We start from the raw sequence: 115343 nt of genomic DNA on the forward strand, positions 1-115343 counted from the left end.
GCGCTTCCGCTCCAGCGTTTTCTGCCTAAAAGGTGCTTGGGAGAGATCGCGTTGCAAACTAACAGTCAGGCGGTAATATATCGGCCGGCTGCAAGAGTGAGCGTTAATCTAAAATGGATATCAGGCGTTTCAAATCGTTCGTCGTCATCGTTGATACGGGCAGCATCACAAGGGCTGCCGATATACTCCACATCGCACAGCCCGCGCTGAGCCAGCAGCTCGCGGCACTCGAGGAACACTTCGGAACGAAGCTCCTTATCCGCAGCCAGCAGGGTGTGACCATGACGGATGCTGGGGCCGAGGTATATCGGCACGCCCAGATCATCCTGCGCCAGATGGAGCAAGTCCACAAAGACGTCATTACGGCAGGCAAGCACCTCGCGGGTCGCGTTTCCGTCGGCCTGACACCATTCAGCAGCGCCGCGACGCTTTCGTTCGAGCTTCTGGCGGAAACGAGGCGCCGGCATCCGGGGATTGTGTTGCATCTCACTGAGAGTGTCGGACAGACATACAGCCAGATGCTGCTGAACAATCGGCTCGAGATCGCGCTGATCCATGGCGCCGGCCCCATGAAGGGCTTGCGTTTTTCTCCCCTTCTCCGGGAGGATTTCTACCTGGTCGCGCACGAGACGTTCGGCATCGAAGCCGGCGACGCCCCGATCCCCGTCTCGGCGCTCGAATCCCTGCCGTTTCTATTGCCGCCGCCCTACAATTTCGTGCGGCGGGCGGTGGAGACCGCCTTCTCACGAAGCCGCGTCAATCTGGAGGTGATCGGTGAGGTCGAGGTCATCCGGACGCTGGCGCGTGCCGTCGGCACCGGTCTCGGCGCAACCATCATGCCCAAGGCGGTCGCCGATCGTCTCGTATCCGAGGCTACCGGCCCGATTATCTGTCGGAGCGTCTCGCCGAAGATCGAGGAGACGCTGTCCTTGTGCGTGTCCGAATACGCATCGCTTTCGGACCCCGCCGCCGCGGTGCAGGAAATCCTCAAGGAACTGACCGGACGGCTGAAGCAGTAAATGCCCGTCGCCGCCCCGCCTGTCTCAGCCTATTTCAGATCCCATTCTATTTCAGATCATTGCAGAACTGCGCGATACGCGCGCAGCCGTCGGCTAGCTTCTCCATGCTGGTGGCGTAGGAGATGCGGAAGAACGGGCTCATGCCGTAGGCCGCGCCCTGCACGGTCGCCACATGTTGCTCGTCGATGAGCGCCATGACGAAGTCTGTATCATTCTCAATCTTGCGGCCGGATTTGCTGGTCTTACCAAGGATGCCGGCAATGCCGGGGAAAATGTAGAACGCGCCTTCCGGTCTGTGGCAGGTCAGCCCATCGATACCGGCCAGCTTGTCGAGCACGAAGTCGCGGCGCTGCTTATAGATCACCGCCCGCTCCTTCAGAAGATCCTGCGGGCCGTCCAGCACCGCCACCGCGGCGGCCTGGGTAATCGTGGACGTTCCACCGCTGTTCTGGGCGTTGACGTTGCTGATGGCGGAGATCAAGTCTTTTGGCCCACCGCAGAAGCCCAACCGCCATCCCGTCATGGCATAGGCCTTGGACGCGCCGTTGACGGTCAGGACCCTGTCGTAGAGGCGCGGCTCGACTTCGGCGATCGTGCAGAATTCGAAATCGTCGTAGATCAGATGCTCATAGATGTCGTCGGTCATGATCCACACGTTCGGATGACGTAGCATGACCTCGGCGATCTCAGCCATCTCGGCCCGCGAGCAGGCAGCACCCGTCGGATTGTTCGGAAAATTGAGGAACAGCCATTTCGTCTTCGTCGTGATCACCGCCTCCAGATCCTCGGCGCGCAGCTTGAAGCCGTTCTCCTGCTTGCAGGCGACAGGAACCGGCACGCCGCCCGCGAAGCGGACGATGTCGGCGTAGCTGATCCAGCCCGGCGCGGGGATGACCACCTCGTCCCCCGGATTGCAGGTCGCCATCACAGCGTTGAAGATCACCTGCTTGCCACCACCGGCGGCGACGATCTGGCTTGGATCATAGTCGAGACCGTTCTCCCGCTTGAACTTGCGCGCAATAGCCGTTCTCAGCGCAAGCGTGCCGTCGAGCGGCGGATATTTGGTATCGCCGGCCAGGGCCGCGGCATGCGCCGCCTCGATGGCATGGAGTGGTGTCGGAAAGTCCGGCTCGCCCGACGACAGGGAGATGACATTGATCCCCTTCGATGCGAGATCGCGGGCGCGCTGTGTCATGACGGCGGAGGCGGATACGGAGACAGTCTTGAGGCGGTCGGCTGTGGTCGGCATTGTTTTGCGGCTTTCGATGATCGTTGAAGATGTCGGCTGAGTGTATGCATTCAGGCAAGGACGTCGCGGCGAGCGCTATCGTCGCGCCATGGTCGCTAGCGCCTGGATCAGCATGGGCGCGGTGCGTCTGATATCGTCGAGATAGGATTTTACCGCCTGTTCGGCAGCGCGCGCCTCGGCAACATCGGATCGAATGAACCGGATGCGGCTACCGATGCGCGCCTGGCCCAGCCGCCAGAGATCGACCTCCACGATGCCGGCTATCTTGGGATAGCCGCCGGCCGTATTGGCGTCGCTCATCTGGATGATCGGCTCTCCCGCCGGCGGCATCTGCACGACGCCTGGAACAACGCCGTGCGAGCGCATCTCCATGGGTGAGGCAAGCATGATGGGGGCGCCCGAAAGCCGGTAGCCGGTACGGTCGCTTTGGGACGAGATCTTCCATGTCTGCGTCCAGAAGCGGTCCGCCTCGCCGCCGAAAAGAGCATATTCTCCGGCCGGGATGGCCCGAACGAGAAGCACGCCGTCATCTGGAGCTGGAAAGTGTGCCGCGAGCGCCGTTTCGGGTGGGACAGCGCCAAACCCGCCATCCGGCACTCCACTGGCCTCGATATTGGCAATGCTCAGCCGATCATTCGCCGCCAGAAAACGGCCCTCCAGTCCACCAAATCCGCCTCGTAGCGACGTGCTGCGCGAGCCCATCACCGGCTCGACATCAAGTCCGCCGGCAAGGCAAAGGTAGGCGCGAGCAGACTGGAGGGGCGTACCGAGCTCCAGCACCTGTCCCGCCGAAACCACCATTGCCCACCAGGGCGGCAGCGGGCGTCCGTCGAGGCGCGCATCGCAATCCGCGCCGGTGACGGCAACGGCTATGTCCTTCTCGAACCGAAGGCGAAATGGAAACGTCTGGATCTCAAGGGCCGCCGCCCCCTCCTCATTGCCAAGCAGCAGATTGCCGACGGTGAGTGCCAGCTTGTCCATCGCGCCGCTCGACGTGACGCCGATGTTCCGATAGCCGAAGCGGCCAAGGTCCTGCACGGTGTTCAAGGGGCCGGTCTGAAGAATTTCGATCACAGCTCGATCCTTTCGGGCAGGAAGCGAACCTTGTCGCCGGGGGCCAGCAGCGCCGGCGGCGTCCTCGCGGGATCGAATACGGAAAGCTCCGCAAAGCCGATGGAGTTCCAGCCGTTCGGCCCCGTCAGTACCGACACACCCGTCTGCATGCCGCCGATCGTCACCGTGCCCTTGAGCATTCTCAGCGACGGCACTGTCTTGCGCGGCATGTAGATACGTGCATCAAGGCCGTGCAGATAGCCGAAGCCCGGAGCGCTTCCGAGCGCGAAAACGGTATAATTGCCTTCCGAATGCAGCCGGACGACCTCGCGATCGCTCAGGCCGGAGAAATCACAAACGGCCGCGAGATCCGTCGCATGCTCACCACCATAGGTCACCGGGATCTCGATCGTTTTGCCAGCAAGATCGATACCGCGGACACGATCCCATTCCTGTCTCAGCCGGGCCTCCACCTGGTCCGGCTCCTCGGATGTCTGCTTGAGGATCACCAGAAGGTTGGTGACGCCCGGGACGATTTCGCGAACCTCGGACCATGTCTCCACTGCCTTGGCCAAGGCCCAGATTCGCCTCTGGGTCGGAAGGTCGAAATCCCCCGGCGCTTCCACCAGATAGGCGCTGGTGCCGATGACGGAGATCTTCGGAGCATCGGCAAGAGCCGGAGAGATGAGCCCCGGTGTTGAGAGAGCTGTTGCTTGCATGTCGGTCATTGTGCTGGCTCGATCGAAAAAATGGGGTCGCCATAGCCGACGAGATCGCCGGCCTTGACCGGGCATTCGTTCAATGTGCCGGCCTCGGGCGCACGAACCGGCAGCAGGAGCGGGCCCACCTTTACGAAGCCGAGGATATCCCCGGCGGTAATAGCTGTGTCTTCCGCCGCTGCAGGCATGCCGCGAGCCGGATGCGCGTCGAGAAAATGTCCGGCGAACGGTGCCTTGGCGGCTGCGACGTGCGCCGGCATGGTCGGAGCTACATCGCGCAATCCATCATCGATATGATGAGAAACCTCGTCGTCCATGACGATCCGAATGTGACGACCGTCCTCCGTTTCGATCTCGATCGCGCTTGCGCCGGCGTTTTCCAGCCAGGCAGCAATCTGCTGCATGATTGCCGGATCGGTGAAGTCTTCGGTCATCGCCTTGGCTGTCCGCTTTGCTCGCTTCATCATTACTTTCGCTCGCTCAACCAATGCTCAAGATGATGAATGTCCGTTCCGCCGGCACAGAAAGCCGGGTCCTCGAAGATCTCACGATGGAGGGGAAGATTGGTGGCGATCCCGTCGATCCTCGTATCCGCCAGTGCTACCTGCATGCGGCGGATTGCCTGGTCGCGCGTCGGCGCATGCACGATCAGTTTCGCGATCAGGGAGTCGTAATGGGGCGACACCTTGTAGCCGGTCGCTACATGGCTATCGACGCGAACGCCGGGGCCTGCGGGAAACCGTGCATTGGTGATCCTGCCCGGGGAAGCAGCAAAGCTGAATGGGTCTTCCGCATTGATACGGCACTCGAAGGAGTGGCCCGATGTCTGAACATCAGCCTGAGAAATCTTAAGCAGCAGCCCTTGCGCGACGCGAAGCTGCTCGCAGACGATATCGATGCCCGAGGTCATTTCCGTGACCGGATGCTCGACCTGAAGACGCGTATTCATTTCGATGAAGTAGAAGGCGCCGTTCTCGTAGAGAAATTCGAATGTTCCCACGCCCTGGTAACCGATCCGGCGGCAGGCCTCCACGCAACGCTCGCTGACAGCCGCCGCGACCTTGTCCGGGATGCCGGGCGCCGGCGCTTCTTCAACCACCTTTTGATGGCGTCGCTGCGTCGAGCAATCGCGGTGACCGAGCCACACGGCATTGCCGTGGTTGTCGCAGAGCACCTGGATTTCGACGTGCCGGGGATGTTCGAGGAACTTCTCGAGATAAAGCTCGGGCGTACCGAAGGCTCTTCTGGCTTCTTCCCGCGTCACCGATACGGCGTCTTCCAGCGTCGAAGCATCATGGACGACGCGCATACCGCGTCCCCCACCGCCGCCCGCGGCCTTCACGATCACCGGATAGCCGATGTCGCGGGCGATCTCCCTGATCGCGGCGATATCTTCGGGTAGCGCCGTATCCGGGCCGGGCACACAGGGCACGCCGGCCTCGATCATCGCCCGCTTGGCGGCAATCTTGTCGCCCATCATCCGGATGGCCGAAGCAGGCGGCCCGATGAAAGTAAGGCCGGCATCCTCAACGGCTTGGGCAAAGCCCGCATTCTCCGACAGGAACCCGTATCCCGGATGGATGGCCTGCGCACCCGTGGTTCTCGCGGCAAGCAGGATGGCAGCCTGGTTGAGATAGGTTTGACCCGGCGCCGAAGGCCCGATGCAGACGAATTCGTCGGCCGTCGCGCCATAGGGCGCATCCCGATCCGCTTCGGAGCAGATTATCACCGAACGCAGACCCAGCTCACGGCATGCCCGCTGAATGCGCAACGCGATCTCGCCGCGATTGGCGATCAGCACGGTGTCGAACCGACGCTCCCTTTGGCGCGGCGACATCAGCCGATCTCCATGAGCGGCTGCCCGGCTTCCACTTCTTGGCCGTCATCGGCCAGGATGCGCAGGATCGGCCCCGTTTTGTGTGCCGATACCGTATTGAAAACTTTCATCGCCTCGATGATGCAGAGGCTCTGGCCCACTTCGACGACATCACCCACCTTGACGAAGGGCGGCGCACCGGGACTTGGCGAGCGATGCAGCAACCCGAACACAGGCGCAACCACCATTTGGGAGGCATTAGCTCCTTCAGGCACAGCGGCATCCGTGACGACGGGCGCGCGCACGGGCTGTTGCCGCGCAACGGTCGAATTTTCCGCAGTGGTCGTCTGCCTGGAAGTGCCGTTCGAGATCCGTACGGTCGTGCCGTCCTGACTCACCACCAGTTCGGAAATGCGTGACCGACCGACAAATTCGATCAGCGTTTTGATCTTTTGCAGATCCATGACCTCTCCACCATCCACGGCGTTCGACTTGCCTCTCCGCGTCGGACTGGAGGTAAGTGCAAGGCGTGGCCGGCCAGTCGAAGCAATGAGGATAATTACACAACGCCTCGCCTGATGGGGGCAGACAAAGTTTGAATGGAGTACCAGCTGGGGCACGAAAGGCGCATCGAACCAAAATGTCATAAATAATGTGATTTTGTTGTTTTATATTGTTATCTAGCTGGATATGTTGATGTGCGCCTGAGTGAGATTTCGTGTGTGGGGAAATGGCCTGAAGACCTCGAGGCAAGCGCCTGTAGGTGTCGTCAGTTTGCGAAATCACCGTTCTCATGCCATCGAAAGCGCCGATATTTCAGTCGATGATCGGATGATCATCGACGTCTGCTGTTATCAAAGGAGAGTTGAATGGCACGCATTACGCTGAGACAGTTGCTCGATCACGCTGCGGAAAATGGCTATGGCGTGCCCGCTTTCAACATCAACAACATGGAACAGGCCCTGGCCATCATGGAAGCGGCAGATGCCGCCGATGCGCCTGTCATCATCCAGGCGTCGCGCGGCGCCAGAGCCTATGCCAATGACATCATGCTGAAGCACATGATGGATGCCGTCGTTGAGATCTATCCCCACATTCCGGTTTGCGTGCATCTCGACCACGGCAACGATGCTTCGAGCTGTATGACCGCCATCCAGGCCGGCTTCACATCGGTGATGATGGACGGATCGCTCAAGGCGGATGCGAAAACGCCGGCCGACTGGGATTACAATGTCGGCGTCACGAAGACGGTCACGGAGATGGCGCATCTCGGCGGTATTTCCGTCGAAGGCGAGCTCGGAGTTCTCGGCTCGCTGGAGACAGGCATGGGCGAAGCCGAAGATGGCCATGGGGCCGAAGGCAAGCTCTCGCATGACCAACTCCTCACCGACCCCGACGAAGCGGTCAAATTCGTGCGCGAAACCAAGGTCGATGCGCTGGCGATCGCCATGGGCACCTCACACGGCGCCTACAAGTTCACCCGCAGGCCGGATGGATCGGTGCTGGCGATGGAGGTCATCGAGGCGATCCACCGCAAGCTGCCGAACACCCATCTGGTGATGCACGGCTCCTCGTCGGTCCCTGTGGAACTTCAGGAGATCATCAACAAGTATGGCGGCCAGATGAAGCCGACCTGGGGCGTGCCGATCGAGGAAATCCAGCGCGGCATCAAGAACGGCGTGCGCAAGATCAACATCGACACGGATGGCCGCATGGCGATGACCGGCCAGATCCGCCGCGTGCTGCAGGAAGACCCGAGCGAATTCGATCCGCGCAAATATATGAAGCCGGCTATGGCCGCCTTGACGAAGCTCTGCAAGGAACGCTTCGAGCAGTTCGGAACGGCCGGCCATGCTTCCAGGATCAAGCCGCTCCCGGTCGCGGACATGGCGAAGCGCTACAAGGCCGGTTCACTGGACCCGGTTTTCTCATAGAGCAACTCCAGGAAAAGTGCACAGCGGTTTTCCGTCCGGAATTGCGTAAAAACAAAGGGCTAGAATGGCCTCGCCGGAAGCCGGATCCGCCTAGATCCGCGCTTCGGCCGGCTGGAGTCCGCTCGTGTCGGACAATTTCAGACCGTGGAATTTCGCCAGCGACGTGACCACATCGTCGATCTCCGTCGCCAGCTTTTGCGCGTTCCATCCAAGGGCCACGCCGGCGATCATACCAATCTGCCGTAGGCCTTCCATGGTCAGTGTCCCTTCGATCGCGAGTGTCGTGCGGCGGAAGACGATATCCGAGAGATGCACGACCATTTCCTGCCGCGCGATCCAGTCGATTTCCAGATGGCTATAATGGGAGGCGCCGGCAAGGCGTTCCGTGTCGCTATAGGTCGACGGGTAGCCCAGAATCGCCGAAGCCGTGGTGCCGTAGCGCGCCAGCAGCTCGTCGACCCGCTTCGGGTCCACGCCGGTCTTTCCGGTGACCGCACGCACCCACTCCGCTCTTGCCGAGGGATCGACAGGGAAATTGCGTCCACCGCCGATTGCCAATTGCTGCGTCGACTGGTCCCTGACACGCTTGAAGCGCGCCAGAATGGTGTCGGTGACTTCCTCGGCAAAACCTCGGAAAGTGGTCCACTTGCCGCCGACCAGCGAGATGATCGCAAAGGGGCGGCCGGCTTGCGGCTCCATCACCGGCGCGGAATGGTCGCGGCTGATTAGCCCTGGGGAAGAAGCGTCGGAGGCCGGCAGCGGGCGGATGCCGCTATAAGTATAGACCACCTGCTCCGGCCCGAAGCGAAGGCTCGGCAGCAGCGATCGCAGACTTTCCAGGAAATATTCGAGTTCCGGCTCTTCGCAGTAGACATTGTCGGGATCGGCACTCGGAATATCCGTAGAGCCGACCAGTGCCAGGCCGAGATAGCCGTAGACCAGGCAGATGCGCCCGTCATCGGCCTCGAAATAGATCATGTGACCGTTCAGGCTGCGCACGAGCTCGGGATGATCGAGCAGGATATGCGAGCCCTTCGTGCCGCCGATCAAATGCGACGGCGCGCCGAGCGCCTCGTTGACATGGTCGATCCAGGGACCGGCGGCGTTGACGACGAGCTTGGGCGTGACGGAAAAAGTGCTGTCGTCAGCACGCCGGAAGGTGAGCGTCCCGTCCGATGACGAGATCAGCGTCGTGGAGTTTGCGGCCAGCGCATTGGCATTGGCCTCCAGCCCATCCTTGATAAGCTCGTAAACGAGCCGCTCCGGCCGGCTGATCTTGGCGTCGTAATAGATGCCGCCGGCCACAATTTTCGGCGTAACATGCGGCATTTCCTGGAGCGCGCACTTCTTCAGTATGAACCTGTGGCGCGGCATGACGCGGCTGCGCGAGCCGAAGAAATCGTAAAGAGCAAGCCCGATCTTGATGAGGACGGCGCCACGGCTTCGCGGCGCCGTGGTCGAACCCGTCAGCGTCCGGAGCGCCGCCCAGATGCCGCGCGTCCAGGAGAAAATCGGCACGAATGTCGGCAGCGCCTCGACGCAGTGCGGAGCGTTCTTCAGAAGCAGATTGCGCTCCAGCGTCGACTGCGCGACCAGCCCGAACTCGCCAGTCTCGAGATATTTCAAGCCGCCATGGATCAGTCGCGAGGGCGCGGCGCTGGTGCCCGAGCCGAAATCGGATTTGTCGACGATGAGACAATTGACGCCCTGGACGGAGAGGTCGCGAAACAGCCCGGCGCCATTGATGCCCGCGCCGAGGATGACGACATCGATATCCTTCTCCTGCAATGTCGAAAAGCGCTGTTCCAGGTTGGCGGCAGTATCGGTCATGGCATGGTTGTCCTGCTATATGTCTAGTCTTGAGATTCCGCCGGCACGAGGCTGCCGATCTTGGGCCAAAGCGGCGTCATCGCATCGGCAATTTCCCTGAAGAGGTCGTATCGGCGCCGATAATCGGCACTGCGGCCTGCGTCGGGATGATAGGTCTTCGCAATGGCGCCGACATCGCGGGGATCGCTCTGCGGATCGGCATAGAGACCGATGCCCGCGCCGGCGCATAACGCCGCACCCCAGGCCGCCGCCTCGTCCGTTTCCGTCACCGTCACCGGCATCCCGAGCACATTGGCAAACATCTGGACGACGACCGGGTTGCGGGAAATCCCGCCGGCAAGCCTTGCCTCGCTGAAGGAAAAGCCGTCGCCCAGCGCATCGACATGGATCTTGTGATTGAAGGCGATGCCTTCCAGCACCGCACGCAGCATATCGCCGCGATCGTGCCAGCCGCCGAGGCCGAAGAAACCGGCGCTCGCCGAGGCGCAATAGGGGGAGCCGAAGAGATAGGGATGGAAGAGCGCCGTCGAGGGACGGTTGAAGGCCGCCTCGATCTCGGGCGCGAGCAGCGCATGAATGGACTGTCCCGCCGCCTCTATGCCCGCACGCTCGCCAGCGCAGAGTTTATCGAGAAACCAGTCGTAATTCGCCGTCGATGCCGGCGAGATCGACATGTTGTTCCACTGGCCGGGCGCGATCGCATTGCGGCAGAACCACCGCTTGTCGACACGCGGCTCCGAAGACAGCGTTTCGTTGATCGAATAGGTTCCTGCGATCACCGCGACCACGCCGGACGCGTAGCCGCCGGCACCCAGGGCCGATGCCGTGACATCATGGAGCCCGGCAACCACCGGCGTTCCCTCGGCAAGGCCGGTGCGGCTTGCAACAGCACTGGTGACACGGCCGACGACTTCGTCTGAGCGCGAGGCAAGCGGAAGAGCGGCCTTGAGTTCATCAAGCCCGAAGAGCTTCAGTGCATCCTCAGAATAGCCCTGGTCTTTGACATTGGTGAAGGACGTACTCGCCTCCGTCCGGTCGGTGCCGATCACGCCGGTCAGGCAGAAGCGCAGCCAGTCCTTGCAGCTCAGGATATGGCCAATGCGTTCGAAACGGGCGGGCTCCTTCTCCTTGATCCAGGCGAGAAGCGCCGAGGGCGCGGACACATGCGGAAGCTGGCCGGTGAGATCGAGGGCCTCATCGGCGATTGGGCTTTCCAGCCAGCGGTCGACAATAGCGCCTGCCCGGCTGTCGAGCGACAGGATGGCGCGGCCGAGCGGCTTGCTCGACCGGTCGAGCAGATAGATACCATCGCCATGGGCCGTTGCCGCGATCGCCTGGATGTCGCTCGCCGGACGCCCGCTGAGGCTGATCGCCTCCGCGATCGCATCGGCGGTCGCGGTCCAGAGTTCGTCCATGTCCCGCTCGATATGGCGAGCCTTGGGCATGAATTGCGTCACCCTCCGCCGCGCCACGGCAAGCGGCGTGCCGTCGACATCGAAAATGACGGCCTTGGTGACGGTGAGACCGCTATCGATTCCGAGCAGACTCGGCATTCTGATTACTCCGACTGATGGAAGGGCCGCTCAGGCGTGGCCCTCATGACCGATCCGCGTCGTTCCTGGCGACGACGACATTGATATTCTTGTTGCGCATCCGATCGAGATGATCGGCCGGCGTCTTCTCATCGACAATGACCACATCGAACTCGCTCAAGGCCGCGAAGCTGTGCAAAGCGCGCCGCTCGAATTTCGTGTGATCGGTGAGCAGAATGCGTTTGGCGGCGCTATCGAACATCGCCCGCTTGATATCGACGATTTCCGGGGACTGATGGAAGACGATGTCATCGGTGATGGCTGACATGGAGATGAAGGCGACATCCGCCCGCAGCCGGTTGATCTCATTGATCGTCATGCGCCCCATGAAGGCATTGCACCAATTGTAATATTGCCCGCCGAGAGCCAGAAGCGTGACGTCATGCATGTCCTTCAGCGCGTTCATCAGCGTCAGCGAATTGGTGATCGCGGTCAGCGGAACCTTGGCCGGCAGGTGCGCCGCCATCTGCAGCACCGTGGTGGAATCGTCGAGGAAGATCGCCTGGCCTGGCTCGACGAACTGCATCGCGGCCGCGGCAATCATCTTCTTTTCCGCCGACTGGCGGTTCGCCCGGTAGACGTCGCTCGACTCGATCAGACTGGTGGCAGCAGCAGTGACGATGCCGCGCGTCTTTCTGAACAGCCCTCGGCTCACCAGCTCGTCGACGTCGCGGTGCGCCGTCATCAGGCTGATGCCGAAGCGATCGGTAAGATCCTCGATACGCATGGAGCCCTCCGCCATCACGGCTTCGGCGATCATCTGCCGGCGAGCGAGCTGACGGCTATGCCGGCTGTCGCTTGGCAGTTCGTCGGACAGGAATGCTCCGATATTCGTCTTCTGTGTCACTGTGGCCTCTGATGCTGACTCTGGGGGTATCAGCTTCGTACTGCGAATGCCGAGCGAAGGCAAAAAGTGGAGATGGAACAATCCTTTGCCACATCCATGAAACGGCAAATGATGGGGGACGCCGCTTTCGGCGTCCCCCTTTGTCATTACTGGGCCAGAACGAACGGGCCCGTGTACTTGTCGACATTGTCCTTGGTGATCAGCAGGCAATCGAAGAGCTGCTTTTCACTCGAGGCACCGGTCTTGCCGGTCTTGATGAAGCTATCGGCCTGCTTGACTGCCTCTTCCGAGAAAATGGCAACCGGCTGCAGAACGGTGTACTGAAGTTCACCGGCCTTGATGGCGGCGACCGCGTCCGGAGAACCGTCAAAGCCACCGACCTTGATGTTGGCGAGCTTGCCGGCTTCCTTCAGGGCTGCAATTGCGCCGAGCGCCATTTCGTCATTGCCCGAGATCACGCCGTTGATATCCGGATGAGCCTGCAGCATGGACTGCATCTTGTTGTGGCCCTGGGTACGGTCCCAGTTGGCAACTTCCTTTGCGACCTTCTGCAGATCCGGATACTGCGTCAGCACCGTTTCATAACCGTTGGAACGGGTTGCCGCGTTATTATCAGAGGGGGCGCCGAACAACTCGGCATACTTGCCCTTGTCGCCAACGGCTTCGACCCATTGCTGGGCACCGATCGCAGCACCCTGGGCATTGTTGGAGACGAGCTGCGCCTTGGCGAGACCTTCCTGGTTGATTTCAGCATTGACCAAGAAAACCGGGATTCCGGCAGCCACGGCCTTTTTCACTGCACCGACCGAGCCGTCGGCATTGGCCGGATCGAGAATGATCGCAACCGACTTGTTGGTAATCGCGGTGTCGATCAGGTTGCTCTCGGTGTTGGTGTCGCCTTTATGAGCGCTGACCGAGGCGGTATAGCCGAGCTTTTCGGCCGTCGCCTTGGCGACATTGCCTTCCGTCAGCCAATAAGGGTTGGACGGATCGTTGACGATGATCGTCATCTGGCCGGCTGCCCATGCGGATCCTGCAAAAATCGGGGCTATCGCGATAGCCGCCAGAAGAATGCGCATACCTTTCTTAAACATAGTCTCTCTCCCTTTTGATGAGCTCTGATGTTACCGGCGAACCGGTGGTGCTTTCCGCAATCGGCTGGCTGTTCGAACCAGATCCGCCGTCGTGGAGAAGTTCAGTTCGGCCGTCAGCTCGCCTTAACCCGACGTCCGTATTGAATGCTGTTCATGAGGACCGCCAGAACGATCACGGCGCCGGTAAAGACGGTCTGCCAATAGGACGACACGCCGATGATCACGAGACCGTCCGAAAGGAAGCCGATGACGAAGGCGCCAAGCATAGTGCCGCGCACCGTGCCGCGCCCGCCTGTCAGCGCTGCGCCGCCGATGACGACCGCAGCGATCGCCGTCAATTCATAGGTGGTGCCGGCGGTCGGGCCGGCCGAGGTGAGCTGCGAAGACAGGACCAGGCCCGCAATCGCAGCGCAGACGCCCGAAAACACGTAGACGAGGATCTTGACCCGCTTGACCGGAACGCCCGAAAGATCCGCCGCGCGCTCGTTGCCGCCGGACGCATAGAGCCAGCGGCCGAACGCGGTCTTGCTCAACACCAACCCGCAGATGATTGCCAGCGCCGCCAGCACGATGACGCCGATCGGGATGCCGGCCAGGCGGTTGAAGCCCAGCCAGTCGAAACCCATGTTGCCGAGTTCCGGACGGCCACCGAGATTGTTGTAGGTGAGGCCGTTGGTCATCAAAAGCGCGATACCGCGCGCGACATAGAGCACGCCGAGCGAGGCAACGAAGGCCGGAACCTTCAGGTAAGCGATGAGCACGCCGTTGACCGCGCCGACGATGGCGCCGATTGCGCAGGTGATGACAACGACAGCCCAAACCGGTGGATAGAGGATGACACCGAAGCTCGACAGCGTAACGCCCTGCATCAGAAAGCCGGCGATGCAGCCCGCAAGACCGAGTGTCGAGCCGACCGAGAGGTCGATGCCGCCGTTCAGGATCACCAGCAGCATGCCGATCGCCAGGATGCCGAAGATCGCGACATGCGAGGCCATGGTCAGGAAGTTGCTGAGCGAGAAATAATAGGGCGACAGGAAGGAGAAGACCGCGATGATGACGATCAGCGCGAAAAATGCGCGGCCTTCCAGAATCAACCGCACGAGACTGAAGTTCCGCCGCTGGCCGTTCGAAATTGATTTCTTCTCAGTGATATTCGTGACTGACATAATCAGTGCTCCATGAATGCGGCTAGTGCGCGACCACTGCTTCGCCAGAGGCGGCCATGATCTTTTCTTTGGTGACGTCGGGACCGAATTCGGCGGATATCTTGCCGCGGTGCATGACGATGATGCGATGGGCGATGCTGAGGCATTCGGCGACTTCCGACGTCGAATAGATCACCGCCAGGCCCTGCTTGGCGCGCTCGGCGAGCAGCTTGAACACTTCCGCCTTGGCGCCGATGTCGATGCCGCGGCTCGGTTCGTCGAGCAGGATGACCTTGGGGTTGGTGGCAAGCATCTTGCCGATGACCACCTTTTGCTGGTTGCCGCCGGAAAGTGAACCGATCACCGCCTCGCCGCCATCGGTCTTGATGTGGACCTTGCGGATCGATTCACCCACCAGTTCCCGTTCGCGACCGCCGGAGGTGAAGAGCCCCTTGGTGAAGGCGCCGATGCTGGCGAGCGACAGATTGGAGCCGACCGTCATGGTCTGGACGAGGCCATCGCGCTGACGATCCTCGGGCACAAGAACGAGGCCATTGGTGATACGGCCGGCGATGCTGAGACGCGCAACATCGCGACCGCCCAGCAGAACCCGGCCGCCGCTTGACCGTAGGCGTCCGGCGACACATTCGAGCAGTTCGGTGCGCCCGGCGCCCATCAGGCCATAGATGCAGACGATTTCGCCGGCGCGGACCTGCAGCGACATATGGTCGACCGCGTTATAGGCGGCACCCGAGGGGCCGGGAACGGTCAGATTGTCGATGGTCAGCGCGACATCGCCGATAGTGTGGCCTGTGGGCGGGCTTCCCAGATCGAAATTATCGCCGACCATGTTGCGCACGATCCATTCGAGATCGATGTCCTTGCGCTCGGCATAGGCGGTCATGGCGCCATCGCGCAGCACGACGGCATGATTGGTGATCTGCAACGCTTCTTCGAGATGGTGGGAAATATAGACGATCGACACGCCGCGGCCCGTCAGGTCGCGGATGACCTTGAAAAGCACTTCCACCTCCGTGGCGCTCAGCGCCGAGGTCGGCTCGTCCATGATCAGGATGCGCGAATTGACCGAAAGGGCGCGGGCGATCTCGACGATCTGCTGCTGGCCGAGGCGCAGATCCTCCACCAGGGTCAGCGGGTCGATGTGCTCTTCCAACTCCTCCATGAGGGCGCGCGTCTGCCGCTCCTCCTCGGCGAAGTCGACGACGCCACCCTTGATGATCTCGCGACCCATGAAGATGTTGTCGCGGACGCTGAGATTGGGCGCGAGGCTCAATTCCTGATGGATGATGGAAATCCCGCAAGCCCGCGCATGCGTGGACGAATAAAAGGCAATCGGGCTGCCATCGAGAACGATCTCGCCACCAGTCGGCTGGACGACGCCGGACAGGATCTTCATCAGCGTCGACTTGCCCGCCCCGTTCTCGCCGAACAAAGTGGTGACCTGGCCGCGATGGATGTCGAAATTCACGCCCTTCAGGGCATGAACATTGCCGTAGGACTTGCTGATGTTACGGGCGGCAAGAACGACCTCGCCGTTTGCGCCCTGCTTCTGCGCCGCCTCAATCATTTGACATCGACCTTGACGGGGGTGACGAGCCAGTTCTTCGGGTTGATGAGCTTGAAGACACCGACGACGGTCGCGCTCTTGCCCGTCAGCGTCTCGGCGTCGAAGCCGGAAAGGACCGCCTTCTTCATCTCGTTGTTGATCGCCGAGCCGGCATCCTGATACTGGATCTGATTGGTGAACTGGCCGAACTGGATGGCGCCGGTGGCGTCGCGCAGGTCGGTGCCGTTGATCGCCGGGCCGGTCTGGACGCGAACGGTGACGTCGGCCGGCAATCCATCGATCTTGAACTCGTTGTAGTTGGCCTTGCGGGTTCCGAAGGTGCCGGTGAGAGAGACCGGCATGACCGCGCCAGTGCTCGTCGCCACGCCGTATTTGTCTCCCGCCGCCTTCTTGTCGGCCACGATCGCGCTTGACAGCGTTGCGGCATCGACCGCGCGCTTCTCGACATCCGCCTGGATCTTCGGGAATTCCTGGGTGCCGTAGGTTTCGGGCGAGAAGGCTTGCTCGCGCACATCGTGCGCGGATCCGATCTTCACCACCGTCGTATCGGCGGCAATCGCGCCGATGACAATCACAGCCACCGCAACGCCTGCCAGCACCGTGAGCTTGGTGCCGTCTGACTTGAAAGGTGCGTATTCAGTCTGTGTATTCATATTCGAAAGACCTTCGGCGATGCTGGCCGGATTGCCTGTTTGCTGGAGATGAGGAGGACGACGCAGAGCGATCCCGATCTATCGGAGACCCGACCAAGCCCCGCGCATGGAAGCGCATAAAGGCTGCCTGAAGCGCTGTCGGCGCAAGACCAAACCATGGCCTGGGAAGAGAGTGTTCATAGGAGCCTCCTCAGTGCGGGCGCTTGTTTCCTCCAGCAACCCGCCGTCGCCGTCTACCATCCAATCCATACGGATCATGATATAAGCGCGTTATTAACTTCGTAATCTATGTTATAATTTATCACCCCTGTCAACAGCCCTCTATCGCTCCGGAATTTCATTTTGCGGCTGTCGGCTCCGCAGAGAAGCACTTTGCAAAATTCCAGCTGGCCGCGATTGAAGGCGCCAACCTCGGGAAGAACAGTCTTGCGGATCGAAAATCGCGTAAAATCAATCGCTGTTAAGCTATTGAATATCAATTATTTTAAAAAATCGGTTGCGGACCGAGCACTCAACTACATCTTCATCGCGATATTCTTGTGATCGCGGCCGCACGCCCTGCGTCGGCAACGACCCACCTGCCTCCCCGAGGTTGACAGCGCCTATTTTATATGAAAAAAATTACATTACTAGAAAAATATTACACATCTGTGATATCTCTATGTTATAATTTAAAGATGATCTGAGCGCATGAATCGGAACAGTTCGTCTGCCCGGAATGAAGAGTGCTCTGAGAGCGTGAGCGATGGGGTAGAATGGCGTGGATGATGGGGGCCCGAGGCATGGGGTCTGACAATCGCACCATGGTGAATGTCCGACCGAATGCCGGCCCGAGGTCGGCCAGGGAGGGGAGGAGTGGAATGTTTTTGACGGATGCATCGCACACGAGGGCTCGCCCCATCGCGGCAGGACAGGTCCGCAATGCCTAAGAATGACAAGATCATCATCGGTATCGACGCGGGAACCTCGGTGTTGAAGGCCGTGGCCTTCGAGCTGTCCGGCCGCCAGATCGCCTCGGCATCGGCGCGCAATCACTATACGATGGGCGAGGACGGCTCCGCCACGCAATCCCTCAGCCGGACCTGGGCCGATTGCGTCAGCGCCTTGCGAGGCTTGAGCGACAAGGTGCAGGATCTTGCCGGTCGCACCGCCGCCATCGCCGTGACGGGTCAAGGGGATGGGACCTGGCTTGTCGGCTCCGGCAATACACCGGTTGGCGATGCCTGGCTTTGGCTCGACGCTCGCGCCGCTTCGACCGTGACCCGTCTCGGCGGCCATCCGGAAAGCCGCGCACGCTTCGAGGCGACGGGCACCGGCCTCAACACCTGCCAGCAGGGCGCGCAGCTCGCCCATATGGATCTCTTCACGCCGGAGGCCCTCGATCGGGCCGAGACGGCGCTGCATTGCAAGGACTGGCTCTATCTGAACCTGACCGGCATTCGCGCCACCGACCCGTCGGAAGCGAGCTTCACCTTCGGCAATTTCCGCACCCGCCAGTATGATCCCGTCGTAATCGACGCGCTGGGGCTCAACCATCGACGATCCCTGCTGCCCGAGATCATCGAGGGAACGGAGATCACCCACCCGCTATCGCCCGATGCGGCGAAGGCGACCGGATTGCTGGCCGGCACGCCTGTCTGCCTCGGCTATGTCGACATGGTGATGACCGCGCTTGGCGCCGGCGTGCGCAGCGGCGGCGAGAACGCGGCCTGCTCGACCATCGGATCAACGGGCGTGCATATGCGCGCAAAGCCGGTATCCAACGTCCAGCTCAATGCCGAGGGAACAGGCTATGTGATCGCCCTGCCCATTCCCGGCATCGTCACGCAGGTCCAGACCAATATGGGCGCGACGATCAATATCGACTGGATCCTGCAGGTCGCCGCCGAACTGATGTCGGAAGCGGGCAAGCCCGTCGCACCTGCGGATCTCATCTCGCGGATCGACGCGTGGTTTGCCGAGAGCAAGCCGGGCGCGCTGCTCTATCACCCCTATATCTCCGAGGCGGGAGAACGCGGCCCCTTCGTCAACGCCCATGCGCGCGCCGGCTTTACCGGCCTTTCAACACGACACGGCTTTGCCGACATGCTGCGGGCCGTCGTCGAGGGGCTCGGCATGGCGACCCGCGACTGTTACGGCGCCATGGGCAGCATGCCCGCCGAATTGCGGATCACCGGAGGTGCGGCACGCTCGCGTGCGCTGCGCGGATCCCTGTCGGCCGCCGTGAATGCGCCGGTTCGTGTGTCGCGCCGCGAGGAAGCAGGCGCGGCCGGCGTCGCGATGATGGCGGCGGTCGCCATCGGTGCCTATCCGAACATGGACGACTGCATCGCCGAATGGGTGACGCCCCTGCTCGGCGACGCCGAGGCGCCGGATGCCGAACAGGCACGCCGCTACGACCGATTGTTCGCAGCCTACCAACAAATTCGGCAGGCGATCGCGCCTGCCTGGGACACGCTCGCAGCACCTTGAGCGACGAGCGCACCCGTTAAAACAAGATGATGTGACGATGCAGGAAGCATCCCAAGGAGCATGAAATGACTGAATCCGAAATCTTGGATCTCTTCGTGATCGGCGGCGGCATCAATGGCGCCGGGATCGCGCGCGATGCCGCGGGTCGGGGCCTTTCCGTCATGCTGTGCGAAAAGGGCGATCTGGCCGAGGGAACGTCGTCACGCTCCGGAAAACTAGTGCATGGCGGCCTGCGCTATCTCGAATATTACGAATTCCGTCTGGTCCGCGAAGCGCTGATCGAACGCGAAGTGCTGCTGAATTCCGCAAGCCACATCATCTGGCCGATGCGCTTCGTGCTGCCGCATAGCCCGACGGACCGCCCGGCCTGGCTCGTCCGCTTGGGCCTCTTCCTCTATGATCATCTCGGCGGCCGCAAGCGGCTGCCCGGCACGCGCACGCTCGACCTTCGCCGCGATCCGGAAGGCGCGCCTATCCTCGACCAATACACCAAGGGCTTCGAATATTCGGACTGCTGGGTCGACGATGCCCGGCTTGTACTGCTGAACGCGCTTGACGCCGCCAGCAAGGGCGCACGGATCCTGACGCGCACGGCCTGCGTCAGCGCGCGACGTGAAGAGGGCTGTTGGGTCGTCCAGATGCGCGATCAGCGGTCCGGCGAGCTGCGCACCGTGCGGGCGCGGGTGCTGGTGAATGCCGCCGGCCCCTGGGTCAACGACATCATCGGCCGCGTTGCCGGCTCCAACAGCCGCCGCAACGTCAGGCTCGTCAAAGGCAGCCACATCATCGTTCCAAAATTCTGGAGCGGGCAACAGGCCTATCTGGTCCAGAACCACGACAAGCGCGTCATCTTCATCAATCCCTATGAGGGCGACATGGCCCTGATCGGCACGACCGACATTCCCTATGACGGCAAGCCGGAAGAAGTGAAGGCCGACGAGCAGGAGATCGACTATCTGATTTCCGCCGTGAACCGCTACTTCAAGGAGAAGCTGCGCCGCTCCGACGTGATCGAGAGTTTCTCGGGCGTTCGCCCGCTGTTCGACGACGGTCAGGGTAATCCCTCGGCGGTCACCCGCGACTATGTCTTCGATCTCGACGAGACCGCCGGCGCGCCCCTCCTCAACGTCTTCGGCGGCAAGATCACCACCTTTCGCAAGCTCTCCGAACACGCCGTGCAGAAGCTCGCCAAGTTCTTTCCGAAGATGGGCGGCGACTGGACGCGCGCAGCAGTTCTGCCGGGCGGCGATATTCCGAATGCCGACTACATCGCTTTTTCCGACAGCCTGCGCAGCGCCTATCCATGGATGCCGCGCCAGCTCGTGAACCATTACGGGCACCTTTACGGCGCGCGCACCAAACTGGTCGTTGGCAATGCCACATCGCTTGCCGATCTCGGGCGTCATTTCGGCGGCAATCTCTATGAGGCCGAGGCCCGCTATCTGGCGGCCTCCGAATGGGCGCAGTCGGCGGAGGACGTTCTCAAGCGGCGCACCAAGGAAGGCCTGCGTATGAATGAGCAGGAAAAAGCGAATTTCTCGGCCTGGTTCGAGAGCGAATTGGCGATCGCCGCCTGAACCATCCGCCCTTCAAGGAGCAGACCTCTATGCCGTTGACGCTGTCCCTCAACACCAATCCGCTGGTGAACCGCTTCGCCGACCCTGACGACCTGATCGAAGCGGTGGCGCGGGACCTCAAGATCCGTGATCTCCAGCTTACGCACGAATTCATCAATCCGAGCTGGCAGGCGCCCGTCATCCGCCGCCTCACCCGGACGATGCAGGCAGCCCTCCGGCGGACCGGCGTTCGCGTGACATCCGGCATGACCGGACCTTACGGGCGCCTGAACCATTTCGGCCATCCCGATGCCGATGTCCGGCGCTATTATGTCGACTGGTTCAAGACCTTTGCCGACATCACCGCCGATCTCGGCGGGCACTCGGTCGGCACGCAATTCGCGATCTTCACCTACAAGGACTATGACGATCCGGCCCGGCGCGAAGAGCTGATCAAGATCGCCATCGATTGCTGGGCTGATGTCGCCGAGCATGCCAAGTCGGCGGGTCTTTCCTATGTTTTCTGGGAGCCGATGAGCATAGGGCGCGAATTCGGTGAGACCATCGACGCATGCCTCAAGCTGCAATCCCGCCTGACGACCGCCAATCTCGCCGTGCCGATGTGGATGATGGCGGATATCGATCATGGCGACGTCACCTCCGCCAATCCCGATGACTTCGATCCCTATGCCTGGGCACGCGCAGTTCCGAAGATCTCCCCGATCATTCACATCAAGCAGAGCCTCATGGACAAGGGTGGCCACCGGCCGTTTACGGCGGAGTTCAACGCCAAGGGTCGCATCCAGCCTGCTCCGTTGCTCAAGGCCTTTGCCACGGGCGGCGCGCAGAACAATGAAATCTGCCTCGAGCTGTCATTCAAGGAGCGCGAACCCAACGACCGCCAGGTCATCTCGCAGATTGCCGAAAGCATCGCCTTCTGGGCACCGTACATCGATACCGGCATTGACGACTTGCACATCTAGCCGCAAGCGTCGATCAAGCTGTCTTGAAGTAAACGCATGATCGAATGGAACAGGGGACGATTGATGACGGATGCGGATGAGTCGCTTGCGGTGCGCGCAGCCTGGCTACATTATGCCGGCGGCTTTACGCAGTCCGAAGTCGCCAAGCGCCTGGGCGTGCCCTCGGTCAAGGCCCACCGTCTGATCGCAAGAGCGGTCGCCGATGGCGTCGTCAAGGTCACCATCGATGGTGATATCGTCGAATGCGTCGAGCTCGAAACGAAGCTCGCGGCACGCTTCGGCCTGCAATATTGCGAGGTCGCGCCCGATCTCGGCGAGGAAGGTTTTGAGTTTCGCGCTCTGGGACAGGCCGGCGCCAGCTTCCTGCGGCGAGAGGTCGAGAGCGGCAAGCACAAGGTCATCGGCCTCGGGCATGGTCGAACGCTATCTTCCGCCGTTCACCACATGTCACGCGTCAATGCCAAGGGCGTACGCTTCGTCTCGCTGCTGGGCGGACTGACACGGAACTATGCGGCCAACCCTTATGACGTCATGCACCGCATCGCCGAAAAGACGGGAACGCAGGCCTATGTGATGCCGGTGCCGTTCTTCGCCAACACAAGAGAAGACCGAGATGTGCTGCTGGCGCAACGCGGCGTGAAAGAGGTCTTCGATCTTGCCAACAATGCCGAGCTGAAGCTGGTCGGTCTCGGCACCGTCGATATCGACGCGCAGCTCGTTCTCTCGGGCATGGTGGAGCCGCGCGAGATCAAGGAGATCGCCGCAATGGGCGGGGCCGGCGAAATCCTCGGACATTTCTTCGATACCGACGGGCGCATCCTGGAAACGATGCTGTCGGCCAGAACCCTCTCCGCCTCTTTGCCGCGATCGAAGAAGGAAAAGCTTGTCGCCCTGTCCGGCGGCCTGCCGAAGGTGGATGCCATCCGCGCCGTCCTCAACAGCCACTGTCTTTATGGCCTCATCACCGACGAGCGAACAGCGCAAGCATTGCTGAAGAGCTGAATTCAGCGCAATCAAGAAACATAATTTCATCTCAACATAACAATCTTTATGTTGAATTATGTGATTTAAATGTTATCTTTAACGCGTTCAATCCTGTCCAAGACCGGAGCGCAAGGTGAAACGGGAAGAGCGTCAACAATCGATCATCAACCTGCTCGTCGAGCACAAGACCGTCGACCTCGACGATCTGGCCGATCGTTTTGTCGTGTCGAAGATGACCATTCACCGCGATCTGGACGATCTCGAGCAAGCCGGCGTCCTGCGCAAGGTTCGCGGCGGGGCGACGATCGACGCGGGCACGCAGTTCGAAAGCGACTTTCGCTTCCGCGAACGCCAGGGGCATGAGGAGAAGCTCGCCATGGCGCGTGCCGCCCTCGAGCTTGTCGAGCCCGGCATGACGGTTATGGTCAATGACGGCTCGATGGCCGCCGTTCTTGGGGAAATGTTACTCCAGAAGCAGCCCCTGACGCTGATCACCAACAATGCCGCAATCATCGACCGGTTGAAAAGCGAAAACGGGATCACCCTCATCGCGCTCGGCGGCATCTATTCCGCCAAGTTCAATGCCTTTCTGGGCGTGGTGACGGAAGAAGCGCTTGCCCGCCTGCGCGCCGATATCGCCTTCGTCTCGACGCCGGCCGTTTCCGGCAGGCTCGTCTACCATATGGACGACAACATCGTGCGGACGAAACGGGCAATGATCGCGTCAGCCGCCAAGACCTGCCTGCTGGTCAGCCACCAGCGCATCGGCCACACCGCCCTGCATGTGATGGCCGATCTCTCGGATTTCGACGCGGTCATCACCGATCACGCTCCCGACGCCGCCATTCTCGACCAATTGAGCCGTGACGGCATCACTCTCACCATTGCCTCGACCTAGGATTTGAAATGACAGCATCACCGCGCTACTGGATTGGCACCAGCTGGAAAATGAACAAGACGCTGGCGGAAGCCCAAGGCTTTGCCGAGGCATTGCGAGACGCGGATGCCCTGCGCGACTCCGCGATCCAGCGCTTCATTATCCCGCCTTTCACCGCGGTTCGCGAAGTGAAAGCGATCCTGTCGGAGACATCCGTCAAGGTCGGCGCGCAAAACATGCACTGGGCCGACCAGGGTGCCTGGACGGGGGAAATCTCTCCCCCGATGCTCAAGGATTGCAATCTTGATATCGTCGAGCTTGGCCACTCCGAGCGCCGCGAACATTTTGGCGAGACCAATGAGACTGTCGGCCTGAAGACCGAGGCGGCCGTCCGCCACGGCCTGATCCCGCTCATCTGCATCGGCGAGACGCTGAGCGACCGGGAAAGTGGCCGCGCCACGGAAATCCTGAGCGAGCAGGTTATCGGCGCTCTTTCCAAGCTCTCGGCATCGCAGAAACAGGCGCAGATCCTGCTTGCCTACGAACCCGTCTGGGCCATCGGCGAAAAGGGAATTCCCGCCGAACCTTCCTATGCCGACGCGCGCCAGGCCGAAATCATCGCGGTCGCCGAACGCGTGCTCGGCCGCCGGATCCCCTGCCTCTACGGCGGATCGGTCAATCCGGACAATTGCGAAGAACTGATCTCATGCCCGCATATTGACGGGCTTTTCATCGGCCGTTCGGCCTGGAACGTCGAAGGTTACCTCGACATCCTCGCCAAATGCGCCGCCAAACTTAGAGGAGACACAAAATGAAACTTGCCATCGCAGGAGACAGCGCAGGCGAAGGCCTGGCAAAGGTCCTCGCCGATCACCTGAAGGACCGTTACGACGTGAGCGAAGTTTCGCGCACGGACGCGGGCGCGGACGCGTTCTATGCAAACCTTGCCGATCGCGTCGCTTCGGGCGTCATCGACGGAACCTATGACAAAGCCATCCTCGTCTGCGGCACCGGCATCGGCGTCAGCATCTCGGCCAACAAGGTGCCGGGCATTCGCGCGGCGCTGACCCACGACACCTATTCGGCTGAACGCGCCGCGCTGTCGAACAATGCGCAGATCATCACGATGGGCGCCCGCGTTATCGGCACCGAACTTGCCAAAGCGATTGCCGACGCTTTCCTTGCGCAGACCTTCGATACCGAAGGCCGTTCGGCCGGCAATGTGAAGGCCATAGACGACGTCGACGCGAAATATAACGCGCGCTGATTTCCACAAGCGAACCACAGGCGGTCGCCCTTTTTGGGGCGATCGTAATCTGTTCGAGGATCGCGGTATCAAGCGGAAAATCTGTCGCTCGCCGATCCTCTAATTTTGCCCTGCGAAAAGGCTCGCCGCGTGCTGATCAATTCGGTCAGTGATAAGACGCGATCGATGAATGCCACGGCATCGAAACGGTGCGACATGCTGCCGGAATCCTTGCCGGTCATTTGATGGAACAGGAAATCCTCCACATCAATGATCGGAAGCGTCGTATTATGCCTGATACGGCAAATCATATTGCTCTGTGAGACAATGAATGTGACGTCGCCCCAGGCAGACTTGGCGCGTAGATCCGTAAAGCTGGATGCCCCGGTCACGTTCAGGCCAAGCCATGTCAGGATGGTCTCGATGCCCGCTGTTGCGGCGGGATGGTCCAGACAGAGTAAGACCTTCGTCTGCTGCCTGTTGTGCGGTCTGTATTGACTGGGTGCGGAGAACATTGCGGCAGCCTCGCAATCTGGAAAGACCGGCAGCCGGAAACCGGCTGCCGGAATTCACGTCCGACTAGATCGGATTAGCCGGCGAACGAGCTGTCAAAGCTGAACGAGCCGGAGGCGTTGCTGAACGAGAACGTCCCAGCCTTCTGCACGACTTCTGCCGGCAGCGTTGCCGAGAAGGTGCCCGAGCGGCTGCCGAAGGTATAGCTGCCGCTGACGGCACCATCGGCGCCAATGGTGACCGTCGAAGCGACCGTGGAAGCGCCGCCGCTGACGAGATCGAGCATGTCGGCATTGATTTCAGTGATGTTGCTCATGTTAGTCTCCTATTGGGTTAGGTTTGAGGGATTGACCGGGATGGTCCTCCCTCTTCTTGTTGTCACCGGCTGCCTATGGCCTTTAAGGGGTCCAGTACCCAGTCGGTGAAGTGCCGGCGATCCGTAATGACATCGCCGATGAGGGTCATACCGGGGGTCAGCGGGCGCTCTTCGCCGTAGGCGACGATGCTGGTGCGCTCCAGGCTGACGGTCACGCGGTAGACGGGATCTTTGAATGCGATGGGAGCCAGAAGCTCGCCCTCGCGATAGGTGGCGCGGGACACCTGCACGACATGGCCCGACACCACGCCGAAGCGCTGGTACGGGAAGGCGTCGACCCGGAGCCGCACCTCTTGGCCCGGCTGGATCAGGCCGGCCGCGCGCGGCGGCACCAGCAGGTTGGCCTCAAGGCTGCTGCCGGCCGGCACCAACGCCGCCAAGGGCGACTGCGCCACCGCCGTCTGCCCCGGCTGCGCCTGCAATGCCGCGACCCGGCCGGCCACCGGCGCGACCATGACGTAGGCGCGGTTGACCTGTAATTGCGCCAGGGATTGCTCCAACTCGCTGCGAAGGCCTTGCAATTGCGCCAGCTTGTCATCCCGCTCCGACGGCAGGCTTGCCAGTTGCGAACGGGCATCGTTGAGGTCGCCTTGCCGCTGCTCTTTCTGCCGCTCCAGCTCGTGGATGACGCTTTCCTGCGCGAGGATCTGCTGCTGGCGGCGCGACAGCTCGAAGCGCGTGCCGCTGCCCTTGACCTGAAGCTGTGCATAGCGACCGGCATCGTCCGTTTGCAGGGCTTGCAGGCGGCGCTCCGACTCCAGCCGCTGTTCCTGGCTCGCCAGTTCTCCGCCAAGTCCTTCGACGCGAGCCGAAAGGCGCCGTCCCTCCTCGTCGAAGCGGGCTTTCGCGGCGGTCATCTGTGTGTCGATCGCCTGGATGCGGGCTTGAGTCTCTAAGCGCAGCTTCTCGCCGACCTGGCCGTCGGCACCAGTCATTTCCAGCGACAGCTCCACCATCGGCTGACCCTGGGTCACCACATCACCCTCATGGACGAGCACCCTGGTCACGATACCACCCTTGGTGGCATAGAGCTGCGCCAGACCGCCGGTCGGAGCAACATAGCCCTGCACCGTTTCCTTGCGTGCATAGGTGCCGGTCATGAGATAGGTCGCACCGATAACCACGAAGGCCCCGAGGATCGCCGTCATGACACCGTGGCTCACCGGTTGCGCGATCATCACCTCGCCGCGAAGCCGGCGGCGGTGTTCTATGGCTTCGGTGCGGAACAATGCCTCGCTCATGGCACCACCTGCAAAGGCTGCGCCGGCACATCGCGCATCAACTCACGCACATGGCCGTTCTCCACGGCGAAGACGCGCGCCGCGCCCTCGATGGCTCCGGGGCGATGGGCGACCATCACCTGGGTAATGCCGAGCCTGCTCAGCGCCTGCATGACGCGACGCTCCGCAAGGACGTCGAGATTGGCCGTCCCCTCGTCGAGAAACAATATGGAGGGGGTGCGGTAGAGCGCCCGTGCCAGCAGCGCGCGCTGCTGTTGGCCGCCCGACAGGGTCGATCCGAGATCGCCCACCAGGGTCATGTAGCCCATCGGCATGCGCAGGATTTCGTCGTGAAGGCCGACGAGCCCGGCAACCGCTTCGACACGCGCCAGATCCATATCGGGATCGAAGAAGGCGATATTGTCGGCGATCGTGCCCGCAAAAAGCTGGTCGTCCTGCATGACCACGCCGATACGCGCGCGGTAGGCCCGCATCCCCAGAGCGTTGAATGGCAGACCGTCGACAAGCACTTCGCCCTCGTTTGGCGGATAAAGACCCATCAGCAGCTTCAGGAGCGTGGATTTACCCCCGCCCGAAGGCCCGACAAACGCCACGGACTGTCCCGGCTCGATACTCAAGGACACATCCTTCAACACCCAGGCTTCGCGCTCGGCATAGCGGAAGGAAAGGTTGCGCACGGTGAGCGCACCGGCGAGCGGACGATCCTTGCGCGCCTCGGCGTCAAGGTCCGGCTCGGGATCCTGGTGCACGGCATCGGCCAGACGCTCCAGATGCAGGCCTGTCATGCGGAACTTGAAATACTGATCGACCAGCGACAGGGCGGCGGTGCTGAACTGGCTGCGATAAGACAGGAACGCCAGCAGCATGCCGAGCGTCATCTCTCCCCGGATGATGGCGCCTGCGCCCAGATAGAACACCAGCAGCATCTCCGCCCCCGTCAGGAAGGACAGGCCCGCAGTCCCCTTGAGGCTGACTTTCTGGAGGCGCACATTGTTGTTGATGCTGTCGGCATAGGCGTTCTGCCAGACGCCGTGGCGCTCCAACTCCCGGCCGAACAGCTTGAAGGCTCTCGCACCCCGGATGGTTTCAAGGAAAACGCCGTCCACCTTGGCCTGATACTGGATGCCCTCATTGGTCAGGCTCCGCAGCCAGGGGAAGGTGCCCAACCGGACGCACACGACAAGCGCCAGCGATACCAGCACCACGCTTGCCAGATAGGGTGCATAGATCAGCATCACCGCCAGGGTGATGACGGCCATGAGCCCGTCCAGAGCGCCGGAGACGAGGCCGCCCGTCAGAAGGTCCTGCACCGGCTGCAGGGAGTTGAAGCGCGATAGAATATCGCCGAGACGCCGCTTTTCGAACCACGGCACCGGCAGACGCAGCGCATGGCGCAACAGGTTGCCGCGCATCTGGAAGGTCAAAAGAGTGCTGAAATGCATCTGCACGTAGCCGCGCAGCAAGGTCGTGGCGCTCTGGATCAGCAGCAGCAATCCGGCACCAATGACGATCACGTTCAGAAGGCTGAGATCGCCCTTGGAGATGGCTTCGTCGACGATCATCTGGTTGACGAGCGGCGACAGCAGGGCGAAAAATTGCAGCAAGGCGGAGAGGGCCAGAATCTGCAACAGGCTCGGAATGAAGCCGGCGCTCCGGGACCACAGGTCGGCCAGACGCACCCGCTCGACCACCTTGCGTTTGCGGAAGGTGGCAGCCGGCGTCAGTTCCAGCGCCACGCCGGTAAAGTGCCTGGATGCCTCGGCGTGGGAAAACCGCCGCTGGCCGCTGGCCGGGTCATGCACCTCAATCCGGTTCGGCGTTACCCGGCTCAACACGACATAGTGCGACATGTCCCAGTGCAGGATGCAGGGCATCTTCAGCTTGCCGATGTCCTCCATTTCCAGCTTCAGGGGCCGGCTGGTAAAACCGAGATCGTCGGCAACGGTGACGAGGCTCTTCAGCGTCGTGCCCTTGGAGGACACCGCATGGCGTCGCCTGAGCTCCGACAGCGTCACGCGATGACCGTGATAACCCGCCACCATCGCCAGGCAGGCAAGTCCGCATTCGGCAGCTTCAGACTGCAGAAGAGGCTCGATCCGTGAGCGATTGTGAAGGGCTGTGAGAAGCAACTGACCATCCCGTCTTGGAGGTGTGGAAGTTGTCGCCGGCGTTCGATCGCGGCGTCCATGATTTGCGGCGCGGCCATCGAACGCGCCGCGAGGAAATACATGCCAGATCCAATTATTGTGTTGGGTCTCGTTATGTTGAGAGATGTTACAACGCGCCGCGAACCGGCCACATTTGGTCAAAGACCGGGGCCGGTCGGAGAGATATGTCCATCACGGATGCGGGAGCATCGCTCTGTCTTGACCGTATGACGCCGCACCAACAAAATGCAGCGATAGCGCAAAAATGGATTCACCCGGCCACCGCCGAAGGCTATAGCTGTCCCTGGCTAGCGCACACAGATTGGACCGAATTCATGACCGACACCGTTACCGATCGCTTCCTTCGTTATGTCGTTATCGACACCCAATCCGATCCCACCTCAGCGACACAGCCCTCGACCGAAAAGCAGAAGAACCTCGGTCGTGTCCTGGTCGAGGACCTGCTGGCGATCGGCCTTGCGGACGCGCATCTCGACGAGCACGGCTATGTCTATGCGACCATTCCATCCAACGTTGACAAGCCTGTCCCGGTCATCTGCTTCTGCTCGCACATGGACACCGCACCCGACTTCACGGGAACGAATGTGAAGCCGCAGATCGTGCGGAACTATAGTGGCGGCGACATCAAGCTTCCGGGCGACCCGCAGCAGATCATCCGCGTCAGCGACAATCCCGTGCTCAGCAACCAGATCGGCAACGACATCATCACCTCAGATGGCACGACGCTGCTCGGCGCCGACGACAAGGCGGGACTGGCAGAAATCGTGACGGCGGCGCAATTCCTTCTCGATAATCCCGATATCAAGCATGGAACCATCAAGCTCCTGTTCACCACCGACGAGGAAATCGGCCGGGGCGTCGACAAGGTGGATCTGGCAAAGCTTGGCGCCGAGTTCGCCTATACGATGGATGGCGAAACGGCCGGCCATGTCGAAGACGAGACCTTCTCGGCCGATGGCGTCGAGATTTCCATCCAGGGCGTGGCAATCCATCCAGGCTTCGCCAAGGACAAGATGGAAAACGCTATCAAGATCGCCGGCACCATCATCAGCCGCCTGCCTAAGGACACGGCTCCCGAAACGACGGCGGGCCGGGACGGCTTCGTTCATCCGACCGGCGTGACCGGCTCGATGGAAAAGGCATCCCTCGGCTTCATCATCCGCGACTTTAACGACGAGGGGCTGACGACCAAGGAAGTCATGCTCGAGGCGATCGTCAAGGACGTGATGGCCGGCTATCCCGGCTCGTCCTACACCTTCAAGGTCAGACAACAATACCGCAACATGAAGACCATCCTCGATCGCCATCCGCAGATCGTCGATTACGCCATGGAAGCCGTCCGGCGCGCCGGCATGACGCCAGTGCGCGGCAGCATTCGCGGCGGCACCGACGGCTCGCGGCTATCCTTCATGGGCCTGCCCTGCGCCAACATCTTCGCGGGCGGCCACGCCTTCCACTCGCCGCTCGAATGGGTCAGCAGCCAGGACATGGAAAAGGCCGTCAAGACCATCGTCGAACTTTCGAAACTCTGGGCGGAGCGCGCTTAGGATTGATACAGATGCTTATCCGACACGAAATGCCTGGGGATGTGGATGCGATCCATGATCTGACATGGGCCGCTTTCAAGCCGATGCCCTTCAGCGACGATACCGAGGTGGACATTCTCCGGGCGCTGCGCGCATCCGGTGACTTGGCGATCTCGCTGGTCGCCGAGGAGGATGGCAAGATTTTGGGGCACATCGCGTTTTCGCGAGTGAAGATCGATGGCGTGGACAATGGCTGGTTCGGGCTCGGCCCGATATCGGTCGCACCCGAAAGACAGCGCCAAGGCATCGGCAAAGCGCTCATCGCCAAGGGGCTGGAGCTCCTGGATGGAATGGGCGCAAGTGGATGCGCCCTCATCGGTAATCCGGATGTCTACAGGCACGCGGGCTTCGAAAGCGATGGGCGGCTGACCTATCAGGACCTGGACACGAAATACGTTCAAAGGTTCGTTCTTCGAGGCCCCATCCCGAGCGGAGCGCTGCAATTTGCGCCGGCATTCGGACATTAGCGCCTCTTCCCAGGCGCCACGCGAACCTCAAGCGATCGCCCGCCCGATCGCATCCGCCAGGCCTGCGGGGTTGTCCCACGCCATGGAATGACCCGCGTCCGGCGTAATCGATATTCTTGGCATAGATGACCGGTCGTGGAGCGGCACGTTGCTTACCTTCGATAGCGACGATGATCGATCAGCAAGAATACAGAGAGCTTTCTTCAAGTTTCCGTAGTGATCTGTTCAACTAAAGAGGCACCGATCCTATTTGCGATCGGTAGATTGTTGCCGACTACAATATTCAAAGATGTCCAGCCTATTGCTAGCATCGCTTGTATTCTACAAGCCATCCGTGAAATTTTTATTGCTGAGTTAAAAATTAAGACTATCCTAATGTGCAGTCTTGGGAGGAAAGGCTCTAAAATTCGCCCATTCATTCCAACGCTACGGTGCGCGCGCTCCGACATCAGAAACTGGTCCGCTTTGCTGGCCTGAACTGAAACGGAGACAAGTCATGAGAATACGATCTTCACGGATAGCGGTCGCCGCATCCGCATTCTTACTATTGGCCTCGACGGCCTATGCAGAACCCGGTGGCGGTACAGATCATGGCGGAAGCCAATCCGGACGCGGGCTCGGCGCGGGTCTTGGCGTTTCCGTCGGCGGCATCAAGGCAGGAGCGGGTCTTGGCTTGAGTTCAACCGGACTCAACGCGGGCGCGGGCGCATCCGTCGGCGGCACCAATGGCGTGAATGCTGGCGCCGGCGTGTCCGCATCGACCAGCCGCGGCGTCAACGCCGGAGCGGGAGTCTCGGTTGGCGGCACCAATGGTGTTAACGCCGGTCTCGGTGCGTCTGCAAATACCACCAGCGGCGTCAATGCCGGTGTGGGCGCATCTGTCGGCGGTTCCGGTGGGATCAATGCCGGCGCCGGCGTATCGCTCGGCGGTGGCGGCGCGAGTGTGGGTGTCGGCGTTGGTATCGGCGGCGGCTCCGGCAGTGGTGGCGGCGGGACCGGAGGCGGCGGAACAGGTGGTTCCGGCGGGTCGGGTGGGTCGGGTGGATCCTCTGGAGGGTCTGGCGGCTCCGGTGGCATCGGTAGCGTTGGCAGCGGAAACGGCGGCCTTGGTGGCTCCGGATCGGGCAGTGGCCAAGGTGTCGGAGTGAGCAGAAGCACGCTTGCGGCGTTCCGCACCATGTCCAATGCCGAGCAGAGGCGTATGCTCATAGCCTGCCGTCAGGTGACTGCTTCGGGCAATTTCGATGCCGGTCTTGTAAGCCTCTGCAAACTCTTGCGCAGCACCGCGAGCGCGGGCGGCTTATGAAGCCTTGCGCAGTTGACATCCGGGCCGTCCCGCCAGGGGCGGGCCAATAGCCAACAACACTCGCTGCTTCCCCTCAGGCAGGCAGTGGGTGTTGTCCGCATTGCAGGCGAACTGACCAAATGGTCATGCTTGATGTCAAACGCCTTTATTCGACGCGAAGCCCCGCCGTTTTCAAAAGCGGGAGAACCCGATCGCAGAAATAGGGCAGTTCCTGCGTGTAATTGACGAAGGACAGCGCGATGCCGGCATAGCCCTGGGCCGAGATCGCGATCATCTCCTCGGCGATCCTTTCCGGCGTGCCGATCAGCGGATAGCTGCCGGCGCCGCCGGCGAAGCGCTGACGATAGCGATCATAGGCGTCACGGTCGTGCGACTGCGAGAATTCCTTCTTGCCGGCCATATGCTGATCGACCGCGGCGTGATCGGCCATGGTGACGGCATAGCGGATGTAATAATCCTCCGCTTCTTGCTGCGTCTCGCGGCAGACGACATGGCAGACGGTGTAGACACCCACGTCCCTGCCCTTTTTCTCCGCCCGCTCGCGGATATCGGCAACATGCTTGCCGGCGTCGCCAATCTCCGTGAAGGTGGTGAAGAGATAATCGCAGCTTGCCGCCGCAAAATCCCGGCCCGGACCGCCAAAGGCGGCATTCATCGTCACCGGCCTCGGCGCTTGCAGGCTCGCCGGACGGCTGACGGCCTCCTTCAGCGTATAATAGGTGCCGGCATAATCGATCGGCTCGTCTGAGGCGTAGAGCCTTTCGACGATCTCCAGCCATTCCGCCGCCTGGTCGTATCCCTTCTCGACCAGCGGAATACCGAACATGCCGAATTCCTTCGGGTTCCAGCCGCAAACGATATTGAGGCCCGCCCTGCCCTGGCTGATATGGTCGACGGTCGCCAGCGATTTCGCGGCATAAAGCGGATGTACGAGCGGCACATGCACGGTCATGAACAGGCCGACGTTCTCGGTCGCCGCGGCCAGCGCCGCCGCCCAGGTGAAGGTCTCGAACGACCATTCGCGCACCCGGTTCTTGCCGCCGAAGCCGCGCCAGCGGGCGATCGGCAGGAAGAACTCCAGACCGGCGCGGTCGGCAATCTGCGCGGCGGTCAGATTATCCTGCCAGCCCGCGGCCCAGCGTTCCGGCACATCGGTGATCGCCAGCCCGCCATCGGCATTGGCTGAGAACACGCCGAGCTTCAGCCGGTTCGGGCCTTTCAGCGGATGCATCTTCATCATGGTTCCCTCTTCATTTTTGTCTTCTGCGACGGGACGAACGGCCAATGAAGCGCGACCCAGAAAGGCCGCATGGATGGCTAAAAGCCCTTCGATATGACGTGCGGCAACGGCGGGGCCGGCAAAGGTGCCAGGCCGAGCAGACTGAAAATAACCCATGAAACGCGCAGTGATACGGGTCGGTTGACCGCACGCAACCATGTATGGATTTGTGACTTACGGCCAAAACAATTTCAAGCATAAAATTTATTCGCCTGCGGCGGCTCCGCAGACATCTAAAAAGATGCTGTTGTGAAGAAGCATCCGAGAGATCAGTTCGTTTGCGAGGGCTCCCCGATCTAAAGCGGAGATTACAGCCGAGGAAGTGCGGGTGATCTCAAGCAACCGATTGAGTATAAATCGGCACCAAAGCCTGCCGCAGACATTTCCGAACATTGCTGAAAAAAGGTATTATGAAGGAATTTCTTATCCGGACATTTCCAGTCGCAGGTAGGCTCTCCCAAGGGAGATGATGTGCGCTTCATCGCGAGAAATCTTATTCTATTGATTTCACAGACTTTTATCGCCGGAAATCGCAATAAACACACCCGCATTTCCATGTCATTACGCAGTTATTCTACCACGGGCTTTGAGTGGTGCGCAAAAGGCCATTTACGTCCGCTTAATCTCGCCACTGCCACAATTGTACATCCGCACAATACAGCAATGGGCAACGTCAAAATGGTTACCGCAATATCCTCCTCCACGGCCTCATCCTTGTTTGGCACATCCTCTGCCGCATCAACATCATCGAGCTCGTCGACCGCAGATGATGCTACGAAAATACAGGTTGAAATCGCGGCAAAGAAGGCGGAACTCGCCAGCACGAAAGACCCCGACGAAGCTGCCACGCTTCAAAAGGATTTGACCGCCCTTGAGGCCAAGCTGGCCAAGCTGCAGAAATCCTCAAGCAGCCAGTCGAGCGCGTCCGGCCAAACCGCGAAGGCGAGCGCTGCCCCCAGCTCCAGCTCGTCGAAGAGCAATGCGCAATCGCCATTGTCTGGCGAAAGCGATCGCATCGGCACGGCGAATTTCGACGAGACCACGGACTTCGGAGAACGAACCGCCTACGTCTGATCATTGGCCCGAAACGCGGTCCCGTTGCGGGAACCGGAGGTGAGCTACCCCTATCTGCGCCGCCTGGCGCCGTCAAAAAAGAGTAGCATGGCAAGCCCCGCCAATCCGGCAACCGCTCCGATGATCGCCGTTCCCGAATAGCTGCTTGTACCCGTTCCAATCGCAAAAAGGAGAGCGCTAAGGCCCGCGCTCAGGAAAATGTTGACGGATATGAGCGCACTGCCGAGTCCGGGGCGCTCGGCAATCAGATCCTGCAGATATGTGATGGGGATGCTGATAAGGGCGGCCGCTCCAATCCCACTGACCAGGGTCAGCGCATAGAGGTGCCACGGCGCCGATGCCAGCCCGAGCAGCAGCAGGTAAACGATATAGATGACCGTGCCGATGGCCAGTGCCGTGACATGGTTCATCATCCGTTGGGCGCGTCCCCACACGACAATGAATATGACTTCGAGAAACGCGACGATCCCCACGAGTATGCCGATATCGGTGACGGTCCCGTGGGCGGCGCCGGTGACGATGAGGGGCAGAATAGTGTCGCTGACATGAACTGTGCTGGTGATCAGCGCCACGGCGATCACGCGCACGAGGATCGGCGGCGAGACGACCTCGCCGAGGGCCGCAAGATAGGAGAGATGGCGCGTTGCGGCTTTGTCGGTGCCGTTCTGGCGCGGAAGGAAAACCGCGATCAGTCCAAGGCAGACCACACAGGCCACACTTGCGAAGAGATAGGCAGGCAGCATAGTTCCGGAATTTACGAGCAGCACGCCGGTAATACCGGGCACGAGAACCCAGGACAGCGAAATCATTGCCCGGACGCCCGAGTTGACGGTGGCGACGTCGTGACGTGCCATTCCCTTGGTCGTCGCTCTCACATTGGCAAAAAGCAGCGAATTGAGGGAGCCGTAAACCGGCAGGAATAACAATGCACTGAGAATGAAGGTCGCCTGTGCCGGAACGACATAGACCGCCCCATAACCCAGAATGCCGAAAATGGCGACCGTCAGCATCATCGTGCGGTATTCACCAAGCCTGTCCGCCAGGTTTCCGAGCAGAATGCTGACGACAACGTTCACGGCTGCCGCGCAAAAGATCAGGGCCGAATACAGCCCATTGCTCAGGCCAAGCTCGCGAATACCGACGACAGACTGATAAGGCGCGGTCGCGGCTCCGGCAAAGCCGAAGGCAAAGATGGCCAACATGCTCACCCGGATCGTCGGCTCGCGGAATACTTCAGGAATGAGGCGGGTCATCAATGGTGTCGAAGGTCCGGCAAATCACCCGGTCGCAGGGTGACCGGGTTTTAGCAGATTTATGCCCGGCCGAAACCCGCCAAGGCGAAATATCAGCTGCGCCAGTGCTCCGAAAAGCCTCTAAATCCGCCGGCAGGAATTGCCGGGGACAAATTTCGGGGTCAGCACGAAATCCTGCGGCGGCTCGACGGCGCCTTGCGGGTCGGTGATCCGGTGCATGAGGCGCCGGGCAATGATGCCGCCGAGCGCCAAAGTGTCCTGAACCACCATGGTGATGCGCGGGGTGATGACCGAACTCCATTGTACATTATCGATCATGGCGAGCGAAATATCGTCGGGACAACGGAAGCCCAGTTCCTGCATGGCTTGCAGCGCGGAGAGCGCCACCGCGTTGTTGGCGCCGAGGATAGCGGTCGGACGCTCGGGCTGGATGAGCAGGCGCATCGCCGCCTCGTAGCCGGCGGTACGGGTGAACTGTCCATCGACGACAAAATTTGGGTTAACCTCAACACCCGCATTCGCCATCGTATCCATAAAACCGCGATAGCGTTCGGTCGCCGTGTGCATATGGCTCGGGCCTGCAATGAAGGCGATCCGCCGGTGGCCGAGCTGCAAGAGATGTTCGGTGAGCATCGCTCCGGCGAGGTGGTTGTCGGAGCCGACGAAGTCACGCTCGATGCCGGCAACCTTCTGGTCGAAGCAGACGATCGGAACATTCAATCCGCCGATGAAGTCGACATAGTCCTGATCATGTCCGGAAGGCGCAAGCGCCAAGCCTGCCGTCTTGAGGCCGATCAAATGTTCGACCATGGCCTTTTCACGCCCCGTCTTGCCGGAGGAGTCGGTCACGAGCACGAAATGGCTGTGGTCGAGCGCGTAGTTCTCCAGCTCGCGCCGGATGTCACCGAAAAACGGGTTGCCGACATTACCGACGACAAAGCCGACCATGCGGCTGCGCCCGCGCGCCAGGCTCTGCGCCAGCGGATCCGCAACGAAACCCACCGCGGCGACGGCATGGCGGATTTTTTCTAGAGTCTTCGGGCTGACGCGAGCCGGATTGCTCAGGGCTAGCGAGACCGTCGACACCGATACGTCGGCGAGTTTGGCAACATCGCGAATTGTGGCCATCAGATTTTCGAACCGTTTCTATCACTTTCAGCCTACCCGGAGAAGGCACATTTCCATGCAACCTTTCGTCACATATCTAACATCTACAGGAATTCAGGCAATATGCCAGGCGACGATTTCAACAGCGCGCTTGACATCCGGGGCGAGAGAATCAATGATTAAATCGAACCGGTTCGATAAAGCTCAGAATCTTGGGAGGATAGCGTGAGCGACGTAGCAACGATCAGTGGTGGCCGTGATGCGGCCGACGGCAAGGTATGGTTCGAGCAGGACCGCTTCGGCATGTTTATCCATTTCGGGCTCTATGCACTCGGCGCCCGGCATGAATGGCTGAAGAACCGCGAGGAATTCACCACCGAGGCCTATCAGAAGTATTTCGACAATTTCGATCCGGACCTCTACGACGCCCGCGAATGGGCGCGCCGCGCCCACGCCGCCGGCATGAAATATGTCGTGCTCACCGCCAAGCATCATGAAGGCTTCTGCCTCTGGGATAGCAAGGTCACCGACTACAAGGTCACGAACACGCCCTACGGCAAGGATCTGATCCAGCCCTATGTCGAAGCCTTGCGCGCCGAAGGGCTCAAGGTCGGGTTCTACTATTCGCTGCTCGACTGGCATCACCCGGACTTCCCGATCGATACGCATCACCCGCAGCGCAACCATCCCGACGCGGCAAAGCTCAATGAAGGCCGCGACATCACTCGCTACGCCCAATATATGCGCGATCAGGTGACCGAGCTTTTGACCGATTTCGGCAAGATCGACGTGATCTGGTTCGATTTCAGCTATCCCCGCCGCGTGCACAAGGGACTTCCCGGCAAAGGCCGCGCCGATTGGGAAAGCGACCGCCTGATCAAGCTGGTGCGTGAGCTACAGCCTGACATCATCGTCGGCGACCGCCTTGATCTGCCGCGCGACGCGGATCACATGCCTGATCTGGTGACGCCGGAACAATATACGCCGCGCGTCGCACCGACCGTCGCGGGGCTGCCGGTGCGCTGGGAAGCCTGCCACACCTTCAGCGGCTCCTGGGGCTATTATCGCGACGAGACGACCTGGAAAGATGCCGGCCAGCTCATCAATATCCTGATCGATACCGTTTCGCTCGGCGGCAATCTCTTGATGAATGTCGGCCCGACGGGACGCGGCACCTTCGACGCCCGCGCCATCACGGCGCTTGATACCTATGGAGACTGGCTGCGACTCAACGGACGCGCCATCTATGGGGCCGGCCCCTCCGCATATAAGGCGCCGAACGGCTGCCGCTTCACCCAGAAGGGTAACCGGCTCTATCTGCATGTCCAGACCTGGCCGTTCAGGCATATCCATATCGAGGGACTGGGGCGCAAGGTGAAATACGCGCAGTTCCTGCACGACGCCAGCGAGCTGCACTGGCTGGATCCGGATGCGGAAGTGGATTCCAACATCGGCGTTGCCGTCGGAGAAGGCATACTGACCCTCGAATTGCCGGTCCTAAAGCCCGATGTGGTGGTGCCGGTAATCGAACTGATCCTGAAGGATTGACTGCCCTCCAGCTGGTGCCGTCATGAGCCGCGAAGTCGAACTCATTGCCGCGATGACGCCGTTGATCGCCGATCTGGCCGAAGACGGCAATGGCGCCGTCGCGCTGGCCGGCTCGCGCGGCAAGGGACGGTCGGATGCGCAATCGGACTTCGACTTCCGGGTCTATGCCGATGCCTATCGCGGGCCGGAGCTCAGACAGACCGGCTCATGGAGGCGCTTCGAGAAGGCCATGCGCGGCTGGCAGGCAGAGGGGGTCCGGATGGACGGGATATGGATGCGGCGCTATGCCGGCGTGCAGCAAGATCTGGACACCTGGCTTGCCGGCATTGCAGTCCCGAAGAATTTCGAATGGACGATCTGGGGCTATCATCTGCCGACGGACCTTTCCAGCCAGCAGATCATCGCCGATCCACGCGGCCTGCTGGCTGGATGGAAGCGACAGCTGGCGCAATACCCCGAAGCGCTCCGGGCCTCGGTTCTGCGCCAGCACATGGACATTCTGCGCTATTGGGCCAAGGACTATCACTATGAAAGCAAGGTCGCCCGCCGCGACCTCGTCTTTCTGGTGGGACTAACGGGGAAATTGGCCAACGCCATTCTGCAGACCGTCTTTGCCTTCAACCGGGCCTATTATCCCGGCGATGGCTGGAACCTGCCGATGGCGGCCGAGCTCGAGCGGCTGCCGCCCGATTTCCTGCCGCGGATGACCGCCATTCTGGAACCGGCAGACGATCCCGACGCCTGGCGGCGCCAGCGGGCGGAACTGATCGGAATGATCACCGACCTGGAGGCGCTGATCGCGGCCTGAAAGGGCTGCAAGACGAAACCGGAGGGGGAGTCCGGACACTGACGACCGTCATTCGCAACCATAGTCAATTAGGAGGAGGAGGAACCATCATGAAACGCTCATTGATCTTCGCTGCCGCGCTGGCGGCCAGTTCCCTATTGGGTATCAGCGCGCAAGCACAGAATGGGCCGGTCACCATCACATGGCAGATGTGGGGTGAACCGAACGATGCTCAGCTCTGGCAGCAACTGGCGGATCTCGTCACCCAGCAATATCCCGATATCAAAGTCCAATTGCAGCTTTCGGGCTGGACGGATTACTGGACCCGCCTGCCGGTGCTGGCGGCATCGGGCCAGGTCGCCGATATCGTCTCGATGCAGTCCATGCGTATGCCGAATTTCTATTCGATCCTCGACCCGCTCGACGACTATGTAAAGAAAAGCGACGTGAAGGTTGCGGACTTCGAAACCTCGATCATGTCGGGCCTCTCCCATGACGGCAAACTGTATGCGTTGCCCTATGATGTCGGCCCGTGGATGGTGTTCTACAATCGCGACAAGTTCGCGGCCGCCGGCCTGAAAGAGCCGGCCAAGGATTGGACATTCGATGATTTCAAGGCCGATGCCAAGACGCTGACCAAGGACGGGACTTACGGCTACGGAACGCAGGCCTTCGACTTCATCGCCGGCCCGGTCGCGCTCGGCGCGGAATACTTCAATGCGGACAATGAATTCGACCTGACCAATGCAGGCTTTGTCGACGCATTCAGCAAATATGCCGATCTCACCGCCAAGGACAAGCTTTCCCCTGTCTTCGCGTCCGCGTCCGACGCATCGGCGGCGAGCGGCCGTTTCGCATCGGGCAATGTGGCCATGTATATCGACGGTCCCTGGACGCTGATCACGGCGCAGGCCAACGTGAAGTTCAAGATCGGCATCGCGCCGCTGCCGCGTGGCAGCGGCCCCTCGCGCTTCATCACCGCCGGTTCGGGCTGGGGCATTTCGGCTGCCAGCCAGCACAAGGATGCCGCCTTCAAGGCGCTGCAAGTGCTGAGTGGTCCGAAGGCCGCCGAAATCCTCGGCTCGGCCGGGCGGGCGCTGCCGGCGCGGCTTGCCCAGCAGACCTACTGGTATGACGGGGCCGCCAAGAATGTCGCCGGTACCCGTGATACGCTGCAATATATGTTCGCCCATACGACACCCTTCCGCATCAATGAGAAATGGAACCAGTTCGAGAACCTGGTGATGCAATATGTGCCGGTGGCCTTGACGGGCGATTCGACGCCTGAAGGCGTGCTTTCCGACATCCAGAGCCAGCTTCCGTAACCCTCGGCACCTGGCGGGCCTGCGGCCGGATGCATCGGCCCGGTCGCAAGCCGCTCGCCGGAAAGGAAAGGCCCATGATGCTGGCCAGACACACCGACCTCAATACGAGACCAAGGCCGCGTTCCAGACGATGGTTCAGGGGAGAAGGGTGGACGGCCCTGTTCTTCCTGTTGCCCGGCCTGATCGGCATTTTCCTGTTTCTTGTGCTGCCGATCCTCGCTTCGATCGCGCTCAGCTTCACCAACTGGCAATTGCTCGGCACGCCGCGTTTCGTCGGCTTCTCCAATTATACGCGGCTGTTCACGACCGATCCGCAATTCTGGACGGTCATGCGCAACACCGTGTTCTTCACGATCGAATATCTGATCCTCAACATCATCATCTCGCTCGGGCTGGCGGTCTGGATCTCCAGCCTGAAGATCGGGCAGCGATGGTTCCGGGTGGTCTTCTTTCTCCCCACCTTCACGCCGCTGATTGCGGTTGCCATCGTCTGGATGCTGATCTTCACCAGCGGCGGTCTCTTCGACAGCCTCATGGCGCAGCTCTCGCTGCCGTTTTCGGGCGTCCTCAACAACCGGACGCTCGCCATGCAGGCGGTGATCATCACCTCGCTCTGGGCCGGCATCGGATACAATACGGTGCTCTTCAACGCCGCACTCGACATGGTGCCGGCAACCTATCTGGAAGCCGCGCGGATCGATGGCGCGACGGCCTGGGACCGGTTCTGGAAAATCCGCCTGCCGCTCATTTCGCCAACGCTGTTCTTCGGCACGGTGATGACGGCGATCACCTCGTTGCAGGTCTTCGACCAGATCTACGTCATGACCAAGGGCGGGCCTGGTTCATCGACCGCGACGCTCGGCTACGCCATCTACCAGCGCGGCTTCCAGAACTTCCAGATGGGCTACGCCTCCGCCATCGCCTGGGTGATGTTCGCGCTGATCATGGCGCTGACGGCCCTGCAATTCTGGCTCCAGCGCAAATGGGTACATTATGACAGTTAAGTCCAAAGCCAGGGCACGCCGGAAACTGGCGTTCGACATTCTCAATCACGCCGCGCTGCTTCTCGTCGCGCTGGCCTTCCTGTTCCCGTTTTTCTGGATGGTCTCGAATGCGGTCCGCTCCAATGCCGAGGTGATGGCGATACCGGTACGGCTCCTGCCCGAGGTCTTCGAATGGGGCAATTTCGCAGCCGCCTGGACCAGATTGCCGTTCGGCCGCTTCTTCCTCAACAGCGCCATCATCGCCATCTGCGTCACGGCGATCACCGTCGTGGTGTCCTGCCTTTCGGGCTATGCCTTCGCACGGCTGAAATTCAGGGGACGCGAGATGCTACTGCTCGGCTATATCGGCACGCTCATGGTGCCGCCGCTGATGCTCATCATCCCACTATTTCTGATCGTCAACAGGCTCGGCCTTGTGAACACCTTTCCGGGCGTGATCCTGCCGGTCGCCTTCGGCACCTTCGGCGCATTCCTGATGCGGCAGTTCTTTCTCTCCATTCCGATGGAGCTGGAAGAGGCGGCACGGATAGACGGAGCCTCGCGGCTGCGCATCCTGGTCAGCATCATCGTGCCGCTGTCGATGCCGGCCATCGGGCTTTTGTCGCTGTTCACCTTCATGGGCCAATGGAGCAATTTTCTCTGGCCGCTGATCGTCATGACCGGAGCCGACAATGCCACCCTGCCGGTGGGGCTCACCCTGTTCCAGACGCAACAGGGGACGCAGTGGAACTATCTGATGGCGGGTGCCGCCCTTTCCATGCTTCCGGGGATTGTCCTCGCGATCATCCTCCAGAAGCTCATCTACAACAGCATCGCCCTCAATGCGGGCATGGGCGGGCGCTAAAGCGCCTACAGACTCTTGGGAGCTAGATCATGGCGAAACTGACGATCCGCAATGCCGTCAAACGATACGGTGCGCTTGAGGTGCTGCATGGCGTATCCGTCGCGGCTGAGGACGGGGAGTTCGTCGTACTTGTGGGACCTTCGGGCTGCGGCAAATCCACCTTGCTGCGCATGATTGCCGGGCTTGAAAGCATCAGCGATGGCGAGATCGAAATCGGCGACCGCGTCGTCAACGACCTCGAGCCCAATGAGCGCGACATCGCCATGGTATTCCAATCCTATGCGCTCTATCCGCATATGACCGTGCGCGACAACATGGCGTTTTCGCTGAAACTTGCACGCCGCAGCCGGCAGGAGATCGAACAAATGGTCAATGACGCCGCCGGCATTTTGGACATCACCCTGCTCCTCGACCGCTACCCGCGTCAGCTGTCCGGCGGACAGCGTCAGCGCGTGGCCATGGGTCGCGCCATCGTCCGCAATCCGGCGGTATTTCTGTTCGACGAGCCACTCTCCAATCTCGACGCCAAGTTACGCGTTCAAATGCGCACCGAGATCAAGACGCTGCACCAACGCCTGGGCACCACCATGGTCTATGTGACCCATGACCAGATGGAAGCGATGACCATGGCCGACCGCATCGTCGTGATGCGTGGTGGCCATATCGAACAGGTCGGTTCCCCGCTAGACATCTACGATAGGCCAGCCAACAGTTTCGTCGCCGGATTTATCGGATCGCCATCGATGAATTTCATTGACGGTCTTGTCGTCGAGCGGGGCGGAACTGTGGAATTGGCAGCAGCGGAGGGTGTGCATTGGCCTCTGCCGGATACTGCACACGCCTACATCGGACAGTCCGTTCAATTGGGTATCCGGCCCGAACATATTGCCGTCGACACGGACGGAGTGCAAGCCAGGGTCACCATCATCGAGCCGACGGGCTCTGACACGCACCTGCAGTTGCTGGCCGGCTCCCAATCGATCATCGCGTCCGTCAGGGACCGCCCCTCTGTGGCGGTCGGCCAGTTCGTCCCGCTCAGGATCGATGCGCGGAAGGCGCATCTGTTCGATCCCGCGAGCGGCAAGCGGCTGCATTGAACGGGTTTACAGGAGAGTTTTCGCCGTCAGACGACGCTCCAGAAACGAAAAAGCCTGCCGCGGGAGGAGGTGCGGCAGGCTTTTCGAAAAGAACCGAACAGCGACTGGGAGGAGGAGTGCCGCTGTTCCTACAGACGTCCCTGGGAGGAGGAGTGGGCCGTCTGAAACCCGAAGCTCTGCGGGAGGAGGTGCATTGCTTCGATGGGTTGGATCATACACCGGCCGTCGCGGTTTCCTATAGTTTATGCTGCACTGCAGCTATGCAAGAAATACAGATCTGAAAGATCCACCACGAAACGAGGACCCAACCGATCCTCAGACAGGGAGCCCGACGCAAAAACGCCCGCGTCATCAGCGGGCGTCGAGCAATCTTTGAGACGATAAATCCGTGCGGTTAGCGCACGACCGATGCGCGGGCAACGCTGCGGATGTCGGCTCGGTCGATACCGAGGTCCTGCAGTTCACGGCTGGACATGCGGCCAAGTTCGTTGACGGTCTGACGGAACTTGCGCCAATTGTTGAAAGAGCGTGCTACGTTCATGATGATCCCCTTTCCTGAGGGCTTCTGACGTCAGCAGCCTCGCTTGGCTCCGGCGTCGTTTCGATGGTTGGAATATAGCCATTTCAATCGGTTTAAAACAGTGACAATCTCTCATCCCACCCATGCATCTGGCGCATTGGTTCTGCATATTTCGCAAGAGATGATCGTTTCTTAGGCGCTGGAGCCACCGGAGCCGCCAGCATTGGGGTCCAGACGTCGACAGATCCCGGTTCGAACTGTGGGCCGGCATCAGCTTCAGGGCATCGAGCAGAAGAGTGAGATACCGTCCGCTTTGACGGTTGATGCATTCTCGGAATCAATGCCTTGGCCACCGAGTGCTCAATGCATAATATGATGGCGGCGGCGTATTCCGAAGCTGCTCGCGTCCGCGGACCCAGAAAACTACACGCTCAACCAGCTGCGCGCAGCTCAATGACCAGGATATCAGCCATGAAAGTCGGTTTTGTTGGAACAGGCGCGATCACCGAGGCGATGGTGGCCGGTATGCTGACGGGGTCACCCCTGGCCAGCGAGGTCATTATCTCGCCTCGCAATGCCCATGTCGCGGCAAGACTGGCGGAAAAATTCCCGGCGGTGCGCATTGCCACCGACAACCAGGCTGTCATCGATGCCTCCGAGATTTTGTTCTTGGCAATTCGGCCGCAGGTCGCCGAAGAGGTCGTCAGGGGTCTCAGCTTCCCCGAAGGCCAGGTGGTGGTGAGCGTGATCGCCGCTGTGGATCGCGGCACGCTTATCGAATGGATCGGCCAGGACGTTCGCCTGACGCAAGCGGTTCCCCTGCCGTTTGTTGCTGAGCGCGAAGGCGTGACTGCAATCTATCCGCCGGACCGTGACGTCGCTTCGCTGTTCTCTTCTCTGGGGACTGCCGTCGAATGCGAGACGAGGGAAGAATATGATCTGCTGGCGGCGGCGAGCGCGATGATGGCCACATATTTCGGCATCATGGATCGCGCCACCGGCTGGCTCACTGAAAAGGGAATGCCGGAACGGACGGCACGGGCATATCTCGCTCCGCTTTTCGCCAGCCTTTCACAAACCGCGCTCAAGTCCAGCGAGATCCCGTTCGAGGAAATGAGCCGCGAGTTTGCGACGAAGGGCGGCCTCAACGAGCAGGTCTTGTCCGATTTCGACCGCAATGGCGGCATGGCGGCGCTGACGGCAGCGCTCGATCGCGTCCTCATGCGCATCACCGATCGCTGACGCTGCGGGAAAGCGATCTCGGCGATCGGCAAATGGGCACCCGGACGTATTTTTGAGTAACAGGCCCAGGGCTTTCCGGGTCTCAGGGCGTCTGTTTCGGCCGCCAGCGCAGCAAATAGGATTCCAGGACATGCGCCAGACGGTTTAGCGAGAACCCGACGAGGCCGAGAACGAGGACGCCGACCATCACCAGGGCCATGTCGAACCGCTCACGGCCGGCGATGACCAGACCGCCGACGCCACGTCCGACGGCAAGGAAATATTCGGCTCCCACGGTCGCAAGCCACGCATAGATCAGCCCGAGATGCACGCCCGTCGCGATCGACGGCATGGCGGACGGAAGATAGATGCGCAGCACGCGCTGCCGTGCGTTGAATTTCAAGGCACGTCCGACCTCGATCAAATCATGAGGCGCATCCCGCATACCGTCATAGGTGTTGAGGGCGATCGGAATGAAGGAAGCCAGCGCCACGAAGACGATCTTTGCCTGTTCGCCGAAGCCGAACCAGACGGAGATCAGTGGTATCCAGGCAAGAAGCGAGATCTGCTTCAGCCCGTTGAAAGTCGGCGTCAACAGCCTGTCGGCCACGCGCGAGAGCGCCAGGAACGTGCCAAAACCGATGCCGATAACGCCGCCAATCAGAAATCCGGCGATATTGCGCATCAGGCTGAAACCGAGCTCGCCGATCAGATCATTGTCGAACAGCTCGCGCTTGGCGGTGCGGGCGACTTCTTCCAGCGATGGCAAGAAGCGTGGGTCGGCAAGGCCGGTCCGGCTCGACACTTCCCAGGCGACGAACATCAGGATCGGCAAGGTGATGCCACGGCGAAACCGGACTGCCCTGCTTGCAGTGGCCATGGTCATATCTCCTGCCGCTTCCAGCGCTGAAGCAGCACCTCGGTGCGATCCAGGCTCTTGTCCATGATGAAACCGACGAGGCCGATGGCAATCATCGCAACGATGACGGTGTCCAGCCAGAACATCTGCCGTCCCCAGACCAGCAAGTAGCCAAGCCCTTCCGAGGAGGCCAGAAGCTCGACACCAACAAGCGAGGTCCAGGAATGGGTGAGGCCGTAGCGAATGCCGGTGAATATCGAAGGCACGGCGGCCGGCAGCACGATCAGCCGCAAGGTCTGCCAGCGGCTGAAACGCAACGCCCGGCCGACCTCAAGATACCTGGGGGAAACGCCGCGAATGCCCGTCAGCGTGTTCAACGTCATTGGCACGATCGCGCCCTTGGCGATGATGATGATCTTCAGGGTCTCGTCGATGCCGACGAGCAGCATGAGGAGCGGGATCCAGCCAAGCGTCGGGATCTGCGCGAAGGCGATGAACAGCGGCTTCACATAGTCCTCGACCCGCTCCGAAAGGCCCATCGATATACCGAGAACGAGGCCGGCGCTGGCGCCAATGGCAAAGCCGATGACGACGCGGCGCAGGCTGACGCCCGTATGGTAGAGAAGTTCGCCGCTGACGATCATGTCGCGCGCCGTCTGATAGACATAGTCAGGCGGCGGCAGGATCTGTTGCGGCAGCCAGCCTCTGACGGAGGCAACCCACCAAAGGACCAGCAACGCAAACGGCACGACCAAAGCCGTAGCCGCGATCGCAAGACGCCTGCGCCATGGAGCGGGAAGCCGGATGCCGGCATGCCCGGCAGTCTCGAAAAACGCGGCCATGCCCGCTCCCTTCACTGTGTTTTCAAAGCCGAGATCAGGACGCGACCGGCTTTCCGTTCGCGCCATAGGGCTGCCAGAATGTCTTCAGCCCGAGCTTCTCCAGTGCGTTGTCGAGGTATTTAGGCTCGAACCAGCCGTTGAGATCGACATCACGACGAATAAGGCCGTATTCCTTGCTCTTCACCGCCTGCTCCTTGTACTGCGAGACCAGCAGGTCATCGATCAGCGGCGAATTGCGGTAGACGAGCGTGTCGTTGCGGAAATACTCCTCAAGAATCGGGATTTCCGTGCCGGACTTGTGCCACAGCTCGAAAAGGGCCGCCCGGTTGGGCTCCTCGGAGGACCATTGCGCCGCCTTGACGAAAGCATCGACGACCCGCTGCGTGATCTCGGGGTGAGCATCGATAAACGCTTCGCGCGCGACGATGCCGGCATTGCGGCCGAAGCGGGGATCGTCGCCCTTGGTCGTATAGATGACATCGGCGCTGCCCTTGGCGGCGAGATTGATGAGCTGGGTGTCGCCGAAGGCGGCATCGATATCCTTGCTGACAAGGGCTGCCACCGTTCCGGCGCTGTCGAGATTGATCACCTGCAGGTCGCGCTCCTTCAGCCCATGCGCCTCAAGAATCTTGATCGCGGCCAGGTGACCGTTGGTGCCGCGTTGCAGAGCAACCTTGCGCCCCTTCAGATCCTCGATCTTCTTGATGCCGGAATCCTTGGCGACCGCCAGATAGAGTGGCTTGCGCGCACCGCTGGCGAGGAGATATTTGGTCTTCAGACCAGTGGCGCGTCCGATCAGCGCCGGCAGATCGCCCTGATAGGCGAAGTCGAGCTGGTCATTGGCAAAGCCCTCGTTCACCGCCGGGCCGGCGCCCTTGAAGAAGGTCCACTCGATCTTGACGTTCGCATCGTTGGCGAACTCCTTCTCCAAATATTCGCCGGCACGCGCGGTTGCTGCCGAAGTGCCTTCAGAATACGGACGATTGTCGACGCCGATCGCGGCATAGCCGACATGGATGACCAGCGGCTCTTCCGCCTGGGCGGATGCGGCAAACATGCCGAGCGCAAGGGCTACGCCCGCGACAAGGCGGGAAATAGATACCAGTTTCATAGAGCTACTCCGTTTCCTGATCTATCTGACGGCGGCGATGGCCGGTCTGGCGTCGACTGAGCGTTGCCCTCCCCCCGGCGAAACCGCTCGGAGACTTGGCGAAGGATGTGTCGTGGCGTTGAGGCTTTCCAGAACGCGGTTGCGCACCTCGGTCAGCGCCGGCGAGGTCCTCGCGCGCAGTCGCGGCAATTCCACCGGAATGATCTCACGAATGCGGCCGGGTCGCGGCGACATGACGACGACGCGATCGCCGAGATAGGCCGCCTCGTCGACATCGTGTGTCACCAGCACCATGGTGATGCGTTCCTTCGCCCAGATCTCTTGCAGCTCGTCCTGAAGCCGGGCCTTGGTGATGGCGTCGAGCGCGCCGAAGGGCTCGTCGAGAAACAGGACATCAGGGCGGTTGACGAGACCACGGGCAATGCCGGCGCGCTGCGCCATGCCGCCCGAAAGCTGATGCGGATAGGCCTTGGCGAAACCGGAAAGCCCAACCAGTTCCAGATGCTCCTCGACGAACCTCTTCTTGTCCGCCTTGCTATCTCCGGAGTTTTCCAGACCCAGCGCCACATTGCGGGCAACCGTCAGCCATGGGAACAACCGAGGTTCCTGGAAGACGATGCCACGATCGAGGCTCGGCTCGGTGACGGGCTTGCCCGCATGGGTGATTGAACCGGAGGTGGCGGTATCCAGCCCGGCGCCGAGGCGGAGCAACGTCGATTTTCCGCAGCCGCTGGCGCCGACGATGGTGACGAACTCACCCTCGGCAATGTCGAGGCTGACATCGTCGAGCGCCGTCAGGCTTTCGCCATTCACCTGGAAGTGCCGGGTCACATGGCTGATCTTCAGATGCGAAGGATTGCTCATTCTTCTTCCCTGCCCCTATTCGGCGGTAATGGCCGGTCGGCTAAAGGGAAGCTTCGAGCTTGAGCTGGCGTTTCTTGCCGGTCATCGTTCTCTCCCCAATAGAGTCAGGAGAGGCTAGCAGTAAATATTATAATCTATAGAAATTATATTCTATTTAGATGGGCCGCCTCGGATTTGTTATCGCTGGCGACGCCTACAGCGCGGACAACGTTCCATGAGGAGCGGCCAAACGGCTAAGGCTGACACAATTCTTGCAATCGGCCGGGCCAGGGGCGCCGCGCGGAGAAAGATTTTCTTCTCGTGAGATCAAATAGATATTGCTGGACTTGAAGCAGCAGTCGCCGAACCCTCACACACGATGCAAAGCAGGGCCGCCAAGGCCAGATGCGTGAGGCAAACATGTCCTTCGAACCGGATACAACAGATCCCCTGGTCGCCAGGGCCGTCGAACTGCGTAAGATCTTTGATCAGGACGCCGTTCAGCGTGACAAGCAGGGTGGCCGGCCTGTCGAACAGATCCGGCTACTGAAGGAAAGTGGACTGCCAGCGGCGCAAATTCCGCGACACTATGGCGGACAGGGTGCAAGTTGGCTGTCGATCCTGCGTGTCGTGCGGGAGTTCGCCCGTACCGACGGCTCGCTGGCGCATCTCTTCGGATATCACCATCTTCCGCTCAATCTCGTTCTCTTTCGCGGTTCGAACGCGCAGAAAGACCACTGGCTGCGTGCCTCCGCCGCCGCAAACTTGGTCTGGAGCAATTCCGGTAATGCGATGTCGAAGACATCGTCGGGAAGGCGCCTCGACAATGGCTGGATCGTCAACGGCAAGCGCCCCTTTTCCTCCGGTTCCCACATCGCCGACTACATTCAGATCTCATGGGAGAAGCCGGAGGGAGAGCGTCTGACCGCCGCTATTCCCGCAAGCCGTGAAGGCATCGTCATCGAGGACGATTGGGACGGGATCGGCCAACGCCAAACCGGTAGCGGCACGGTCAGCTTCCACAATGTCGAAATCCTCGACGACGAAGTAATCAGCGCGCCGAACGTACCGCTGACGCCCTATACGTCGCTGATCTCCCTGTTGCAGCAGAGCGTGCTGCTCAACGTCTTTGTCGGCAGTGCGCAAGGCGCGCTCGACGAGGGGCGGAGTTATACGACGACATCGTCGCGGCCCTGGATCTACTCCGGCGTCGACAAACATACCGACGATCCCTGGATCAAGCGGCAGTATGGCGATCTCTACATCAGCACGCTGGCGGCAACCGAGCTTGCCGACAAGGCAGCCCGAAGCCTGGACGAGGCCTTCAATCAAGGGCCAAGCCTGTCGCACGAATATCGCGGTGCCGCCGCCATCGATGTTGCCACGGCGAATGTCTTTGCCGGCGAAATCGGCCTCGCCGTCTCCAGTGAAATCTTCGAGGTCATGGGCGCGCGCTCGGCCACCAACGCCAACGGCTTCGACCGTTTCTGGCGCAATGTCCGCACCCATACGCTCCACAATCCCGCCGAATACAAGAAACGCACCGTCGGCACCTGGCTGCTGACTGGCGAATTTCCCGTACCAGCCATGTACCGCTGAAAGGACCCTCCATGGCAAGACGCAAGGATAAGATCAAGCTCGGCGCCTTCCTGCTGTTCACCGGCCATCATGTCGCCGCCTGGCGGCATCCGCAGGCGTCGGTCGGTACCGAATTCGAGAACTACCTCGAGCTTGCCAAGCTGGTGGAGGCCGCGAAGTTCGATGCGATCTTCTTTGCCGACGGCGTGGCCGCTCGGTTGAAGGATGTCGATGCGGCAAGCCGAAAGGCGCATAGCGGCGTCTATCCGTTCGAGCCGATCACGCTGCTGTCGGCGCTTTCCAGCGTCACGAAAAATATCGGCCTGATCGCCACGGCCTCCACCAGCTATTCCGACCCCTATAATCTCGCCCGGCAGTTCGGATCGCTAGACCGGTTAAGCGGCGGGCGTGCCGGCTGGAATCTGGTGACGTCGTCGGATCCAGACGCTGCCTATAATTTCGGCCACGACACGCAGATCCTGCACGGCGACCGCTACGATCGTGCCGAGGAATTCGCCGATGTCGTGCTCGGCCTCTGGGATAGCTGGGACGATGACGCCTTTGTCCGGGACCGTGAAAGCGGCCGCTATTTCGACCCCGAGAAATTGCATCGCCTCGAACACAAGGGCCAACACTTCAGGGTTCGCGGGCCGCTGAACATTCCGCGCTCGCCGCAGGGCCGGCCAGTCGTGGTACAGGCCGGTGCTTCCGAGCCCGGCAAGGAGCTCGCCGCCCGCACGGCCGAGGCGATCTTTGCGGCGCAGATCACCCTTGAGGAAGCCACAGCCTTTTACGCCGACGTCAAAGGAAGGCTCGCAAAATTCGGCCGCTCGCACGACGATCTGAAGATCCTGCCGGGCATCTTCCCGGTGATCGGGCGAAGCGAGTCCGAGGCGCAAGAAAAATTCGAAGCGCTGCAGGAGCTGATCCAGCCGGAGGTCGGCCTCAATCTCCTGTCGCAATTGAGCGGCCTAGACCTCCGTTCCTACCCGCTCGATGGCCCGGTACCGCTCGATCCGCCGGTCACCAATGCCGGCAAGAGCCGCCAGGAACTGCTGCTCGATCTCGCCCGCCGCGAAAACCTGACCATCCGCCAGCTCTATCTGCGCATCGCAGGCGCACGCGGCCATTGGCAGGTCGTGGGCACACCGACGCAGATCGCCGACGTGCTGGAAGAGCGGTTCGAGAATTATGGCGCCGATGGCTTCAACATCATGGCGCCGATCATGCCGGGCGGTCTGGCCGATTTCATCAATCTCGTCGTACCCGAACTGCGCCGCCGTGGCCTGTTCCGCGAGGAATATGAGGGATCCACGCTACGCGAAAACCTCGGGCTGAAGCGCCCGCCCAACCGTTTTTCCGCAGGCAATGCGGTCGCGGCAGAATAGGAGAAGACTGATGGCGCGTGACAAGCTGTTTCTAATTTCACCGGGGTTTTCCGATCCCAAGCATCCCGGCACCACTTTCGTCTGCCCCTATTGCAATGCGATCGAGGGCCTGCTCGCCAGCTTTCCCGATCTCGCAGCGGCCATCGACGTGGAGCGCGTTCCCTTCGCCCGGCCGCGTCAGAAGGTGATCGACGCCATCGGCGAGGAAAACCAGTCCTTGCCGGTTCTCATTCTCGCGGGCGATGCGCCTATCGATGCCGGAAACCGGAATGGAACGCGCTTCGTCAGCACGACGGATCGTATTCTCGAGCTGCTGTCGGAGCGGCACGGCTTTCCGCGTCTCCACAAGTGAAGGGCAATAAAGCATGACCGTGAAACCCGCCGGCTTCGAACCGCCCTTCCCGCCATCAGCTCTCTTCGCGCCGGATACGACAAACCCGTACCTCGCCAAGGCGGTGGAGCTGCGCGATATCTTTGCCCGGGACGCGATCGAACGGGACCAGCAGGGCGGCAGACCGGAAGAGCAGGTCCGGCTCCTGAAGGAAAGCGGTCTCGTCAACCTGCTGATCCCCAGGGAGTTCGGCGGCCTCGGCGAGTGTTATGCGACGGCCATGCGGATCGTGCGCGAATTCGCCAAGGTGGATGGATCGATCGGGCACCTCTACGGCTATCATTTCAGCCCCTTGCAGAACGCCGTTAACGCTGGTCCCGATGCCTATTCGCAAGACATCCTGCGCCGCTCGGCGGCCGGGCGTTGGTTCTGGGGCAATACGACCAACAGCTTTTCCAAGAGCCTTTTCGGCCGGCGGGAGCCGGATGGTGGCGTTATCCTCAATGGCGTCCGACCCTTTGCCTCCGGATCGCATGTCGCCGATTATCTGACGGTCGCCTGGGAAGACGAGGAGACCAACCAGCGCAGCACCGCTTATATCCCACCAAGTCGCGAAGGGATCACCATCGCCGACGATTGGGACGGTATCGGTCAGCGCCAGACCGGCAGCGGCAGGGTCTTCTACAAGGATGTGAAGATCCGGGCCGACGAGATTTTGCCCAAGCGGCCGCGCGACGCGATCGCCTTGCTGACGCCAATGCAGCAGCAGAGTGTGTTGCTCAACGTCTTCATCGGCAGCGCCCAGGGCGCCTTGATCGCGGCGCGCGACTACACCATCACAAAATCGCGGCCCTGGATCTATTCCGGCGTCGAACGCCATGAGGACGACCCCTGGATCAAGCGGCAATATGGCGAGCTCTGGATCAAAGTGCAGGCGGCAACGGCGCTTGCCGACCGGGCGCTGACGGCGCTGGATGACGCCTATGCCAAGGGGCAGAATCTGACGGCGGAGGATCGCGGCAAGACGGCGATTGCCGTCGCCTCGGCCAATGTCCTGGCGGGCCGCGTCGCCCTGGAGGTGACCAGCGAGATCTTTGAGGTGATGGGCGCGCGCTCCGCAGTCAGGCCCTACGGCTTCGACCGTTTCTGGCGCAACGTCCGCATCCACACGCTTCACAATCCCGCCGAGTACAAGACCCGTAACGTCGGAAGCTGGTTTCTGACGGGAGAGTTTCCGGAACCGGGGATCTTCCAATGAGCGCGAAACGGCAGCTTCATCTCAACATCAACATCCTGCATTCCGGGTTTTCACCGGCGGCCTGGCGGATGGAAGGAAGCGATCCCCGCGCCTCCTTCGACATCAACCACTATGTCAACGTCGCCCGTATCGCCGAGCGCGGCACCTTCGATGCGATCTTCCTTGCCGACCAGGCGGCCATTTCCGATCGCGTCGATTTCCGCCCGTTGACCTCGCTGGAGCCGACGATCGTGCTGGCAACCGTGGCCGCCCATACCGACCACATCGGCCTCATCGCAACGGCGTCGACCACCTATAACGAGCCCTACAACATCGCCCGCCGCTTCGCGACGCTGGATCACGCCAGCGGCGGCCGCGTTGGCTGGAACATCGTCACCAGCGCCGATCTCTCGCAAAGCCGGAACTTCGGCCTTGAGAAGCCGGTGGCGCATGGCAGCCGCTACGAGCGGGCAGCAGAATTCACGGCGGTCGTGAAGGCATTGTGGGACAGTTGGGAGGACGAGGCCTTCCTCGGCGATGTCGCCACCGGGCGCTTCGTCGATCCCACGCGGGTGCATGCAATCGCCCATCGCGGCAAGCATTTTTCCGTGCATGGTCCCCATAATATTCCACGCCCGCCGCAAGGTCATCCCGTCCTCGTTCAGGCCGGCGGCTCCGATGATGGCCGGCAACTCGCGGCCGAACATGCCGAGGCCGTGTTCTCCGCGTCCCAATCCCTGGAGGAAGCGCTGGACTATGCCGGCGATCTCAGGGCTCGGGCCGCTCGTTTCGGCCGTGCGCCGGACAGCCTGCTGGTGCTCGCCGGTCTCGCCACCATCATCGGCAGCACGGAGGTGGAAGCCAAGCGGCGGCAGGAAGAACTGCGCGAACTCATCCCGCTGGAGTATAGCCTTGCGCGGCTGTCGGGCGTGCTGCAGATCGACCCGAAACGGCTGAAGCTGGACGAGGCCTTGCCGGCCGATATTCCCCTGCCGCCGGACGGCGGGCACACTTTCTTTCAGGCAACCCTTGCGCTGGCCCGGCGCGACCAGCTGACCGTGCGCGACCTCATCCGGGCACTCAACGGCGGAACAGGACATCGCACCATCGTCGGCACGCCGGAAGCGGTCGCCGACGATATCGAAACATGGTTCCGAGCGGGTGCCGCCGATGGCTTCAACCTGATGCCGGATGTCTTGCCGCACGGACTGGACGTGTTCGTCGACGAAGTCGTGCCGATCCTGCGTCGACGCGGCCTTTTCCGGCAGGACTATACCGGCCGGACCCTCCGCGATCATCTTGGCCTTGCGCGCCCCGCCAATCCCTATGCCATAGCCGCCGAATGAAGGAGAAGACCCGATGACAGCATTAGCCCCCGTCAGAGCGGAAGAGCGTGATCGCCTGACCGTCCTTGCCACCGAGCGCTATCGCAATGACCAAGGTCTGGCAGGAGATTGGAATGAGACGCTGGATACGCTGCTGTCGCATCGCAGCGTGCGCAACTATCTGCCCAAGGCGGTTCCGGAAGACGTGCTCCATCTGGCAATCGCCGCCGCGCAATCAGCGCCCAGCTCTTCCAACCTGCAAGCCTGGAGCGTGATCGCCGTTGAGGATGAAGCGCGCAAGAGCAGGCTGAATACGGTCGCCGGCACCCAGCGGCAAATCACGCAGGCACCACTCCTGTTGATCTGGCTTGCGGATCTCAATCGGTCACGCACCATCGCCGCCGAGCGCGGCTCATCGGCGGAAGGTCTCGACTATGTCGAAAGCTTCCTTCTCGGGGTCATCGATGCGGCACTGGCCGCGCAGAATGCAGTCTCGGCATTGGAGTCGCTGGGGCTCGGCACCTGCTATATCGGCGCGATCCGCAACGATCCGGAAGTGGTCGCCCGCGAGCTGGAATTACCGGAAGGCGTATTCCCGGTCTTCGGCCTCACCGTCGGCTACCCGGATCCAGCCGTGCTCGCTGGGGTCAAGCCGAGACTGCCGCAGTCGACCGTTCTTCATCGCGAGCGTTACGACACGACACCTCGTCCAGGCGATCTTGAGGATTACAACGCCGCGCTCGGCAGTTTTCAGGCGGAGCAGTCCATGCCGCTGACGGACTGGACCGAGCAGGTGAAGAACAGGATCGGCACCGTCGAGGCCCTGAAAGGACGCCACCTTCTTGGCGCCGCCGCGCGCAAGCTTGGTTTCAAGCTGAAATAGAGACATCTCTATTCTGCGGCGACGATGCTGAGATCCGGGCGTGTATTCCACGTCAGGACCTCATCGATCGCCTGCAACGCCTTCGCTTCCGCCTGAAGCCAGTTGCGAAAGAGATCGACCCGCATCAGGCGTGCCTTGGTGGCCGTCGTCGCGAAGAAATAGGAAAAACTGACGGGCTGGGGACTGCCGAAGGGGCTGACGAGCCGCCCGGCCCTAAGCTCTGCTTCCGCCAACCGGACCTTGCCGAGACCCAGCCCCTGCCCCGCGAGCGCCGCATCGATGATCAGGGAGGATTGGCTGAGACGGAAGCCGCCCTGCGACAGCCGATAGGAAAGGCCCTCCGCCCTCAGCCAGGCATTCCAGTCCGGGCAGGAATGATCATGCTCCGCACCATCCTCATGTAGCAGCGGCACGCCTTCGATCGCCTTCGGACCGTTGCGGAGCCAATGTCGTTCGGCGAATTCCGGACTGCAGATCGGGATGACCGCCTCGGAGAACAGGTGATCCACGACAAGACCGGGATAGGCGCCACTGCCATATCGGATAGCGCAATCGGCGTCGCCGCTATCGAGGTCGGTCAGTTGCGCGGAGGCATCGACCAGGACCTGCAATCCCGGGGCCGCGCGGCGCAAACCGTCCAGCCGCGGGATCAGCCATTTGCTGGCGAAAGACGGCGCCACGGAAACCCGGATCGGCTGTTCGTGATCGCTGGCGGCAAATTGCGTCATCGCACCAAGAACCGCATCGAAGGCGTCCGTCAGACCGGGCACCAGCGCCTGTCCGGCTGATGTCAGCTGCAATTGCCCACGCGTCCGATGGAAGAGCGGCTGGCCGAGATAGTCCTCGAGCAGGCGAATCTGCTGCCCGACCGCAGCCGAGGTCACATGCAGCTCCTCCGCCGCGCGCAGAAAATTCAGGTGCCGCGCCGTGGCCACAAAAGCGCGAAGCGAGGTCAGCGGAGGCAGACGCGCCAGGGTCGGCTGAATGGATTTTTTCCGGGAGTTCGCGATCGTCATCATGGGGCGATTGCAACACAATCATGCCGGCCTAGACGAGAACGTGCATTGCGTTTCCCCGACGTGATGGAAACATTTTCTTTCCCGTAGGCACCCCTTTGCGGAAGCAAAAACTAAAACTTCGAAATAGTCTATATTTTTACTAGATTATCATCTCTGCCTGAGCGCACCGCACGAAGCTTTTCTTTCGAAGGCGGCGAGAAAAACATTCTTCCGAATTTCCGGCCTCCGGTCCGAAGATAGCGCCGGCAGGTCACTGCCGAGCGATCAAGCCTGGGGAAATTCATGGACATCAAAAGACGCCAGTTCAATCAAGTCCTCGCCTTTGCCGCCATCGGCGCCGTGGCGCCGTTTGGCCGCTTTGCACAGGCCGCCGAGCCGACGGCGGGGGGAACGCTGACCCTGCTCGTTCAGCCGGAGCCGCCAACCCTCGTCACGCTTGCCCACACAGCCGGCCCGACGACGCGTGTCAGCGGCAAGGTGACCGAAGGTCTGTTGGCCTATGGACTAGAGGACTTCAAGCCCATTCCGCAGCTCGCGACGGAATGGCACGTCAGCGACGACGGTCTGCAATATACGTTCAAGCTGCGCCAAGGCGTCAAATGGCATGATGGCAAGGATTTCACCTCGGCCGATGTCGCCTTCTCGATCCTGGCCTTGAAAGAGGTCCATCCGCGCGGCCGCGCTACTTTTTCCAGCGTGACCGAAGTGGCGACGCCGGACGACCATACCGCCATCATCAAGCTCTCCAAGCCCGCGCCCTATCTGCTCGGCGCGCTTCAGGCGAGCGAGTCGCCCATCGTGCCTAGGCATGTCTATGAGGGCAGCACGGATCTGCCGGGCAACGCCAACGGCCGCGCGCCAGTTGGCACCGGCCCCTTCATCTTTCGCGAATGGGTGGTCGGAAGCCACGTCATCCTCGACCGCAATCCCGACTACTGGGACAAGGGGCGGCCCTATCTCGACCGCATCGTCATTAAGTTCATTCCCGATGCCAGCGCCCGGCTTGCGGCGCTGGAGACCGGCGAGGTCGATATCGCACCGGATACGCCGGTGTCGCTGAGCGAGATCGATCGTATCAAGACGCTGCCGACGCTTGCGGTCGAGGATCGTGGCAACGATTATTCGCCAACCGTCTACCGCATCGAATTCAACCTCGCGAACAAGTATTTCCAGCACAACAAGGTCCGCCAGGCCGTCGCCCATGCGATCGACCGGCAGAAGATCGCCGATATCGCCTTTTACGGCTACGCCATCCCGGCCCCGAGCCCGATCAGTCCCTACCTGAAGACCTTCTATAACCCCAATACTCCGATCTATGCCTTCGATCTGGCCAAGGCTGAGACGCTGCTGGACGAAGCCGGGTTCCCGCGCGGCGCCGACGGCATCCGCTTCGAGGTGCCGCATGATGTCATGCCCTATGGCGATACCTATACCCGGATTGGCGACTACCTCCGCGACGCGCTTTCAAAAATCGGCATCAAGGTCGATCTTCGCGGCCAGGACGTGCCGACCTGGCTGAAGCGCGTCTATACCGATCGCGATTTCGCCTTCGTGACCGGCGGCATGGGTAATACGTTCGACCCGACCATCGGCGTCCAGCGCCTCTACTGGTCGAAGAACTTCAAGAAGGGTGTGCCCTTCTCGAACGGCTCCGGCTACAACAACCCCGAGATCGACCGCATCTTCGAACAGGCAGCCGTCGAGAACGACCATGCCAAGCGCGTCGAACTCTTCAACCGGATGCAGGTCATCATCGCAACAGACCTACCCGACATCACCCTGGTGTCATTCCGGCAACTGACGATCTTCAACAAAAAAGTCCAGGACCACACCGTCGTCGCCGACGGTCTCTCCGGCAGCCTCTCCAGCGCCTACCTCCTCAAGAACGCCTAGCATTGCCTCAGCAAGGATATCCGCATGACCTTCAATCGCCGCCAATTCCACCAGTCACTATCCGTCGCGACGAATGTTCCTCAACGGCATCCCATTGAAGAAATTCAGCAATCTTGACGGCTAATTCCTCATACTGTGACGTAGCAAGCCTTAGGAATTTTCCGGCGCGGGACTGGTCCCTGCCGACCTTACCTGCCAGATGGCGAGGCCAATCCAAAAGAGCGCGAACAACGGTAGCGGAAGTAATGCCCGGAGGGCGACCCATGTATCGGTATCCACGGTCAATGCAGCAGCGCAGCTGATTGCGACAATGCTGAAAGCGCATACCGATAATCCGACATATGTCTGCCGCCACTTTGCACTCGACATCGCCGATCGGTGTTCGAGGAGGAGATTGCGAAAGCCACTGGTCCGCATAGCCAATATTGCAAACATGAGGACAGCGGGAAGAAACGTAAGAGAGAGCCGAAACTTGATGGAAGTTTCAGACTGGGCGAACCGTGAATGAACCAGTTCGGACAGCCCATACGTGATACCGGTGCTTAGCATGATAATGACGAGAGAACGCCAGACTATGCTCCAAAAGACCTGGACAAATCTGATCATCTTCTTGCATCCCCACCATCGCAAAACTCCCCGTTTAAAGCGAAGTTTTGCGACGTAGCAAAAACAGGCATCCCGCGACATCCGAGCGTGCAGAGTGCCTCACGACGATATTTTCAGCAAGTGATCCGCTTTCATGGCGCCTGTTCACCTGCTCTCCGTCTAGGATGCAACTCTGATCGCAGGTGTAATTTTCGCGAGGATTCGCTCAGCCAGCGCGATGGCCTGGGTACGCTGTTCGGTGATCGAACTCGATTCCCACGCAACCCCGCGCAAAGGATGGCCAATGGCGCTGAGATTGCGATGAATGCGCCCCTCTTCCGAAATCACGTCACCTTCGGGCGTGGCATCGATACCGAAGCCCGTACTGTGAGGGCGCACCTCGCCGCCATCGAGCAGGCTTTCCACGAAGGGATCGCGAATCTGTCGCCAGTCATGCAACTGGTGTCCGCGGCAATTGATGACGCCGTCGAATATCTGCTGTTCCTCACCTCTCCGCGTCCGGATGGTCGCCGCTATGCGATCCCTGGACGGTGTGAGGCCAAGGAGCCTCGCAGGCCCATGCGAAAGGCGGCCTTCCCCAATGACGGCCTGAATCGTCCTGTCGCTTTCGGGCGCGGAACGGTGCGCGGAAACATCCCAGAAAGCCCTGAGATGGCGGCCGAACCGCAACCGTTCCTGATCGCTTGCCTCCTGCCATAGCGGCAGAACATAAGGGCGAATGGCAAGTGGAAGCCCCTGCCAGTCTCCACCGGCGGCGGCAATGGCACGCCGCTCAGCCTTGACGGCCGAAAGCAGCGCACGGGCTGTTGCCGGCAGCGGGTTATCCGCCAGAAAATCGCGGGCCACCTCCGCATTCCTGCGCCCTTCCACGAATTGGCCACGCCTCGAAATCACGCGATATTTGCCGCGATAGCCACGAGCCTCCATGCTGGCGACGGCGTCCACCATCGACAAGCTTGAGCCGATCAACAGAATGTCCTTGCTGCCCAACAGCCGGTCGAGCGCGGCCGGATCCCAGGGATTGGCGGCAAACCGGAAATGACCCGCGACAGAGGCCTCCCAAGACGAAGGTTCCGCCTGAAAGACGCCAAGCGCCAGAACGGCTTCGTCAGCTTCGATCAAGGTCCCGTCCAAGGTCGTGACGCTGATTTTATGCGGGGCGGAGACCAGCTTTGCCGCCGGCGAACGGACATGACGAAACGTCGATCGGGAGACCGCTTGCCGGATGGCCCGATCAAGCTCGTCACGAACATAGGTTCCGTAGAGATAGCGTGGCGGGCTGCTGGATCCGATATCCTCCGGCAACCGCCAGCCACTGGCCGGACCGTTCTCAATCAGCCAACGCACGAGATGATCCGGATCTTCCGGATAGAGGGAGAAGGTCTCGGCAGCACCGTTCACCAGATGAACCGGCTCCGTCGTGCTATAGGCAACACCGCGTCCAAGCTCCTCGCGTGGTTCGATGATGGTGATCGAAAGCGGCACTTCGGCGCGGTCGAGCAATTTGAGCGCCGTTAGCGCGCCGGCAAAACCGCCGCCGATAATGACAATCGAATGTTTCGTATAATGATCGATATGCATGCGATTTTCCGGAGTAATTGCTATCATGCAGAGCCGCGGCTTGGCCTTAGAAGACCTTGCCTTCCTCGAGATGCGTCGTCGTTCCGTTGATGTAATAGTCGCCGACCACCCTCGCCTTGTGCAGCAGCGGGTTGTGGTTGAGGAGCGTGCGGATGTTGCGCCAGTGGCGATCGAGATTGAGGTGACGCGAGGTCGCCGACCCGCCACCCAGCTCGAAGACATTGGTCGCGGCGGCAAGCGCAAGCTGCGAGGTGACGATCTGTGTTCGCGCCGTCGTCAATGCGCTTTCGACCAGGGCCGCTTCCAGTTTTTGCGGATCGTCCTCCGCAAAGGCGACAACGGTCCGATCAAGTGCCCGCGCGCTCTCGCGGATCAGGGTATCGACCGCAAACGAACCGGCTGCGATCTCGCCCAGGATCTTCTGCACGAAGGGATCCGCATTTGCCGTTTCGGCAGCGCTATGAGCAGTCGATCGCGCCTGCCTGCGCACATAGCCCGTGCCCTCGGTAAGAACGCCGCGCACGGCGCCCGCCATCGAGGCGGCGAGATGCAGTTGCCGCAACGTCGAGGCATGGCGGCCGACAAGCGTATTCAGGCCTCGGGTGGAAATCTCGTGCGGCAGGACCTCGACATCTTCGAGCAGCACGCCGCCGCTTGCCGTCAGGCGCTGGCCCATGCCATCCCAGTCGTCGAGAATGGTGATGCCCTTGCGATCCACGGGCAGGAGAACGCCAACAAGCTGGTCTTCGTCGTTCCTGGCGCTAAAGGAGGCGAAGTCGGAAAAGGCCGTTCCCGTCGCGTACCATTTACGGCCGCTCAGCCGATAGCTGTCGCCGGATTTCGTCAGCCGTGTCGTTACGTCACCAGGGCGTTTGGTGCCCTGCTCCGTATGGGCACCGCCAAAGAGCTTGCCGGAGAGGACGCGGCCGAGCTGGGTCCGGTCGAGCGCCGTGTTGGGATTGAGCAGCAGCCCTTCAGTGAAATTGAAATGGCTTCTCAACGCATGAGCGACATTGGAGTCTGCCGCGCCGATCGTCATGATCATTTCGATATAATCGACGACCGAACCGCCCGGACCTCCGAGATCGACGGGAATGCGTAATGTGCCGAGCCCTGCCTCCCTGAAGAGCCGGAACGCCTCGAACGGCAGCTCGCGCTCCAGGTCCCGCCTTGCCGCCTCCTTGGCAATCTCCGCCGCAAGCTCCGGCACCTTGGCAAGCAGCGCCGCCAGATTGGTGGAATGAGACACAGCCTGGACGGGCTGGATGGCTGGGGCGCTGGTCGGCATGGAGGAACTTTCTCGGCACCGGAAGGATGGATGTCAGGGCCCGCGACCGGCGAGCCCTGAGAGAGATCGTCAGGCGACGGCGCGTGCAAGCGGCACGACATTGTCGGATGCCGATAGATTGCTGCGCGGCACCCGACCTTCGAGGGGGTGGCTTGGATCGTTGAAGCCAGGCGTCGACGGATGGCCCGTCGTCACCAGGCGATCGACCAGCGCTTCATCCTCGGCATCGAGCTTGACATCGAGGGCACGGATATAGCTATCCCAATGCTCTTCCGTGCGCGGCCCGGTGATGGCGGCGGAGATGAGCTTGTTGTTTAGCACCCAGGCGAGTGCGAATTCGGTCGGGGCGATGCCCTTGCGGGTCGCGTGCGCCGCAATTTCCTTGGCGATGGCGATCGATTCCGGGCGCCATTCGGTTTCCAGGATGCGCTTGTCACCACGGCCGGCGCGCGTGTCGCTCCCCGGCGCCTGCCCCGGCTCGTATTTGCCGGTCAGCACGCCACGCGCGAGCGGCGAATAGGAGACGACCCCGAGACCGTAATGATGGGCGGCCGGAAGCTGTTCGGCTTCGGCTGTGCGGTTAACGATATTGTAGAGCGGCTGGCTGGCAACCGGGCGGTCGATACCGAGCTGGTCGGCGAGCTGCGCGACCTCGGCGATACGCCAGCCACGGAAGTTCGAAACGCCGAAATAGCGCAACTTGCCAGCGCGGATGAGATCGGCAATAGCTCGCACCGGCTCCTCGAGCGGCGCATCGAAGACCGCCCGATGGAAATAGAGGATATCGATATAGTCGGTCTTCAGCCGACGCAGCGAATTCTCGACGGTCTCGATCACCCATTTGCGGGAATGGCCGCCAAGGTTCGGACCCTTCTTGTGCGAGTTGACGAACTTTGTAGCGAGAACCCAATGATCGCGGTGGTTCTTTATACCGCGGCCGACAACCTCCTCGGACTTGCCGTCGTGGTAGACATCGGCCGTATCGACGAAGTTGACCCCCTGCTCGCGCGCCTTGTCGATGATCCGGAATGCAACATCGTCCGGCGTCGGGCCGCCGAACATCATCGTGCCGAGGCTCAGCGGCGATACCTTGAGGGCGCTGCGCCCCAGATAGCGATAATCAACCATTTCATTCTCCATTGCTATTAAGCGTGATGACAGGCGACGGCATGGTCGCCGTGGAATTGGCGCAAGGCTGGGTCCTCGACCCGACAGAGGTCGGTCGCCAGCGGACAGCGTGTGTGGAAGCGACAGCCCGACGGTGGGTTGTGCGGGCTCGGCAGGTCGCCGGTAATCGGAGCCGCTTGCCTGCGCTGGGACGGATCGGGCACGGCGGCGAGCAGCGCTTGCGTGTAGGGATGCTTGGCGCCGGTCCAGAGCGCGCTGGTCGAGGCGCTCTCGACGATCCGGCCGAGATACATGACGAGAACCCTGTCAGCGAAATACCTGACGACGGAGAGGTCGTGCGAAATGAAGAGATAGGAGAGCGACAGCTCCGTCTTCATCTCGACGAGAAGATTGAGGATCTGCGCCTGGATCGAAAGATCAAGAGCCGATACCGGCTCGTCGCAGATCACCAGTTCCGGCTGCAGGATCAGCGCGCGCGCAATCCCGATACGCTGGCGTTGGCCACCGGAGAATTCATGCGGATAGCGATCCAACGCATCCGGCGGCAGGCCGACGTGCTCGACCATCGACGCGGCGATCTGATCGCGACGCCTGCGGTCGCCAATGCCGTGAACGGCGAGCGGCGCGGTCAGGATTGCGCGGATCGTCTGGCGCGGATTGAGCGAGGCGAACGGATCCTGGAAGATCATCTGGATGTTGCGGCGGATGGAGCGCAACTCTTTCCCGGACATGGCCGAGACATCGCGCCCCTTGAAGGTGACGCGGCCGGATGATGGATGGACGAGACGCATCAGCGACTTGCCGAGCGTCGACTTGCCACAGCCGGATTCGCCAACAAGCGCCACCGTCTCGCCCTCGCCGATCTCCAGCGAAACGTCGTCAACCGCCCGAACCGTGCCGGCGTTGGCTGAATAATGCGTCGAAAGCCTATCGACCGATAGCAACGGCATGGGCAGCCTCCGTCAACGAGGAACCAAAGGGACAGGCAACCTGCCGTCCGGCCGGAAGAACCAGCAGCGGCGGGACCGAGGATGAGCATGAGGCCCGCGCCACCGGACAGCGCGGCCGGAACGAACAGCCCTTCTCGCCAGCCGCGGAGACGACCGAACCCGGAATTTCCGAAAGCGGCCCGTCGCAATAATGGTAATCGGCGTTCAGCCGTGGCGAGGCGGCGAGCAAGCCCTGCGTATAGGGATGATAGGGCGTCTCGAAGACCACATCCGGCAGCCCCTCCTCGACCTTGCGTCCGGCATACATCACCACGACGCGGTCGGCCCACTGGGCGACGATGCCGAGATCGTGGGTAATCAGAATGACCGCCATGTTCAGTTTGCTGCGCAGATCGTCGAGCAATTGCAGCACCTGCGCCTGGATGGTCACGTCGAGCGCGGTCGTCGCCTCGTCGGCGATCAGCAGCTTCGGATCACAGGCAACGGCAATGGCGATCATCACCCGCTGGCGCATGCCGCCGGAAAGCTGATGCGGATAATCGTCGACGCGACGAGCAGCATCGGGGATGCTGACGAGATCGAGCAATTCGATCGCCCGCGCCCGCGCCTGCCTGCGGCTCAGGTTCTCATGAATGCGCAGGACTTCGACGATCTGATCGCCGATCGTCAGCACCGGATTGAGCGACGTCATTGGCTCCTGGAAGATCATGGCGATGTCCCGGCCGCGAATGCGGCGCAGTTCCTTTTCCGGCAACGTCAGGAGGTCCTGACCATCAAAACGGATCTGGCCGCCGGCTTTCGCCTGGCGCGGCAGCAGGCCCATCAGCCCGAGCGCCGTCAGCGATTTTCCCGAGCCGGATTCACCGACGATCGCCAGCATCTCGCCGGACGTCACGGAGAAGCTGACGCCTTTTACCGGCTCCGCGGCGGCAAAGCGGACGGAGAAATCGCGAACATCGAGAAGCGCCGGCATCTTAGCGTTCCTCCGCAAAACGGGGATTGAGCGCATCATTCAAGCCGTCGCCGATCAGATTGAGCGCAAGAACCGTGAAGACGATGGCAAGGCCCGGCAAAGCGGTCAGGTACCAGGCGGTGCGGATGACGTCGCGGCCCGAACCGATCATCGAACCCCAGGAGACCTGATTGGGATCGCCGAGCCCCATGAACGACAGCGCCGATTCCATCAGGATCGCACTTGCGACCATCACCGAGGAGGTGACGATCAGCGGCGGCAGCGCATTCGGCAAGATTTCGCGGAAGATGATGCGCCCATGACCGAAGCCGAGGCTGCGGGCGGCAAGCACGTAGTCCTTTTCGCGGATGCCGCGAAATTCGGCGCGTGTGAGGCGCGCGACCGTCGGCCAGCTGACGAGAGCAATGGCGACCGTTACCGTCGTCGTGGTCGGCTGCGCGATCGCCACCAGCACCACGAGCAGGACGAAGCTTGGTGTCGTCTGGAAGATCTCGATGAGCTTGACGAGCACGTCGTCAACCAGCCCACCGAAATAACCGGCAAGCGCGCCGATCGTGATGCCGGCGCCAAGTCCGAGCAAGGTCGCCGCTATGCCGACGAGCAGCGATACGCGCGCGCCATGTAGAATGCCGGCAAGCACATCACGGCCCATGGAATCGGTGCCGAGCGGATAGGCGCCGTTCTGGCCCGGCCAGAGGAAGGGACGCGAGACCATCTCCATCGGGTCACCGGGATAAATGACCGGAGCGAGCAGCGCCGCAAGCGCCACGGCCGCGAGGAAGGCAAGGCCGAACAACGCGTTGGGGTTGGCAAGGAAGACCTTCACCTCCCGGCGCGCGCCGCGCCATCGCTGCCTACCAACCGAGGCGATACGCGCATCCGGCGCATGGATATGGGTCCAGCGTCCCGCCGAGCGCGGCGCGGCGGCGGGTTCGGGCTCAACGGTTGCCGCGGCGAGTTCGATCGGCTCTCCGGTATAGGGCCTGAGCTTGTGCGTATTCATCGGCTTGCTCCGATTCTGGGGTCGAGCCACGCTTGCAGAAGATCGACGGCCGCATTTGCGACGATCACGAGGAAGGAGGAGAGAAGCAGGATCCCGAGCAGCACGCTGAAATCGCGCGCCATGACCGCTTCGAAGGCCAAGCGCCCAAGGCCCGGCCAGCTATAGACCGTCTCCACCACCACGGCACCGCCGAGCATGCCTCCGAAATGCATACCGGCCATGGTGGTGATCGGGATCAGCGCATTGCGCAGCACATGCCGCGTCGTCACGAAGAACGGCGACACGCCCTTGGCGCGGGCCGTGCGAACGAAATCCTGCGACTTGACTTCGAGCATGGAGGCCCGCGTCAGCCGCGCGTAGATTGCGAGATAAAACAGCGACAGCGATGTCGCCGGCAGGACCATGTAGCGGGCACGATCGAGCAGCGCCGGCAGGCCGGTCAACCGCGAGCCGATCGTGCTATCGCCGCCGCTCGGCAGCCAGCCGAGCTTGACGGAGAAAAACAGGATCAGCATCAGGCCGATCCAGAATCCCGGGATCGAATAGAACAGCAGAGACACGATCGATATCAGCCGGTCCGGAATCCGCCCCGCGAAGGTCGCCATCAGCGAACCCAGGATCAGTCCGACGGTGATCGCAATCGTCAGCGCGGCGAGCATCAACATCAGCGTCCCCGGCAGGCGTTGCCCGATCAGGTCAGCCACCGGCATGCCATAGCGCGGCGAGAAGCCGAGGCTGAAATGCACGAGGTTGTTGAGGTAGTCTGCGAGCTGCACGAGGATAGGATTGTCGAGGCCGAACCGCGACCGCAGGGCCGCCATGGATTCGACCGTCGCAGAGCCCGCTTCCGCTGCCATGACGTCGGCGGCGTCGCCCGGCGCGAGCTTCAGCAGGAAGAAATTGAGAATGACGATCCCGAGCATCGTCGGCACCGCCTGGATTACTGTTCGCCGGATTGCTCGTGCGATACGTCTATAAGCTGACACCGCGCTTCACCTCGCAACTGCTATCGCTGCCACTTCGCGGCATTGCAATAATAGTTGACTAAATCTGTGGATTTTGTCAAATCTACTTTAGCAAATAATTCTTATATCGGCTGAGAAATTACGATTTAATCGCAGTTAAAACCCATAATATCAGAGTAAATTAGCATAAAATATCAAACCGTATATCTGCCGAGGTAAAAAGCTCTACCGCAAGAAGCTTCCGCAGAAAGTGAAATCAGCAGGGGCTGGCCCGAGGGTCACAAGCCCGCAATGTGAAGGCTTGACGCTCATGACCCGACTTCCGACCCCCACCCGCCGTAGCTTCCTCCTGACCTCGGTGGCCCTTGGCGTGACCATGGCAGCACGGCTGCCCGCTTCCGCCGCCGAACCTTCGCGCGGCGGCAGCGCGACCTTGCTGCTCTCGGCCGAACCTCCGGTTCTGACAACGATCGCGCATACCGCCTACAACTCGGTCTATGTATCGTCGAAGACGACGGAGGGCCTGCTCACCTATGACTTCGACCTCAATCCCCAGCCGCTTCTAGCAAGGGAATGGTCGGTCAGCGACGACGGCCTGCGTTATACGTTCAAGCTTCGCGACGGCGTGAAATGGCATGATGGCCAGCCCTTTAGTTCGGCCGATGTCGCCTTCTCCATCGAGACCATCAAGGAGGTTCACCCGCGCGGGCGCAATACCTTCCTGAACCTCATCGATGTCGAAACGCCGGACGCACTGACGGCGATCCTGATCCTCTCCCGGCCGGCGCCCTACCTGATCACGGCGCTTGCCGCCTCGGAAACGCCGATCGTGCCACGGCACATCTATCAAGGCACGAAGGTAGCGGAAAACCCGACCAACCTTGCTCCGATCGGTACCGGCCCCTTCAAGTTCAAGGAATGGGTGCGCGGCAGCCATATCGTCTATGAACGCAACCCGGACTATTGGGATCAGCCGCGTCCCTATCTCGATCAGTTGATCGTCCGCTTCATCCCCGATGCCGCATCTCGATCCATCGCCATCGAGACCGGCGAAATCGATCTGGCGCCATCGACGCCGGTGCCGCTCAGCGATCTCGAGCGTTTCAAAAGCCTGCCCGGCATCGCCTTCGAGACGCGCGGCTATCAATACGCCAACGGCGTCAGCCGCATCGAATTCAATCTCGAACGACCCTTCTTCAAGGATATCCGCGTCCGCCGGGCCTTCGCACATGTGATCGACCGCAAGGTCATCCGGAACACGATCAATTACGGCTATGGCGAAGCCATCCCCGGTCCGATCAACCCGAACCTGACGAAATGGTACGTGGCGGATCTGAAGACCTATCCGATCGATCTGGCCCTTGCGGAAAAGCTTCTGGACGAGGCCGGTTATCCGCGTGGGGCCAATGGCATCCGCGCCCGCGTCAATCTCGACTATGTTCCAAGCGGCGAAAGCTACAGTCGTGGCTCCGAATATATTCGCCAGGCGCTCGCCAAGGTGGGGATCGATGCCACCGTGCGCAGCCAGGATTTCGCCACCTACACGAAGCGTATCTACACTGATCGCGACTTCGATTTCGCCTTCGAGGGCATGAGCAACCTGTTCGACCCGACCGTCGGCGTGCAGCGCCTCTACTGGAGCAAGAACTTCAAGCCGGGCGTGCCCTTCTCCAACGGCTCGGCCTACAGCAACCCGAAGGTCGACGCCTTGCTGGAAGCCGCCGCCGTCGAGACCGACCCCACGAAGCGCGTCGCGCAGTGGCGGCAAATCCAGGAGATCCTGGTGGAGGACCTGCCGGCGATCGACATCGTCAGCCAGCCGGAACTCACCATCTACAACAAGCGCATCGCCGACCACACGCGCGGCGGCGAAGGCATCGCCGGCAGCCTGGCCTATGCCTATGTCGCAACCGCCTGACCGACACTGAAACGCCAGAAAGCACAAAGACACCATGTCCATCCAACATCAACCGGGCTCCTTCGTCGGACTGCCGAAATTTGTAGCACCCACCGACTTTCCCAAGAGCCCGCTGTCGCAAGCGCTGAAGCAGCCCGTTCTGCTCGGTCTCTTCCTGCCGATCCAGGCGGGCGGCTGGACGCAATCGACGCTGGAACGATCGACCGATTGGCGCTTCGACTACAACAAGGCACTGACGCTGCGGGCGGAAGAACTGGGTTTCGATCTGGTGTTCGCCCTGTCGCAATGGCTGCCGAAGGGTGGATATGGTGGTGTGTTCGACGGCCAAGCGCTCGACAGCTTCGTTTCGATCGCAGCGCTTGCAGGCCTGACGAAGAAGATCATGCTGATCTCCACCATGCATGTGCTCTACGGCCCCTGGCATCCGCTGCATCTCGCCAAGTTCGGCGCGACGCTCGATCACATCACCGGAGGGCGCTGGGGCATTAACGTCGTCACCGGCCATCGCGCCGTTGAGCACGAGATGTTCGGATGGCCACGGATCGAGCACGACAAACGTTATGATCTCGCCGCCGAATTTCTCGAAGTCGTGCAGCGACTGTGGAGCGATACCGAGAATTTCTCCTATGAGGGCGACAGCAGCTGGAAGCTCGGTGGCGGCTTCGTGACGCCGAAGCCGAATTACGGCCGGCCGATCCTGGTCAACGCGACCGGCTCCGATGCCGGGATCGCCTTTGCCGGCCGCTATTCGGATATCGTCTTCATCACCAGCCCGACCGGCGCCGATATCGACAGCGCGCTTCAATCCCTGCCTGCCCACACCAAGCGGGTCAAGGATGCGGCAGCCAGCGTCGGGCGCACCGTTCGCACGCTTCTCAATCCGATGGTCATCTGCAGGCCGACCGAGAAGGAAGCCTGGGCGCTCGCCGACAGGATCGTAGACCATGCAGACCGGCGTTCGCCGCAGGGCTTCCAGTCGCTGAATTCTGACGCGCAGGCCTGGAAGGGCCGCGACGCCGAGGATCCCTATCGCTTCATCGGCGGCAACATCCGTGTCATCGGCTCGCCGGAACAGGTGGTTGATCAATTCCTCAAGCTGAAAGCCGCCGGCGTCGATGGTCTCCAACTCAGCTTCTTCGATTTCCGCGACGACCTCGAATTCTTTGGCAGCGACGTTCTGCCGCTGATGAAGCAAGCGGGCCTGCGCAACTGAAAGGGATGCCCATGACGAGCAATGCCATTTCCGAAATCTGGTACACACGCTGCCCGGTTCCGACGCCCGTCGGTCTCGCGGCCCAACTCGGCTATCTGGAAGAAACCTTTCGCAAGGATGGCGTGACGTTGAAATCCATCATCGATTCACCGGACCGCAACGTCCGTCAGAGCCACTTCAACCACACGCTCGACTGGTCGTTTCGCCATGGTGGCAACGTACCGCCGATCCGCGCACGATCCGAAGGCCGCCGCACGCGCCTCGTCGGGATCACCTGGACGGACGAATTCCAGGCAATTATCACCCTGCCGCAAACCGGCATCAAAACCACGAAGGACCTGAAGGGCCGTCGTTTCGGCATCCCGCGCCGCCCAGAAGGCATTGTCGACTTCATGCGTGCAACGGCGTTGAAAGGGCTGGTTTCCGCGCTTTCTCTTGAAGGACTGACCCATACCGATGTCGAAATCGTCGAGATCGCGCTGGCGGATTCCGTTCTGGCGAGCCAGGAAGGCCCATCGCTGTTTGGCCTGAAGCGCCGACAGGCTTTCGGCGAAGAGGTGGCAGCCCTGATCCGGGGTGAGGTCGATGCGATCTACGTCAAGGGAACCGCCGGTATCAATATCGCCAACCTGATCGGCGCCGTTCAGGTCGCCGAGTTCGGCTTCCATCCCGATCCGAAGATCCGCATCAACTCCGGCTCGCCGCGCGTGCTGACGGTGGACGATCTGCTGGCCGAAGAGCGTCCCGATCTCGTCCGCCGGCTGCTCGAGGCAATCTTCAAGGCAACCGCCTGGGCGGAGGCCCATCCGGAGGAAACCCGCCGTTTTGTCGCGCGTGAAGCGGGCGCCACGGAAGAGCAGGTTCTGGCCGCGAACGGCCCGGATATTCATCGCCACCTCGGGCTCGGCCTGGAGCCGGAGCTTGTCGAGGCCGTCGGGCACTACAAGGACTTCCTACGCGATTGGGGCTTCCTTGCCGAGGACTTCTCGATCGCCGAATGGGTCGACCGCCGTCACATCGATGCTTTCGACGCCCGCGCCGTCGCGTGACGCAGAAAGCTTGCCCGCGACCATGACACGGGATTTCAACGATCTGGCTGTGGCGTGGCAACGGAGCAGGAAAGGGCTTCCATCGCGCTTACTGGCCGCTGCGGATGAAGTCCGCAATTCGTTCGGCGATCATGATGGTGGGTATGTTGGTGTTGGCGCAGGGGATCGACGGCATCAGCGAGGCATCGCAGATCCGTAGTCTCTCGACGCCGTAAACCCGGCCGGTCGCGGATGTCACGGCCATCGGATCGTCCGGCGCGCCCATGCGGCAGGTGCCGGAGGGATGCCAGGTGCCGCCGACGTGCCGGCGGACGAATTCGGTCAGCATTGCATCGTCGTTGAGCAGGCCGTCCATGGTGGTGCCCAGGGTGACGGCGGAATGAATGAGGGCGGCGCGCAAGGGGCCTGCGAGGTCGAGCATCGTCGACAATGCGCCACGCTGGATCGCGTTCCATGCGCCGGGAACGGCGACTTTGGCGACGCGCGGGGAGTAGCTGGAGGGAAACACCGTGCCCCGATAACCGTTCATATGCGGATCGAGCAGCGCATGCGCGCCCATGCGCAATGCCAGTTTCAGTCGTTCGAGGTCACGTTCGTCCGTCAGCATCCGGAAATCGACCTCGGGCTCGGCCAGCGGATCGGCGGACCCAAGCTTTAGGATGCCGCGCGAATAGGACTTGTTGACCCAAAAGAACAGGCTGCCCATCCGCAGGCCGACCGAATGCCAGCCGGAGCGTGACAGGATGGCGGCATGCATGTCGCCCTGCGGCGTATCGGGAAGGCCTGAGGAAAAACGCCAGATCGATTGCTCATGGTGTTCCGTGCGGTCTCGCACCCTCATCCACGGCGGCAGATAGGCGGCGACCGCGATGGATGGATGTTCCATCAGATTGCGGCCGATGCCCGCGCGCGATGAGATGACGGGAATGCCCAGCGCTGCGAGTTCCGCGCCGGGGCCGATGCCGGAGCGCAGCAGCAGCGCCGGGGAATGGATCGCGCCTGAAGCGACGATGACCTCGTGCGCCTTGATGGTCTGGGGTTGGTTGCCGGTGAGTGTGGCGCCGATCGCCCGCGTGCCCTCGAAGAGAATACGCGTCGCGGTGCTGTCGGTGATGATCGTGAGGTTCGGGCGCCGGCGAACGTCGGGCGTCAGATAAGCAATCGAGGTCGGCAGGCGTTCGCCGGCATCGCTGACGGCGACGGCGCCCCGGAACGTGCCGTTCTCCCAGGGGCCATTCTGGTCGGGACGGATCGGATGTCCCTGTGTCTCCAGCGTCTTCATCACGCGATCGACGAAGGGCGATATCCTCTCGTCTGTGACCCGCCGAATCGACAGCGGTCCGTCCGCTCCATGCAGGGGGCCGCCGAAATCCCGGTCAGCCTCTATTCTGCGGAAATAGGGCAGGCAGCTGTCCCATCCCCAGCCAGTTGCCCCCAGTTCCTCCCATTCGGCGTAGTCGGACGGAGCGCCGCGATTGGCCATCAGCGCATTGATGGCGGAGCCGCCACCGAGAAGCTTTGCCTGCTCGTAGCGGCGGGATGAGCGAGGCGCGCTGTTTGATCTGGAAGAGCCCATCAACGCCGTGAGTGAGGACCATATGTTGCTGGTGTCGAGATAGGCGCGGCCGGGATAACGGCTGCGCACGTCATCGGGGATGTCGCCGGCGGCAATATTGCGTCCGGCTTCGACAAGAACCACCGTCCGCTTCGGATCCTCCGACAGCCGCGCCGCCAGAACGCATCCGGCCGAGCCGCCGCCGAGGATCAGGTGATCGGCAATCATGCGGCCTTCCCCTGGCGACGATCCGTGTTGCGCGCATTCATCGCCACCAGCATCACCAGGATGAAGGAGATCGCCGTCAGCAACGAGCTGATCGATGCGATCGTCGGATCGATTTCGTCGCGGAGCGCGGTGAACATGCGCTTTGTCAGCGTCTGGTACTGGCCGCCGGATATGAACAGCGAAACGACGGTCTCGTCCATCGCGGAAATGAAGGCGAACAGCATGCCGGAAATCACGCTGGGCCGGATCTGCGGCAGGGTTACGACGAAGAAGGTGCGCAACCGGTTCATGCCGAGGCTGCGCGACACCATCTCCTGCGTATGGTCGAATTTTCTGAGTCCGACCAGAACCGAGGTGATGACATAGGGCAGGCCGAGCATGACATTGGCAAGGATCAGCCCCGTCATGGTGGCGATCAGGCCGATCTGCGCATAGACGAGGAAGACGCCGACGGCGGTGATGACGATCGGCACGATCAGCGGCAGGAGCAGCAGCATCTGCAGGCTGCGCACCAGCCGGGACGAGGTCATATCAAGCGCATAGGCGGCAGCCGTGCCGAAGATCGTCGCCAGGATGGCACTCGAAACCGAGACGATAAGGCTGACGCGGGTTGCCTGCATCCATGCGGCGCTGCTCAGATAGGCCTCGTACCAGCGCAGGGACCATGATGGTGGCGGGAACGACAGGAACCGGGCGCCGGAAAAAGACATGGGCACGATGATGAGGATCGGGATGATCAGCCAGGCGAGGATAAGGGCGACGACGGCATAAAGCAGGATTTTGGACATGCGCATGCGTCACCTCGTTCCCATGATGCGTTCGAACGGGATGATCATGCTCGCCAGGCGGAAGACGAGGAAGACACAGGCCATGAGCACCACGCTGATCGACGATGCGGCACCCCATTCGTTGTAGACCTCGATGTTGCGGGAGACGAGCATGGAGACCATGTAGGTGCGGCCGCCGCCGAGAAGTTCCGGGGTGATGTAGAAGCCGAGCGTCAGCACGAAGACCAGAACCATGCCGGCGATCATGCCGGGCAGGGACAGGGGCAGGAAAACCCGCGCAAACACATGCGTCGGCGATCCGCCGAGGCTGGCACCTGCCATTGTCAGCTCGGGCGGGATTTTCTTCATGGTCGCATAGAGCGGCAGCACCATGAAGGGCAGCAGGATGTGAATGGTTGCGAGCACCGTGCCGAACTCGTTGTTGACGAGCAGCAGCGGACTGTCGATCAGCCCGGCACTCTTCAGCGCCGAATTGACGATGCCGGTTCTCTGCAACAGGATGAGCCAGGCATAGGCGCGCACGAGCACGCTGGTCCAGAAGGGCAGCAGCACCATCGCGAGAATAAGCACGCTCCATCGCTGCGGCAGGCCCGCCGCCACATAGGCGACGGGATAGCCGAGCAGAAGCGTTGCGAGCGTGACCACGAACGCGATGCGGAAGGTTTGGAGGAAGGTCATCCAGTAGACGGAATCGGTCAGGAACCGTTCGTAGTTGACGAGCGTAAAACCGCCGTCCTGCCAGATCGACTGCCAGGCAAGCCAGAGCAGCGGCACGATCAGCAGCGACACGACCACGAGCAGGGCCGGGGCAAGAAGCATCAGCATCAACCTCTGCTCGCGCCGGTCATGAAGCTGCGAAGGATTGCTTGTCGACACGGTCATAAATGACCCTCCATGGGCCGGTGATTACTTCTGGATGAAGGATGCCCAGCGCTTCTGCGCTTCCTCGCCAGCCGGCGAACTCCACCATTTGTCCGACACCAGAACCTGCTTGGCTGCGTTCTCCGGCGAGCTTGGCATTTCAGCTGCACGCTCCGGGGAAATCTTGCCGGTCTTGTAGGCCTCCGGATTGCCCGGGCCGTAATCGATGTAGGCCGGGAAGTTCGCCTGGATATCCGGCGTCATCGCCGCGTTGACGAATTTCACGGCGGTGTCGAGATTGGGCGCGCCCTTGAGAATACAAAGCGATGTGTATTGCAGGAAGCCCTGGTTGAATGTGTAGCTGATCGGGGCTCCTTCCTTGGCGACGGCGGTTACGCGACCGTTCCAGGCCATTTCCATGTCGACCTCACCATCGGCAAGGAGCTGTGCCGACTGGGCGCCCGAGGTCCACCAGACGGTGACGTAAGGCTTGATTTCCTCGAGCTTCTTGAAGGCGCGATCGACGTCCAGCGGATAGAGCTTGTCCGCGGGTACTCCGTCGGCGAGAAGAGCTGCTTCCAGCGTGGCAAGCGGATGGTTGCGCAGCGCGCGCGTGCCCGGAAACTTCTTGACGTCCCAGAAATCCGCCCAGCTCTTTGGCGGGTTTGTTCCGAACTTGTCCTTGTTGTAGGCGAGCACGCTCGAATAGAATTCATAGGCCACGGAAAAGGGGCTCTTGTATTCCGCGGGCATTTTCTCGGCATTGGGGATCTTGGAGAAATCGAGGGTCTCGATCATGCCCTGTTGGCCGCCACGGACGCAATCCTGTGTCGGCGTATCGACGACATCCCAGATCGGCTTGCCTGTCGATGTCTGGGTCTTGATGACCGGCCAGGCGTCCGGCGCGCTATCCTGGTTGACGGTGATCCCGAGCAATTTGGCGACTGGATCGAGGATCGCCTTGGTCTGCGCGTCCTGATAGGCGCCGCCCTGCGATACGAAGGTGATCTGTTCAGCCGAAGCAAGGCCGGCTGAGAGGGCGATGGCTGACGCGGAAAGCACGAGAGTGGAAAATTTCAGTATCATGTCCGTTCTCCTCTTTTGGCAGGATTTCAAACCCCGCTTTTTTGTTGCGTGAAATTCGGGGTCTTATCGCCCGATTGCATCCAGAAACTGGTACCAGCCGGCGACGAGCCGGACGGCGGGTTCCCGGATGGGATAGAAGGGAACGGGCTTCAACCGTTCGGAAGTCAGAAGTCCGAGGTCGGGGCTTTCGCCGGCGACGATCGCGGCGACGTGTTTGCCCATGCAGGAGGCAAGCGCCACGCCGGTGCCGTTGTAACCGACCGCATAGACGACGCGTTCGTCCAGCCGGCCCACATGCGGAATGCTGTCCATGGTCATGGCGACGAGACCGGACCACCGGTGGGTAACGGCGGCGTCGGAAAGTTCGGGGAACTGTCGCACCATCGCTTTGTGTAGCGCGGCGAATGCGCTTTCCGAATCCGTCTTGCCGAAGGCGCCGCGGCCGCCATAGAGCAGCCGGTCGCCCGCCTTGCGAAACCAGCGCATCATCCGCCGGGTCTCGGTGTAGCTGCGGCCATTGGCCAAGAGAGCACCCCCGGCTTTGCCGGATAGCGGTTCCGTGGCGATCATGGCCGAGCGGAAGGGGATGATTGCCTTGCGGACTGCCGCCGTCGCGCGTGTCAGGTCGGAATAGGAATTGGTGGCGATCACGACCTGTCCGGCGGCGATGGTACCGTGTGGCGTTTCCAGAAGCACGCCGGAGCCCTCGCGTTTGAGGCCGGTGACCGGCGCATTCTCGAAGATGTCGATGCCGGCGGCCTTCAGCCCGGCGGCAATGCCGAACACGAAATTGAGGGGGTGAATGACGCCGCCATGGGTGTTGAGCATACCGCCGGTGAAATCCCGCGAGCCGGTTTCCCTTTCCATGTCCCCCGGTGAAAGGATGGAGCAGGCGCTGTCGCCGAGCGCTTGCTTCAACCAGTCCACTTCCGTCTTGAGAGCCTCAAGCGAGACCACATTGTGGGCGCAGCGCAGCGAGCCCGTCGGCCTGTATCCGGCGGATGCGATGCCGTAATCCTCGACCAGCTCGCCGACATGCTCGATGGCCTCGATGCCGAGATCGTGCATGCGGCGGGCGGTCTCGATGCCGAATCGGCCGGCTATATCGGAAAAGGCGAGCCGGAACTTTCCGGAGACGACGCCACCATTGCGCCCGCTTGCGCCCCAGCCGATGCGGTTTGCTTCCAGGACCACCGATGACAGACCTCGGCGGGCGAGATAGCGGGCCGTGCTCAGGCCCGTATACCCGCCGCCGATGATGGCCACGTCATAACGATGATCGCCTGACAGTGTGCCGAAGACCGGACGGTCTACGGCTGTCTCCTGCCAGAGGGAATTGATATCGGGAAAGGGAAAATGGGCGGCGGCCATCGTCTATCCTCAGGCCGCGCTTGCGGTCTGAACGCCGGCGGCAAGCTCCGCGTCAACGGCGTCGGCAAGCTGTTTCAGCGAAGAGAAATGGAAGTCCGGCTTCGTCACTACCTTGGGTTCCGGCGTGCCGCCAAACCCCTTCTGACCCTGACGCCGCTCGATCCAGCACGTCGTGTAGCCAAGCTCCTTGGCCACGCCGATGTCGTGGTGCTGGCTCTGGGCAACGTGCAGGATTTCCGACTGCTTGAAGCCGGAGGCGGATTGACGGCCCTTGTTGAAGGCGAAGAACTGCGGGTTGGGCTTGGCGCATCCGGTTTCGTCGCAGGTGACGCTGTCGTGGAAGGGATTGCCGAGCGTGTCCGAATAGGCCGAGAAGGCCGTGCGGTCCGCATTCGTCATTGCCACAAGCCGGAAATTCTTGCGCAGGCGTGCGAGCGCCTCAACCGAGTCCGAGAAGGCCGGCCAACGCAGGACCGCCAGCTGAAAGGCTTCCGCAGTCGCGGCGTCTTTCACAAAGCCGCATTCCGTTGCCAGGGAGAGATAGACGTCCTTCATGGCAAAGGAGGAGCGGCCGTAAAACTTGTCCCGGCCACGCTTGTAGGGCTCAAAGATCTGGTCGTCGGAAGCGGCGGCCGCTTTCTCCCCGCCAAGAGCCCGAACGGCATTCAGGACACCCATTTCGAAATCGATCAAAGTGCCGACGACATCGAAGGTCATGACCTTGAATTCGGTGAGTTTCATAGTCTTCTTTCCTTGTTGACTGTAAGAATGAACGCGAGATTTCAGGACGCTTCCGGCACGATGATCGTGTCTTCGGGATGCAGTGCCACGACGATCGGGTCGCCCGGCTTCTTGAGTTGCGCGCGGCCGGCATGATTGCTTGGGAGCCTGAGGCTGAGGTCGCCACCGGATGACAGCGTCAGGAAAACCCGGATGCTCTCGCCCTGATAAAGCGTGTCGGTCACGGTTCCCGCCAACCGGTTCGATGCCGATGGTTCGCTGCCATCTGCGACGACGAGCTTTTCGGAATGGACCGCGAGATGCAGGTGGCGGTTCTCTGGAACGCGATGCGAGGTGCGCAGGATTGTGTCGCCCAGCCTTACGGTGTCGTCGCCTTCACGCTTGACCGGCAGCAGCGTTGCCTCGCCGATAAAACGGGCGACGAAGGAATCCGCCGGATGATCATGAAGCTGCTCCGGCGTATCCACCTGCACGAACCGGCCCTTATTCATGATGGCGACGCGATCGCTCATTGTCAGAGCCTCGCGCTGGTCGTGCGTGACGTAGATGATGGTTGCGCCCAGCCGCTTGTGCAGGCGCTTGAGTTCGATCTGCATGGTCTCCCGCAGCTGCTTGTCGAGCGCGGAAAGCGGCTCGTCCATCAGGATCAGTCCCGGCTCGAAAATCATGGCGCGGGCGAGTGCGACACGCTGGCGCTGGCCGCCGGAAAGTTCGTGAACGCGCCGCTCTCCGTACCCGGTCAGTTCGACCATATCGAGGGCTTCCCGCAGCTTGCTTGGCCAGTCCGATTTCGGCAGGCGACGCGCCCTCAGCGGAAATGTGATGTTCTCGGCGACACTCATGTGCGGAAAGAGCGCATAGTTCTGGAAGACGATGCCGATATTACGTTTGTGCGGAGGCTCGAATGTAATATCCCGTTCGCCGAGCCAGATGGATCCGGACGTGGGCTGCACAAAGCCTCCCAGAATACCCAGAAAGGTCGTTTTCCCCGATCCGGATGGTCCGAGGATCGAGACGAATTCGCCCGCGGCCACTTCCAGGCTGACATTGTCCAGCGCCTGGAATTCTCCATAGCTCTTGTTTGCAGCGCGAATGGAAACGCCCAAACGCTCAGCGTTCTTTAGATCAATCATATGATTCCACTGCAAAATCTACACACGCTGATGCCGGATCGACAGGCGCTGCATTCCTTGTTGAGTAGAAACCTGGACATGTGGCCCATGCCGGAACGCTGTCTGCCCCGCAGGTTTGCATATCCTGTTCCCCGATTTTCTTTGAAGGTCTTTTGCCTTCCTTGATCGGCAACAGACCAAAGAACCGAGCTGTCCGCAATTGAAAAAAAGTTCAGAAAGGTGTTACATCATGTAATGAATAAATTGCGCCGGTCCCTGCCGTCCATGAATGGCCTCTTTACTTTCGAGGCTGCGGCGCGCTGCGGCAACTTCTCCAAGGCAGCGAACGAACTCAACGTCACGCCGGCGGCCGTCAGCCGGATGATCGCGCGCCTGGAAGAACATCTCGATACGGCGCTGTTTAGCCGCCAGCCGGGGGGTGTCGGCCTCACCGAATCCGGCCGGATTCTCTTCGACGCGATTGCGCGCGGCTTTTCGGCAATCGAGAACGCGCTGCGCGAGATCGAGGATCGCCGCATCGGCATCCAAACGGTCTCCCTGTCGGTTTCGACGGGCTTCACCACCCATTGGATGATGCCGCGCATGGCGGAATTCAAGAAGCAGTTTCCGACCGTCGACCTGCGTTTCCAGCTGGTGATGGGCGCGCTGGCTGGTCCCGTCAACGACGTCGATCTCGGCATGCGCTTCGTCAACGGTTCGGATGAGCGGCACGAGGCGGTTTTCGTCATGCCGGAAATTCTGGTTCCGATCTGCAGCCCAGCCTATCGGGAAAGCCATGGGCCGGATGGTAACGACATGAAGCGGAGCCCCGACACCACCATCAATCTCAGCGATGCACAGCCGAACTGGTCGAGCCTGTTTTCCCCGGCGAACGAGGGCGATGCGATCAACTCGATGATTTTTTCCGACTATGCCATCGTCGTGCAGGCAGCGCTTCTCGGGCAGGGCGTTGCGCTCGGATGGCTGAACGTCGTTGCGCACTGGCTGCGAACCGAGGCGCTGGTGCCGGCGCGCGAACACCTGATGACGACGGGCCGCCAATGCCATCTCGTTCGCCTGCGGGACAAGCCGGCCCGCGCCATCGTCACGCAAGTCCGCGACTGGATGATCGCCGAACTCAATAGTGACATCGTCGCGGTAGACGCGCTTTATCCCACACTCGGCCTGAATCCGGAGAGTTGGTCGAAAACGGGGTAGTGACTTCTCGAAGACACTCATCCGCTCGCGGCGCGTGCCGCAAAACTCCCAGTAGATGATCCGCGCGGCCATGTCGTGCAGGGAAGGCGTCCGCATGCGAAAACCTTACCAAGGCATCCGCAAAATTTCGGCCGGATTTTGAGGCGGTCACAGCTCGCGTAACTTTTATTGCTCGTGTGCGTTTAGACTACGCATGAAGAAAGGTTTCAGTCGCTTGACCAGCGTTCAGCCTTGCTTGCAGCTCTTCGCTCACTGATAGGTGCCGACACATAGACATGCCTCAGTCGCTGACCACACCTCCGGTTCATTCGGGCGCCCTCTGGACAATCGAGCGCGGCGTCTCACCGATCGTTGCGACGGCCATCCATAATGGGCACGCCGTTCGCAAGGAGCTGGAAGGCTTTTATGCGCTTTCATCCGACGAGCGCCTTCGTGAGGAGGACCCATTCACGGAATTCATCTCACGCGACGTTCCGAACCGGATCGTTTTCCATAGGTCTCGTTTCGAAGTCGACGTCAACCGGGCTCGCGATGGAGCGATTTACCACGCGCCAGAACAGGCCTGGGGGTTGAAGGTCTGGAAAGACAGGCTTTCATCCGATGATGCCAAGACCTCTCTTCAGGCACATGATGACTATTACGAAATGCTCAAGGCCTTTTTGAAGGGTATCGAGCGTTGGCATGGCCGGTTCGTGGTTCTCGATATCCATAGCTACAATCATCGTCGGGGAGGATCCGGGTCTGCACCAACGGAGCAGGCAAAAGCACCGCACATCAATATTGGCACGTCCTCCATCGACCGCACACGCTGGTCGCATGTACTCGATATCCTCACGGATCATTTCCAGTCTTTCGAGATCGACGGCTACCGGCTCGACGTGCGGGAAAACATCGCCTTCCAGGGCAAGGGCGAGCAGACCCGCTTCATCCATGAGCATTTCCCTCTCACTGGCTGCGCCATCGCCGTCGAATTCAAAAAATTCTTCATGGACGAATGGACGGGTGAACCGAATCTCGGCGCCCTCGAAAAGCTTCGTAGCATCGTCGCGTCGGCCGTTCCCCTGCTCGAGCAGGCACTGGAGTCTGGCCGATGAACAAGGCGACGCCGCTCAGCCGACAGGACGAGCCGGATTGGCTCGAAGATATCCTCACCTGTATCGGCGAGGGCAAGCCGATCCGCCGCGATCTGCCCGGCGGCGGTCGTCTGCATATCGACAGGCCCCTGCCCTTTCTGTGCGTCCATATCGCGGAGGACGGCGCCGAACCCACGGCCCGGGACGTTGCCCAAGCCAATGCCTCCTACCTGACAGCGCCGCATGCGACGACGGCCATAACGGTGATCGACGCTGTCGCAAATACCCTGGAAGAGCGCTTTGGCGCCTTCATCCTGCTCGACATTGGCGAACTGTCGCAGGACAGGTTTTTGACCGATGACGCGCCGTTCCTGCCGCCGTTCGAAGTGTCGATCTGGTCGAGCGCTGATGCGATTGCGGCAGCCGACGCATTCTCGACGGCCGTCAGCGACAGCGAAGCGCGGTTCCGCACACCACGCGTGGAGAAGACGGAGGCGGCGCCCTTGAGCGACGACAAGCAGATCGCGCGCGAACTTGGCTGCTCGGCCATTGCGGTGAGGTTCGCGCCGGTCTACCGCCAACCCGGCTCCGAAGACATCTATCCGGAACTTCGCGAACAGCTTGTGGCCATGTTCTTCGATGCGGGCCTGCAGGCTTTCGCCTCCTTTATCGCAATGCATCAGCTCTTCAAACTGACCACACACCGGGCGCTCGGACGCAAGGCGTTCGTCGACGCGGTTTCGAGGGTGGACCGCAGCATCGATGAGATCGCCTCGACCTTCGACTTTCTTCTGACGGTTACGCCCATCAATGCGAAAGCCGCGTTTGAAGCTTTCAAGACCAGCGGCCACCAGGCGCCGCCGGCCTTTCTCTACCGCCCGCTCGGATTGCAGGTGGAAGCCGTCAAGCGGAAGCTTTTCTCGATCTCCTTCGAACATCTCGAAGACCCCGTGCTCTACCAGCTCTATCGCGAAAAACAGCGGGAACTCGATCTGCAACTCTCGCTGCTGTCGTCGCGACAGAGCCCCAAATTCGTCGAATTCGGCCGTGCACTCTATGAGCCGGTCGAGCGGCCGCTGCTGCGCGAGGCGACGGCGATCCTGACTGCCTTGAACGGAAACGAACCGAGCGGTGATGACGACGCGGACATGGAAGACAAGATCGCCAACTGTTTCCAGGTGGAGCGGCGAGCCAGGGCTATGATCGCGGCTTATCAGCGGCAGGGGACGGACTTCGAGGCGTCGGTCGAGCTTCGGGACGATTTGCCCTCCGGCCTGATGGTATCCGGACATCGTTTGCTGATCGCCCGCAGCACAGTGATGGATATGCGCCGCGTCGAGCCCCTGCTGTCGCACGAGATCGGCGTTCATCTGCTGACCTATTTCAACGGCTCTGCGCAAGGTCTGCGGCTGTTTCGCTCGGGACTTTCGGGATATGAGGGTATGCAGGAAGGCTTGGCCGTTTTCGCCGAATATCTCGCAGGCGGCATGACGCCGGAGCGGCTGAAGCTGATTGCGGGACGGGTCGTCGGATGTGCCTCCATGCTCGACGGCGCGACATTTGCCGAAACCTATTCCATGCTCGTTGGCGACTATAATTTCTCCGAACCGGCGGCCTTCAACCTCGTCCTCAGGCTCTATCGCGGCGGCGGACTTGCCAAGGATGCGATCTATCTGCGCGGCCTGCTCGCTCTTCTCGATCATCTCGAAAATGGCGGCGCCCTGGAGCCATTCTGGATGGGCAAGATTGCCGCGTCGCATTTCAAAGTGATGCAGGAACTTGCCGACCGCGGGCTTCTCCGTCTGCCGGCGATCCAGCCCATCTTTCTTCATACCGGCGCAGGACGCGCGCGGCTGGAACGGGCCAGAAGCGGTATGCGCCCCCTCGACATGATCCAGCGACAGGAGCCGTGAATGCGGATAGCATTTTTTGTGAACTCCATCGAAGGCGAAACCAAGTATTACACGACGACCGCGCTCGCGCTTGCCGGCATCGCCCGTGGTCATGACGTCTGTTATCTGACGCCGGGCGACTTCGTGTTTCGCCCGGACGACCGCCTGATGATCCGCACAACCGCTCTCAAGAATGGAAAGCCTAAAAAGGCTGATACCTTCATCAGTGCATTGCAGAGCGATCAGGTGGAAATCCAGACCATCGACGTCAGCGAGATCGATGTGCTCTTCCTGCGCAACGACCCTTCCGAAGATGCCGACGAACGGCCGTGGGCGGCGCATGCCGGTGCGATCTTCGGAAGGCTTGCGGCCGAGCGCGGCGTGCTTACCGTCAACGATCCGGACGGGTTGGCACGCGCTCAGAACAAGCTCTATTTTCAGGGCTTTCCGGAGGCGGTGCGACCGTCCACCCTGATATCGAAAAGCATCGAGGAGATCCGCGCCTTCGTCGATGAGCAGAAACAGGGCACCATCCTGAAGCCGCTACAGGGATCGGGCGGCAAGAATGTTTTCAAGATTACCTCCAGCAAGGAGAGCAATCTCAATCAGATCTTCGAGGCAGTCAGCGGCGAAGGGTACCTGATCGCACAGGCCTATCTTCCCGATGCGATGGCTGGCGATATCCGACTGTTCCTGATGAACGGCCGACCGTTGCAGCGGGACGGCGTGTACGCCGCCTTCCGGCGTGTGCCGGCAAAAGGCGATGTCCGTTCCAACATGCATGCCGCAGGCACCCCCGCCGCTGCCAAGATCACGCCCGAGATTCTCGCGGTCGCCGAAATGGTGCGTCCCAAGCTCGTCGAGGATGGCATGTTCCTCGTCGGCCTCGATATCGTCGGCGACAAAATCCTCGAGATCAACGTCTTCACGCCCGGCGGCCTGCCCGATATCGCCAAACTCCACGGCGTCGATCTGACGCCCGATGTCATCATCGCGCTGGAACAGAAGGTCGAGATGAGGAAGAATTATGCCGGTCGGATTTCAAACCGGACGCTGGCAACCTTGTAGCTTGCCGGAGCTGAGAAATAGGCGACGTTTGGTGCGCTTTCGCGTGACCTGTTGACGCCCTGGAAAAAACCTCGGTGATGGAGAAAAGTCTGACGAACTGTCACTGTCGCCAAGGACGGCGATCGCATGAAGGATGCTGTCGTTCGCCCCGGCCCGCGCTTCGGTCGGAACCATAAGAGCGCCAGGCCGTTCTTTAATCGGTTCGATAACGAACCTCCTGGAGCGCCAGCGTCCAACAATTGCCATCGAGGTGCAATCATCGGCATTGCTGCTTCAGCGGTACGCATTGAAAGGATGATAAAATGCTGCCGATCCGCGTCGATACACCATCATTTGGGAAACGTAGTAGAGACCGATCTTCAAGGGAAGCCACCCGAGGTGCCCGCATCACTTTTCGGCGGCGCCGGAGTGTGATCTGGACCGCAATGAAGACGCTGATCATGGCGAGCGCCGTCCTGTTGATGCCGGCCATGGCAGAAGCTCAATCACCCCAGCTCGAAAGCACCTGCCAGATCGTCGCCAAGAATTTCCTCCTGACGGATCATCTCAATGTCGGGATCGTCCAATCCTTTCCCGAATTGAAGCCGCCAGGAACTCGCTTGACCTATTCGACCCGGCCGGGAGCCAGCAAGTCCGATATGAGCGACAGCTTCGAATGCGAATTTGACAAGACCGACCCGCCTTACCATCTCACGCGATTCTGCGTTTCCGAAGTCTGCTATTCCGCTAGTGATGCCGATGCTGAGCGGAAGCGGCGCTTCGACGAAATGCGCATCCTGCTCGACCGCACCAACAAATGAATGCGCAGGTGTGATGGCTGGCGAAGGAAATTCCATTGAACCGAATTTCAATTCGGTTTTTCCCACGAAGGAACATGAACGGACATCGGGCGGCTTGGTTCCAGCCTCAATGCGCACCTCCGCCGCCGCCTTCTTTCAGATCGACATTGCTGAGGATCAGCGCAAGCGGGACGGCAGAGAGCGCAATGAACATCAGCACATGGAAAACGTCGATGAACGCCAGGTAGCTTGCCTGCGTCTGCACCTGCTGGCCGATCCAGGCTATCGCCCGCGCCTGGGCATCGGCCATCGTCGCACCCGTCTGCGCAAAATAACGTGTCATCGACTTGACGGTCTCGTAGTAGGCGGGTGAGGACGGAATGACATGTTCAACGAGCCGGCTCTGGTGCCATTGCTCGCGATGGGCCAGCACGTTGGAGGCAATGCAGACACCGATCGAGCCGCCAATGTTGCGGGCCGCATTGATCATGGCGGAAGCCTGGTTGGTCTGGTCCGGACGCAGGCCGAAATAGGAGGCCGAGGTGATCGCAATGAAGATCAGCGGCAAGCCAAGCCCGACATAGACGCGCGACCAGACGAAGAAGCCAAAGTTGAGGCCGGGATAGAGCCACGTCAACTGCCACATGGACACCGCGATGATCGCAGCACCGGTAGCGATCATATACTTCGGCTGGATTACCGAGTTGAGGCGACCGGCGACGAACATCATAACCATGGTGACCAGGCCTCCCGGTGACAACGCCAGGCCGGCCCAGGTCGCCGTATATCCGTAATTCTGCTGCACGACCTGCGGAATGAACTGGGTGGTGGCGATCAGGATCGCGCCGGTTGCCATCATGACGATGAAGCAGGAGCCGAATTGTCGCGTGCCCAGCAACCATCCGTCGATAATCGGATTTGCTTTCGTCAGTACCCAGGGAATCGCTATCGCGAACGCCAGGATGCACAGCACCGTCATGGCGATGATGAAATTCGAGCCGAACCAGTCCTCTGTCTGCCCGCGATCGAGAATGAGTTCGAGCGAACCAAGAAAGGCCGCGACCAGAAGGAAGCCAACAAGATCGAAACGAATGCCCTTTTGCCGAAGTTCCAGCCGTTTGCGCTCCGTCTCCGGCGATTCCCGCAGCAGGGCATAGACCAACAGGAAAGCAAAGACACCCACCGGACCGTTGATGAGGAAGCACCAGTGCCAGGAGAAGTTATCCGATAGATAACCGCCAAGCGTCGGGCCGACGACCGGCGCAACGACCACGGCGACACCGAACAGCGCAAATGCCTGGCCGCGCTTTGCCGGCGGGAAGGCGTCCGCCAGGATCGCCTGCGAGGTCGGCACCATGCCGCCGCCCGCAAAGCCCTGGATGACGCGGAAAACCAGCAATGTCTCAAGGTTCCAGGACAGGCCGCAAAGGATCGAGGCGACGGTGAAGGTCGCCAGACACAGGAGATAGAAGCGCCGTCGTCCGAACCGCTCGGCAAAATAGCTACTGGCGACGAGCACGATGGCATTGGAGACGAGATAGGTCGTCACCACCCAGGATGCTTCGTCGGAGCTGACCGCGAGGCCGCCGGAAATATAGCGCAGGGCCACGTTGGCGATCGTGGTATCCAGCACCTCCATGAAGGTTGCCAGCGACACCACCATCGCGATCAGCCACGGATTCGTGGCTCCTGCGGAAGATGCTCTCGCCCCGCCGGCGGTTGTGCTTGCGCCGCTCATCTCAGCTCTTCGGTCTTACGGTGACGGTGGGGATCACGGACATGCCGGGACCTATCGAAACATCCGCCGGCCATCTGTCGAGGACGATCTTCACCGGCACGCGCTGCGTGACCTTCACATAGTTGCCGGTCGCGTTCTCGGCCGGAAGCAGGGAAAAGGCCGTGCCGGAGCCGGGTTGGACCGAGGCAACCTTGCCATGCAGCGTGTGATCCGGATAGGCATCGATCGTCACATCCGCCAGCTGGTCTGGCCGCATATCCGTCAATTGCGTCTCCTTGAAATTGGCGGTGATCCAGATTTCGTCGGGCACGAACATCGAGACCGCCTGCCCGGCCTCGACATATTGGCCCTTGGCGCCAGTGAGGCGAACGACACGACCGGGTTGGGCTGCGGTGATCGTCGTATATTTCAGATTTTGCTGCGCTTCCTCCGCCTGGGCCTGCGCCTGTTTGAGACTGGCGAGGGCACTGGCTTTCTGCGCCTCGGCAACGGCCTCGTTCTTCAGCGCTGAAGTAACGTTGGCCAGCATTTGCGCGAGGCTCGCCTGATCCTGCTGCAGGGTCGAGGTCGCCTGCTGCACCGCCTGCACGCTGCCGGATCCGCTTTTGACCAATTGTTGCTGGCGGCTGGATTCCTGTTGCGCGTATTGCAGGGCGGCCGATGCCGAGTTCTGCTGCGCTCTCGCCACATCGACGGCGGCGTTGGCGGCATCGATCTGCGCGCTGGTGCTTTCGACCGAGGCATTGGCGACCTCCACCTGCCCGTTCGCCTGGTCGAGGGCGATCTGATAGTCGCGTGGGTCTATCTTCAGGATGATATCGCCAGCTTGCACATGCTGGTTATCGGTGACCGGAACCTCTGAGACATAGCCGGAAACCTTGGCGGCGAGCGAGAAGCTGCGTGCGTCAACGAAGGCATCGTCGGTCGTCTCATAGGGATAGAAATAGACCCGCCAGCCAAACCATGCCGCGACGAGCAAGATCGCCAGAGCGACGACGCCAAGCAAGATCCAGAAAGGATGGCGGCGAATGAAGGATGGCCGCTTCCTTTCCGGTTCGGCGTTCGTTTGATCATCGGCCCTGCCTGCAGTTTGCTCTTGGGGGTGATCCTGCTTGCTTTCCACGATGGTGGGTTGATTGTCTGCCATGACATCACTCGCATGATTGTTGGTAACACGCCCTTTGATGTTTCGATCAATGCTCGGCTTGGGTTGCCGACACTCGTCAATGCCGCAGAAAACCTCGGATTTTCTTCAGGTCCCGAATGAAGGACGCGCGGCTCCTTTCCTTCTCGTCCGGCTCCCTGATCCGTAAAAGAGCCGAGGGATGAATGGTGACGAGAATGTCGAACTGTCCTTCCGGATGAAGGATGTTGCCCCGATCGCGCATCACCTTCACCTTCGAGCCGAGCAGCGACGATACGGCGGTCGCGCCGAGCGCCACCACCAGCTTCGGCCGCAAAAGCTCAAGTTCGGCGCCGAGCCACCAGGCGCAACGCTGCACCTCGCCGGCATTGGGTCTTGCGTGCAGCCGCTTCTTGCCGCGCATCTGATACTTGAAGTGCTTGACCGCATTGGTGACATAGCAGCGATCGCGGTCCACACCCGCCTCTTCAAGGCATTGATCGAGAAGGCGGCCCGCAGGACCAACGAACGGCCTGCCCGCCAGATCCTCCTTGTCGCCGGGTTGCTCACCGACAAGCACGACCTCGGCGTTTTCAGGGCCCTCGCCGAAGACCAGATGCGTCGCATTGCGATAGAGGTCGCAACGCGTGCAGGATTCGGCAGCATGCCGAAGGTCCTCGAGTGTCGCCGCGTCGGCGTGATCGCGCTTCAAAGAAGGACCGGTGTCGGGCAAAGGATGCTGTTTATCGAGCATGGAAAGGCTCGCTGCGATTTGAAAGCTATTCGGTGATCAACTAACCGCCGCTCTGTTTGTTCCCCGTCGCTTTGACCAAGGCATTAGGGAACCCCTGCCCGTAACCATCGTTAAGACATGACATAAGGTCACAATGACGGAGGAACGTCATGAACACCGTAAGCCAAACCGACACCTACACACTCAGTGCTTTTTTCCTGGACGAGAATGACGCCGAGGAAGCGGCCACGGCGCTGATGGATGCCGGCATACCCAAAGATGGCATCACCATGACACCAGGCAATCGGCCCGACGTCCCGCCGATCGATCATCTCGGCTTCCTCGATGCCCTGACGGGAATTTTCTTCCATGAAGAGCAGCGCACCGCCTATGCGGAGGCGCTCGAGCGCGGCGGAACGCTGGTCACTGTTCAGATCTCTAGCGAGACCCAGCACGAGACCGCATTGAACATCCTCGCCGAGAAAGGTCAGATCGACACGGACGAGCGGAACCGGAATGGCTGACAGCCAAGCGCATGTCTGAAAACTCTAGCGGCGCTGCGGCAGGCCGTTTCAGCGCCGACATCAAGCAGCCGTACGGTCCATCAATCGGGAGATCAACCCTTTCAGCTCCGGTTCCTCTACCCGGATGGCGGCCTCCGGCGGCGACAACCATTCCGTGGTGAGCTGCCCGGATTTCGGAAACGTGTCGGATTCGTCCTCGACCTCTAGAACATGGACGGCCACCATCGACGGCATCGCAGTCTCGGAATCAAGAACCTTCAGATACGTGTAGTAGCCAAAGGGGTTCTTCCTTGCCTTGCCTCTTATGCCAGCCTTCTCCCAGGATTTGCGCTCGGCAACCTCATGTGGTTTCAGCCCGTCGATCGCCCATCCTTTCGGAATGGTCCAGTGATGCTTCTCGCTTGTAGTGACAAGAAGGACTTCGACGGTTTCGTCGACAGCGGGGCGAATGCAGATCGCACCGATTTGTTCGGCCAGGTCGCCATGCAGCATCGTCTCGACATGGGCCGCCAGGCGGGCCAGATGGGGTTCGTTTCTGTTCATCGGATCTCACGGGGGTTCGTATTCGGACTATCGATCGATTCTCGGCATTGCTTCCGACAGGGCTCCCGGCAGGAGCAAGCCTATCAAACGAAACCTGCCGTTGGCAGGGGCGGATAATCGCCAACGACAGGCTTTCAAGCCGCATGAGGAATGCGACACCTCGGCAAGCATGACACCCTTGCCTGGGTCTAAACCCCAGCCGGCGGTGTTTGTTCCCGACAAATCACAGCCATATCGAACACTCCTGATCCTGATTTCATCGCTGTCGCGCTGAAATGTTTCCCGCACAGACACTCAATGAGGCGTCGGAATCAGCGCGCAACCGGCCGGCTGCTGTCAGGCAAACACTTCGGTCCGATAGAAGGCTGCGAACCTCCAGGACTTTGGTCCCAGATCGACTGCGACTGAAGCCTTTCTGGGCTCCGACTGAAGCCCCAGAACAGGAACAGATAAGCGCCATGGCTGTTTTGCCTATAGCTCCGTTACCCACGGACGAATAGCAAGACAAAGGAGAATATCATGAAAACGAAGGTACTTAGTATAGCGGCACTCTCTCTCGCCTTGGCAAGCGGAGTTGCTTTTGCGCAGTCGTCGACCGTCACCGGTGCGGCGGGTGGAGCAGCGACAGGTGCTGTCGTCGGCGGTCCGGTTGGAGCCGCGATCGGCGGTGTCGCGGGAGCCATTGTCGGCACAGCCATCGACCCGCCGCCGCAGAGGGTTGTCACCTATGTACGTGAGCAGCCATTGCCCGACGACGCGGTTGTCGTCAGGGAAAGAGTCGTGGTCGGCCAGCCGCTGCCGGAAACCGTTATCATCAGAAGGGTTCCGGAAAATCCGAAATACGCCTACGCCGTGGTCAACCACGAACGCGTTATCGTCGAGCCCTCGTCGCGCAAGGTGATTAGAGTTCTCGATTGATCGACATTGGAGAGCCTGGTCGGCTCTCCAATCATCCCTCTCCACGATGCCGTCAGAGGCCAAGCGCGCTAAGCCACCTATGGAAGGCCGGCAGTTCTTCAGCGTGTGGCGGATGTTCGATCCTGAGCTCTCCCATATGCTTGCGCACTTCGCTGGGACTATAGCCGAATTCATGAGTGAAAGCGCGGCTGAAATTCGCCGCTGAATCGAAACCAAGGTGACTGGCGATATCGATAATTCTTCGATTATTGGCGGGATCGGCAATCGCCGCGCGGGCCGCCAAAAGCCGTCTTTTGCGGATATAGTTCAAAACGCCACCCGAGGTTTGGAATAGCTCATAGAGCCTGGTGCGCGAAATCGCTAGCTCACGGCTCAAAGTTTCAGGCGTCAGATCCTCTGAGCCCAGATTATTTTGGATAAAGCGCCGGGCTCGCGTCATCAGCCCGATTTGGGAAGTTTGGTCGTTGATCACATGGCAATCCACCAGTGATGCGATGCTATGGAACACCATCTCCCGAAGCTGGCTCCTCACACCCGGCAGATCATCCTTTGTCAAGCGACCGAGGTTCGCCTCGAGGAAAGCGACATAATCAGAGAGAAGCTTTACCCGCGCGCCGCTGAAAACAACATTGCTGCTAGCGCCCGGCAATCCGCCCCGGTCGGCAAACAGATCATATGGCAGGATCAAAGTGACCGATTCCGCGCTCAGGGTACGTCCGTAAAAGGGATAACCGAGCGTACGGATCTCCATCATGCCAGGCTCGTTTTCCGCAACTCGTCCGTCAACGTTAGTCCATGTTTTTCCGGAGCGCAGAAACGTGATCTGCCAATGATCGATGGAGCTAAAGCGCACTTTATCAGCCGAGCGCTCGTAGCTGAAAGCCGGCGTGTCTTGCTGGACAAACAACACGCCTTCAAGATTCCAAACGGTCTGATTGACCGAAAAATAGTCATCAAGTTTGACATTCTCCGGCAAGCGCATGTCAATCAGCGGCGCCATGCGGTCCTGCCACGCTGGAAACTGTTGACCCGGCCCCAGATCCCGGGTCGAAAACGGCAACGAAACCAGCTCAGGCGCTTCCTTGGTTCCGCTGCAGAGCGGCGCCTGGGATGATATACGCGGCCACCGACGCCTTTCTACAAACGTTGGTTGTTCGCAGGAAGCATCAGCTTTGTTCCACATCATTGTGGTGGCCTTTCGACAATATTCTGAAAGTTGTCTGATCGTAATGACTACATTTTCTCCAACTACTGGATATGGATCCAATAGATGTGCAAGACCAAACAGTTAAGGAGGGAAATAACCTTGGCGCGGAGAACAGTTTCTTTCCTGAATACCTAGATTGATACCCGAGCATCCCAAAACAGCCTGAATCTGCTTGCATTGCCCCCTTCGGAAAGGGGGCAGAGAGACACATAGAAAACCACCCGTACTGTGTCCTGGGAAAATGAGTTCTGTCTGAATGCAACGCATCGGCAGAAGAGTTCGCGAAAGCAAAGGGCGCCCGACCGAAGGTTCTGGGCAGCGATCGCAAGTTGAGCACGTTTAACGCCCTTAAGGATGGCATTGTTGCAGACCTTAGCCTGGAAATTGCAACAAATAATTAAGCAGAATTCCTTAAGATTTTCAAGGTGATTATGACGAAATCTAAATGCTTTTCGTCAGAAATTACTCATCGCAACGATCACAGGAAGTAAATTATGAAGTTTAATCGGAATCTCTATAATTCGCACTATAGTCGAAGCCTATTGAAATTGCCGGCTATGACTTTAGGGGCATTGGCAATTTCTGTAACTCTACTTAGCAGCGCAAATGCATCCGACTTAAGGCAGCCGGAAAAGAAAACCATAGAGCTATACATGAAGAAATATCAGAGAAATCAAACTTTCTTCTATAGTGGAAACAAAATGGAGAGAAAAGTCAGGGTTTCGTCGGCAGAATATTTCAAGGGTGCTCCCTATATCTGCACACCAAGCGGATTTGGACGAACATCGCACTGCTATGCCCGCAGCACATATTGATGCGAATATGAGCGCTTGCTGCTCATTCGAGAAACGGAAATAGGGGCTGCTATCTTAGACAGCGGCTGTGCGAATTGACGACTGGCAATTTGCTTCCGCGCTTCGCTATAGCCCCTATTCCGGCATCCGTTCTTCAACTGGGCAGATGTTTGCTGACATAATTGCCCCGTCGCAATTTGCGGACCTCATCATCATGCTTGAGCGGATTGTGCCGGAACACATACCATTTTCCGCTCGATGCCCGCTTCTGATAGATGACCCCCGCTTTCTCACGATGCAGAAAGCAGGAAACGTTCTGTGTGGCAGTTTTCTTGCTGTACCACAGAGCCTTCATGCAGAGTTTGCCTGAGTTGGACGTATGCCAGTTGCCCTTTGCGTAAGACTTTTGGGCACCCGTACGCGACCATGCGACGAAATGATTTCGGTCTTTTGAGAAAAACCCAGCACCATTCTTCCATACCCAGGAGCGCCCCACATAGAGCCTATGTAACTCGGCGGCGCTCATTGGGGCTGCCTTGCTGGCCGCGCGGGCGATTACCCGATCGGTTTGTTGTTGTGTTGCTGCGCTGGCTGTCCCGAATAACAGCAACGTCGAAAGCGCAGCATTCAAGATGACGAAACGGAACGAAGACATTTTTGTTTCCACTTCAGCTGTTTACCGCGGGATCAATTCACGAGAGGGCTGGCAACGACACGCCAATCCGGCCGACCCAAGCCATCCGGCCACGGATAGACTTCACGGTCGTTAAAATAGACGACTGCTGCCATGTCTGGGAATTCGGTGTGCGGCTTGCTGGCTTCCTCAGCCCAGGAGCGATTGTAAGCGTCATTTCCCTGATAGCCCAGTTCGGCGATGACGATCGGCTTTCCAAACCCCTTAACCCGATCATAACCCGGTTTGGTCGCTTCCACGAAAGTCGAGTCGCGTCCAAGTTTTTTCTGATCGAATGGCTGGTAGCCGAAGACCGAAAGCCCGACGACATCAACGTACCGATCGCCTGGATAGTAAGCTTCAAGTCCCTCCTTCCCCATTGGGGACCACATATATTTCGCGGATGGAAGATACTGGCGACATACCGTGATGGCATGCCGATAAGCCTTCACATAACCCTCTGGTTTCCAGTAGGCCCAGGTGAATTGCCCGTTTTTTTCATCCATTTCCTGAGCCCAGCGGATGCTGACGGGGCTCTGGAGTTTAGCCGCTGCCGAACAAACCGCGGCCATGTTGGCATCGTAGCGACCGGCCAGAATCCCGCTCAAAAGATCCTCGGGGGTTACGCGCCAGTCACGCGCCCAAGACCAGGGTTCAATCGTGATCAACAGTGACCGTCCGCGCGTGCGCGCATAGGCATCCGCTGTGTTGAGAGTTGCGAGATCGACATCTTCCCAGGCAAGGAAAAGATGCTCGATCTTCGGATTATGGTCGTTGGCAAAATCCCCATTTGGATCATAGGCACCCGAAGCAAGCGATTGTGGGGTGATGATCGGTCTCTTGTCATGGAACATGTTTTGGGTCTCGGCCTTTGCTTCAAGGACGTTACTGGCAGTATAAGCTGCTCCGCAAATAGCGGCGGTGCAGAGCATAGCTGCCGTCAGTTTGGATATGGTTTTCATTGGATTATCTCCTTCTTTTGCTCGGTCTTGCCCGTGCTCAAGGTGGCTTTCACGACACCTAGTCGCTGCGAAACCAGGTCATCAGCGACCAGCTTCTCGGCCTCATCGGCTTTTTGGGCGACGGCATGACGGAATACGAACCAAGCCCCATTCGGCTCACGCCTTTGGTAAATGGTTCCGTTGCTAACTTGATGGACAAAGCAGGTTTTTGCCGGGAACTTGCCGTTTGTCGCATGCCAGGCCGCCACCAAACATAGGCGACCCGTATCGGTTACTGTCCAACGGCCCTCGGCCCAGGACTGACCTCCTGCTCCATCGACCCAGGCGAAAAACCGGCGATCCGCATCCTGCATTCGCCCTGCGCCATCGGCCCACTGCCAAGTCTTGTCGCGATAAAACACATAGAGCTCACCCGCCGTCATGGGTCGAGCGCTTGTCGGTAGCTTGACATCGACCTTGGCGGCGGCATTGCTCGACGCGGCAAGCCCGAACGCGATGGCAATGGCCAGCGCGGGCGCACAAGCGAGGCGGGTGGCTTTGTTGTTCGATGGCTTCATTTTTGTTCCTCCCGTACAGCAACCGAGGCAGCTTTTGCCGCTGTTATGTTGACCGCCCGTAGGATACTGGTCCTCCGCCTCGCGGTGTTCTGAATGTCGCTCTCTGCGACAGTCGACCGGCCAATGGTCGAAACTTGGAACCCAAGCTGTTCGGCAGCATCGGCATTTAAAGCGCTTCTAAGATCGATGAGAATCGGTTGGCGCATGCTCTGCTTGAGCTGAACCAGATCGATTTTCTTGATGGTTTCCCATTCCGTGATAACGACAACGGCGTCGGCGTTCCTCGCGCATTCATAGGGGTCATCACAGAAGTCGACGTCGTCGAGGATTTTTGCGGCATTCTCGATGCCGACAGGGTCATAGGCACGGATGCGGCCGCCGAAACGTTGCAACGCTTCGATCAGTGGCACGGAGGGTGCTTCGCGCATGTCATCGGTATCGGGTTTGAACGTGAGACCGAGGATAGCGATAGTCAGACCGTCTATGTCGTTGCCAAGAGCTTCCATCACTTTCAGCGCCATGCGCCGCTTGCGTGCCTCGTTGGCGCTGACGGTCTCCTCCACAATGCGAAGAGCTACCCCATGATCCTGCGCTGTGCGCAGAAGCGCCAGCGTATCCTTTGGAAAACAGGAGCCGCCATAACCAGGCCCGGCCGTGAGGAAGCTTGTCCCGATACGCTTGTCGAGCCCAATGCCGAGCGCCAGCTCGTTTACATCGCTGCCCACCTGTTCGCAAAGATCGGCCAACTCATTGATGAAGGTGATCTTGGTCGCCAGAAATGCGTTCGCCGCATATTTGATCAGCTCCGCGGTACGTCGCATGGTGATGAGAACCGGCGTGTTTTGCAGCGCGATCGGGCCATCATAGAGTTCGATAAGACGCTTGGACGCGCGCTCGTCCTCGACACCGATCACAACACGGTCCGGCGCCAGGAAATCGCTGACTGCGACGCCTTCGCGTAGGAATTCCGGATTGGAGGCAACAGAGAACGTGCCGGCTTTGCGGACAGAACCAATGATCTTCTGCACCACGTCCCCCGTGCCGACGGGCACGGTCGATTTGACCACCACAACCGTATTGTCCGCGATCAACGGCGCAAGTTCGCGCGCTGCCGAATAGACAAAGGAAAGATCCGCATCTCCATGATCGGCGCGCGGCGGCGTGCCGACGGCGATGAAAACAACCGCGGCTCCATCCACCGCTTCGATCAGGTTGCAGGTGAAATCAAGTCGTCCCGAGGCATAATTGCGCTCGACCAATTCGTCGAGTTCGGGCTCGTAGATCGGCATCCTGCCCTCTCGGAGGTCTGCAATCTTCCGCACATTCTTATCCACACAGACAACAGTATTGCCCCATTCGGCAAAGCATGTGCCGCTGACCAAGCCCACATATCCGGTTCCAATAACAGCTATCTTCATCTGCGTTCGCGCCAGCGGCGCCCTTCCCTGTTATCAATCCGTGTCAGCGGCAGTTGCGCGCCAATGCGGATTGAACACGATCCTGTGCAAGTCGTGCCCGCCTATTCCGGCGCCTGCCACCGAGAAACGATATTCGAACAGCGTGTAGCCACTTGCGTCCCAGGCCAGCGACTGGATGCCGCTACGGCCCCGCTCAATGGTGCCAAGACATGGCAAGGCGATCAAAGTCAGCAGGCTCCCGGCGAGCGCTGGACGATAGAAGCGGCTGGCCGTGCGCACGATGTTTTCGCGAGCATGCTGTAAAACAATAACCAGGACGAGCAGCGTATAGACTGCTGCATTCACCGTGGCGAAGACATAGAAGCCGCTGGTGTCGCCTGCATTAGCGACAAGCAGCACCGGTAGGATGGAGATCAACGACAGCAAGATGTAAGGCGCGAGAACCCTAGAAGGGAGCGGATCAACATTAGAGGTGCCCTTCGGCGTAACGCGAAAATCCACGAAAGATCCCGTTGCCCAGTCCCGCACCGCCGCCAGAGTTCCCGCAAGCGCCCACGGCCAGCGAGCGAACAGAAACAATGTCATCTCCCAGCTGAGAACCTTGGCGTCCATCGGCCTGAACGTGCCAGTGTTACGCCACCGATAAGCAAGCAGGATCAGCAGCACCGACTGTGGTACGAAATGAAGCAGAAAGTCGGGATAGGACACATCAACGAAAATCCGTCCCTGTATAAGCGCAACCACGGGCAGGAAAAACATCAGCGCCATGAAGAGCGAGAAGAGACAATACCAAAGCTGAGAGAACAGGAATTGGATCTTCAGCCGCAATGGCAGGTGTCTGACCAGCTTTGGTGAATATTGCAGCAGGATCATCATCAGGCTGCGCGACCATTGGAACTCCTGTGTAATGAGATCCGTGAAGGTGCGCGGACCATCGCCGTGAGCGATCGCGTCGAGCGCATGAACGCCGCGCCAGCCATGCGCGTTCATCATCAAGGTGGTGGAGTGATCCTCGGCCAGTTCGGGACCAAGCCCCCCTATATCCTTCAGGGCTGCGGTTCGAACGGCGTAGTGCGAGCCGATGCAAAGCGGTGCAAGCCCGCCATTGAAACCCGCCTGCAGCGATCCATGCATGCTCGCTTCGGCATAGAGACGACCGCGTGCCGACCAACTTTCGTGAGCATTATGGTCACAAATGCTAGGCGCGGACACATAGCCAACCGCCGGGTCGGCAAAGGGACGCAGCATCTGATAAAGATAGTCAGGTTCCGGCACATGATCGGCATCGAGCTGGGCGACGAAATCATAACGCGCATAGCCATAGTGATCATAAAAGAAGGCGAGATTGCCCTCCTTGCAACGGGTGCGCCGCGGCCATGTCTGGCGGTGATAGTCCTCGCGACCCTTGCGGGTGGAAACATGGACACCTTGTTCGCGGCACCAGTCCAGTGTCGCGCGTGACGGATCTTCATCGGCAAGCCAGGTGTCGTGCGGCACCGTTTGGGCCAACATGGCAGACAATGTCTCAGCCACGATTCCGAAGGGCTCCGACGGTGCCTTCGTCACTACCATTGCCACGCGGCTGCCGGCGGGCAAACGCAGCCGTCCACCTGGTTTCCGCGCATGATAGAATACGACAATAAAATAGACAGGAATGATTGTGACCCACGCCAGCACCGAGGTCACCAAAATGGATCCGACAAGATACACATGGTGCGCGGGGACAAACCACCAGCGCCAGAAGTAGACAACCGCGGCAAGCCATAAAGCGGTGCCGGCAAGATATTCAGCGCGCCGATAACCGGCCAGGACTGGCACCATTAGCGGTTCGTCCCGCATTGCTTGAGCCTGTATCTCGCGCATACTCATTCGTGCACCTCCAATCCGAAGAAAGGAGCGGCAGTTCGGATGATCGTTTCGATGTTTGAATAAAGAGGCTGAAAGCCGAGTTTCTCGGCTGCAAGACCCGAAGCTGCATAGAGAGCCGGTGGATCGCCTGCCCGGCGGGCACGCATTTCCACTGGCACTGGGCACCGGGAGATTCGCCTGATCGCGGCCAGAATCTCCTTAATGGATGTTCCACGGCCGGTACCCAGATTGACGGCGAGGTTCGCCCCACCTCTCATCAGATATTCAACGGCGAGTATATGAGCGCGCGCAAGATCCATGACATGGATGTAGTCGCGGATGCATGTGCCGTCCGGCGTGTCGTAGTCGTCACCGTAGACCTGAAGAAAGTCGATGGAGCCGCTTGCGGCAAGCAGTGCACGAGGGATCAAATGTGTCTCAGGATCATGCCACTCGCCAAGCTCTTGCTCCGGATCGGCGCCTGACGCGTTGAAATAGCGGAGTGCCGCATAATGCAGCCCGTAGGCCGCCGAATAATCAGCGAGCATATGTTCCGCAATCAGCTTTGTTCTGCCGTAAGGACTTATCGGCTGCGGGATCTGGTGCTCTCGGATCGGTAGACGATCCGGAATGCCGTAGATCGCGCAGCTCGATGAGAAGATCAGCTTGTCCGTACCCGTGCGGCGGCATGCTTCCAGCAAGGAATGAGTGCCGTTCACATTGTTGGCGTAGTATTTCGCCGGGTTTTCGACGGACTCACCGACATAGGCCGAAGCCGCGAAATGTATCACCGCATCCGGGCTGTATTTTGCGAGAACCTCGACAAGGCGTTGCGTGTCGAGAATATCCCCCTTCTCAAAAGGACCCCAGCGTACCGACTCTTCATGGCCAGTCGAGAGATTGTCATAAACAATCGGCTCATAGCCTTGCTTGCGCAAAAGCTTGGCGGTGTGGCTGCCGATGAAGCCGGCGCCACCTACGACGAGTATGTTTCGCATGGACATCACGCCACCTCGACAAGCTCGCCATTGGGGCGAACGAGTTGACGTTCGAAATAGGAAACCGTCGACTTCAGACCGTCCGCCAATGCGACAGACGGCTCCCACTTCAATTCCCGTTTCGCAACCGTAATATCGGGTCGGCGCTGGCGAGGATCATCGACCGGCAGCGGCTGATAGACAATTTTCGATGGTGATCCCGTCATCGCAACGACCTGTTCCGCGAGATTGCGAATACTAAACTCGGTCGGATTGCCAAGATTGACCGGCGTGTGAATTGCCGGCTGGCTGCGCATCAGCCGGGTGAAACCCTCGATCAGATCATCGACATAACAAAAGGAGCGCGTCTGCGATCCGTCGCCGTAGATGGTGATATCCTGCCCCTTGAGCGCTTGGACGATGAAGTTGGAAACGACGCGGCCATCGTCAGGACGCATGCGCGGCCCGTAAGTATTGAAGATGCGCGCGATCCTGATATCGACGCCATATTTCTTATGGAAGTCGTAGAAAAGCGTCTCGGCAGAACGCTTGCCTTCATCATAGCAGGAGCGTGGGCCGAAGGAATTGACATGGCCCCAATAGCCTTCCGGCTGCGGATGGACCTGCGGATCTCCATAGATTTCCGAGGTGGAAGCCTGAAATATCCTTGCTTGATGATGCGCTGCCAGTTCTAGAAGGTTTAACGATCCGAAAACGCACGTTTTCAAGGTATGGATCGGGTCTGCCTGATAATGTTGCGGCGAAGCCGGACATGCCAGATTATAAATCTCGTCGATGGGCAGATCGATCGACCCGATAATGTCATGGCGGATAAAACTAAAAGTGTCGAAACGCAGCAAATGCCGCAAATTCTCCATCCGCCCAGTCGAGAAATCGTCCACGCAGATCACTTCGTGACCTTCAAGTAACAGCCGCTCGCAAAGATGAGAGCCGAGAAATCCCGCGCCTCCCGCAACAAGAACTACACGCCTTGCGGTATGCATCAGAGATAAATGCGAAGATCTGAAGGTCATACTCATAAAACTCTCCCCACTATTTTGTTTCACGCTCAAAATATTCGGGTTACAACACCTTATAGTGCTCACCGCTAAGCGTCAGCGATAGTTAAATTATTGTTATAATCGCTAATTATAACTTAGTAACATCCATACAAACTGTCGTTATCCGGGAATTCAGAAACTTTACATTTTGTCCATATTATTTATCTTAGGTTGTCATGGTAAAAATAGATAAATACATTTCACGCAACGAATAATCGTTGTGTAATTTTCGCAGTTTTCGGAATAAAGTCTGTAGTTACTATCCCCATAAGCAGATACAATGCGGGGAATTGATCCCTTTTGTTGTTCCGGATAGGTTGAAAACCAGGGAAGCGGCTACTGTTGCTCTGAAGGCATTGACAGCGCGCGAAGTCCTGGCGGGTCACAATCGCTGCGGCGGCACTCGATAACGATGTTGCAATCTGCGCGCTCGGACACTTTGCGAGGACGACATTAATCCACCCATCAGGCAGCGGAATGCATGCGCGAGGATTGTCCGCGTTAGTCGGATGGTTGAAGGGATTGTTCGTCAGGCGCCGAAGGCGGTCCAATAATCCAGTTTAGCGGCTATGGCCGAGCATTCTCAACCACTTGTCGAAGGATTGATCACCGTCGCCCTCAGAAATCGGCGCGACTATATGCCCGAGATAAGGTGGAACCGTCAGGTTCCGCGCCTCGCGAGGGCTGTAGCCAAACTCCTTACTGAAGGCCCGGCTAAAGTGGGCAGCAGAAGAAAACCCGACTGCGAAGGCGATGTCGATGATTTGCTGCCGATTGGTGAGATCGCTGAGGGCCGCATGGGCAGACAGAAGACGGCGCCGTTGAATATAATGATGGACTCCACCATCCAACTCGAGCACCTGATAAAGGCGGGTCCGCGAAATGCCGAGTTCCCGACATAGCCGCTCCGTCGTGAGATCGGGCGACATCAAATTGCGCTGCACGAAACGCCGGATGCGTTCCATCAAAGCCCAATTGCTGTGCTGCTCCGAGACAGTGGATTCAATGGCCAGCGACGAAACACAGGTCAAAATCATATCGCGCGTCGTCTGTACTACATGGGGAAGATCCTTTGCCGCAAACTGCGAAAGATTCTCCTCGAGGCTATCCAGATACTCTATCAGCATTTTGGTATAGGTCCCCGACAATGCGGTGTTGTTCCTGATCTCGGTGGAGCCGGGAACATCAAAAAACAGCTCGCGAGGCAAATAAAGGGACAGGCTTCGCAACTGGGTTGATCGGCCTCGAAAAGGGTGCGCCAAAGACCGCAGCTCCACATTCCCCGGCTCACCTTCCGAGACACGCCCATCGACTTCCGTCCATGTGTGGCCGCTGCGTAATATTGAGACGTGCCAATGATCGATGAGATCCGATCTCACCCTTGCCTGCGAGCGCAGGTAGCTGTGTGGAGGCGTATTTTGTTGGACGACCAACATTCCACCGAGATTCCACGCTGCGTGGTCGGCGACAAACTCCACATCCTGGGAAGAAATATCCGGACGTTGAACATCCAACAAGGGGGCCACATAGGCCTGCCAAGCGGCAAATTGTTCTATCGGCGCCAGATCTCGCGTGGAAAACACCAGTGGCTTCAACGCCGACGAAACCGATTGCTCTTCCTCGGTTGCCGCTGCCTGCCGTGGAAAACGACGGCGCTCACCATGCACCGGTCCGACTTCATCGCTCTGCGTGCTATCCTTGGCTTTGATAGCGCTGGCCGCAGCTCGTTCTTCGCGCCGAAAGTCTGACAATTTGGCCTCTCCAGAGCCCAACCCTCAAATACGCTTGCCGTGTCAACGGCATTTCGACTCCGGCTAACGGCCGGTAAAAAACGAAGTATCGCCCCGCTGCCAGTTATTGTCCAGGCAATTTGACCGGGCACCTTCGGGCCAAGCCTGAACGGTCATACTGAACCGTTGAGGCATACTTCGATGATTATGCTCAGTCCATCTTTCGAACAACGAACCTTCTGGCAGTATATGTTGCCGCATTTATTAGCTATTTTCTATTCAAACATCCTGTAATATATTGATTGAAAATTGGTCGCCACTCACCTGCGAAGTAATATCCCCTGGATGATGCGTTCGCTGCTGAGGTTGGATAACGACCGCACCTTGCGTGTGCCGGTTTGGGAGGACTAGCCGCATGCCCGAAAATCGTGCGAATTGGCCACTGCTGGTTCCACAAAAATCTGAATTTGACGATCGTCCGGAGGCGCTATTCTCGCTGTGGGGCCCGGATTTCAAGCTTGTAGAATGCTCTGAGGAACTTAAGGAGCGCGCGAGCCCTGGCTCTCTGACTGCTATGACGTTGTGGGAGCTCTACCCCTCTTTGGCAAATCCCGCATTCGCGGACTTGGTTCAGCTCGTGGTCGATACCGGGCATTCGCGACGTGTTCGGCTCAATCCCTCGGTGTCCACGGGCCGGGATTTGCTGTTATTCCATACCCGGGACGGTCTTTGCGTTATCGAAATCGACAACAGTGGCATCAACAGAGCGACATTGCCGGAAGACCAGGAGCGGGCGCGACTTCTTCATCAGGCAACACATGACGTTCTAACTGGTTTACCCAATCGTCGCCAATTCAGCCAGGAGCTGGATAGACTCCTGCCGACTGGTGGTGAAGCAGGTCTCGCGCTGATGCAGATCGACCTGGACGATTTCAAGCCCGTCAACGATACGATGGGGCATGGTGCCGGCGATATCGTGCTTCGGCTTGCCGCCGAAAGGATCAGCCGAACCCTTGAACGCGATGAAATAGCATACCGCCTGGCCGGCGATGAGTTTGCCGTTATCCAGGTTGCCGCGCAGCAACCAGCGGAGGCCGAAAGGCTGGCGGAGGCATTGGTTGCCGAATTCAAGAAGCCGTTCACCGTTGACGGAATCTCGCTGTTCGTCGGCGCAAGTATCGGCATAGCGATTGCACCTCGTGACGGCAATGAGGGGGAGCAGTTGATGAAAGCTGCCGACGTGGCGCTTTATGCCGCCAAAAAGGAGGGCCGCCGACGGGCGCGAACGTTCGACCAAGGCATGCTTTTGGTGTTAGAGCAAAGGGAGACGCTGCGGCGCAGTTTGCGTGTGGCGCTCCAGCACCATGAGTTCTTCCTCGAATATCAGCCGCTGGTGAAACCCCCATTTACGGTCGTCGGATTCGAGGCACTGTTGCGCTGGCGACATCCCAGTTTGGGCATTATTCCACCAATAGCCTTTATCCCGATGGCGGAGGCCGATGGTTTGATGAGCGAGATCGGCCAATGGATACTTGAGGAAGCGTGCCGAGAAGCCCTTACATGGCCGGTGCACTACACGGTGGCCGTCAATCTGTCGCCAGCCGAATTTCTGACGCCGGGCTTTACCGACCGGGTCGCGCAAACGCTCGATATTGTCGGGTTCCCCTCCGAACGTCTGGAACTTGAGATCACCGAAAGCGTCTTGCTGGAGCGCACCACCAACAATCTCGATACGTTGAACACGCTCAACGTGCTCGGCATTCAGATTTCACTCGATGATTTTGGGACCGAATACTCCTCCTTGAGTTACCTTAAGAATTTTCCGTTCGATAACATCAAGATCGACAAGTATTTTATAAAGGATCTCCTTCGGGACAGCAAAAGCCAAACCATTGTCCGCTCCGTCATCGCCTTGGCGCACGGCCTCGATATGCGCGTCACGGCCGAGGGCGTGGAGACAGCGCAACAGGCCGCCTGGCTCCAGGGTGAAGGTTGTGACCGTTTGCAAGGCTATTTCCTCAGCCCACCGATGGGAGCTGACCGGTTGAACGACTTCATAGTGCAGAGGAACCGCACACATCCAGCGTCCGCCCTCGACGAGGCCCGCGCTGGGCCCTGACTTTTGAAATGCCCTTTGATGAAGGAGGTTTCAGTTGAACATGAAAGAGACGCCAGCGGACCCATCGAATATTGAGTTTGAGCCACTGCTCGATCTGAAAATGGACATGGCGGTCTTTACCGCAGACTGGTTGCATTGCGGTCAATGCTCCAACTACATCGCTCGAATGGTCAGTCATGATCGCCGTGACCCCATCCGACATGCAAACCTGCTTTCATCGGCTCTCAACGAGCTTTTGGAAATGTCGTTTCATTCGAATGAACATCATGGCGAATTCGTCTATCGGTTCTATCGCTACCGCGAAATGGAGCGCATAGAGCTGACGTTTCCATGTTCGCCCCAGAAGCGTCGATTCTACCATGAGATCGTCCAGGAACTCAAAAGCGAACAGGCGCTCGCAACCTATCTCGACGTTATTGCCAACAATGCAGCACCTGCCGATCGCGTGATCCTGTTCGGTCTGGCGGTTAATTATGATGCAGACATAAAAGCCAAGGATCTGGGCACCGGTGCCTTGACCTTTATTGTCGATCTGCCGCTCGAGAGGCTGCTCAATTGAGCCAAGATCCCTTTCCCGGCTTCACGGCACGATTCGACGTCAACAATCAGGAGTTCTCTTTCGCGGGAGTGCTCAGACCACACTCCGTGGCCGAGCTTGCCGACGACCTCGCCTTGCTGAGAAATGGGATCGATACCGTCAAGGGCGTTTTCTACGTCAATCTCAAGCGTGTCACCCATATGAACAACACGGCTTTTCGCGCTTTAACGCACGTATTGGTCGATGCCTCCCGCTCGCGGCCGGAGCTTAAGCTTGTGGTGATCGCCTCGAGTGTCGTTGCATGGGCATCGCGGTTGTTTCATCACTTAAACGACCTTTCACCGAATATTGCAGTCGAGATCTACGACTCGGCTTTCTATCCAGGTCAGACATTCGTCGAGAACCAGAGCTTCATCCCGATCCTCAGGACGCAAACCAAGATGACCTGGCGACATGAGCGAGAGATTTTACCGCGTCACGGGCTTCGCGAAGGCATGATCGTTGCCGATATTTGCTGTGGCATAGGCGATTTTGCGATGCTTTTAAGAAAAGAATTCCGACCATCCAGAATCGTTGCCCTCGACCATTCTGCGTTGAGTCTCGACTACGCACGCACAGTGGCGGCAGATTTCGAGGTGCAAGACATCGAATATACCTATGGCGACGCGGCGCAGATGCTGTTCGAAAGCAATCAATTCGATTTTGTGACGTGCCGTCATTCGCTGCAAATCTTCGATCGCCCGGACGTGTTGCTGCGAGAGCTCTATCGGATATGCAAACCGGGCGGCAGGGTCTACATTACCAACGAGAAGAATTCTCATTGTCTCGGCGAACCACGAGCAGACACCATCCAGTGGACCTACAACGAGGTCGCGAAGCTCTTCGAATATTTCGACATGGACGTTGAAATGGGTCCAAAGGGCCGCCGCATGTTGCTGGATGCCGGCTTCACAGCGGTCAAACTGGAAAGTTTCATGGTGACCAATCTCGACGGCGACCCTCAGGAATTTGCGGACATCATTGCGGCGTGGCAGAATGTCTACGCCGACGAAATGGCGGTCAAACGGGGCGACTCACCCGCATTCATCAAGCGTTTCAAGCAGGGCTTCGCGGATCATATCTTCGCGGCTCTTCATCCAAGAGGCTACGCTGGCTGGCCCATTTGGGCAGCATCCGGGCAGAAGCCGCTATGATGTTGTCGCCCATCAAAGAACACCGGCTCGGCCTGCGCTCGTTTCGAGCCAAATTTCTAATCGTTGTCGGGGGGGCAGTCCTCTTCGACCTGCTTGTCAGCGGGGGGCTAGCGCTTTGGAACGTTCAGCGTCTTTCGCGCAATGCCACCGCTGAGGTCGGCGAAGGCCTCGAAAAAGCGAGCCAGGACTACATTCGCACTTACACGAACTCTACCGCCGCCCAGGTCGCTCTGTTGCTTGATCAGGTTCACTCCGACGTCAAGGCATTGACAGGCGTGCTTCAGGGTCAGATCGATCAACCGACCAGGAACAATGACATAGGTGCGGCAATGGCAAAGGCCGCGCCGGGTGCCGTCACCGTAACATATGACCTTACGGGCCAATGGGCGCAAAATCTTCCCGGATCGCCCTCTGTCGTCAGCGTGTGGGGCTATTTGCTGGACAAGGACCACCATCCTTTCCCGCAAGTGCAGGCGGATATCGACACGAGCGCCGTGCTTGATCTGGTTGCCCCGTCTCTCCTGCGTAACGGCGCATCGAAGCTGCAGATGTATTATATCGGTCCGAAGGAACGCCCAGTTTTCAGAACTGCTCCATATACGGCGCAAGCGCAAACATTCGATCGGCTCTATCCTGGCCACAACAGCGCGGACTTCTGGAACTTCTTCTTTCCTGGCCTCTATGAATCCTGGCAACAATGGGCTTTGAGCCCTGCATCCCGGCCGGTCGCTGACGATATCACGCAGACCGCTCCCTACACTGACGCGATCACGGGAAAGCAAATCGTCAGCTTCTTCCATCCGCTTTGGACAGCAGATCGGCATGGCGTGGCAGGCGCGGCGGGAACTGATATTACCCTTAATCAGCTCGCCGAGATCGTCGAGAACGTGAAGGTCGCCGAAAGCGGCTTCGGTTTTTTGACCATGTCGAATGGAAACGTTGTTGCCATCAATCCAGTTGGCGAAAAGATCATTGGTCTTCGTTCAGCGAGTGATGCGGCCAACAAGGGCGTGACTGGTCTTGATCGCTCTTTGCGCAATAGCACGCAAAAGGCCATTTCGACCTTGCCGCTTGATGCCGATGGCGCCATCCAACACATTTCGCTTCACGAACAAGGTGAAGATGTTCCCTATCTTGTCGTCGTGAAACAGTTGCGTCCGACCAATCTCTGGGTGAGTGGTCCCGTACAGCGCGAGGTCATGTCCCTTGGCATCGTCGTGCCGGAGCGCGAGATCTATGCATCGCTGATAGCCGCTAAAGAGCAGATATCACGCGCGACCAACCGCATCCTGCTCTATCAGATCCTCGCGGTTCTTGTGTCACTGATGATCGTCACGGCTGCCGTATTTGCCGCCTCGAAGCGGATTACGAGCGGCATCAGCGCTCTGGCAGGTGCTGCAAAACGCATACAGGCAAAGGATTACTCGGTAAGGGTCGACATACCAACCAGAGATGAAGTGGCTGAAGCTGGCTTCGCGTTTAACCGTATGGCCGAAGAGATCAGCTTCCATACCGAAAATCTTGAGAAACTAGTCGTGGAGCGCACCAAGGAGATCGAGACAGCCAAAGAAGAGATTTCGGTGCTCAATAGCCAGCTGAAGAGCGAAAACTTGCGTCTTGGCGCCGAATTGGACATAGCGCGGCAAATACAGCTCATGGTCCTTCCACGCGCCAAAGAGCTTATGGCAATCGAGCATTTGGAGATCGCCGCTTACATGCGCCCAGCCGATGAGGTCGGCGGGGATTACTACGATGTCCTGCAGAACGGGAACAATCTGAAAATAGGTATCGGAGATGTGACAGGCCACGGGCTGGAAAGCGGCGTGCTCATGCTCATGGTACAATCAATCGCGCGTGCCCTGCAGGAGGCCGGCGAAATGACCCCCGCGAAATTCCTGACCGACCTTAACCGCGCGATCTTCAAGAACATCGAGCGGACCGAGACCAATAAACATCTTACATTGTCCTTTCTCGACTACGATGGCGAGCGCTTGACGGTATCGGGCCAGCATGAGGATGTGATCATCGTTCGCCAGAACGGCGAGCTCGAGCGTATCGATACCGGCGATCTCGGCCTTCCGGTCGGCCTCGAACCCGACATATCACCATTCATCGCTACCCAGGAAATATCCTTTCAGAAGGGCGATATGATCGTTCTGCACACCGACGGTGTCACCGAGGCGGAAAATCCTGGCGGCGAGTTATTTGGTTTCGAACGGCTTTGCGACGATGCGCGACGTCTGCATGGCGGGACCGCGGAAGAGGTGGTGAACGGGATTCTTGATCACCTGATGGACTATATCGGCACACAAAAAATACATGACGACATTACGCTCGTCGTGATGCGGCACAGGTGAGAGCATGGCAACTGTACTTTACGGCAGAGAGCATCTTGTCTCGTTTGACACCGGCCACGCACTGCGGCTTCGCCTCCTCGAGGGGCCGCTGCATCTTGCCTGGAAGCATTCCGCCATGACATCGGATTTCATCGCGGAGATGATCGCACTCAGCTTTCGACCTTCGATACAGCGATATAAAGTGGTCAGGCACGATATTGGTTATGTGACGAACGAGCTGCTTGAGAATGCCATCAAGTTTCGTATGCAAGGCGATATCGTTATCGAGGCTCTGGTGGAGGCCGATAGTTTTCGAATACGGGTGTCGAACTTTGTCGACGATGAAACGGCAGTGAGGTTTCAACACTTCCTGTCGAATGTGACGACGGGGGATCCGGGCGACCTCCTTATTCAACAGATCGAGGCAAGTGTTGCTGCAAGCGGTAACACGTCTGGTTTGGGATTATTGACTCTCATGAGCGACTACCAAGCGCATCTGGCTTGGCGCTTCGAGGAAGACCGCCCGCATAAACGAACGAAACTAGAAACTTATGCTGCGATGGCGATTGCGCTGTCTTGAACCCGCGGGAGAAATGCCATGGAAATCAGAGAGGAAGCGTTCCGCGTTTGGTCCGAAGGCACGACCGTTTATTTTGACGGAACCATGCGATTGGCCGGGCCAGATGCCTATGCGCCGGTTTACAACCTGGCTATGAAAGCGCTCGAAGATAGCAGCGGCAAGGCTGCTTTCGATCTGACGGGCCTGCAATTCTTGAATTCGTCCGGTATCAATCTGCTTGCCAAGCTCACGATCGAGGCGCGCAAGCATCCGCATCTCCACCTGACCGTACGCGGCTCATCGCAGGTTCCCTGGCAGACAAAATCGCTGCCAAATCTGAAGAAATTGCACCCGGGCCTGGATCTGCGATTGACGTGAGCTGCTGCGAGTGTCGTATGGCACGGGTGCAAGCAGCCCCTTGGCGGGGCTCGCTAAATGTGATGTTCGAATGGTTACGCGAGAAATATCGAAACTTACGCTTCCAGCGTGGCGATGTTGAACGTTGCCTCGCGGAGGTCGTCGCCGGCCACATGGCCAAGCTTGGCCAGGGTCTTTGCGTCATCGCCAAATCGCTTGGGCAGAATTTGCCAGCGCAAACCCCAGCGGTCTTGCAGAAAACCGCCCGGCTCCGTCGAGCCACCCTCTTTCAACGTATCATACAGCTCCTCAAACTCCGCCTGCGTCTCGCACGCGACGGTTATCGAGGAGTCATGATCGAAGGGATCGAGTGGTCCCGACTCGAATGCCATGTAAGGATGGTTGCCGAGGGTCAGGCCCGCAATCTTCACGCTGCCAGCCGGCCCGTTCGAATTGTCGGGAGAAATAGTCGAAACCCAGCTTATCGACGAGTCTGGGATCAGCGACGTGTAGAATTCGATCGCCAATTCCATATCCCGTCGAAACCAGAGATGTTGTCTGACCTTCATCACATCTTCCTCTCTCGTACGACAATCCCGGATGGCACAAGGCCCTGCGACGAACCCGGTCGCTATCCGATAGAATTCATGCCGCCGGCGGGCCACCTTCTTGTCGAGTGGCGTCACCGGCGGCCTGGCTGAAGAGTTACCGGCACCCGCCCGCGCTCACCACTCTGGCGCGGACGGTCATGCAGTACTAAATTTCCGTAACCCTTCCAGCGAGCGCCATCACGTAATCGTCCGCGATGTCAGCCAAGGTCAACGCAACCTCGGGCTCCTTCCAACCTGCAACAAGCGTCGCATGCACGAAATCTCGAAAAGCTATCGCAAGGACTTCCTCACGCTCGACTGTCCGATACGCATCATTGGTAGAATGTTGAGGCTTGCTGATCTGTATTGTCGAATGGGTAGATACCATTGATATGCCCCCTAAAGACCGCCCTATCGGACGCGGAATACATTCATCTTGTACCCGGTCCTTGTTGACCGCACTGCCATTGCGCTTCTTTTTTAAGGGCCTACGCATAGCGTGTCGTTAGCCACGCATCCGGAAACTTGCAGCAGCGTCCATTTTCACAAATCTAAGACCCCACGCCATTCCGCCAGATAGTCCGCTGACCCACAACGGGACGCCACCTATCCAAAGGTCGGCAGGTGCCGCAGGCGCGGCGCGCCGGTTTGTAAAATTCTCCATATCAATGATATACTTATCTTAAAAAATCATCCTTCAAATAACTCTTCGAACTTTCCGCAAAGACGTTTTGAAGCAAAGTGATAAATTTAATGAAGTGTTCCCTGAAATTTCGCCAAAATATCGCTACATTATTATGATTTAAACTTTGCTTCAATCGCCTACATGGTGGTTATTGCATACCAATATATATTATGTCAGTATACTAAACGTAGCAATTTAGCATTTCAGAATACCTGCAAGCAGTATCTTATGTTCCGTCGGGAGAAATACTTTCATCCTGCGTGTTTTTGGGGAGGTTTTCATGGACAAGCAAGACAAAACAGAAAAAGTCGGTCCGAGCCGGCGCGAATTCGTCGAAGGCTGCGGAAAGTATGCCGCTGTGGCACCACCCGTTTTGACCTTCCTGCTCTCAACCACGATGACGTCGGGGGCTATCGCCAAATCTGGTCAGGGCAACAACGGGTTTGGCAATGGCGGCGGGGATGGCGTGCCGGGCAACTCCAATAAGGAAGACGTGAACCGCTGATCCGCCCGCCATGCATACAATGCTGCTGCCCGGCCGGAAGATTTCAATTACGCAATTGGGTGATGCTTTTGCATTGTTCAACAGCCGGGAGCAGCATCTCTATGAGATAGACAAGCTGGCGGCTTGGGCATGGCAATATGTTTTCAACAGCACCGCGGGCATGACTCGCAGTCATTTCCTGAGCAAATTTTCATCCGAGTTCAGGCTGGCACGCGAAGACGCTGGAGGTTTACTCGACCGATATATCGAGTTGGGTATCCTTGATACGTGCACCAGCTCGACTTCAGTCTTTGCTCTCCATTTGAACGGCACCAGATGGTTGATCGAGTGCCCAAAAATCTTATCCGGAGAATTAAAAGAGCTCTTTCGCGGCATCATCGTGCCGGTGAAGTCGCAATGGGCGCATCATCATCTCGCTATCAAGGCCAATTCTCATCGATATGAACTTACGGCCGACGACGAATATTTGGGCATATTCGCTCAGGCGGAAATAGTGCCCGCGGCAAAGGCATTCCTGACGGATGCATTGCTGCAAACAGATTTCATGCTTGCCTTGCATGCCGCCCTCTTGCGGCTTGGAGATTCGCAACTGCTGATCGCCGGCGCCTCTGGCGCGGGGAAAACAACGCTCGCCCTCGCTTTGGCTTCGGAAGAAGGATGCGAGATGCTCGCGGACGATATTGTCATTATCGACGAGACAGACCGGCTTCGTGGCATCCCGTTTCCGATCGCTGTAAAAGACGGAAGCTGGCCGCTCTTACAGGACTTTTACCCCAAGCTTGCCTCGCTTCCGATTCACATTCGCCCGGACGGAAAGATCGTCAAATTTCTCCCTGGCGGAGGCGACAAGGATGATAGCTCGACGATAAGGGCCACGACGATCGTCTTTATTCGACAAAACCTGGCGGGCCAGTGTTCGCTATCGAGGATGCATTCATTGGATGCATTTCAAAGACTGCTCGCAGAAGCGGCCGCGCCCAGGCATCGGCTAACAGATGCCGCATTCGGTGCGCTGCGAGAATTGGTGAACACATCGCAGGCATTCGAAATGGAAGTCTCCCGCCTGGAAGATGCCGTCCAGGCAATAAGGGGGCTTTAAATTTCCTGTGATACTCGCGCCGTGATGACTTTCTGTCCCTTGCGAATAATACGTCCGGGCAATTCACCCCAAGGGCCACGAAAGCGCCAATGGATCTGCGCAACACGAATACCCCAGGCGACGCGTCCAAAAGACCGGATCAAACCTCCCAACTGAGGATGATATTCGTTGCGCCGCAATTGGTGGTGCAAGCCAAGCCATGCTGGAATTGTCCGGGCCTCGGCAATGTCGGCTCCAAAAACCGCGTTGAGCGCCGATATCTGCGCATACAGCATTGAGCGACCCAACGGATCGGAAAGCAGGATATCCAGTTCTTTCCAATCGATCTTATCCCGTGATTTCGAAAGCAGATACAATTCGAAGAGGTTTCGCAAATCGATGTGAAAACGCCAGAGATGGCCGTCCTTCAACATATCGTGGACAATCCAATGTTGTGCCTGAAGGGTGGCTGACAGTATGTGCGCTCTTGCGCGACCAACATCGATCTCCCGCCTGTGCTGCGCGAGTGTCGCGTTGCTAGGCCAGTAGCTGGGATAGCGGCCAGGTGGATAGTGCAAATCGACAGCGCCAACGTCTTTGGGTCTTCCCCAGCCGAAAGCTTCGATTGGAGCGTATCCCAATTGAACCAAACACTTCTCCGCTGCTTGCCTTTCATTGTCTTCCACCACGAGATCGAGGTCTCGCATGATACGGGCTGTTGATCGCTCTGCTTTCGCCCGCGCCAGTAGCGCCGCTCCCTTGGTGAGCGTCGGGATTATCCCTGCCGCATTCATCGCCGCGACCAATTCCTCCAGTTGCGCGCGTAGCCTTTCATTTCTCTCAACATTGCACCGATGAATGAAGGAAAGGAACGAAGCTACGTCTTCTGGCAGCAAGCCCAACTGCCTTCGCTCTGATATGGATGACCACATTGCAGGCGTAAGCAAACTATTATTTGCGAGCGTCAGAACCGGCTCCCAATCGACAATCGTCGACGGATTTCCGAGTAAGCAGGACGCCATCTGATCAACGACAAAGCTTGCTGAGTTTTTCATCCGCCCCTCATTAATTTTAGTATAAAATCATAAAGTTACTATAAAAATAGTCAATATCCATTCTACACCGCTAATTTCAGCTATTATTCTCCATACAGAAGCCAATAGTAATACTACTATACCATTCTCACTTAGAGAATATCTCATAAACTAATTAAATCCATGAGATGGCCCACGCGGGATTGAAAAATGGATACACGAATATTGCGGCGACCATTGAAATCCGCGACGCTATTTTTTCGGGAAGCTTTTCTTCCCAATTCCATCCAACAGCTGGCTCCTAAAAAGAAACAACGCGGTGGTGGTGGCAAACCATTCGGCGATTGCCATGCAATTGTGGTCCAGTATTCGACGGCAGACGCCCGGCAGGTGCCGTCCTGTCTCGGCCATCGCGGCTGTGGTTTCCATCCCTCGATAGCGTCAAACCAGGCCGGCACATCACGACGGCCTCGAGGCGAGCTCAGAAAGTCTTATCAGTGACCTCTCCAACCAATTTGTCCCTTAAACTGGCCTAAGCAGAAAAACACCGATCCTCAAACCCGCGTCGCGCGCGGAGGCGTTCTGGAAATCTTTTCGCAGGAAGTGCATCCCTCCAGTTGCCAAAAAACCATAATTGTTCCACCAACATCATACATTAGACACGCAACCTTGAGAATCGGACCAAAGTTTGATGCGTATACGATATGGTTTCCTCTGCATATTCTTGGCAATTGCACCGTCGGCATATGCTCTGGAAGCCGGTTCGCCGCCAGTTCTGACGCCGCTAGAACAACAGGGGCAGGCCGCTCATTTGAGCGCGCAATTCCTGACGCGCTTCCACTATAAGCCCGTTGCGCTTGACGATGCCTTGTCGGCCAAAATCATGAACCGGTTTATCAAGTCTCTGGATCCGGACCGTGTCCTCTTCCTGCAGACGGATATCGACAAGTTCATGGCCAGCAGTACCAAGATCGATGATGCCATCGATCATGAAGACTTGAATATCCCATTTTCTATTTTCAACGTGTATGAGCAGCGCGTCGTCGATCGCATGAGCTACGCGCGCAGCCTGCTTAACCAGAAGTTCGACTTCAGTGTGCAGGAAGACTATTCCCTGGTCCGCGACAAGGAGCCCTGGCCACAGTCTGAGGCAGACAGCAATGAACTGTGGCGCAAACGCGTCAAGAGCGACTGGCTACGCTTGAAACTGGCAGGCAAGGCTGACGCCGCCATTCGCGATACGCTCGACAAACGCTACAAAAACTCTCTCGAGCGCGCCTACAAGTACAAGAACGACGATGTGTTCCAGTCATTCATGGACGCCTATACGACGTCGATTGACCCCCATACCGACTATTTCGGCGCGAGTGCTTCGGCTGAATTTGATATTTCAATGAAGCTGTCGCTGGTTGGTATCGGCGCGGTCTTGCAGGAAAGAGACGACTACACGACGATCCGTGAGCTCGTGCCCGGTGGCCCGGCGCAATTGTCCGACAAGCTAGCGGTCGGCGACCGCATTACCGGTGTTGGTCAGGGCGAGCATGGCGCGATAAAGGAAGTGGTCGGTACGCGCCTTGATGAAATCGTGCAGATGATACGGGGGGCGAAGGATTCTGTCGTGCGCCTGGATATCTTGCCGGCGGATGCCGGACCGGATGGCAAACATCGCCTCATCAGCCTGGTGCGCGATAAGATCAGCCTTGATAAACAGGCTGCCCAGAAGACCATCCTGTCCATAAAGGATGGCAACGCCACACGAAAAATCGGCGTGATTACTCTGCCGGCGTTCTATGAAGACTTCGAAGCGCGGCGAAAAGGCGACAAGGACTACCGAAGCGCAAGCCGCGATGTCGCCAAGCTACTTACTGAACTGAAGCAGGACAAGGTCGACGGCGTTCTCATTGACTTACGCAACAACGGCGGCGGTTCGCTGTCCGAAGCGATCGATTTGACAGGCCTGTTCGTTGGCAAGGGTCCGGTGGTTCAGCAACGCGATGCCGACGGGAAGGTGGACGTAGATAGCGATGATCTTCCCGCGCCTGCCTGGACTGGGCCGGTTGGTGTGCTGATCAACCGCGGCTCAGCGTCGGCTTCCGAGATTTTTGCCGCAGCGATACAGGACTATGGTCGCGGTGTGATTGTCGGAGAGCCCAGTTTTGGCAAGGGAACCGTGCAGACGGTGGTCAATCTTGACCAGGTGGCTCACAACACCAAGCCGAAATTCGGCGAGCTGAAATTGACGGTTGCGCAGTTTTTCCGGGTCAATGGCGGCACGACACAGCTGCGCGGCGTGACACCTGACATCAGCCTGCCGGGCCTTTCGGACCCCAAGACCTTTGGTGAGGCGAGCTATGACAATGCCCTGCCGTGGACTGAGGTCAAACCAGCGAACTATGCGCCTGCCGGGAATGTAAA

The 115343-nt window shown here is 59.6% G+C and carries 102 protein-coding genes (1 of these 102 cut by a window edge); 46 read left to right on the forward strand and 56 right to left on the reverse strand.

Annotated features, from left to right (window positions below; all coding sequences use genetic code 11):
• Nucleotides 1–113: 113 nt before the first annotated feature.
• Nucleotides 114–1019 (forward strand): nitrogen assimilation transcriptional regulator NAC, encoded by a 906-nt coding sequence (nac, locus tag EX00_RS15360; protein ID WP_047459273.1) that lies wholly within the window; start codon nucleotides 114–116, stop codon nucleotides 1017–1019.
• 46 nt (nucleotides 1020–1065) lie between these two features.
• Here nac and EX00_RS15365 read toward each other — a convergent pair whose 3' ends face one another.
• From EX00_RS15365 to accB, 6 genes are all read right to left on the reverse strand, one after another.
• Entirely contained in the window at nucleotides 1066–2268 is a 1203-nt protein-coding gene (locus EX00_RS15365; protein ID WP_047459276.1) for a pyridoxal phosphate-dependent aminotransferase, read from the reverse strand.
• Nucleotides 2269–2343: 75 nt separating this feature from the next.
• Complete coding sequence (locus EX00_RS15370; RefSeq protein WP_047459278.1) at nucleotides 2344–3342, reverse strand: 5-oxoprolinase subunit C family protein; 999 nt, start codon at nucleotides 3340–3342, stop codon at nucleotides 2344–2346.
• Nucleotides 3339–4049: a 5-oxoprolinase subunit PxpB gene (gene pxpB / locus EX00_RS15375; RefSeq protein WP_047459281.1), complete on the reverse strand. Its 711-nt coding sequence runs from the start codon at nucleotides 4047–4049 to the stop codon at nucleotides 3339–3341. The genes EX00_RS15370 and pxpB overlap by 4 nt, the downstream gene beginning before the upstream one ends.
• Nucleotides 4046–4507, reverse strand: coding sequence for an acetyl-CoA carboxylase biotin carboxyl carrier protein (locus EX00_RS15380; protein ID WP_047459283.1), 462 nt, complete (start codon nucleotides 4505–4507; stop codon nucleotides 4046–4048). Before EX00_RS15380 ends, pxpB begins: the two co-directional genes overlap by 4 nt.
• On the reverse strand, nucleotides 4507–5877 hold the full coding sequence (gene accC / locus EX00_RS15385; RefSeq protein ID WP_047459285.1) for an acetyl-CoA carboxylase biotin carboxylase subunit: 1371 nt from the start codon (nucleotides 5875–5877) through the stop codon (nucleotides 4507–4509). Before accC ends, EX00_RS15380 begins: the two co-directional genes overlap by 1 nt.
• On the reverse strand, nucleotides 5877–6320 hold the full coding sequence (gene accB, locus EX00_RS15390) for an acetyl-CoA carboxylase biotin carboxyl carrier protein (protein WP_047459286.1): 444 nt from the start codon (nucleotides 6318–6320) through the stop codon (nucleotides 5877–5879). Before accB ends, accC begins: the two co-directional genes overlap by 1 nt.
• Before the next feature lie 405 nt (nucleotides 6321–6725).
• Between accB and fba the strand changes: the two genes are divergently transcribed.
• On the forward strand, nucleotides 6726–7790 hold the full coding sequence (gene fba, locus EX00_RS15395) for a class II fructose-bisphosphate aldolase (RefSeq protein WP_047459287.1): 1065 nt from the start codon (nucleotides 6726–6728) through the stop codon (nucleotides 7788–7790).
• Nucleotides 7791–7880: 90 nt separating this feature from the next.
• Here fba and EX00_RS15400 read toward each other — a convergent pair whose 3' ends face one another.
• The 7 genes from EX00_RS15400 to EX00_RS15430 all read right to left on the reverse strand — a co-directional run bounded on the left by EX00_RS15400 (nucleotide 7881) and on the right by EX00_RS15430 (nucleotide 16539).
• The gene (locus EX00_RS15400; RefSeq protein ID WP_047459289.1) at nucleotides 7881–9620 is read right to left on the reverse strand and encodes a glycerol-3-phosphate dehydrogenase/oxidase; all 1740 of its coding nucleotides are present in this window, start codon (nucleotides 9618–9620) and stop codon (nucleotides 7881–7883) included.
• A gap of 23 nt (nucleotides 9621–9643) precedes the next feature.
• Complete coding sequence (locus EX00_RS15405) at nucleotides 9644–11173, reverse strand: FGGY-family carbohydrate kinase (RefSeq protein ID WP_047459291.1); 1530 nt, start codon at nucleotides 11171–11173, stop codon at nucleotides 9644–9646.
• A gap of 43 nt (nucleotides 11174–11216) precedes the next feature.
• The gene (locus EX00_RS15410) at nucleotides 11217–12059 is read right to left on the reverse strand and encodes a DeoR/GlpR family DNA-binding transcription regulator (RefSeq protein ID WP_047459293.1); all 843 of its coding nucleotides are present in this window, start codon (nucleotides 12057–12059) and stop codon (nucleotides 11217–11219) included.
• A gap of 146 nt (nucleotides 12060–12205) precedes the next feature.
• Nucleotides 12206–13153, reverse strand: a complete 948-nt coding sequence (locus tag EX00_RS15415) for a D-ribose ABC transporter substrate-binding protein (RefSeq protein WP_047459295.1) — start codon at nucleotides 13151–13153, stop codon at nucleotides 12206–12208.
• A gap of 113 nt (nucleotides 13154–13266) precedes the next feature.
• Nucleotides 13267–14319, reverse strand: a complete 1053-nt coding sequence (locus EX00_RS15420) for an ABC transporter permease (protein WP_047459298.1) — start codon at nucleotides 14317–14319, stop codon at nucleotides 13267–13269.
• A 22-nt stretch (nucleotides 14320–14341) separates the two neighbouring features.
• On the reverse strand, nucleotides 14342–15886 hold the full coding sequence (locus tag EX00_RS15425) for a sugar ABC transporter ATP-binding protein (protein WP_047459300.1): 1545 nt from the start codon (nucleotides 15884–15886) through the stop codon (nucleotides 14342–14344).
• On the reverse strand, nucleotides 15883–16539 hold the full coding sequence (locus EX00_RS15430; protein ID WP_047459301.1) for a DUF2291 domain-containing protein: 657 nt from the start codon (nucleotides 16537–16539) through the stop codon (nucleotides 15883–15885). The genes EX00_RS15425 and EX00_RS15430 overlap by 4 nt, the downstream gene beginning before the upstream one ends.
• 921 nt (nucleotides 16540–17460) lie before the next feature.
• Between EX00_RS15430 and EX00_RS15435 the strand changes: the two genes are divergently transcribed.
• From EX00_RS15435 to derI, 7 genes are all read left to right on the forward strand, one after another.
• Nucleotides 17461–19011 (forward strand): FGGY-family carbohydrate kinase, encoded by a 1551-nt coding sequence (locus EX00_RS15435; RefSeq protein WP_047459304.1) that lies wholly within the window; start codon nucleotides 17461–17463, stop codon nucleotides 19009–19011.
• A 65-nt stretch (nucleotides 19012–19076) separates the two neighbouring features.
• A complete protein-coding gene (locus EX00_RS15440; RefSeq protein ID WP_047459306.1) occupies nucleotides 19077–20588 on the forward strand; it encodes a glycerol-3-phosphate dehydrogenase in 1512 nt (503 codons plus the stop codon).
• Between the two features lie 29 nt (nucleotides 20589–20617).
• Nucleotides 20618–21550, forward strand: coding sequence for a sugar phosphate isomerase/epimerase family protein (locus EX00_RS15445; protein ID WP_047459307.1), 933 nt, complete (start codon nucleotides 20618–20620; stop codon nucleotides 21548–21550).
• 63 nt (nucleotides 21551–21613) lie between these two features.
• A complete protein-coding gene (locus tag EX00_RS15450) occupies nucleotides 21614–22552 on the forward strand; it encodes a sugar-binding transcriptional regulator (protein WP_047460378.1) in 939 nt (312 codons plus the stop codon).
• A 115-nt stretch (nucleotides 22553–22667) separates the two neighbouring features.
• The gene (locus EX00_RS15455; protein WP_047459309.1) at nucleotides 22668–23432 is read left to right on the forward strand and encodes a DeoR/GlpR family DNA-binding transcription regulator; all 765 of its coding nucleotides are present in this window, start codon (nucleotides 22668–22670) and stop codon (nucleotides 23430–23432) included.
• 8 nt (nucleotides 23433–23440) lie between these two features.
• The gene (locus EX00_RS15460) at nucleotides 23441–24226 is read left to right on the forward strand and encodes a triose-phosphate isomerase (protein WP_047459311.1); all 786 of its coding nucleotides are present in this window, start codon (nucleotides 23441–23443) and stop codon (nucleotides 24224–24226) included.
• Nucleotides 24223–24678, forward strand: coding sequence for a D-erythrulose-4-phosphate isomerase (gene derI / locus EX00_RS15465; RefSeq protein ID WP_047459313.1), 456 nt, complete (start codon nucleotides 24223–24225; stop codon nucleotides 24676–24678). Before EX00_RS15460 ends, derI begins: the two co-directional genes overlap by 4 nt.
• Nucleotides 24679–24746: 68 nt before the next feature.
• Here the strand turns inward: derI and EX00_RS15470 are convergent, their stop codons facing one another.
• The 4 genes from EX00_RS15470 to EX00_RS15485 form a co-directional block, all read right to left on the reverse strand.
• Nucleotides 24747–25172, reverse strand: coding sequence for a hypothetical protein (locus EX00_RS15470; protein ID WP_047459315.1), 426 nt, complete (start codon nucleotides 25170–25172; stop codon nucleotides 24747–24749).
• Nucleotides 25173–25246: 74 nt separating this feature from the next.
• Nucleotides 25247–25486 (reverse strand): Blp family class II bacteriocin, encoded by a 240-nt coding sequence (locus tag EX00_RS15475; RefSeq protein WP_047459317.1) that lies wholly within the window; start codon nucleotides 25484–25486, stop codon nucleotides 25247–25249.
• Between the two features lie 62 nt (nucleotides 25487–25548).
• Nucleotides 25549–26787 (reverse strand): HlyD family secretion protein, encoded by a 1239-nt coding sequence (locus EX00_RS15480; protein WP_047459320.1) that lies wholly within the window; start codon nucleotides 26785–26787, stop codon nucleotides 25549–25551.
• Complete coding sequence (locus EX00_RS15485; RefSeq protein WP_047459322.1) at nucleotides 26784–28916, reverse strand: peptidase domain-containing ABC transporter; 2133 nt, start codon at nucleotides 28914–28916, stop codon at nucleotides 26784–26786. Before EX00_RS15485 ends, EX00_RS15480 begins: the two co-directional genes overlap by 4 nt.
• 353 nt (nucleotides 28917–29269) lie before the next feature.
• On the opposite strand from EX00_RS15485, the gene pepT reads away from it, so the two are divergent.
• The 3 genes from pepT (at nucleotide 29270) to EX00_RS15500 (ending at nucleotide 32314) form a co-directional block, all read left to right on the forward strand.
• On the forward strand, nucleotides 29270–30502 hold the full coding sequence (pepT, locus tag EX00_RS15490; RefSeq protein ID WP_047460381.1) for a peptidase T: 1233 nt from the start codon (nucleotides 29270–29272) through the stop codon (nucleotides 30500–30502).
• Between the two features lie 11 nt (nucleotides 30503–30513).
• The gene (locus EX00_RS15495) at nucleotides 30514–31008 is read left to right on the forward strand and encodes a GNAT family N-acetyltransferase (protein WP_047459324.1); all 495 of its coding nucleotides are present in this window, start codon (nucleotides 30514–30516) and stop codon (nucleotides 31006–31008) included.
• A 496-nt stretch (nucleotides 31009–31504) separates the two neighbouring features.
• Nucleotides 31505–32314, forward strand: coding sequence for a hypothetical protein (locus tag EX00_RS15500; protein WP_047459326.1), 810 nt, complete (start codon nucleotides 31505–31507; stop codon nucleotides 32312–32314).
• A gap of 145 nt (nucleotides 32315–32459) precedes the next feature.
• Here the strand turns inward: EX00_RS15500 and EX00_RS15505 are convergent, their stop codons facing one another.
• Nucleotides 32460–33554 (reverse strand): LLM class flavin-dependent oxidoreductase, encoded by a 1095-nt coding sequence (locus tag EX00_RS15505; protein WP_047460383.1) that lies wholly within the window; start codon nucleotides 33552–33554, stop codon nucleotides 32460–32462.
• A gap of 510 nt (nucleotides 33555–34064) precedes the next feature.
• Between EX00_RS15505 and EX00_RS15510 the strand changes: the two genes are divergently transcribed.
• On the forward strand, nucleotides 34065–34667 hold the full coding sequence (locus EX00_RS15510; protein WP_234709022.1) for a hypothetical protein: 603 nt from the start codon (nucleotides 34065–34067) through the stop codon (nucleotides 34665–34667).
• A 50-nt stretch (nucleotides 34668–34717) separates the two neighbouring features.
• Here the strand turns inward: EX00_RS15510 and EX00_RS15515 are convergent, their stop codons facing one another.
• Together EX00_RS15515 and EX00_RS15520 are read right to left on the reverse strand one after the other, a co-directional pair.
• Complete coding sequence (locus EX00_RS15515; protein ID WP_047459328.1) at nucleotides 34718–35920, reverse strand: MFS transporter; 1203 nt, start codon at nucleotides 35918–35920, stop codon at nucleotides 34718–34720.
• Between the two features lie 120 nt (nucleotides 35921–36040).
• The gene (locus tag EX00_RS15520) at nucleotides 36041–37048 is read right to left on the reverse strand and encodes a LacI family DNA-binding transcriptional regulator (protein ID WP_047459330.1); all 1008 of its coding nucleotides are present in this window, start codon (nucleotides 37046–37048) and stop codon (nucleotides 36041–36043) included.
• A gap of 204 nt (nucleotides 37049–37252) precedes the next feature.
• Here EX00_RS15520 and EX00_RS15525 point away from each other — a divergent pair, with 204 nt between their 5' ends.
• The 6 genes from EX00_RS15525 to EX00_RS15550 all read left to right on the forward strand — a co-directional run bounded on the left by EX00_RS15525 (nucleotide 37253) and on the right by EX00_RS15550 (nucleotide 43632).
• Nucleotides 37253–38575 (forward strand): alpha-L-fucosidase, encoded by a 1323-nt coding sequence (locus tag EX00_RS15525; RefSeq protein WP_047459335.1) that lies wholly within the window; start codon nucleotides 37253–37255, stop codon nucleotides 38573–38575.
• Between the two features lie 22 nt (nucleotides 38576–38597).
• On the forward strand, nucleotides 38598–39383 hold the full coding sequence (locus tag EX00_RS15530) for a DUF4037 domain-containing protein (protein ID WP_047459337.1): 786 nt from the start codon (nucleotides 38598–38600) through the stop codon (nucleotides 39381–39383).
• A gap of 89 nt (nucleotides 39384–39472) precedes the next feature.
• Nucleotides 39473–40687, forward strand: a complete 1215-nt coding sequence (locus tag EX00_RS15535) for an ABC transporter substrate-binding protein (protein ID WP_047459342.1) — start codon at nucleotides 39473–39475, stop codon at nucleotides 40685–40687.
• A 77-nt stretch (nucleotides 40688–40764) separates the two neighbouring features.
• Complete coding sequence (locus tag EX00_RS15540) at nucleotides 40765–41691, forward strand: carbohydrate ABC transporter permease (RefSeq protein ID WP_047460389.1); 927 nt, start codon at nucleotides 40765–40767, stop codon at nucleotides 41689–41691.
• Nucleotides 41681–42535, forward strand: a complete 855-nt coding sequence (locus EX00_RS15545) for a carbohydrate ABC transporter permease (protein ID WP_047459345.1) — start codon at nucleotides 41681–41683, stop codon at nucleotides 42533–42535. The genes EX00_RS15540 and EX00_RS15545 overlap by 11 nt, the downstream gene beginning before the upstream one ends.
• 29 nt (nucleotides 42536–42564) lie before the next feature.
• Nucleotides 42565–43632 carry an ABC transporter ATP-binding protein gene (locus tag EX00_RS15550; RefSeq protein WP_047459352.1) on the forward strand — a complete coding sequence of 356 codons (1068 nt, stop codon included), beginning with the start codon at nucleotides 42565–42567 and terminating at the stop codon, nucleotides 43630–43632.
• 394 nt (nucleotides 43633–44026) lie between these two features.
• Here the strand turns inward: EX00_RS15550 and EX00_RS31095 are convergent, their stop codons facing one another.
• The gene (locus tag EX00_RS31095; protein ID WP_080761255.1) at nucleotides 44027–44173 is read right to left on the reverse strand and encodes a DUF1127 domain-containing protein; all 147 of its coding nucleotides are present in this window, start codon (nucleotides 44171–44173) and stop codon (nucleotides 44027–44029) included.
• Nucleotides 44174–44623: 450 nt separating this feature from the next.
• Here EX00_RS31095 and EX00_RS15555 point away from each other — a divergent pair, with 450 nt between their 5' ends.
• Nucleotides 44624–45394, forward strand: coding sequence for a pyrroline-5-carboxylate reductase (locus tag EX00_RS15555; protein WP_047459353.1), 771 nt, complete (start codon nucleotides 44624–44626; stop codon nucleotides 45392–45394).
• Between the two features lie 82 nt (nucleotides 45395–45476).
• Here the strand turns inward: EX00_RS15555 and EX00_RS15560 are convergent, their stop codons facing one another.
• From EX00_RS15560 to EX00_RS15575, 4 genes are read right to left on the reverse strand one after another with little or no spacing between them, the layout of a single operon-like run.
• A complete protein-coding gene (locus EX00_RS15560; protein ID WP_047459354.1) occupies nucleotides 45477–46253 on the reverse strand; it encodes an ABC transporter permease in 777 nt (258 codons plus the stop codon).
• Between the two features lie 2 nt (nucleotides 46254–46255).
• The gene (locus EX00_RS15565; RefSeq protein WP_047460392.1) at nucleotides 46256–47074 is read right to left on the reverse strand and encodes an ABC transporter permease; all 819 of its coding nucleotides are present in this window, start codon (nucleotides 47072–47074) and stop codon (nucleotides 46256–46258) included.
• Between the two features lie 34 nt (nucleotides 47075–47108).
• Complete coding sequence (locus tag EX00_RS15570; protein WP_047459355.1) at nucleotides 47109–48185, reverse strand: ABC transporter substrate-binding protein; 1077 nt, start codon at nucleotides 48183–48185, stop codon at nucleotides 47109–47111.
• A 21-nt stretch (nucleotides 48186–48206) separates the two neighbouring features.
• Nucleotides 48207–49049: an ABC transporter ATP-binding protein gene (locus tag EX00_RS15575; RefSeq protein ID WP_047459357.1), complete on the reverse strand. Its 843-nt coding sequence runs from the start codon at nucleotides 49047–49049 to the stop codon at nucleotides 48207–48209.
• Nucleotides 49050–49448: 399 nt separating this feature from the next.
• Here EX00_RS15575 and EX00_RS15580 point away from each other — a divergent pair, with 399 nt between their 5' ends.
• The 6 genes from EX00_RS15580 to EX00_RS15605 are packed head-to-tail and all read left to right on the forward strand — an operon-like array spanning nucleotide 49449 to nucleotide 55770.
• On the forward strand, nucleotides 49449–50627 hold the full coding sequence (locus tag EX00_RS15580) for an acyl-CoA dehydrogenase family protein (RefSeq protein WP_047459358.1): 1179 nt from the start codon (nucleotides 49449–49451) through the stop codon (nucleotides 50625–50627).
• An 11-nt stretch (nucleotides 50628–50638) separates the two neighbouring features.
• A complete protein-coding gene (locus tag EX00_RS15585; RefSeq protein ID WP_047459359.1) occupies nucleotides 50639–51994 on the forward strand; it encodes an LLM class flavin-dependent oxidoreductase in 1356 nt (451 codons plus the stop codon).
• A 10-nt stretch (nucleotides 51995–52004) separates the two neighbouring features.
• The gene (locus EX00_RS15590; protein ID WP_047459360.1) at nucleotides 52005–52346 is read left to right on the forward strand and encodes a DUF3088 domain-containing protein; all 342 of its coding nucleotides are present in this window, start codon (nucleotides 52005–52007) and stop codon (nucleotides 52344–52346) included.
• A gap of 13 nt (nucleotides 52347–52359) precedes the next feature.
• Nucleotides 52360–53583 carry an acyl-CoA dehydrogenase family protein gene (locus tag EX00_RS15595; RefSeq protein WP_047459363.1) on the forward strand — a complete coding sequence of 408 codons (1224 nt, stop codon included), beginning with the start codon at nucleotides 52360–52362 and terminating at the stop codon, nucleotides 53581–53583.
• A complete protein-coding gene (locus EX00_RS15600; RefSeq protein ID WP_047459366.1) occupies nucleotides 53580–54908 on the forward strand; it encodes an LLM class flavin-dependent oxidoreductase in 1329 nt (442 codons plus the stop codon). Before EX00_RS15595 ends, EX00_RS15600 begins: the two co-directional genes overlap by 4 nt.
• 13 nt (nucleotides 54909–54921) lie before the next feature.
• A complete protein-coding gene (locus EX00_RS15605; protein ID WP_047459368.1) occupies nucleotides 54922–55770 on the forward strand; it encodes an NADPH-dependent oxidoreductase in 849 nt (282 codons plus the stop codon).
• An 8-nt stretch (nucleotides 55771–55778) separates the two neighbouring features.
• On the opposite strand, the gene gcvA is transcribed toward EX00_RS15605, so the two are convergent.
• Complete coding sequence (gcvA, locus tag EX00_RS15610) at nucleotides 55779–56789, reverse strand: transcriptional regulator GcvA (protein ID WP_047459371.1); 1011 nt, start codon at nucleotides 56787–56789, stop codon at nucleotides 55779–55781.
• Nucleotides 56790–57071: 282 nt separating this feature from the next.
• Between gcvA and EX00_RS15615 the strand changes: the two genes are divergently transcribed.
• Nucleotides 57072–58682, forward strand: coding sequence for an ABC transporter substrate-binding protein (locus tag EX00_RS15615; protein WP_047459374.1), 1611 nt, complete (start codon nucleotides 57072–57074; stop codon nucleotides 58680–58682).
• A 765-nt stretch (nucleotides 58683–59447) separates the two neighbouring features.
• On the opposite strand, the gene EX00_RS15625 is transcribed toward EX00_RS15615, so the two are convergent.
• The 7 genes from EX00_RS15625 to EX00_RS15655 form a co-directional block, all read right to left on the reverse strand.
• Entirely contained in the window at nucleotides 59448–60869 is a 1422-nt protein-coding gene (locus EX00_RS15625) for an FAD/NAD(P)-binding protein (RefSeq protein ID WP_047459376.1), read from the reverse strand.
• 46 nt (nucleotides 60870–60915) lie between these two features.
• On the reverse strand, nucleotides 60916–62157 hold the full coding sequence (locus EX00_RS15630; protein ID WP_047459377.1) for an acyl-CoA dehydrogenase family protein: 1242 nt from the start codon (nucleotides 62155–62157) through the stop codon (nucleotides 60916–60918).
• 69 nt (nucleotides 62158–62226) lie between these two features.
• Nucleotides 62227–63285 (reverse strand): aldo/keto reductase, encoded by a 1059-nt coding sequence (locus tag EX00_RS15635; RefSeq protein ID WP_047459380.1) that lies wholly within the window; start codon nucleotides 63283–63285, stop codon nucleotides 62227–62229.
• Between the two features lie 17 nt (nucleotides 63286–63302).
• Nucleotides 63303–64235: an ABC transporter ATP-binding protein gene (locus EX00_RS15640; protein ID WP_047459383.1), complete on the reverse strand. Its 933-nt coding sequence runs from the start codon at nucleotides 64233–64235 to the stop codon at nucleotides 63303–63305.
• The gene (locus EX00_RS15645; RefSeq protein ID WP_047459385.1) at nucleotides 64213–65208 is read right to left on the reverse strand and encodes an ABC transporter ATP-binding protein; all 996 of its coding nucleotides are present in this window, start codon (nucleotides 65206–65208) and stop codon (nucleotides 64213–64215) included. The genes EX00_RS15640 and EX00_RS15645 overlap by 23 nt, the downstream gene beginning before the upstream one ends.
• A gap of 1 nt (nucleotide 65209) precedes the next feature.
• Nucleotides 65210–66211 carry an ABC transporter permease gene (locus EX00_RS15650; RefSeq protein WP_047459388.1) on the reverse strand — a complete coding sequence of 334 codons (1002 nt, stop codon included), beginning with the start codon at nucleotides 66209–66211 and terminating at the stop codon, nucleotides 65210–65212.
• Complete coding sequence (locus EX00_RS15655) at nucleotides 66208–67197, reverse strand: ABC transporter permease (protein WP_047459391.1); 990 nt, start codon at nucleotides 67195–67197, stop codon at nucleotides 66208–66210. The genes EX00_RS15650 and EX00_RS15655 overlap by 4 nt, the downstream gene beginning before the upstream one ends.
• A gap of 289 nt (nucleotides 67198–67486) precedes the next feature.
• Between EX00_RS15655 and EX00_RS15660 the strand changes: the two genes are divergently transcribed.
• The 3 genes from EX00_RS15660 to EX00_RS15670 are packed head-to-tail and all read left to right on the forward strand — an operon-like array spanning nucleotide 67487 to nucleotide 71356.
• Nucleotides 67487–69094 (forward strand): ABC transporter substrate-binding protein, encoded by a 1608-nt coding sequence (locus EX00_RS15660; protein WP_047459394.1) that lies wholly within the window; start codon nucleotides 67487–67489, stop codon nucleotides 69092–69094.
• A 34-nt stretch (nucleotides 69095–69128) separates the two neighbouring features.
• Complete coding sequence (locus EX00_RS15665; protein WP_047459396.1) at nucleotides 69129–70307, forward strand: LLM class flavin-dependent oxidoreductase; 1179 nt, start codon at nucleotides 69129–69131, stop codon at nucleotides 70305–70307.
• An 11-nt stretch (nucleotides 70308–70318) separates the two neighbouring features.
• The gene (locus EX00_RS15670; RefSeq protein ID WP_047459402.1) at nucleotides 70319–71356 is read left to right on the forward strand and encodes an ABC transporter substrate-binding protein; all 1038 of its coding nucleotides are present in this window, start codon (nucleotides 70319–70321) and stop codon (nucleotides 71354–71356) included.
• 88 nt (nucleotides 71357–71444) lie between these two features.
• Here the strand turns inward: EX00_RS15670 and EX00_RS15675 are convergent, their stop codons facing one another.
• The 7 genes from EX00_RS15675 to EX00_RS15705 form a co-directional block, all read right to left on the reverse strand.
• Nucleotides 71445–73139 (reverse strand): GMC family oxidoreductase, encoded by a 1695-nt coding sequence (locus EX00_RS15675; RefSeq protein WP_047459407.1) that lies wholly within the window; start codon nucleotides 73137–73139, stop codon nucleotides 71445–71447.
• Nucleotides 73136–73933, reverse strand: coding sequence for an ABC transporter permease (locus EX00_RS15680; protein ID WP_047459415.1), 798 nt, complete (start codon nucleotides 73931–73933; stop codon nucleotides 73136–73138). The genes EX00_RS15675 and EX00_RS15680 overlap by 4 nt, the downstream gene beginning before the upstream one ends.
• A 3-nt stretch (nucleotides 73934–73936) precedes the next feature.
• A complete protein-coding gene (locus tag EX00_RS15685; protein ID WP_047459418.1) occupies nucleotides 73937–74809 on the reverse strand; it encodes an ABC transporter permease in 873 nt (290 codons plus the stop codon).
• Between the two features lie 24 nt (nucleotides 74810–74833).
• On the reverse strand, nucleotides 74834–75874 hold the full coding sequence (locus EX00_RS15690) for an ABC transporter substrate-binding protein (RefSeq protein WP_047459419.1): 1041 nt from the start codon (nucleotides 75872–75874) through the stop codon (nucleotides 74834–74836).
• A 63-nt stretch (nucleotides 75875–75937) separates the two neighbouring features.
• Nucleotides 75938–77245, reverse strand: a complete 1308-nt coding sequence (locus EX00_RS15695; protein WP_047459423.1) for an NAD(P)/FAD-dependent oxidoreductase — start codon at nucleotides 77243–77245, stop codon at nucleotides 75938–75940.
• Nucleotides 77246–77254: 9 nt separating this feature from the next.
• Nucleotides 77255–77986, reverse strand: a complete 732-nt coding sequence (locus EX00_RS15700; RefSeq protein ID WP_047459426.1) for an HAD-IA family hydrolase — start codon at nucleotides 77984–77986, stop codon at nucleotides 77255–77257.
• A gap of 41 nt (nucleotides 77987–78027) precedes the next feature.
• Complete coding sequence (locus EX00_RS15705) at nucleotides 78028–79119, reverse strand: ABC transporter ATP-binding protein (RefSeq protein ID WP_047459430.1); 1092 nt, start codon at nucleotides 79117–79119, stop codon at nucleotides 78028–78030.
• Nucleotides 79120–79353: 234 nt separating this feature from the next.
• Here EX00_RS15705 and EX00_RS15710 point away from each other — a divergent pair, with 234 nt between their 5' ends.
• From EX00_RS15710 to EX00_RS15730, 5 genes are all read left to right on the forward strand, one after another.
• A complete protein-coding gene (locus tag EX00_RS15710; protein ID WP_047459433.1) occupies nucleotides 79354–80316 on the forward strand; it encodes a LysR family transcriptional regulator in 963 nt (320 codons plus the stop codon).
• Between the two features lie 275 nt (nucleotides 80317–80591).
• Complete coding sequence (locus EX00_RS15715) at nucleotides 80592–81410, forward strand: N-formylglutamate amidohydrolase (protein ID WP_047459436.1); 819 nt, start codon at nucleotides 80592–80594, stop codon at nucleotides 81408–81410.
• Nucleotides 81407–83302: a flavohemoglobin expression-modulating QEGLA motif protein gene (locus EX00_RS15720; protein WP_047459437.1), complete on the forward strand. Its 1896-nt coding sequence runs from the start codon at nucleotides 81407–81409 to the stop codon at nucleotides 83300–83302. Before EX00_RS15715 ends, EX00_RS15720 begins: the two co-directional genes overlap by 4 nt.
• Nucleotides 83303–84349, forward strand: a complete 1047-nt coding sequence (locus tag EX00_RS15725; protein WP_047459438.1) for a glutathione synthase — start codon at nucleotides 83303–83305, stop codon at nucleotides 84347–84349. It abuts the gene before it with no gap.
• A 410-nt stretch (nucleotides 84350–84759) separates the two neighbouring features.
• Nucleotides 84760–85149: a hypothetical protein gene (locus EX00_RS15730; protein WP_309546366.1), complete on the forward strand. Its 390-nt coding sequence runs from the start codon at nucleotides 84760–84762 to the stop codon at nucleotides 85147–85149.
• 106 nt (nucleotides 85150–85255) lie between these two features.
• On the opposite strand, the gene EX00_RS15735 is transcribed toward EX00_RS15730, so the two are convergent.
• From EX00_RS15735 to EX00_RS15745, 3 genes are all read right to left on the reverse strand, one after another.
• A complete protein-coding gene (locus EX00_RS15735; RefSeq protein ID WP_047459439.1) occupies nucleotides 85256–86866 on the reverse strand; it encodes a DHA2 family efflux MFS transporter permease subunit in 1611 nt (536 codons plus the stop codon).
• 1 nt (nucleotide 86867) lies between these two features.
• Nucleotides 86868–88013 carry an HlyD family secretion protein gene (locus tag EX00_RS15740; RefSeq protein ID WP_047459444.1) on the reverse strand — a complete coding sequence of 382 codons (1146 nt, stop codon included), beginning with the start codon at nucleotides 88011–88013 and terminating at the stop codon, nucleotides 86868–86870.
• Between the two features lie 76 nt (nucleotides 88014–88089).
• Nucleotides 88090–88743, reverse strand: a complete 654-nt coding sequence (locus tag EX00_RS15745; RefSeq protein ID WP_047459446.1) for a UdgX family uracil-DNA binding protein — start codon at nucleotides 88741–88743, stop codon at nucleotides 88090–88092.
• Between the two features lie 149 nt (nucleotides 88744–88892).
• On the opposite strand from EX00_RS15745, the gene EX00_RS15750 reads away from it, so the two are divergent.
• Nucleotides 88893–89246 (forward strand): hypothetical protein, encoded by a 354-nt coding sequence (locus tag EX00_RS15750; RefSeq protein ID WP_052210751.1) that lies wholly within the window; start codon nucleotides 88893–88895, stop codon nucleotides 89244–89246.
• A 60-nt stretch (nucleotides 89247–89306) separates the two neighbouring features.
• Here the strand turns inward: EX00_RS15750 and EX00_RS15755 are convergent, their stop codons facing one another.
• Nucleotides 89307–89789: an NUDIX hydrolase gene (locus EX00_RS15755; RefSeq protein ID WP_047459449.1), complete on the reverse strand. Its 483-nt coding sequence runs from the start codon at nucleotides 89787–89789 to the stop codon at nucleotides 89307–89309.
• A 519-nt stretch (nucleotides 89790–90308) separates the two neighbouring features.
• Between EX00_RS15755 and EX00_RS15760 the strand changes: the two genes are divergently transcribed.
• Nucleotides 90309–90707, forward strand: coding sequence for a DUF1236 domain-containing protein (locus EX00_RS15760; RefSeq protein WP_047459452.1), 399 nt, complete (start codon nucleotides 90309–90311; stop codon nucleotides 90705–90707).
• 52 nt (nucleotides 90708–90759) lie between these two features.
• Here EX00_RS15760 and EX00_RS15765 read toward each other — a convergent pair whose 3' ends face one another.
• The 9 genes from EX00_RS15765 to EX00_RS15805 all read right to left on the reverse strand — a co-directional run bounded on the left by EX00_RS15765 (nucleotide 90760) and on the right by EX00_RS15805 (nucleotide 101871).
• Nucleotides 90760–91893, reverse strand: a complete 1134-nt coding sequence (locus tag EX00_RS15765; protein WP_047459454.1) for a helix-turn-helix domain-containing protein — start codon at nucleotides 91891–91893, stop codon at nucleotides 90760–90762.
• Between the two features lie 969 nt (nucleotides 91894–92862).
• On the reverse strand, nucleotides 92863–93363 hold the full coding sequence (locus tag EX00_RS15770) for a DUF995 domain-containing protein (protein WP_047459455.1): 501 nt from the start codon (nucleotides 93361–93363) through the stop codon (nucleotides 92863–92865).
• A 32-nt stretch (nucleotides 93364–93395) separates the two neighbouring features.
• On the reverse strand, nucleotides 93396–94343 hold the full coding sequence (locus EX00_RS15775) for a glycoside hydrolase family 26 protein (RefSeq protein ID WP_047459457.1): 948 nt from the start codon (nucleotides 94341–94343) through the stop codon (nucleotides 93396–93398).
• The gene (locus tag EX00_RS15780) at nucleotides 94340–94900 is read right to left on the reverse strand and encodes a DUF995 domain-containing protein (RefSeq protein ID WP_047459462.1); all 561 of its coding nucleotides are present in this window, start codon (nucleotides 94898–94900) and stop codon (nucleotides 94340–94342) included. Before EX00_RS15780 ends, EX00_RS15775 begins: the two co-directional genes overlap by 4 nt.
• Nucleotides 94897–96318, reverse strand: coding sequence for a UDP-glucose dehydrogenase family protein (locus EX00_RS15785; RefSeq protein ID WP_047459464.1), 1422 nt, complete (start codon nucleotides 96316–96318; stop codon nucleotides 94897–94899). The genes EX00_RS15780 and EX00_RS15785 overlap by 4 nt, the downstream gene beginning before the upstream one ends.
• A gap of 33 nt (nucleotides 96319–96351) precedes the next feature.
• The gene (locus EX00_RS15790) at nucleotides 96352–98187 is read right to left on the reverse strand and encodes a glycosyltransferase family 2 protein (protein ID WP_047459467.1); all 1836 of its coding nucleotides are present in this window, start codon (nucleotides 98185–98187) and stop codon (nucleotides 96352–96354) included.
• Nucleotides 98184–99170, reverse strand: coding sequence for a UDP-glucose 4-epimerase GalE (gene galE, locus EX00_RS15795; RefSeq protein WP_047459469.1), 987 nt, complete (start codon nucleotides 99168–99170; stop codon nucleotides 98184–98186). Before galE ends, EX00_RS15790 begins: the two co-directional genes overlap by 4 nt.
• On the reverse strand, nucleotides 99170–100183 hold the full coding sequence (locus EX00_RS15800) for a UDP-glucuronic acid decarboxylase family protein (RefSeq protein WP_047459470.1): 1014 nt from the start codon (nucleotides 100181–100183) through the stop codon (nucleotides 99170–99172). Before EX00_RS15800 ends, galE begins: the two co-directional genes overlap by 1 nt.
• Nucleotides 100184–100764: 581 nt before the next feature.
• Entirely contained in the window at nucleotides 100765–101871 is a 1107-nt protein-coding gene (locus tag EX00_RS15805) for a helix-turn-helix domain-containing protein (RefSeq protein WP_047460399.1), read from the reverse strand.
• Between the two features lie 478 nt (nucleotides 101872–102349).
• Here EX00_RS15805 and EX00_RS15810 point away from each other — a divergent pair, with 478 nt between their 5' ends.
• Genes EX00_RS15810 through EX00_RS15835 form a run of 6 tightly spaced genes read left to right on the forward strand, consistent with a single transcriptional unit; the run spans nucleotide 102350 to nucleotide 109057 of the window.
• Complete coding sequence (locus tag EX00_RS15810; RefSeq protein ID WP_047459471.1) at nucleotides 102350–104053, forward strand: putative bifunctional diguanylate cyclase/phosphodiesterase; 1704 nt, start codon at nucleotides 102350–102352, stop codon at nucleotides 104051–104053.
• 34 nt (nucleotides 104054–104087) lie between these two features.
• Entirely contained in the window at nucleotides 104088–104612 is a 525-nt protein-coding gene (locus EX00_RS15815; RefSeq protein WP_047459478.1) for a hypothetical protein, read from the forward strand.
• Nucleotides 104609–105784: a class I SAM-dependent methyltransferase gene (locus EX00_RS15820; RefSeq protein ID WP_047459481.1), complete on the forward strand. Its 1176-nt coding sequence runs from the start codon at nucleotides 104609–104611 to the stop codon at nucleotides 105782–105784. Before EX00_RS15815 ends, EX00_RS15820 begins: the two co-directional genes overlap by 4 nt.
• Nucleotides 105781–108141, forward strand: coding sequence for a SpoIIE family protein phosphatase (locus EX00_RS15825; RefSeq protein WP_080761256.1), 2361 nt, complete (start codon nucleotides 105781–105783; stop codon nucleotides 108139–108141). Before EX00_RS15820 ends, EX00_RS15825 begins: the two co-directional genes overlap by 4 nt.
• A gap of 4 nt (nucleotides 108142–108145) precedes the next feature.
• Nucleotides 108146–108700, forward strand: coding sequence for a slr1658 superfamily regulator (locus EX00_RS15830; RefSeq protein ID WP_047459484.1), 555 nt, complete (start codon nucleotides 108146–108148; stop codon nucleotides 108698–108700).
• An 18-nt stretch (nucleotides 108701–108718) separates the two neighbouring features.
• Nucleotides 108719–109057, forward strand: coding sequence for a slr1659 superfamily regulator (locus EX00_RS15835; RefSeq protein WP_047459486.1), 339 nt, complete (start codon nucleotides 108719–108721; stop codon nucleotides 109055–109057).
• A gap of 95 nt (nucleotides 109058–109152) precedes the next feature.
• On the opposite strand, the gene EX00_RS15840 is transcribed toward EX00_RS15835, so the two are convergent.
• On the reverse strand, nucleotides 109153–109605 hold the full coding sequence (locus EX00_RS15840) for a VOC family protein (protein ID WP_047459495.1): 453 nt from the start codon (nucleotides 109603–109605) through the stop codon (nucleotides 109153–109155).
• Between the two features lie 187 nt (nucleotides 109606–109792).
• Nucleotides 109793–110014 carry a hypothetical protein gene (locus tag EX00_RS32000; protein WP_047459498.1) on the reverse strand — a complete coding sequence of 74 codons (222 nt, stop codon included), beginning with the start codon at nucleotides 110012–110014 and terminating at the stop codon, nucleotides 109793–109795.
• 577 nt (nucleotides 110015–110591) lie between these two features.
• On the opposite strand from EX00_RS32000, the gene EX00_RS15850 reads away from it, so the two are divergent.
• Nucleotides 110592–110816 carry a hypothetical protein gene (locus EX00_RS15850; RefSeq protein WP_047459501.1) on the forward strand — a complete coding sequence of 75 codons (225 nt, stop codon included), beginning with the start codon at nucleotides 110592–110594 and terminating at the stop codon, nucleotides 110814–110816.
• Between the two features lie 10 nt (nucleotides 110817–110826).
• Nucleotides 110827–111915 carry a phosphoenolpyruvate carboxykinase (ATP) gene (locus EX00_RS15855; protein WP_234709024.1) on the forward strand — a complete coding sequence of 363 codons (1089 nt, stop codon included), beginning with the start codon at nucleotides 110827–110829 and terminating at the stop codon, nucleotides 111913–111915.
• Here the strand turns inward: EX00_RS15855 and EX00_RS15860 are convergent.
• On the reverse strand, nucleotides 111912–112949 hold the full coding sequence (locus tag EX00_RS15860; protein ID WP_047459504.1) for a nucleotidyltransferase family protein: 1038 nt from the start codon (nucleotides 112947–112949) through the stop codon (nucleotides 111912–111914). The genes EX00_RS15855 and EX00_RS15860 overlap by 4 nt on opposite strands.
• A gap of 670 nt (nucleotides 112950–113619) precedes the next feature.
• Here EX00_RS15860 and EX00_RS15865 point away from each other — a divergent pair.
• Nucleotides 113620–115343: the 5' portion of a carboxy terminal-processing peptidase gene (locus EX00_RS15865; protein ID WP_047459507.1), read on the forward strand. It continues 358 nt past the right edge of the window; only the first 1724 of its 2082 coding nucleotides appear in the window; its start codon is at nucleotides 113620–113622; its stop codon lies beyond the right edge, outside the window.

It is taken from the genome of Martinezella rhizogenes (assembly GCF_000799715.1).
Lineage (GTDB): Bacteria > Pseudomonadota > Alphaproteobacteria > Rhizobiales > Rhizobiaceae > Rhizobium > Rhizobium rhizogenes_C.

Bases quoted from the DNA above. Each gene is read 5' to 3' on its own strand.
- nac (WP_047459273.1), top strand. From the start codon at position 114: ATGGATATCAGGCGTTTCAAATCGTTCGTCGTCATCGTTGATACGGGC.
- EX00_RS15365 (WP_047459276.1), bottom strand. From the start codon at position 2,268: ATGCCGACCACAGCCGACCGCCTCAAGACTGTCTCCGTATCCGCCTCC.
- pxpB (WP_047459281.1), bottom strand. From the start codon at position 4,049: ATGACCGACATGCAAGCAACAGCTCTCTCAACACCGGGGCTCATCTCT.
- EX00_RS15380 (WP_047459283.1), bottom strand. From the start codon at position 4,507: ATGATGAAGCGAGCAAAGCGGACAGCCAAGGCGATGACCGAAGACTTC.
- accC (WP_047459285.1), bottom strand. From the start codon at position 5,877: ATGTCGCCGCGCCAAAGGGAGCGTCGGTTCGACACCGTGCTGATCGCC.
- accB (WP_047459286.1), bottom strand. From the start codon at position 6,320: ATGGATCTGCAAAAGATCAAAACGCTGATCGAATTTGTCGGTCGGTCA.
- fba (WP_047459287.1), top strand. From the start codon at position 6,726: ATGGCACGCATTACGCTGAGACAGTTGCTCGATCACGCTGCGGAAAAT.
- EX00_RS15400 (WP_047459289.1), bottom strand. From the start codon at position 9,620: ATGACCGATACTGCCGCCAACCTGGAACAGCGCTTTTCGACATTGCAG.
- EX00_RS15405 (WP_047459291.1), bottom strand. From the start codon at position 11,173: ATGCCGAGTCTGCTCGGAATCGATAGCGGTCTCACCGTCACCAAGGCC.
- EX00_RS15415 (WP_047459295.1), bottom strand. From the start codon at position 13,153: ATGTTTAAGAAAGGTATGCGCATTCTTCTGGCGGCTATCGCGATAGCC.
- EX00_RS15420 (WP_047459298.1), bottom strand. From the start codon at position 14,319: ATGTCAGTCACGAATATCACTGAGAAGAAATCAATTTCGAACGGCCAG.
- EX00_RS15425 (WP_047459300.1), bottom strand. From the start codon at position 15,886: ATGATTGAGGCGGCGCAGAAGCAGGGCGCAAACGGCGAGGTCGTTCTT.
- EX00_RS15430 (WP_047459301.1), bottom strand. From the start codon at position 16,539: ATGAATACACAGACTGAATACGCACCTTTCAAGTCAGACGGCACCAAG.
- EX00_RS15435 (WP_047459304.1), top strand. From the start codon at position 17,461: ATGCCTAAGAATGACAAGATCATCATCGGTATCGACGCGGGAACCTCG.
- EX00_RS15440 (WP_047459306.1), top strand. From the start codon at position 19,077: ATGACTGAATCCGAAATCTTGGATCTCTTCGTGATCGGCGGCGGCATC.
- EX00_RS15445 (WP_047459307.1), top strand. From the start codon at position 20,618: ATGCCGTTGACGCTGTCCCTCAACACCAATCCGCTGGTGAACCGCTTC.
- EX00_RS15450 (WP_047460378.1), top strand. From the start codon at position 21,614: ATGACGGATGCGGATGAGTCGCTTGCGGTGCGCGCAGCCTGGCTACAT.
- EX00_RS15460 (WP_047459311.1), top strand. From the start codon at position 23,441: ATGACAGCATCACCGCGCTACTGGATTGGCACCAGCTGGAAAATGAAC.
- derI (WP_047459313.1), top strand. From the start codon at position 24,223: ATGAAACTTGCCATCGCAGGAGACAGCGCAGGCGAAGGCCTGGCAAAG.
- EX00_RS15470 (WP_047459315.1), bottom strand. From the start codon at position 25,172: ATGTTCTCCGCACCCAGTCAATACAGACCGCACAACAGGCAGCAGACG.
- EX00_RS15475 (WP_047459317.1), bottom strand. From the start codon at position 25,486: ATGAGCAACATCACTGAAATCAATGCCGACATGCTCGATCTCGTCAGC.
- EX00_RS15480 (WP_047459320.1), bottom strand. From the start codon at position 26,787: ATGAGCGAGGCATTGTTCCGCACCGAAGCCATAGAACACCGCCGCCGG.
- pepT (WP_047460381.1), top strand. From the start codon at position 29,270: ATGACCGACACCGTTACCGATCGCTTCCTTCGTTATGTCGTTATCGAC.
- EX00_RS15495 (WP_047459324.1), top strand. From the start codon at position 30,514: ATGCTTATCCGACACGAAATGCCTGGGGATGTGGATGCGATCCATGAT.
- EX00_RS15500 (WP_047459326.1), top strand. From the start codon at position 31,505: ATGAGAATACGATCTTCACGGATAGCGGTCGCCGCATCCGCATTCTTA.
- EX00_RS15505 (WP_047460383.1), bottom strand. From the start codon at position 33,554: ATGATGAAGATGCATCCGCTGAAAGGCCCGAACCGGCTGAAGCTCGGC.
- EX00_RS15515 (WP_047459328.1), bottom strand. From the start codon at position 35,920: ATGACCCGCCTCATTCCTGAAGTATTCCGCGAGCCGACGATCCGGGTG.
- EX00_RS15520 (WP_047459330.1), bottom strand. From the start codon at position 37,048: ATGGCCACAATTCGCGATGTTGCCAAACTCGCCGACGTATCGGTGTCG.
- EX00_RS15530 (WP_047459337.1), top strand. From the start codon at position 38,598: ATGAGCCGCGAAGTCGAACTCATTGCCGCGATGACGCCGTTGATCGCC.
- EX00_RS15535 (WP_047459342.1), top strand. From the start codon at position 39,473: ATGAAACGCTCATTGATCTTCGCTGCCGCGCTGGCGGCCAGTTCCCTA.
- EX00_RS15540 (WP_047460389.1), top strand. From the start codon at position 40,765: ATGCTGGCCAGACACACCGACCTCAATACGAGACCAAGGCCGCGTTCC.
- EX00_RS15545 (WP_047459345.1), top strand. From the start codon at position 41,681: ATGACAGTTAAGTCCAAAGCCAGGGCACGCCGGAAACTGGCGTTCGAC.
- EX00_RS15550 (WP_047459352.1), top strand. From the start codon at position 42,565: ATGGCGAAACTGACGATCCGCAATGCCGTCAAACGATACGGTGCGCTT.
- EX00_RS31095 (WP_080761255.1), bottom strand. From the start codon at position 44,173: ATGAACGTAGCACGCTCTTTCAACAATTGGCGCAAGTTCCGTCAGACC.
- EX00_RS15555 (WP_047459353.1), top strand. From the start codon at position 44,624: ATGAAAGTCGGTTTTGTTGGAACAGGCGCGATCACCGAGGCGATGGTG.
- EX00_RS15560 (WP_047459354.1), bottom strand. From the start codon at position 46,253: ATGGCCACTGCAAGCAGGGCAGTCCGGTTTCGCCGTGGCATCACCTTG.
- EX00_RS15565 (WP_047460392.1), bottom strand. From the start codon at position 47,074: ATGGCCGCGTTTTTCGAGACTGCCGGGCATGCCGGCATCCGGCTTCCC.
- EX00_RS15570 (WP_047459355.1), bottom strand. From the start codon at position 48,185: ATGAAACTGGTATCTATTTCCCGCCTTGTCGCGGGCGTAGCCCTTGCG.
- EX00_RS15575 (WP_047459357.1), bottom strand. From the start codon at position 49,049: ATGAGCAATCCTTCGCATCTGAAGATCAGCCATGTGACCCGGCACTTC.
- EX00_RS15580 (WP_047459358.1), top strand. From the start codon at position 49,449: ATGTCCTTCGAACCGGATACAACAGATCCCCTGGTCGCCAGGGCCGTC.
- EX00_RS15585 (WP_047459359.1), top strand. From the start codon at position 50,639: ATGGCAAGACGCAAGGATAAGATCAAGCTCGGCGCCTTCCTGCTGTTC.
- EX00_RS15590 (WP_047459360.1), top strand. From the start codon at position 52,005: ATGGCGCGTGACAAGCTGTTTCTAATTTCACCGGGGTTTTCCGATCCC.
- EX00_RS15595 (WP_047459363.1), top strand. From the start codon at position 52,360: ATGACCGTGAAACCCGCCGGCTTCGAACCGCCCTTCCCGCCATCAGCT.
- EX00_RS15600 (WP_047459366.1), top strand. From the start codon at position 53,580: ATGAGCGCGAAACGGCAGCTTCATCTCAACATCAACATCCTGCATTCC.
- EX00_RS15605 (WP_047459368.1), top strand. From the start codon at position 54,922: ATGACAGCATTAGCCCCCGTCAGAGCGGAAGAGCGTGATCGCCTGACC.
- gcvA (WP_047459371.1), bottom strand. From the start codon at position 56,789: ATGATGACGATCGCGAACTCCCGGAAAAAATCCATTCAGCCGACCCTG.
- EX00_RS15615 (WP_047459374.1), top strand. From the start codon at position 57,072: ATGGACATCAAAAGACGCCAGTTCAATCAAGTCCTCGCCTTTGCCGCC.
- EX00_RS15625 (WP_047459376.1), bottom strand. From the start codon at position 60,869: ATGCATATCGATCATTATACGAAACATTCGATTGTCATTATCGGCGGC.
- EX00_RS15630 (WP_047459377.1), bottom strand. From the start codon at position 62,157: ATGCCGACCAGCGCCCCAGCCATCCAGCCCGTCCAGGCTGTGTCTCAT.
- EX00_RS15635 (WP_047459380.1), bottom strand. From the start codon at position 63,285: ATGGTTGATTATCGCTATCTGGGGCGCAGCGCCCTCAAGGTATCGCCG.
- EX00_RS15640 (WP_047459383.1), bottom strand. From the start codon at position 64,235: ATGCCGTTGCTATCGGTCGATAGGCTTTCGACGCATTATTCAGCCAAC.
- EX00_RS15645 (WP_047459385.1), bottom strand. From the start codon at position 65,208: ATGCCGGCGCTTCTCGATGTTCGCGATTTCTCCGTCCGCTTTGCCGCC.
- EX00_RS15650 (WP_047459388.1), bottom strand. From the start codon at position 66,211: ATGAATACGCACAAGCTCAGGCCCTATACCGGAGAGCCGATCGAACTC.
- EX00_RS15660 (WP_047459394.1), top strand. From the start codon at position 67,487: ATGACCCGACTTCCGACCCCCACCCGCCGTAGCTTCCTCCTGACCTCG.
- EX00_RS15665 (WP_047459396.1), top strand. From the start codon at position 69,129: ATGTCCATCCAACATCAACCGGGCTCCTTCGTCGGACTGCCGAAATTT.
- EX00_RS15670 (WP_047459402.1), top strand. From the start codon at position 70,319: ATGACGAGCAATGCCATTTCCGAAATCTGGTACACACGCTGCCCGGTT.
- EX00_RS15675 (WP_047459407.1), bottom strand. From the start codon at position 73,139: ATGATTGCCGATCACCTGATCCTCGGCGGCGGCTCGGCCGGATGCGTT.
- EX00_RS15680 (WP_047459415.1), bottom strand. From the start codon at position 73,933: ATGCGCATGTCCAAAATCCTGCTTTATGCCGTCGTCGCCCTTATCCTC.
- EX00_RS15685 (WP_047459418.1), bottom strand. From the start codon at position 74,809: ATGACCGTGTCGACAAGCAATCCTTCGCAGCTTCATGACCGGCGCGAG.
- EX00_RS15690 (WP_047459419.1), bottom strand. From the start codon at position 75,874: ATGATACTGAAATTTTCCACTCTCGTGCTTTCCGCGTCAGCCATCGCC.
- EX00_RS15695 (WP_047459423.1), bottom strand. From the start codon at position 77,245: ATGGCCGCCGCCCATTTTCCCTTTCCCGATATCAATTCCCTCTGGCAG.
- EX00_RS15700 (WP_047459426.1), bottom strand. From the start codon at position 77,986: ATGAAACTCACCGAATTCAAGGTCATGACCTTCGATGTCGTCGGCACT.
- EX00_RS15705 (WP_047459430.1), bottom strand. From the start codon at position 79,119: ATGATTGATCTAAAGAACGCTGAGCGTTTGGGCGTTTCCATTCGCGCT.
- EX00_RS15710 (WP_047459433.1), top strand. From the start codon at position 79,354: ATGAATAAATTGCGCCGGTCCCTGCCGTCCATGAATGGCCTCTTTACT.
- EX00_RS15715 (WP_047459436.1), top strand. From the start codon at position 80,592: ATGCCTCAGTCGCTGACCACACCTCCGGTTCATTCGGGCGCCCTCTGG.
- EX00_RS15720 (WP_047459437.1), top strand. From the start codon at position 81,407: ATGAACAAGGCGACGCCGCTCAGCCGACAGGACGAGCCGGATTGGCTC.
- EX00_RS15725 (WP_047459438.1), top strand. From the start codon at position 83,303: ATGCGGATAGCATTTTTTGTGAACTCCATCGAAGGCGAAACCAAGTAT.
- EX00_RS15735 (WP_047459439.1), bottom strand. From the start codon at position 86,866: ATGAGCGGCGCAAGCACAACCGCCGGCGGGGCGAGAGCATCTTCCGCA.
- EX00_RS15740 (WP_047459444.1), bottom strand. From the start codon at position 88,013: ATGGCAGACAATCAACCCACCATCGTGGAAAGCAAGCAGGATCACCCC.
- EX00_RS15745 (WP_047459446.1), bottom strand. From the start codon at position 88,743: ATGCTCGATAAACAGCATCCTTTGCCCGACACCGGTCCTTCTTTGAAG.
- EX00_RS15750 (WP_052210751.1), top strand. From the start codon at position 88,893: ATGAACACCGTAAGCCAAACCGACACCTACACACTCAGTGCTTTTTTC.
- EX00_RS15755 (WP_047459449.1), bottom strand. From the start codon at position 89,789: ATGAACAGAAACGAACCCCATCTGGCCCGCCTGGCGGCCCATGTCGAG.
- EX00_RS15760 (WP_047459452.1), top strand. From the start codon at position 90,309: ATGAAAACGAAGGTACTTAGTATAGCGGCACTCTCTCTCGCCTTGGCA.
- EX00_RS15765 (WP_047459454.1), bottom strand. From the start codon at position 91,893: ATGATGTGGAACAAAGCTGATGCTTCCTGCGAACAACCAACGTTTGTA.
- EX00_RS15770 (WP_047459455.1), bottom strand. From the start codon at position 93,363: ATGTCTTCGTTCCGTTTCGTCATCTTGAATGCTGCGCTTTCGACGTTG.
- EX00_RS15775 (WP_047459457.1), bottom strand. From the start codon at position 94,343: ATGAAAACCATATCCAAACTGACGGCAGCTATGCTCTGCACCGCCGCT.
- EX00_RS15780 (WP_047459462.1), bottom strand. From the start codon at position 94,900: ATGAAGCCATCGAACAACAAAGCCACCCGCCTCGCTTGTGCGCCCGCG.
- EX00_RS15785 (WP_047459464.1), bottom strand. From the start codon at position 96,318: ATGAAGATAGCTGTTATTGGAACCGGATATGTGGGCTTGGTCAGCGGC.
- EX00_RS15790 (WP_047459467.1), bottom strand. From the start codon at position 98,187: ATGAGTATGCGCGAGATACAGGCTCAAGCAATGCGGGACGAACCGCTA.
- galE (WP_047459469.1), bottom strand. From the start codon at position 99,170: ATGTCCATGCGAAACATACTCGTCGTAGGTGGCGCCGGCTTCATCGGC.
- EX00_RS15800 (WP_047459470.1), bottom strand. From the start codon at position 100,183: ATGAGTATGACCTTCAGATCTTCGCATTTATCTCTGATGCATACCGCA.
- EX00_RS15810 (WP_047459471.1), top strand. From the start codon at position 102,350: ATGCCCGAAAATCGTGCGAATTGGCCACTGCTGGTTCCACAAAAATCT.
- EX00_RS15825 (WP_080761256.1), top strand. From the start codon at position 105,781: ATGATGTTGTCGCCCATCAAAGAACACCGGCTCGGCCTGCGCTCGTTT.
- EX00_RS15830 (WP_047459484.1), top strand. From the start codon at position 108,146: ATGGCAACTGTACTTTACGGCAGAGAGCATCTTGTCTCGTTTGACACC.
- EX00_RS15835 (WP_047459486.1), top strand. From the start codon at position 108,719: ATGGAAATCAGAGAGGAAGCGTTCCGCGTTTGGTCCGAAGGCACGACC.
- EX00_RS15840 (WP_047459495.1), bottom strand. From the start codon at position 109,605: ATGAAGGTCAGACAACATCTCTGGTTTCGACGGGATATGGAATTGGCG.
- EX00_RS32000 (WP_047459498.1), bottom strand. From the start codon at position 110,014: ATGGTATCTACCCATTCGACAATACAGATCAGCAAGCCTCAACATTCT.
- EX00_RS15850 (WP_047459501.1), top strand. From the start codon at position 110,592: ATGGACAAGCAAGACAAAACAGAAAAAGTCGGTCCGAGCCGGCGCGAA.
- EX00_RS15855 (WP_234709024.1), top strand. From the start codon at position 110,827: ATGCATACAATGCTGCTGCCCGGCCGGAAGATTTCAATTACGCAATTG.
- EX00_RS15860 (WP_047459504.1), bottom strand. From the start codon at position 112,949: ATGAAAAACTCAGCAAGCTTTGTCGTTGATCAGATGGCGTCCTGCTTA.